101 protein-coding genes, 1 tRNA gene, 1 other RNA gene and 1 riboswitch (2 of these 104 cut by a window edge) are annotated in these 113,694 nt (G+C 58.4%); of the genes, 55 read left to right on the top strand and 48 right to left on the bottom strand.

Translation table 11 applies throughout. The features are described 5' to 3' along the window. The 3 genes from dgt to J5W70_RS11525 all read right to left on the bottom strand — a co-directional run. A protein-coding gene (dgt, locus tag J5W70_RS11535) for a dGTP triphosphohydrolase (RefSeq protein WP_215837068.1) crosses the window boundary here: on the bottom strand, positions 1–1,007 show its 5' portion. Its footprint begins 322 nt before the window's first position; only the first 1,007 of its 1,329 coding nucleotides appear in the window; its start codon is at positions 1,005–1,007; the stop codon falls past the left edge of the window. A 59-nt stretch (positions 1,008–1,066) separates the two neighbouring features. Then, complete coding sequence (locus J5W70_RS11530; RefSeq protein WP_022398369.1) at positions 1,067–3,316, bottom strand: multicopper oxidase domain-containing protein; 2,250 nt, start codon at positions 3,314–3,316, stop codon at positions 1,067–1,069. A 141-nt stretch (positions 3,317–3,457) separates the two neighbouring features. Next, the gene (locus J5W70_RS11525; RefSeq protein WP_022398368.1) at positions 3,458–4,342 is read right to left on the bottom strand and encodes an EamA family transporter; all 885 of its coding nucleotides are present in this window, start codon (positions 4,340–4,342) and stop codon (positions 3,458–3,460) included. On the opposite strand from J5W70_RS11525, the gene J5W70_RS11520 reads away from it, so the two are divergent. Then, positions 4,314–4,640, top strand: coding sequence for a hypothetical protein (locus J5W70_RS11520; protein ID WP_146018192.1), 327 nt, complete (start codon positions 4,314–4,316; stop codon positions 4,638–4,640). The two genes, J5W70_RS11525 and J5W70_RS11520, sit on opposite strands and share 29 nt — an antisense overlap. After that, entirely contained in the window at positions 4,637–5,689 is a 1,053-nt protein-coding gene (locus J5W70_RS11515; protein WP_022398367.1) for a hypothetical protein, read from the top strand. The genes J5W70_RS11520 and J5W70_RS11515 overlap by 4 nt, the downstream gene beginning before the upstream one ends. A gap of 272 nt (positions 5,690–5,961) precedes the next feature. Here the strand turns inward: J5W70_RS11515 and J5W70_RS11510 are convergent. Further along, positions 5,962–6,036 (bottom strand) — tRNA-Val (locus J5W70_RS11510). A gap of 215 nt (positions 6,037–6,251) precedes the next feature. On the opposite strand from J5W70_RS11510, the gene alr reads away from it, so the two are divergent. Continuing rightward, complete coding sequence (gene alr, locus J5W70_RS11505; protein ID WP_022398366.1) at positions 6,252–7,355, top strand: alanine racemase; 1,104 nt, start codon at positions 6,252–6,254, stop codon at positions 7,353–7,355. 408 nt (positions 7,356–7,763) lie between these two features. On the opposite strand, the gene J5W70_RS11500 is transcribed toward alr, so the two are convergent. The 13 genes from J5W70_RS11500 to J5W70_RS11440 all read right to left on the bottom strand — a co-directional run bounded on the left by J5W70_RS11500 (position 7,764) and on the right by J5W70_RS11440 (position 24,545). Further along, on the bottom strand, positions 7,764–8,771 hold the full coding sequence (locus J5W70_RS11500) for an ABC transporter ATP-binding protein (RefSeq protein ID WP_022398365.1): 1,008 nt from the start codon (positions 8,769–8,771) through the stop codon (positions 7,764–7,766). A gap of 19 nt (positions 8,772–8,790) precedes the next feature. After that, positions 8,791–9,768 (bottom strand): ABC transporter ATP-binding protein, encoded by a 978-nt coding sequence (locus tag J5W70_RS11495; protein ID WP_022398364.1) that lies wholly within the window; start codon positions 9,766–9,768, stop codon positions 8,791–8,793. Between the two features lie 3 nt (positions 9,769–9,771). Next, positions 9,772–12,021, bottom strand: a complete 2,250-nt coding sequence (locus tag J5W70_RS11490) for an extracellular solute-binding protein (RefSeq protein ID WP_022398363.1) — start codon at positions 12,019–12,021, stop codon at positions 9,772–9,774. Between the two features lie 25 nt (positions 12,022–12,046). Next, positions 12,047–13,654 carry an ABC transporter permease subunit gene (locus J5W70_RS11485; protein WP_022398362.1) on the bottom strand — a complete coding sequence of 536 codons (1,608 nt, stop codon included), beginning with the start codon at positions 13,652–13,654 and terminating at the stop codon, positions 12,047–12,049. Positions 13,655–13,659: 5 nt separating this feature from the next. Beyond that, a complete protein-coding gene (locus J5W70_RS11480) occupies positions 13,660–15,048 on the bottom strand; it encodes an ABC transporter permease (protein ID WP_022398361.1) in 1,389 nt (462 codons plus the stop codon). Positions 15,049–15,223: 175 nt separating this feature from the next. Next, the gene (locus J5W70_RS11475) at positions 15,224–15,961 is read right to left on the bottom strand and encodes a metallophosphoesterase family protein (RefSeq protein ID WP_215443326.1); all 738 of its coding nucleotides are present in this window, start codon (positions 15,959–15,961) and stop codon (positions 15,224–15,226) included. 165 nt (positions 15,962–16,126) lie between these two features. Continuing rightward, positions 16,127–17,005, bottom strand: coding sequence for a tetratricopeptide repeat protein (locus J5W70_RS11470; RefSeq protein ID WP_022398359.1), 879 nt, complete (start codon positions 17,003–17,005; stop codon positions 16,127–16,129). Between the two features lie 55 nt (positions 17,006–17,060). Next, the gene (locus J5W70_RS11465) at positions 17,061–19,022 is read right to left on the bottom strand and encodes a DUF2075 domain-containing protein (protein WP_022398358.1); all 1,962 of its coding nucleotides are present in this window, start codon (positions 19,020–19,022) and stop codon (positions 17,061–17,063) included. Between the two features lie 31 nt (positions 19,023–19,053). Continuing rightward, positions 19,054–19,971, bottom strand: a complete 918-nt coding sequence (locus J5W70_RS11460) for a 2-dehydropantoate 2-reductase (RefSeq protein ID WP_022398357.1) — start codon at positions 19,969–19,971, stop codon at positions 19,054–19,056. Positions 19,972–20,009: 38 nt separating this feature from the next. Then, a complete protein-coding gene (locus tag J5W70_RS11455) occupies positions 20,010–21,632 on the bottom strand; it encodes a formate--tetrahydrofolate ligase (RefSeq protein ID WP_022398356.1) in 1,623 nt (540 codons plus the stop codon). A gap of 309 nt (positions 21,633–21,941) precedes the next feature. Beyond that, entirely contained in the window at positions 21,942–22,520 is a 579-nt protein-coding gene (locus tag J5W70_RS11450) for a DUF1287 domain-containing protein (protein ID WP_022398355.1), read from the bottom strand. A gap of 30 nt (positions 22,521–22,550) precedes the next feature. Next, the gene (gene purD, locus J5W70_RS11445) at positions 22,551–23,807 is read right to left on the bottom strand and encodes a phosphoribosylamine--glycine ligase (RefSeq protein WP_022398354.1); all 1,257 of its coding nucleotides are present in this window, start codon (positions 23,805–23,807) and stop codon (positions 22,551–22,553) included. 237 nt (positions 23,808–24,044) lie between these two features. Further along, positions 24,045–24,545, bottom strand: a complete 501-nt coding sequence (locus J5W70_RS11440; RefSeq protein WP_022398353.1) for a single-stranded DNA-binding protein — start codon at positions 24,543–24,545, stop codon at positions 24,045–24,047. Positions 24,546–24,736: 191 nt separating this feature from the next. Here J5W70_RS11440 and J5W70_RS11435 point away from each other — a divergent pair, with 191 nt between their 5' ends. From J5W70_RS11435 to def, 4 genes are read left to right on the top strand one after another with little or no spacing between them, the layout of a single operon-like run. Then, positions 24,737–25,954 carry a hypothetical protein gene (locus J5W70_RS11435; protein WP_022398352.1) on the top strand — a complete coding sequence of 406 codons (1,218 nt, stop codon included), beginning with the start codon at positions 24,737–24,739 and terminating at the stop codon, positions 25,952–25,954. 43 nt (positions 25,955–25,997) lie between these two features. Next, positions 25,998–26,624, top strand: coding sequence for a MotA/TolQ/ExbB proton channel family protein (locus J5W70_RS11430; RefSeq protein WP_022398351.1), 627 nt, complete (start codon positions 25,998–26,000; stop codon positions 26,622–26,624). Positions 26,625–26,631: 7 nt separating this feature from the next. Beyond that, positions 26,632–27,060 (top strand): ExbD/TolR family protein, encoded by a 429-nt coding sequence (locus tag J5W70_RS11425; protein ID WP_022398350.1) that lies wholly within the window; start codon positions 26,632–26,634, stop codon positions 27,058–27,060. Between the two features lie 34 nt (positions 27,061–27,094). Continuing rightward, positions 27,095–27,643 carry a peptide deformylase gene (def, locus tag J5W70_RS11420; protein WP_022398349.1) on the top strand — a complete coding sequence of 183 codons (549 nt, stop codon included), beginning with the start codon at positions 27,095–27,097 and terminating at the stop codon, positions 27,641–27,643. 453 nt (positions 27,644–28,096) lie between these two features. Here def and J5W70_RS11415 read toward each other — a convergent pair whose 3' ends face one another. The 4 genes from J5W70_RS11415 to J5W70_RS11400 form a co-directional block, all read right to left on the bottom strand. Continuing rightward, positions 28,097–28,762 carry an SdpI family protein gene (locus J5W70_RS11415; protein WP_180975156.1) on the bottom strand — a complete coding sequence of 222 codons (666 nt, stop codon included), beginning with the start codon at positions 28,760–28,762 and terminating at the stop codon, positions 28,097–28,099. Between the two features lie 92 nt (positions 28,763–28,854). After that, positions 28,855–29,184: an autorepressor SdpR family transcription factor gene (locus J5W70_RS11410; protein ID WP_022398347.1), complete on the bottom strand. Its 330-nt coding sequence runs from the start codon at positions 29,182–29,184 to the stop codon at positions 28,855–28,857. 332 nt (positions 29,185–29,516) lie between these two features. Next, positions 29,517–30,698 carry a glycoside hydrolase family 57 protein gene (locus J5W70_RS11405; RefSeq protein WP_022398346.1) on the bottom strand — a complete coding sequence of 394 codons (1,182 nt, stop codon included), beginning with the start codon at positions 30,696–30,698 and terminating at the stop codon, positions 29,517–29,519. Between the two features lie 48 nt (positions 30,699–30,746). Then, a complete protein-coding gene (locus J5W70_RS11400) occupies positions 30,747–32,045 on the bottom strand; it encodes a glycosyltransferase (RefSeq protein ID WP_022398345.1) in 1,299 nt (432 codons plus the stop codon). Positions 32,046–32,265: 220 nt separating this feature from the next. On the opposite strand from J5W70_RS11400, the gene J5W70_RS11395 reads away from it, so the two are divergent. Beyond that, a complete protein-coding gene (locus tag J5W70_RS11395; protein ID WP_022398344.1) occupies positions 32,266–34,665 on the top strand; it encodes a glycoside hydrolase family 31 protein in 2,400 nt (799 codons plus the stop codon). Between the two features lie 12 nt (positions 34,666–34,677). Here the strand turns inward: J5W70_RS11395 and J5W70_RS11390 are convergent, their stop codons facing one another. Beyond that, a complete protein-coding gene (locus J5W70_RS11390; RefSeq protein WP_022398343.1) occupies positions 34,678–35,691 on the bottom strand; it encodes a chorismate-binding protein in 1,014 nt (337 codons plus the stop codon). Positions 35,692–35,988: 297 nt separating this feature from the next. On the opposite strand from J5W70_RS11390, the gene nrfD reads away from it, so the two are divergent. The 7 genes from nrfD to J5W70_RS11355 all read left to right on the top strand — a co-directional run bounded on the left by nrfD (position 35,989) and on the right by J5W70_RS11355 (position 42,627). Beyond that, a complete protein-coding gene (gene nrfD / locus J5W70_RS11385; RefSeq protein ID WP_215832823.1) occupies positions 35,989–37,329 on the top strand; it encodes an NrfD/PsrC family molybdoenzyme membrane anchor subunit in 1,341 nt (446 codons plus the stop codon). Beyond that, positions 37,326–37,886 carry a quinol:electron acceptor oxidoreductase subunit ActD gene (locus J5W70_RS11380; RefSeq protein ID WP_022398341.1) on the top strand — a complete coding sequence of 187 codons (561 nt, stop codon included), beginning with the start codon at positions 37,326–37,328 and terminating at the stop codon, positions 37,884–37,886. Before nrfD ends, J5W70_RS11380 begins: the two co-directional genes overlap by 4 nt. Beyond that, the gene (locus J5W70_RS11375) at positions 37,883–38,239 is read left to right on the top strand and encodes a hypothetical protein (RefSeq protein WP_215841919.1); all 357 of its coding nucleotides are present in this window, start codon (positions 37,883–37,885) and stop codon (positions 38,237–38,239) included. The genes J5W70_RS11380 and J5W70_RS11375 overlap by 4 nt, the downstream gene beginning before the upstream one ends. Then, positions 38,202–38,561, top strand: coding sequence for a c-type cytochrome (locus J5W70_RS11370; RefSeq protein WP_215841918.1), 360 nt, complete (start codon positions 38,202–38,204; stop codon positions 38,559–38,561). The genes J5W70_RS11375 and J5W70_RS11370 overlap by 38 nt, the downstream gene beginning before the upstream one ends. Further along, complete coding sequence (locus tag J5W70_RS11365; protein WP_022398339.1) at positions 38,558–39,787, top strand: hypothetical protein; 1,230 nt, start codon at positions 38,558–38,560, stop codon at positions 39,785–39,787. Before J5W70_RS11370 ends, J5W70_RS11365 begins: the two co-directional genes overlap by 4 nt. Continuing rightward, entirely contained in the window at positions 39,784–42,102 is a 2,319-nt protein-coding gene (locus J5W70_RS11360) for a c-type cytochrome (protein ID WP_022398338.1), read from the top strand. Before J5W70_RS11365 ends, J5W70_RS11360 begins: the two co-directional genes overlap by 4 nt. Positions 42,103–42,480: 378 nt before the next feature. Then, on the top strand, positions 42,481–42,627 hold the full coding sequence (locus J5W70_RS11355; RefSeq protein ID WP_180971020.1) for a hypothetical protein: 147 nt from the start codon (positions 42,481–42,483) through the stop codon (positions 42,625–42,627). A 105-nt stretch (positions 42,628–42,732) separates the two neighbouring features. On the opposite strand, the gene J5W70_RS11350 is transcribed toward J5W70_RS11355, so the two are convergent. The 4 genes from J5W70_RS11350 to J5W70_RS11335 form a co-directional block, all read right to left on the bottom strand. Then, a complete protein-coding gene (locus J5W70_RS11350; protein WP_102722034.1) occupies positions 42,733–43,164 on the bottom strand; it encodes a VOC family protein in 432 nt (143 codons plus the stop codon). 132 nt (positions 43,165–43,296) lie between these two features. Then, a complete protein-coding gene (icd, locus tag J5W70_RS11345) occupies positions 43,297–44,544 on the bottom strand; it encodes an NADP-dependent isocitrate dehydrogenase (RefSeq protein WP_022398334.1) in 1,248 nt (415 codons plus the stop codon). A gap of 111 nt (positions 44,545–44,655) precedes the next feature. After that, a complete protein-coding gene (locus J5W70_RS11340; protein ID WP_022398333.1) occupies positions 44,656–45,351 on the bottom strand; it encodes a DUF4230 domain-containing protein in 696 nt (231 codons plus the stop codon). Positions 45,352–45,374: 23 nt separating this feature from the next. Next, positions 45,375–45,662 (bottom strand): YkvA family protein, encoded by a 288-nt coding sequence (locus J5W70_RS11335; protein WP_022398332.1) that lies wholly within the window; start codon positions 45,660–45,662, stop codon positions 45,375–45,377. Positions 45,663–46,564: 902 nt separating this feature from the next. Here J5W70_RS11335 and J5W70_RS11330 point away from each other — a divergent pair. From J5W70_RS11330 to tmk, 4 genes are all read left to right on the top strand, one after another. Next, positions 46,565–46,957: a hypothetical protein gene (locus J5W70_RS11330; RefSeq protein ID WP_215837067.1), complete on the top strand. Its 393-nt coding sequence runs from the start codon at positions 46,565–46,567 to the stop codon at positions 46,955–46,957. 11 nt (positions 46,958–46,968) lie between these two features. Continuing rightward, positions 46,969–47,463, top strand: coding sequence for a GNAT family N-acetyltransferase (locus J5W70_RS11325; RefSeq protein ID WP_022398329.1), 495 nt, complete (start codon positions 46,969–46,971; stop codon positions 47,461–47,463). Positions 47,464–47,675: 212 nt separating this feature from the next. Then, complete coding sequence (locus tag J5W70_RS11320; RefSeq protein ID WP_180971021.1) at positions 47,676–49,046, top strand: MBL fold metallo-hydrolase; 1,371 nt, start codon at positions 47,676–47,678, stop codon at positions 49,044–49,046. Next, positions 49,043–49,663, top strand: a complete 621-nt coding sequence (tmk, locus tag J5W70_RS11315; protein ID WP_022398327.1) for a dTMP kinase — start codon at positions 49,043–49,045, stop codon at positions 49,661–49,663. Before J5W70_RS11320 ends, tmk begins: the two co-directional genes overlap by 4 nt. A gap of 42 nt (positions 49,664–49,705) precedes the next feature. On the opposite strand, the gene queC is transcribed toward tmk, so the two are convergent. The 3 genes from queC to J5W70_RS11300 are packed head-to-tail and all read right to left on the bottom strand — an operon-like array spanning position 49,706 to position 53,301. Continuing rightward, positions 49,706–50,398 carry a 7-cyano-7-deazaguanine synthase QueC gene (queC, locus tag J5W70_RS11310; protein WP_022398326.1) on the bottom strand — a complete coding sequence of 231 codons (693 nt, stop codon included), beginning with the start codon at positions 50,396–50,398 and terminating at the stop codon, positions 49,706–49,708. 8 nt (positions 50,399–50,406) lie between these two features. Continuing rightward, complete coding sequence (gene queF / locus J5W70_RS11305; RefSeq protein WP_022398325.1) at positions 50,407–50,814, bottom strand: preQ(1) synthase; 408 nt, start codon at positions 50,812–50,814, stop codon at positions 50,407–50,409. A 30-nt stretch (positions 50,815–50,844) separates the two neighbouring features. Next, a complete protein-coding gene (locus J5W70_RS11300) occupies positions 50,845–53,301 on the bottom strand; it encodes a mechanosensitive ion channel family protein (protein ID WP_022398324.1) in 2,457 nt (818 codons plus the stop codon). A gap of 211 nt (positions 53,302–53,512) precedes the next feature. On the opposite strand from J5W70_RS11300, the gene J5W70_RS11295 reads away from it, so the two are divergent. Next, positions 53,513–54,835 (top strand): amidohydrolase family protein, encoded by a 1,323-nt coding sequence (locus J5W70_RS11295; protein WP_102730966.1) that lies wholly within the window; start codon positions 53,513–53,515, stop codon positions 54,833–54,835. Between the two features lie 66 nt (positions 54,836–54,901). On the opposite strand, the gene gltX is transcribed toward J5W70_RS11295, so the two are convergent. Continuing rightward, positions 54,902–56,203: a glutamate--tRNA ligase gene (gene gltX / locus J5W70_RS11290; protein WP_102726407.1), complete on the bottom strand. Its 1,302-nt coding sequence runs from the start codon at positions 56,201–56,203 to the stop codon at positions 54,902–54,904. A gap of 163 nt (positions 56,204–56,366) precedes the next feature. On the opposite strand from gltX, the gene tatC reads away from it, so the two are divergent. The 8 genes from tatC to J5W70_RS11250 all read left to right on the top strand — a co-directional run bounded on the left by tatC (position 56,367) and on the right by J5W70_RS11250 (position 65,998). Further along, complete coding sequence (tatC, locus tag J5W70_RS11285) at positions 56,367–57,515, top strand: twin-arginine translocase subunit TatC (protein ID WP_022398321.1); 1,149 nt, start codon at positions 56,367–56,369, stop codon at positions 57,513–57,515. 24 nt (positions 57,516–57,539) lie between these two features. Then, positions 57,540–58,376, top strand: coding sequence for an undecaprenyl-diphosphate phosphatase (locus J5W70_RS11280; protein ID WP_022398320.1), 837 nt, complete (start codon positions 57,540–57,542; stop codon positions 58,374–58,376). Positions 58,377–58,512: 136 nt separating this feature from the next. Then, positions 58,513–60,081, top strand: coding sequence for a VIT domain-containing protein (locus J5W70_RS11275; protein ID WP_215841917.1), 1,569 nt, complete (start codon positions 58,513–58,515; stop codon positions 60,079–60,081). Continuing rightward, positions 59,981–60,799, top strand: a complete 819-nt coding sequence (locus tag J5W70_RS11270) for a hypothetical protein (RefSeq protein ID WP_215841954.1) — start codon at positions 59,981–59,983, stop codon at positions 60,797–60,799. Before J5W70_RS11275 ends, J5W70_RS11270 begins: the two co-directional genes overlap by 101 nt. A 24-nt stretch (positions 60,800–60,823) precedes the next feature. Then, positions 60,824–62,761, top strand: a complete 1,938-nt coding sequence (locus J5W70_RS11265; protein WP_022398318.1) for a vWA domain-containing protein — start codon at positions 60,824–60,826, stop codon at positions 62,759–62,761. A gap of 104 nt (positions 62,762–62,865) precedes the next feature. Beyond that, the gene (locus tag J5W70_RS11260) at positions 62,866–63,555 is read left to right on the top strand and encodes a response regulator transcription factor (RefSeq protein WP_022398317.1); all 690 of its coding nucleotides are present in this window, start codon (positions 62,866–62,868) and stop codon (positions 63,553–63,555) included. Further along, positions 63,552–65,615: a sensor histidine kinase gene (locus tag J5W70_RS11255; protein WP_102730424.1), complete on the top strand. Its 2,064-nt coding sequence runs from the start codon at positions 63,552–63,554 to the stop codon at positions 65,613–65,615. The genes J5W70_RS11260 and J5W70_RS11255 overlap by 4 nt, the downstream gene beginning before the upstream one ends. A 107-nt stretch (positions 65,616–65,722) precedes the next feature. After that, positions 65,723–65,998, top strand: coding sequence for a zinc ribbon domain-containing protein (locus J5W70_RS11250; protein ID WP_102722048.1), 276 nt, complete (start codon positions 65,723–65,725; stop codon positions 65,996–65,998). A gap of 277 nt (positions 65,999–66,275) precedes the next feature. Here the strand turns inward: J5W70_RS11250 and J5W70_RS11245 are convergent, their stop codons facing one another. After that, positions 66,276–67,148, bottom strand: coding sequence for a hypothetical protein (locus J5W70_RS11245; protein WP_022398313.1), 873 nt, complete (start codon positions 67,146–67,148; stop codon positions 66,276–66,278). A 127-nt stretch (positions 67,149–67,275) separates the two neighbouring features. Here J5W70_RS11245 and J5W70_RS11240 point away from each other — a divergent pair, with 127 nt between their 5' ends. Together J5W70_RS11240 and J5W70_RS11235 are read left to right on the top strand one after the other, a co-directional pair. After that, positions 67,276–68,112, top strand: a complete 837-nt coding sequence (locus J5W70_RS11240; RefSeq protein WP_146017785.1) for a hypothetical protein — start codon at positions 67,276–67,278, stop codon at positions 68,110–68,112. A gap of 6 nt (positions 68,113–68,118) precedes the next feature. Then, entirely contained in the window at positions 68,119–68,457 is a 339-nt protein-coding gene (locus J5W70_RS11235) for a YkgJ family cysteine cluster protein (RefSeq protein WP_022398311.1), read from the top strand. A gap of 27 nt (positions 68,458–68,484) precedes the next feature. Here J5W70_RS11235 and aroA read toward each other — a convergent pair whose 3' ends face one another. Further along, on the bottom strand, positions 68,485–69,792 hold the full coding sequence (gene aroA, locus J5W70_RS11230) for a 3-phosphoshikimate 1-carboxyvinyltransferase (protein WP_022398310.1): 1,308 nt from the start codon (positions 69,790–69,792) through the stop codon (positions 68,485–68,487). Between the two features lie 332 nt (positions 69,793–70,124). Here aroA and J5W70_RS11225 point away from each other — a divergent pair, with 332 nt between their 5' ends. From J5W70_RS11225 to J5W70_RS11195, 7 genes are all read left to right on the top strand, one after another. Further along, positions 70,125–70,577, top strand: coding sequence for a hypothetical protein (locus tag J5W70_RS11225; RefSeq protein ID WP_022398309.1), 453 nt, complete (start codon positions 70,125–70,127; stop codon positions 70,575–70,577). Positions 70,578–70,668: 91 nt separating this feature from the next. Next, positions 70,669–71,086: RNase P RNA component class A (gene rnpB / locus J5W70_RS11220), an RNA gene on the top strand. Between the two features lie 139 nt (positions 71,087–71,225). Further along, a complete protein-coding gene (gene murA, locus J5W70_RS11215; protein ID WP_022398308.1) occupies positions 71,226–72,503 on the top strand; it encodes a UDP-N-acetylglucosamine 1-carboxyvinyltransferase in 1,278 nt (425 codons plus the stop codon). 82 nt (positions 72,504–72,585) lie between these two features. Further along, complete coding sequence (locus J5W70_RS11210) at positions 72,586–72,855, top strand: HU family DNA-binding protein (RefSeq protein WP_022398307.1); 270 nt, start codon at positions 72,586–72,588, stop codon at positions 72,853–72,855. A gap of 131 nt (positions 72,856–72,986) precedes the next feature. After that, positions 72,987–74,072, top strand: coding sequence for a chorismate synthase (aroC, locus tag J5W70_RS11205; RefSeq protein ID WP_022398306.1), 1,086 nt, complete (start codon positions 72,987–72,989; stop codon positions 74,070–74,072). Positions 74,073–74,094: 22 nt separating this feature from the next. Beyond that, positions 74,095–74,991 (top strand): hypothetical protein, encoded by an 897-nt coding sequence (locus tag J5W70_RS11200; RefSeq protein ID WP_022398305.1) that lies wholly within the window; start codon positions 74,095–74,097, stop codon positions 74,989–74,991. A 101-nt stretch (positions 74,992–75,092) separates the two neighbouring features. Continuing rightward, complete coding sequence (locus J5W70_RS11195; protein ID WP_102730969.1) at positions 75,093–77,120, top strand: tetratricopeptide repeat protein; 2,028 nt, start codon at positions 75,093–75,095, stop codon at positions 77,118–77,120. A gap of 297 nt (positions 77,121–77,417) precedes the next feature. Here the strand turns inward: J5W70_RS11195 and J5W70_RS11190 are convergent, their stop codons facing one another. The 3 genes from J5W70_RS11190 to J5W70_RS11180 form a co-directional block, all read right to left on the bottom strand. Continuing rightward, on the bottom strand, positions 77,418–77,852 hold the full coding sequence (locus J5W70_RS11190) for a flavodoxin domain-containing protein (protein WP_022398302.1): 435 nt from the start codon (positions 77,850–77,852) through the stop codon (positions 77,418–77,420). Positions 77,853–78,098: 246 nt separating this feature from the next. Further along, positions 78,099–78,653, bottom strand: a complete 555-nt coding sequence (locus J5W70_RS11185) for a hypothetical protein (protein WP_146019544.1) — start codon at positions 78,651–78,653, stop codon at positions 78,099–78,101. Positions 78,654–78,685: 32 nt separating this feature from the next. Further along, complete coding sequence (locus J5W70_RS11180; protein ID WP_022398300.1) at positions 78,686–79,480, bottom strand: metallophosphoesterase; 795 nt, start codon at positions 79,478–79,480, stop codon at positions 78,686–78,688. 215 nt (positions 79,481–79,695) lie between these two features. Here J5W70_RS11180 and J5W70_RS11175 point away from each other — a divergent pair, with 215 nt between their 5' ends. Then, entirely contained in the window at positions 79,696–80,388 is a 693-nt protein-coding gene (locus tag J5W70_RS11175; protein ID WP_022398299.1) for an iron-sulfur cluster assembly scaffold protein, read from the top strand. Positions 80,389–80,433: 45 nt separating this feature from the next. Beyond that, a complete protein-coding gene (locus tag J5W70_RS11170; RefSeq protein WP_022398298.1) occupies positions 80,434–81,441 on the top strand; it encodes a GGGtGRT protein in 1,008 nt (335 codons plus the stop codon). A 125-nt stretch (positions 81,442–81,566) separates the two neighbouring features. On the opposite strand, the gene J5W70_RS11165 is transcribed toward J5W70_RS11170, so the two are convergent. Next, entirely contained in the window at positions 81,567–82,157 is a 591-nt protein-coding gene (locus J5W70_RS11165; protein ID WP_022398297.1) for a hypothetical protein, read from the bottom strand. 53 nt (positions 82,158–82,210) lie between these two features. On the opposite strand from J5W70_RS11165, the gene J5W70_RS11160 reads away from it, so the two are divergent. The 5 genes from J5W70_RS11160 to J5W70_RS11140 all read left to right on the top strand — a co-directional run bounded on the left by J5W70_RS11160 (position 82,211) and on the right by J5W70_RS11140 (position 88,598). Next, positions 82,211–82,861, top strand: coding sequence for a hypothetical protein (locus J5W70_RS11160; protein ID WP_102730971.1), 651 nt, complete (start codon positions 82,211–82,213; stop codon positions 82,859–82,861). 354 nt (positions 82,862–83,215) lie between these two features. After that, a complete protein-coding gene (locus J5W70_RS11155) occupies positions 83,216–84,310 on the top strand; it encodes a DNA adenine methylase (protein WP_022398295.1) in 1,095 nt (364 codons plus the stop codon). Between the two features lie 20 nt (positions 84,311–84,330). Next, complete coding sequence (locus tag J5W70_RS11150) at positions 84,331–85,218, top strand: tyrosine recombinase (RefSeq protein ID WP_022398294.1); 888 nt, start codon at positions 84,331–84,333, stop codon at positions 85,216–85,218. Positions 85,219–86,040: 822 nt separating this feature from the next. Continuing rightward, on the top strand, positions 86,041–87,336 hold the full coding sequence (locus J5W70_RS11145) for a hypothetical protein (protein ID WP_022398293.1): 1,296 nt from the start codon (positions 86,041–86,043) through the stop codon (positions 87,334–87,336). A 101-nt stretch (positions 87,337–87,437) separates the two neighbouring features. After that, the gene (locus J5W70_RS11140) at positions 87,438–88,598 is read left to right on the top strand and encodes an iron-containing alcohol dehydrogenase (RefSeq protein WP_215832820.1); all 1,161 of its coding nucleotides are present in this window, start codon (positions 87,438–87,440) and stop codon (positions 88,596–88,598) included. On the opposite strand, the gene J5W70_RS11135 is transcribed toward J5W70_RS11140, so the two are convergent. Together J5W70_RS11135 and crcB are read right to left on the bottom strand one after the other, a co-directional pair. Next, the gene (locus tag J5W70_RS11135) at positions 88,595–88,945 is read right to left on the bottom strand and encodes a DUF190 domain-containing protein (RefSeq protein WP_022398291.1); all 351 of its coding nucleotides are present in this window, start codon (positions 88,943–88,945) and stop codon (positions 88,595–88,597) included. The genes J5W70_RS11140 and J5W70_RS11135 overlap by 4 nt on opposite strands. A 9-nt stretch (positions 88,946–88,954) precedes the next feature. After that, entirely contained in the window at positions 88,955–89,323 is a 369-nt protein-coding gene (crcB, locus tag J5W70_RS11130) for a fluoride efflux transporter CrcB (protein WP_102722093.1), read from the bottom strand. 168 nt (positions 89,324–89,491) lie between these two features. Then, a riboswitch (Fluoride riboswitch) is annotated at positions 89,492–89,571 on the bottom strand. An 84-nt stretch (positions 89,572–89,655) separates the two neighbouring features. On the opposite strand from crcB, the gene J5W70_RS11125 reads away from it, so the two are divergent. After that, a complete protein-coding gene (locus tag J5W70_RS11125; RefSeq protein WP_022398289.1) occupies positions 89,656–90,600 on the top strand; it encodes a PfkB family carbohydrate kinase in 945 nt (314 codons plus the stop codon). 289 nt (positions 90,601–90,889) lie between these two features. On the opposite strand, the gene J5W70_RS11120 is transcribed toward J5W70_RS11125, so the two are convergent. After that, positions 90,890–92,206: a bifunctional UDP-3-O-[3-hydroxymyristoyl] N-acetylglucosamine deacetylase/3-hydroxyacyl-ACP dehydratase gene (locus J5W70_RS11120; RefSeq protein ID WP_022398288.1), complete on the bottom strand. Its 1,317-nt coding sequence runs from the start codon at positions 92,204–92,206 to the stop codon at positions 90,890–90,892. Between the two features lie 156 nt (positions 92,207–92,362). On the opposite strand from J5W70_RS11120, the gene J5W70_RS11115 reads away from it, so the two are divergent. Beyond that, a complete protein-coding gene (locus J5W70_RS11115) occupies positions 92,363–93,265 on the top strand; it encodes a nucleotidyltransferase family protein (protein WP_022398287.1) in 903 nt (300 codons plus the stop codon). A 9-nt stretch (positions 93,266–93,274) separates the two neighbouring features. After that, positions 93,275–94,024 carry a phosphodiester glycosidase family protein gene (locus J5W70_RS11110; protein WP_022398286.1) on the top strand — a complete coding sequence of 250 codons (750 nt, stop codon included), beginning with the start codon at positions 93,275–93,277 and terminating at the stop codon, positions 94,022–94,024. Here the strand turns inward: J5W70_RS11110 and lnt are convergent. Next, positions 93,991–95,940, bottom strand: coding sequence for an apolipoprotein N-acyltransferase (gene lnt / locus J5W70_RS11105; protein WP_022398285.1), 1,950 nt, complete (start codon positions 95,938–95,940; stop codon positions 93,991–93,993). The genes J5W70_RS11110 and lnt overlap by 34 nt on opposite strands. A 76-nt stretch (positions 95,941–96,016) precedes the next feature. Here lnt and J5W70_RS11100 point away from each other — a divergent pair, with 76 nt between their 5' ends. The 5 genes from J5W70_RS11100 (at position 96,017) to J5W70_RS11080 (ending at position 101,991) form a co-directional block, all read left to right on the top strand. Beyond that, a complete protein-coding gene (locus J5W70_RS11100) occupies positions 96,017–96,250 on the top strand; it encodes a ferredoxin (protein WP_022398284.1) in 234 nt (77 codons plus the stop codon). Between the two features lie 73 nt (positions 96,251–96,323). Then, positions 96,324–96,767: a DciA family protein gene (locus J5W70_RS11095; protein ID WP_102722070.1), complete on the top strand. Its 444-nt coding sequence runs from the start codon at positions 96,324–96,326 to the stop codon at positions 96,765–96,767. Positions 96,768–97,117: 350 nt separating this feature from the next. After that, complete coding sequence (locus tag J5W70_RS11090) at positions 97,118–97,870, top strand: PEP-CTERM sorting domain-containing protein (protein ID WP_022398281.1); 753 nt, start codon at positions 97,118–97,120, stop codon at positions 97,868–97,870. Positions 97,871–97,961: 91 nt separating this feature from the next. Further along, positions 97,962–99,932 (top strand): family 20 glycosylhydrolase, encoded by a 1,971-nt coding sequence (locus tag J5W70_RS11085; RefSeq protein WP_215833024.1) that lies wholly within the window; start codon positions 97,962–97,964, stop codon positions 99,930–99,932. Positions 99,933–99,942: 10 nt separating this feature from the next. Further along, positions 99,943–101,991 carry a sulfatase-like hydrolase/transferase gene (locus tag J5W70_RS11080; protein WP_022398279.1) on the top strand — a complete coding sequence of 683 codons (2,049 nt, stop codon included), beginning with the start codon at positions 99,943–99,945 and terminating at the stop codon, positions 101,989–101,991. Positions 101,992–102,026: 35 nt separating this feature from the next. Here J5W70_RS11080 and J5W70_RS11075 read toward each other — a convergent pair whose 3' ends face one another. The 6 genes from J5W70_RS11075 to J5W70_RS11050 all read right to left on the bottom strand — a co-directional run bounded on the left by J5W70_RS11075 (position 102,027) and on the right by J5W70_RS11050 (position 106,200). Continuing rightward, a complete protein-coding gene (locus J5W70_RS11075) occupies positions 102,027–102,983 on the bottom strand; it encodes an acyltransferase family protein (RefSeq protein WP_180972830.1) in 957 nt (318 codons plus the stop codon). Between the two features lie 165 nt (positions 102,984–103,148). Next, positions 103,149–103,592: a GNAT family N-acetyltransferase gene (locus tag J5W70_RS11070; RefSeq protein ID WP_022398277.1), complete on the bottom strand. Its 444-nt coding sequence runs from the start codon at positions 103,590–103,592 to the stop codon at positions 103,149–103,151. 83 nt (positions 103,593–103,675) lie between these two features. Next, positions 103,676–104,275 (bottom strand): GNAT family N-acetyltransferase, encoded by a 600-nt coding sequence (locus J5W70_RS11065; RefSeq protein ID WP_022398276.1) that lies wholly within the window; start codon positions 104,273–104,275, stop codon positions 103,676–103,678. 164 nt (positions 104,276–104,439) lie between these two features. After that, the gene (locus tag J5W70_RS11060; RefSeq protein WP_022398275.1) at positions 104,440–104,760 is read right to left on the bottom strand and encodes a hypothetical protein; all 321 of its coding nucleotides are present in this window, start codon (positions 104,758–104,760) and stop codon (positions 104,440–104,442) included. A gap of 369 nt (positions 104,761–105,129) precedes the next feature. After that, positions 105,130–105,561 (bottom strand): hypothetical protein, encoded by a 432-nt coding sequence (locus J5W70_RS11055; protein WP_022398274.1) that lies wholly within the window; start codon positions 105,559–105,561, stop codon positions 105,130–105,132. A 117-nt stretch (positions 105,562–105,678) separates the two neighbouring features. Beyond that, positions 105,679–106,200: a phosphoribosyltransferase gene (locus J5W70_RS11050; RefSeq protein WP_022398273.1), complete on the bottom strand. Its 522-nt coding sequence runs from the start codon at positions 106,198–106,200 to the stop codon at positions 105,679–105,681. A 120-nt stretch (positions 106,201–106,320) separates the two neighbouring features. Here J5W70_RS11050 and J5W70_RS11045 point away from each other — a divergent pair, with 120 nt between their 5' ends. After that, positions 106,321–106,863, top strand: a complete 543-nt coding sequence (locus tag J5W70_RS11045) for a hypothetical protein (protein ID WP_146024193.1) — start codon at positions 106,321–106,323, stop codon at positions 106,861–106,863. Here J5W70_RS11045 and J5W70_RS11040 read toward each other — a convergent pair. Continuing rightward, positions 106,820–107,407: a hypothetical protein gene (locus tag J5W70_RS11040; RefSeq protein WP_022398271.1), complete on the bottom strand. Its 588-nt coding sequence runs from the start codon at positions 107,405–107,407 to the stop codon at positions 106,820–106,822. The genes J5W70_RS11045 and J5W70_RS11040 overlap by 44 nt on opposite strands. Before the next feature lie 255 nt (positions 107,408–107,662). Here J5W70_RS11040 and polA point away from each other — a divergent pair, with 255 nt between their 5' ends. Together polA and J5W70_RS11030 are read left to right on the top strand one after the other, a co-directional pair. Then, on the top strand, positions 107,663–110,497 hold the full coding sequence (gene polA, locus J5W70_RS11035) for a DNA polymerase I (RefSeq protein ID WP_022398270.1): 2,835 nt from the start codon (positions 107,663–107,665) through the stop codon (positions 110,495–110,497). Between the two features lie 93 nt (positions 110,498–110,590). Beyond that, positions 110,591–112,633, top strand: coding sequence for an alpha-galactosidase (locus J5W70_RS11030; RefSeq protein WP_022398269.1), 2,043 nt, complete (start codon positions 110,591–110,593; stop codon positions 112,631–112,633). Between the two features lie 151 nt (positions 112,634–112,784). Here J5W70_RS11030 and J5W70_RS11025 read toward each other — a convergent pair whose 3' ends face one another. After that, a protein-coding gene (locus tag J5W70_RS11025) for an efflux RND transporter periplasmic adaptor subunit (protein ID WP_022398268.1) crosses the window boundary here: on the bottom strand, positions 112,785–113,694 show its 3' portion. 200 nt of this gene lie beyond the right edge of the window; only the last 910 of its 1,110 coding nucleotides appear in the window; its start codon lies off the right edge, out of view; it ends in the stop codon at positions 112,785–112,787.

Below are 113,694 nucleotides of genomic sequence, written 5' to 3'. Positions count from 1 at the left end.
AGGGATTGATCCATGCTCCCTTGCAGAAGCTCCTCTTCATGCTTCATGAAACTGTCCACGGCGGACTGGATGCTCCTGCCGATGGCGAGCGCGCGCATGTAATGGATGCAGGAATCTTTTTCATCCTTCTTTTCCAGTTCCCGGACGTAGCAAAGCTGGGATTCCGTCAGGAAAGGGCTGAATAAATCCCTGGTAGGCTCAAAATCCAGAATGCCGGAAAAATACCCGTCTTCAATATCCGCGATACGGTAGCAGATATCGTCCGCGGCCTCCATCAGGTACGCCAGGGGATGGCGGCACCAGCAAAGGTATTTTTCATCCGGCGCGGAACGGGGAAGCAGCCCCAGATGGCCGGCCACGAAGGAAGCCGCCTCCCTCTCCTGTTCCCCGATGCCGAACTTCTTGCATTCAAGCTTGTTGGCTGCCGTCATGCCGCCTTTCCTGACGGCCGCGGAATAGGATTGCGTGCAGGGATACTTCATGAAGGCGCCCAGAACGGCCGCCGTCAGTTTCAGGCCGTTGCCTTCCATCGGATCCCCGGTGCGGGTAAGGATGCGGAACCCCTGGGAATTCCCTTCAAACGGCAGCTCCAGGCCGTGCCGTTTCAGGGCGGTTTCAATGGCGTCCTCCCCGGAATGGCCGAAGGGCGGATTGCCGATGTCATGGGCCAGGCAGGCGGTGGAAACGATGGTGGCCACGTCGGAAGGCACTATAGGAGCGGGAAGGGAACCTTTCTCCGCCAGCCACTCTCCCGCCAGCATGCCGAGGGAGGAGCCGATGTGGGCCACCTCCAGACTGTGGGTCAGGCGGGTGCGAACGTAATCATTGCGGCCCAGGGGGAAAACCTGCGTCTTGTCCTGAAGGCGGCGGAAAGCGCTGGAAAACAGAATGCGCCCGTAATCCCGGTCGTAATTGCTGCGGTTTTTCTGCGGAGACGCCGTACTCTGGTGCCTGGACCCCCAGCGGGCGTCCGACAAAAGCTGCTGCCAATTCATCATCCCTGACATGGTGAAGGAATGCTACAGGGGAATGCCCGGCTGGAACAGGAGAAAATGGGGGAAGGCGTTCAATAGGTCAGCATCAGCCCCACTCCCCAGTGCAGGTTGTTGTCGTAATTGGTGGAAACGCTGAGATGGGAGGTCAGGATGTAGTGCAGGCCCACGGAATAATCCCGGTCCGTATTCAGGGAAAAGGAAAGGCGCAGGCGGGAGGTGAGCGGGATATCGTCCCTCTCCAATTGCAGGCGCGCCTTTCCGTCCGTATCAATGCGCGCATCCCCAATCAGGAGCAGGGGCAGCGTATACCGGACGCCCAGGGTGCCGTCCACTTCCCGGTCCTTTTTGGTGGTCTGGCGGAACATGTTGCGTTCTCCGGCCTCACCCTTGCGGCAGGTCCAGTCCACCCCGATGTAGGGGTAAAGCCACTGCTTCTCCCCGATGTACCTGCCCAGCCGTCCTTCCGCCTCATAGCCGCGCGTATCCTTGTAGCCTATTTGCCACTCTCCCTGAACGCTCCAGCGGGTGCCTCCGAACTCCAGGTCTCCGATGTTCCCGTTGGAGGCGAAATCATTGTTCACGGTCAGGTACCACTTCCGGTCCATGTCGTAAACGTGCTGGAGCGCCCGCATGGGGTGTGGAAGCTGCGGATTGGGGGGAGAATCCTCATACGTGAAAATCCGGCCCATGCCGCTCATCATGTGGTACAGGATATGGCAGTGGAAAAACCAGTTGCCGCGCGTCTTCTCCGCCGCGTTAAACTCGATCACCTGGGTGGCCATGGGCTGGATATCCGCCGTGAACTTGAGCGGTGAAAAATCCCCGTGCCTGTTCACCAGCCGGAAAAAATGGCCGTGCAGGTGCATGGGATGCCTCATCATGGTATTGTTGGTCAGGATAATGCGCACATTCTGCCCTTCCTTGATCATGATACGGTCCGTCTCTGAAAGAGTCTTCCCGTTCATGCTCCACACGTAGCGGTTCATATTCCCGGTCAGCATGAAATGCAATTCCTTCACGGGCACGCCGGAAGGAAGGTTGGTGCGGGAAGGGGACTTCAGCATGTCATACGTCAGGGTGGTTTCCTCCCCCTCCTCCTGCATGCTGCCGTGGCCTCCACCATGGGAGGAACCGGACTTCATGTCCATCATCCCCATATCTCCGGAATGGGAGGCCGGCATTCCGCCGGACATGCCGTGGTGATGCATCTGGCGCATGGAACCGGAATTCATTTTCATCATCTTCATGTTACCGCCCATGGTCATCATTCCGTTCATCTGCTTCATCTTCTTGAAGTAATTCAGCCTGGGGAAGGGGCGCAGCGGCTGCCTTTCCCCATGGCCCAGCCACAGGGAGGAAGACCCGGAGGTATCCTCCGCCGTCGCCTGGAACTCGAAAGCCCTGCCTGATTCCGGTACCGTCAGGACGACGTCGTAAGTCTCGGAAACCGCAATCATCATGCGGTCCACGTCCACGGGAACGACATCCTTCCCGTCGCTGGCCACCACGCGGATTTTGCCGCCCGCGTACCTCAGCCAGAAATAGGTGGAGGAAGCCCCGTTGACGATGCGCAGCCTGAGGCGGTCGCCGCCCTTCAGCCGGGGCAGGGAAGCTTGCGGAGAGCCGTTCAGCAGAAAGCGTTCGTAATACACGTCGCTCACGTCCATGGCGTTCATGCGCTTCCATTCGCTGGTCAGCTTGGTTCCCAGATAGCCGGCGCGCAGGGCCTCCCAGTAGCTCTGCACGCTCCCCTTGCGGATGGAAAACCAGTCCGACCCGGTGTGAAGCTTCCTGTTCACCTCCTGGGGATTCTCGTTCGTCCAGTCGCTCAGCACCAGCGTATACTCCGGCAGGGCGTCCTCCGTCCTGCGCGCCGGGTCGCCGGGCCGCTTGCGGACGACGAACGCGCCGTACAGGCCGCTCTGCTCCTGAAGTCCGCTGTGGGAATGGTACCAGTACGTGCCGTTCTGGATGATGGGAAAAGTATAGGTATGCGTGGTGTGGGGCTTTACCGGCGCGGAAGTCAGGTACGGCACCCCGTCCTGGTCATTGGGCACCAGCAGGCCGTGCCAGTGGAAGGAAGTCTCCGTATCCATCAGGTTGTGCACCCGTATCACCGCGGTGTCTCCCTCCGTAAAATACAGAACGGGGCCGGGAATGCTTCCGTTGATGGTCATGGCCGGGCGCGTGACCCCGGTAAAATTGACCGGAGCGTTCCGGACGTATAAATCGTATTCCACCGTTTTGGCGAATGACGGAGAGAACTGGGCCATCAGGCAGCAGCACAGGAATGGGAAAAAATGGGAGGCGACCTTAAACATGAACAGGAGGAAAGTACTGCCAGAAAAGACCTGTTCATTCCATCTCCGGTTCAAAATGAAACGGATGTGATGTGTCATGCCTTTCCTGGAGCATGAAAGGAGAATCTGGAAACTGGCGCGGGCGGAAATGACAAGGGTGCGTTATTCCGGAATCCGGCCGCCGGAAGCCTGTTTCTGCGCAGCCTTTTTGAGAGGAATGGGCGCGATCAGGAAAGAGGACAGGATAAGCAGGCACCCGAGAGCCAGGAGGAACATATTGGGCTGTTCCCGGAACAGGAGCAGGGAAATCAGCGCCGCCAGGGGAATCTTGAGATTGTTCATGATTGCCAGCTTGACGGGCGTTACCCGGCGGGCGCCGTAATTCCAGAGGAAAAAGCAGACTCCTGAAGCGATGACTCCCAAATAGGCCAGCAGCCACCATTGCATGGCTGAAATCTCCTGCCAGCAGGCCAGCCCTGACGGCAGTCCGGCAGGCAAGGTAACCAGCAGGGCGCCTGCGTAGGCATAGGCGAAGCAGGAAGCTTCACTTCCGCCGAACCAGGAATCCTTCAAGGAAATGTAGGCGATTTGCCCTGCCGCGAAACAAAGGTTGGAAAGCTGTACCAGAACAATTCCCGTAAGTTCGCCATTGCCGGCGGAATACCCTTTCCAAAGGATGCCCGCGCCTCCTATGGCCGCAAGAACGGCCGCCGCCAGATGGAGCGGCGGCAGCTTCTTCTTCATCAGGCCGTTGACCAGAACCACGTAAATCGGCGTAGTGGCCGTGAAAAGGGCGACCTGGTGGGAAGGCAGATAATGGAAGGCTGCGATATAGCAGAGGTACATTCCTCCGAATTGGACGGCGCCTATCCCCATCATCCCCATTGCATGGCTGAAAGGAACCTTCCGGACGAAGGGGAGGAAAACGGCCAGCGAGCCGGCCATGCGCGCCAGCGCGACAAAACTGGCGGGGAGGTCGGACAGGCAGTTCCCCAGCAGTCCGAATGACAACGCCCAGATGAAAGACGTGATCAGCAGCGCAGGCATGAGGGCGGAAGCATACGGAGAAAGGAAAACCAAGTCAATGCCTGTGGCGCAGGAACAGTTGCGAGGAGAATTCTTTCCACATGCAATTTTATGGAAAGAAAGGATGTGGGTACATCTGCTTCGCCAAATAGAGAAAGGACAGATTTTCTTGGTGGATGTTTTGTTTTGGCAAGGGAGAAGAAAAAGTTGGACAACGGTATTTAATAATGAAAATAAAAATGTTACAAAAGTTGAAAAAATGATTTTGAGGGTATTTGGACTTGAACTATTTTTGGTGGCTTTTTATAAAGATGCATGAACTTTTGGCCCCTTGCCGTTTTCTCTGTATGTGCCGTGGCATCTGTATCGCTTGCTGCGGAAATTCCTCAGGAAGTTCAGGCATTGGATCGCATATATCAGAAACGGTGCACCCAGGCTTGCGCCCCTCATATTGCTGCTTTTACTCAGAAAGCGTTGGTATTGCAGAAGAAATGCGTTCAACGCTCTGATTTTGAAGGGGCGAAAGTAATTCATGACGGTCTTGAGGAATTAAAGAAAAACAATTTTGACTGGCGATTGGTGAAGGAAACTTGCCAGATTTCTATTCCTAGGGATGGATGGTATGGTTCGGTTGCTAATATGATTCATAAGCTGGATGCTGAGGGCAACCATTATGATATACAGGAATTCCGTAAAAAATTTAAAAACACGGGCGAGAAAGTTAACACCGAACTGACGGGACCGGATCTGATCGTATTTACAGGAGCTCCGAACAGGTTGTGGCTGATCATTGATTCCCGGACGATTTTTGAAATTTATACAAACAATATCGTTGCCCGTTTGATACATGATTCTTCCAAAGAGGGAACCAATGTAGGAAGTGCGGATGAAATAAAAGATGCCGAGTGGCTGCAGATGCAGAACGATCTCAAGAAGCGGTGTTTTCAGGCATGTTCGGAAATAACAAAAAAATATATCCAGGCGTTAGACAAGTTGAAGCTGAAATTATCGGCTGACGGTGATATGACAGCTGCTGTTGCAGTGCATGAATACGCAAAACGGCTTGAAAGCGGCAACCTTTCTCCAGAACGGGACCGTTCCTTGAAAACCTTTGAAGGAAACTGGAAGGATGGTTCCGGTCTGACTTACCGTTTTAATGGGCGTGGAGAAGGTACAGTTAAAAAGTCTAACGGTACTACTGATTTTACGATGACTCCTGTCCGTTCTTCTCCCCACGGGGATTTCCATTATTTTAATGTTTCTTCCGGAGGCTCTCGGATTGCAACCCGGGTGGCCGACAAGGTTTATATTATCATGCAGGATGGAAGAAGGGATTGGCTGCGCGTGTGTAAACGTATCGGGAAATAACATTGAGAAAATACATGGAACCCAGCCGAACTGCAGAACTGAGTGCAACATCGTTGAAGGCATCTCGAAATTGAGCCTGAAGGTTCGTTCTTATACTGCTTTTCTAGGTGGATGCACCCTCCCGTGCCAGGCAGACGGCAAATCATCATCCGGGTGCAGGGAAGCATCGGTTTTATCTTTTCGCTATCAGCCTTCTGTTATCCGCTAAAATAAAGCCTGGCGGGGAAAAGAAAAACGCTCCGGAATGCAGGATTCCGGAACGTTTATGAAGATGGTACGCGGTACTGGTTTCGAACCAGTGACCCCATGCGTGTGAAGCATGTGCTCTACCACTGAGCTAACCGCGCATTTGCAGTGCGGGGGGAATATATCGTTCATGCAGGGGATTGGCAAGGAGTTTTTTGAAGGCAGGTGAAAAAGAGGGAATACTTTCCTTCCGTCAAGATTCCCGGATTCATTCCTCCTGACTGATGTGCGGCTTTGTCCGGATTCCGTTCCGGAAAGTGGGAAGGTGGCTCAATTCCGGCTTGTACAGCATCAACCGTCTTCCTACACTCCGGGCATGAGTTGCACAAGCCCTCCCAGAGCATGGGCCCAGGTTGATACCAATGCGTTGAGGCACAATTTGAACGTCGTCCGCCGCGTGATGCCGGACCACGGCCTGATGGCCATTGTGAAGGCGGAGGCCTACGGGCACGGACTGGAAGGGGTAGTGAAGGCTCTGGATGGTGAAGACTGCGATTTTTTCGGGGTCGCCACGGTGGCGGAGGCTGGCCGGGTGAGGGATGCTGGGGTGAAGACATGCCCGTTCATTCTCGGTCCCTGTTTTGCCGGAGAACGGGAGGAGATTGTGCAGAACGGCTGGCGCGCCGCCCTTTCCAGCATGGAGGAGGCGGAACATTTCAACTCCCTGGGCGCCCTTTACAACAAGCCCGTCCATGTCCATCTGGGCGTGGATACCGGGATGGGCCGCAGCGGCTTTCTTCCCAGTGAACTGCACGGCCTGACGGAAAAGCTCAAGCAGTTCAGCCATCTGGACCTGGAGGGCGTGTTTTCCCACCTGTCCGCAGCTTCCGACGATATTTCCTTTACGCATGGGCAGATCAGCGGCTTTGCGGAGGCCGTGAACGAACTCTCCCAGGGGCACCAGTACAAGTTCCGGCACCTGTGCAGCAGCGCGGCCGTGTTCAATTACAAGGTTCCCTGCGCCAACATGGTGAGGCTGGGCAGAATCCTGTACGGGTATTCTCCGATGCCTTCCCCATACAACAAGGAGCTGCGGCCCACGATGACCCTGTACAGCCGCATTACCCTGATACGCACGCTGCCGGGCAACCATGGCGTTTCCTACAACCACTGCTATATGACGAAGGGGAGCACGAAGGTGGCTACCATCGGCATCGGCTATGCGGACGGCTACCTCCAGTATCTTTCCAACCAGGGCGCACGCGTGTATATCAACGGCCAGTACTGCCCGGTTCTGGGCCGTGTGACGATGGACCAGATTATGGTGGACGTCACCTACATGGACCAGGTGGAGACCGGGGACCTGGTGGAGATCATGGGCCCTAATGTAAGCTGGGAGGAGCTGACGCGCCGCGCCAGTACCATTCCCAGCAACGTGCTGACCAGCATCAGCGCCCGCGTGCCGCGGATTTACGTGTAAGGGGCCGCGGGCTGTTTCGCGCTCGTTTGTTTTTTTGACGGGATGGCAGGCACCGAAGCCGCAAAGCTGCGGTGAACCGGTGTTTCCGCTATCGCCTTTAAAGGCGGTGACTCTTCCGGGAGTGAGGGAGTTGTTCCCCTCATGGGTGTTTTTCCTAAGCGGAACAGAGGCTTTTGTTGGGGTATGCTGTCCGCAGGCTGGAGAAAATTTCCTTGGCTGCGCTCTGGATGGATTTTTAGTTATGAAGGGCGGGGAGGCCGTCATCCCCAGGCTGCCGGAACCGTAAATTCATGGTTAATCAGCATTTCCGCCATACCTCTTGGCAGCCGGAATTTTCTTGAAATGGGAGGTTTTACTTCTGGGAGCGCCTTTTCCAATAGGTAACGGATGCGACGTTTTTCCGCGCTTTTACCGCTGGCGCACTTTGTTCCAGTCCTCCGGCTCCAGGGAGCAGGGGTCCGGGGCTACCCAGTGGCCCGGTTCTATTTCCACGGGGGTGAGATCCGCACCCACCGTTTCCGGATAGGAGGGGTGCTGGATGCGGTGGCCGAAGGCGGAGCCGAGCGGCGGGTTGATGGGGGAGGGAACGTCCCCCGGCAGAGGCTGGTGCTTATTGGCTCTGGCGGGATCCGGTTCCGGGATGGCGTCCAGCAGCGCCTTGGTATAGGCGTGTTTGGGGGATTGGTAGATGGTTTCCGCATCTGACATTTCCACGATTTTTCCCAGGTACATGACCGCCACGCGGTCGGAGATGTGCTTGACCACCGCCAGGTCATGGGCGATGAAGAGGTAGGAGAGCTTGCGTTCCTCCTGGAGTTCCAGCAGCAGGTTGAGCACCTGGGACTGGACGGATACGTCCAGCGCAGAGACGGGTTCATCCAGAATGATGAGGCTGGGGTTCAGCGTCAGGGCGCGTGCGATGCCGATGCGCTGGCGCTGGCCCCCGGAGAATTCAAAGGGGAAGCGGTCGATGGCGCTGTCCGGCATGCCTACGCGGTCCAGCAGGCCGCGCACCCATTCCCGGCGCGCGGCGGGTGTGCCCATGCGGTGGATGACGAAGGGCTCCGCTACAATCTGGCCGATGGATTGGCGCTGGTTGAGGGATTCCGCCGGGTCCTGGAAGACCATTTGAATATGGGGGCGCAGGGGCCGCATTTTGCGCTGGGAGAGCGTGGCGATGTTTTTTCCGTTGAACTGGATGGAGCCTCCGGTGGGTTTCAGCAGGCGGACGATGCTTTTCCCGATGGTGGATTTTCCGCAGCCGGATTCCCCCACCAGTCCCAGCGTTTCACCGGGGTAGATGCTGAAGGAGACGTCGTCCACCGCCTTGACCCATCCCGCCTGCCGCAGGAAGATTCCTGAGCGGACGGGAAAGTACATTTTCAGGTTGTTGACTTGCAAGAGTGGTTCCGGCATGGCTGGGAGAAAAAGGAGGTTAGAGGTTTGCGCATCGGGGGCAGGCTTCCACGAAGTGGTCCGGGGATATTTCCACGAGAGGCGGCCGTTCCGTGAGTTCTTCCACGGGCACTCCCTGGCGCTGGCAGAAGCGGCAACCGGGCACAAAGTCTGCAATGGAGGCCACCTGTCCGGGAATGGTGGGCAGCTTGGTCTTGCGCACGGAGCTCAACTGCGGGATGGAGGCCAGCAGTCCCTTGGTGTAGGCGTGGCGGGGATTGGCAAAGAGTTCCCGGACGGGAGCTTTTTCCACCACGCGGCCGGCGTACATGACTACTACGGAGTCACAGCTCTGCGCAATGACGCCCAGATCATGCGTGATGAGGATGGAGGAGGAGCCCATTTCCGCCTGGAGGTCCTTGAGGAGGGACAGAATCTGCGCCTGCACGGTGACGTCCAGGGCCGTGGTGGGTTCATCCGCGATGATGAGTTCCGGATGGCAGGCCAGAGCAATGGCGATGACGACGCGCTGGCGCATGCCGCCGGAGAGCTGGTGGGGGAATTCGTCCACGCGCTGTTCCGGCGCGGGAATGCGGACGCGCTGCAGGAGCTGGATGGCGGCATCACGGGCTTCCCTGGCGTTCATTCCCCGGTGGAGCATCAGGGATTCCCCTATCTGCCTGCCGATGCTGTGCACGGGGTTGAGCGCCGTCATCGGTTCCTGGAAGATGACGCCGATGTGGCGGCCGCGGATGCCGTGCATGTCCGTCTCCTTCGCCTGGACCAGGTCACGGCCCTTGAACAGGATTTGCCCGTCCAGGATTTTCCCCATGGGCTGGGGAAGCAGGCGGACGATGGACATGGCCGTGACGCTTTTGCCGCAGCCGGATTCCCCCACGATGCCTACGCAGGTTCCCTTGGGAACGGTGAAGCTGACGCCGTCCACCGCTTTCAGCAGGCCGGATTCCGTCTCGAATCCGGTGACCAGGTTCTTGATTTCCAACAGGGGTTCGCTCATTTGTTATTTCTCCGTGGCAGAGGGTTCCAGCGGGCCGCCGTTTTCCGGGATGACGGGAACGGACGGCAGCTTGCCGCCGCCTTCCTTGTTGTCCAGGCTGTCGATGGAGTCCATATAGCGGTACTGGTCGTATACGGTGTCCACTTCCTCGAAGGTTTTTCCTTTCCGCTTGGCTTCCATGGTTTCCTTCTTGACGTCGTTGTCCACCCAGTACAGGTAGCTTTCCATCGGGTCAAACACGACCGGATGGCAGAATTGCGTGGTGGCGCTGTTCGGCCATTTGACCCAGCGCCAGTAGCCCAGCCTGACGAATTCCGTGGTCCAGCAGGGGACCCACAGGGCCTCGTCATGAATTTTCTGCTGCACCTTCCACGTGGCCTTTTGAAGCTCGTCTTCCGTAGCGGCGTTCGTTTCGTCGTCCAGCAGCTTGTCCATCTCCTTGTCCGCATAGGCGCAGATGTTGTTGGTGTAGGTGATGAGGCTGCCGCGTTCGTCATAGGCGTAGCGGGAGTGGAAGCCCTGCTCGTTCATCGGGTGGGGCGGGGTGAAGCCCCAGGCCATGAAGGAGGCCTGGACGCGCTTTTCCATGATCTTGCGGAAGGCCACGGTGGAGTCCAGCGGGTCCAGCTGGATTTCCAGGCCGCACTTGCGGGCGTCTTCCTTCAGCTTGCCCAGCGTGGAGGCCAGGGAGGGGGAGGAATTGGGGAAGGTGATGGCGGCGGTTAGCCGGGTGCCGTCCGGCTTGCGGAGGATTCCGTCCGGGCACGGGATGGTGTATCCGGCCTTGGCGAAGCAGGCGCGGGCCTGTTCCGGAGAGTAGGGGCGCGCCTTGATGTAGGGGTTGGTGAATTTGCCGAAGCCGGAGTTGTAGGAGTTGAGCCGCTGGTAGTCTCCGCGGAAGGTGATGTCAATGATGTTCTGGATGTTCAGCGCATGCTGGAAGCCCAGGCGCACGTTGAGGTCGTTGAAGGGGGCCTTGGAAGTGTTCAGGAAGAGGCCGTACGGAGGCCGGGGGTAAATGGTGAAAAACGTGCTGCGGTTGATATAGCCGTTGTGGACTTCCGGGATTTCCATGCGCTCATGCCACAGCTCCGGCTTCGTGATGTTCAGCACGTCCAGCTCCCCGATGCGGAAGAGTTCAATGGCCTTGGACGGTTCCGCGATGAAGTTGTACACGATCTGGTCCACGTTATACATGTACTTCGTGAATTTCTTGTCCCTGGCCCACCAGTCCGGCACGCGCTGGAGCGTTACCTGGCGGCCGCGGATGATGCCGTCCGGCTTCACCACGTAGGCGCCCGTGGTGGGCGGTACGCGCCACTGGTAGCGTTCCACGTAGCTGGGGCCGAATTCGCAGTAGAAGTGCGGCGGGGAAGGGATGAACAGCGTGCAGTAGAACGGGAGCAGCGGCTTGGCGAAGGGGAGGGTGATGGAGAAGCGGTTGTCGTCGTAGATGGTGATGTTGGACGCGTTCTGGTAGAAGAAGTTGTTGTAGAAGACGTCCCGGCTGTATTCCGAGGTGCGGATGTACATGTTCACCAGCAGGTCGATGGCCTTTACCTTGGCTCCGTCCGAGTAGCGGGCGTCCGGGTCCAGTTCAAAGTAAACGGTGCGCCTGTCTGCGGATTCCGCCCATTTATGGGCGATGCCGGGAATGATTTTCCCGGTGACCGGATGGATGGAGACGAGGCCTATGATGATTTCATCATACAGGGGGCCGCGGAAGCCGCTGTTGCTGTTCGGGCCGTTGGGGCGGAATGTGTCCGGGTAGGACCCCGGAGCCCATTGGCGCAGCACGCCGCCTTTTTTGGCGTTCGGGTCGCCTATTTCCGGATTGTCCAGCCCGTCTTCCCATTTCAGGTCCTGGGGGATGTCCGCCGGAGTCTTGAATTTGATGTAGTCCCCTTCCGTCTGCCTGCGGTGGATGACGGACAGGGCCGCTTCATCAGCAATGAGCTTGCTTTGCAGCTTTTCCCTGATTTTGGGGTCTTCCTCCTTGAAGAATTTGTCCCGGAGTTCCCGTATTTCCTTCTGCTTGGCGGCTTCTTCCCGCGCCAGCCGGTCATTGATCTGCTTGTTCCACCGTTCCGGGAAGGAGTCAAAGCCCGGAGGGAGCGTGCCGAAGGGCACGTTCGGCTGCCAGCCCACCCCCTGGGATTGGGAGGAATCCTTGCAACCGGAACCAACTGCCAGCAGAAGGGACAGCGTCACGGAGGAAAGGATGGTGCGGAGGATGGCGGACAGCTTGAGCATGGGTATGGCGGAAACAGGAGTCTTTTTATTTATAGGTGGTGAATTTCTTGGGATCGAAGGCTTCCCGGATGGCCTCCCCGATGAAGGTGACGAGCAGGAGGGTAATCACCAGGGCGGAGAAGGCGGAGGTGACCACCCAGCTGGCGGAGAGGTCCGCCAGGCCGTCATTGAGCAGGCGCCCCCAGCTGGCGTACGTGTCCGGAAGGCCGAAGCCCAGGTAATCCAGGGAGGCCAGGGCCAGAATGAGGGCGGAGACGCTGAACGGAACCAGCGTGACCAGGATGGCGACGAGGTTGGGGAGGATGTGGACGAAGAGGATGCGGCTGGTGGAAGCCCCCAGCACGCGGGCCGCCGCCACGTAGTCGCGCGCCTTTTCCTTCATGGTGGAGGTCCTGAGCTGGTAGGTCATGGACATCCACCCGAACATGATGAGCAGGCTGATGATCAGGAACATGCCCTTCATCTGGAGCGGCACCATGTCTGAAATGATCATGATGATGAACAGGAAGGGAACCTGGGAGAAGATTTCAATGAGGCGCTGCATGCCGAGGTCAAACATGCCGCCGAAGTAGCCCATCATCATCCCGAAGGTGATGCCGATGAAGTACACGATGGGAAGGTAGAAGATGGCGGCTTTCATGTTCACCTGGAGCCCTCCGTACAGGTACGCCAGGATGTCCGCGCCCTGGGTGTTGGTGCCCAGCAGGTGGCCTCCCTTGAGGGGTGGGGCCGGGTGGTAGAAGATGCGGCTGATTTTGTTCTCGTCCGTCTGTTTCAGGAAGTCCTCCTTGGTGCCGGGGCCGCTGTAGTGTTCCGCTACGATCTGGTTGTTTTCATACGTGGCGCTGTACACTTCCGTCCGGTCTTCCAGCCAGCCGGTGGCGCGGTCCACCTTTTTCCCCTTGCGGAATTTGTAGCTGATGTGGGGAAGGGCTTCTTCATCCTTGTGCAGCCGGGAGGCCAAGCCGGAATACGGCTTGCCGCTGGACTCGCAGACCAGGCCGTCTTCATTCACCGTCAGGGCTTCAGAACCGGGATTGGTGGAATCCCCCGTGGGGTCGTACGGCACCAGGGGCATGATGACGAGGGAGGGTTTTCCCGGCTGCCCTGCCTGTTTTTTCAGTTCGCGGTAGTTGGCTTCCGCATCCGCAAAGTCCCCGGTCTGGCCGAAGGTGGAGCCTTTGTAAACCTTGCGCATGATGGCGGGGAAGTACCAGGAGCCGTCCTGCACGACGAGCAGCGCCCGTTTGCCCACCAGGCACTGGTCCATGCAGGCCAGCAGCGTCAGTACGAGCAGGATGATGAGGGAGACATAGCCGCGGGAGATGCTTTTAAAGCGCTGGATGCGGCGTTTCGTAATCGGCGTGGGATGGAAGCGGCGCGGCCCTTTCAGCATGATCCAGAAGCCGACCCCGGCCATGACCAGCACGCAGGCCCAGCCGAACCACAGGAATTTTCCCTGCGGCGTCAGGATGCCGCCGTTGTTCTGGTCCGTGCAGACGATGTTGAGCATGCTCATTTCACGCGAGACGGTGAAGGGCCAGCTCAACGTGGGCAGGAGCAGGCCGCACAACTCTCCCACGGCAGTGAGGACCGCCAGAATGACCAGAAGGTATGCCAGTTTTCTAACCATGTGTGTTATTCAAATTTAATGCGCGGATCCACGGCGGCTACGATGATGTCTGAAAGCAGGTTGCCCAGCACCATCAGGAAGGAGGTAAGCAGCAGCGTGCCCATGATCAGGGCGTAGTCCTTGTCCATCAGGGCCTGGTAGCTCAGCATCCCGAAGCCCTGGATATCGAAGACCTTTTCCACCAGCATGGAGCCGGCCACAATAAGGCTGATGAGGCTGCCCAGCGTGGAGGCAATCGGGATGAAGGAGTTGCGGAAGGCGTGCTTGATAACGGCCCCCTTGAAGCTCACGCCCTTGGCCATGGCCGTTCTGATATAGTCCGCGGAAAGGTTGTCCATCAGGTTGTTTTTCATCATCATGGTGGTGATGGCGAAGGAGCTGACTACATAACAGATCAGGGGAAGCACCGTATGGTGCAGCAGGTCTCCGGCCTGTTGCCAGAAGCCCATGTCCGCAAAGTCCGGAGACGTAAGCCCGCAGAGCGGGAACCATTCCAGACGCGCGCCCAGATACACCACCAGCACGGCGCCCAGCGCAAAGCCGGGCACGGAGTACCCCAGGAAAATCAGAACAGAGGAGATGTTGTCCACCAGGCTCTTGTGGCGGATGGCCTTTATTACTCCCAGGGGAATGCAGACGGAATAGGTAATAATGGCGCTCAGGATGCCGAAGTACAGGGAGACGGGAATGCGCTCCTTAATCATGTCCCACACTGGTTCATTGTATTTGAAGGAGTTGCCCATGGTGCCCTGGAGCAGCCCGTCAAAGCTGGTCTTATACATCACGGCGCGCCAGGCATAGCCGCGCGCCTTGTCCCTGACGGCTTCCGTATTGTCCGTCTGCCTCATGCGGCGCGCCCAGCGTTCCGCGCGGTCCATGGGGGATTCTATGTCCACGGTCCAGCCTTCCGAGGCGGCTTTCCGGGACGGAGTGCCGGAAAAGAAGGCGTCCTTCACGCTGTCGGAATCCTTGTCCTGGCGCACTACGACGACCTGTTCTCCCGTTTCATTCAGGTTGATCCGGGTGTGCGTATCGGAAATGCCGGAATATTCATCTTCCTTGTCCGCCGCTTCCACGCCGCCGATCTCCCCGAATTCCTCACGGGAAATGAAAATCTTTTTTGGGAGCACTCCCAGCCATTGCAGATAAGCGGTGATGATGGGCTCCTGAAGGCTGTACTGTTCCTCCAGGCGCTCCATATCCGCTTCGCTCAGGTTATTGTCGCCGCGCTGGGACCCCGCCTTCTGGCCGGACAGGGCGCTCATGCTCTGCTGCTGCATCATCTGCTCAATGGGACCTCCCGGAACAAAGCGGGTTATGCAAAAGACGAGGAACGTGACCCCCAGCAGCGTCAGGGGCATGAGAAGGAGTCGTCTGATGATATAGGTCTTCATTCGTCGCGCAGAACTCTACTGGTTTGTGGCAGGCGAGGCAAGTAGCAATGCAAATTTGTGAGCCTTTGCTAACATGCGGTTTCCCCATTTTTTCTTAATGCGGAATGGAAACAATTAAAGATTCCGCAGGATTTCAATGGAGCATCCCGTATTACCGTCAACGGTTCGCAAAACATTAAATGCCTTCTCCCAGGCGGCGCGCCAGCATCTCCGGGAGTCCGGCGGCCAGAATGCGCCTTTGCGCTTCCTCCACGTCGTATTCCACGCGGCGCTGGTAATAAACCATGCTGTCCACATCAAGCACGCCGTAGGCGGCGCGGGGGTCTCCGTCCCTGGGCTGGCCGACGGAACCCACGTTAATAAGGTACTTGTTGGTTTTGAGAAGCTGGATGTCCCCGGATTCATATTCCTGGATGCTCCCTTCATGGCGGATGAAGGTGCGGGGGACGTGCGTATGACCGTTGAAGCACAGGAACTGATTGTCTCGCAACATGTTGATGCTGTGCGTGGCCGTGTCCACATTCGTGACGTAGGACCAGGAATTGGGCTTGTCCTGGGTGGCGTGCACCAGAACGATTTCATTGGGCAGGATACGCTGGAAGGGGGCGCGGCGAAGCCACTTCTTCTGTTCTTCGGAAAGCTGCTGGCGCGTCCATATCAGGGCTTTGTACGCCACGGGGTTCATGCCCGCCGGATTGTCTTCCCCAATGGCTTCCTCATCATGGTTGCCGCGCACGGTGGGAATCTGGCGTCCGCGGACGAACTCAAGGCATTCGGCCGGATTGGCGTTGTAGCCCACAATATCACCCAGGCAGTAAACGGCGTCGCATTGAAGCTGTTCTATATCCTTCATCACCGCTTCCAGAGCGGGCAGATTGGCATGGATGTCACTGATCAGGGCTATTCTACTCATGGTGTTGTGGAGAAAAAGCATAGCACCTTTCCGGGGCGTTGCCAAGCGCCTTCGGCGGAGCGGTTAAAGATTAAAGGCCGGAAATTAAAGTTCATTCCGGCCGTCATTGAAAAAGCGCCCCTTTAAAGGAGGAGCTCCTTTTAATTTATCTTTAGTCTTTTGTTTTTAGTCATCCGTTTTTGCGGGAGGCAAGGCCTCCAAGGCCTCCCTCAAGCCGTCCACGGGGTATTTCAGGGAATTGGCCAGGTGGCTGCTCATCAGGTCGCGGGCAATCTCGTCCGTCGGGAACAATTCCCGGAAGGGAACGCGGTCTTTTTCAGGCACTTTCAGCCTGTTTTCCAGGACGAAAATATTGCTCACCAGGCTGGGCGTCCGGTTCCTGGGATCCTTGAACAATTCCCGGCCCAGCTCCAGCGCCTCGCGGGATTTGGAGGGAACGCGGACAAGCGCATAAAACTCCTTGCGCGCCGTCAGGGGCGGCGCTCCCAGTTCCCGGGCCTTGCGGTAGGCTTCCGCAGCCTTTTCAAAATCCGGCTGGCGGTAGGTATCGCTGTACATGTTGCCCAGCAGGGATTGCAGGTACCAGCTGTCCGGGTTGGCGCTGATGCCTTTTTCCAGGAAGCTGCGGCCCTTCTGGATGTACTTCCGGAAGCCTTCCCTTCGTTCCATGGGAGAAAGCCGCTTATTGTCCAGATAGCTGGAGGAGGCGTTATTGCCCAAATGCCACGAACCGTTGTCCCAGTAAAAGTCGGAATGGGGGGCAAGAGAGGTGATTTGGTTGTAGCGGCGTTCCAGATTGGCCCAGTCGGAAATCAGGAAGCAGTCGAAGGCCTCCATGCTCAGCACGGCCGCTACCAGGGAGCGCAGCCCCCCCAGGGAAACCATGGCGAGCTGCTGTTCCAGATAATCGGAGGAGGAGAGCTCCACCGGATCATCCAGCAGCCCCGCCGCCTTTTCCTGCTCCAGAATACGGTTCTGCAAAGGCAGGCGAATCATGCCGAAGCCCAGCAGGGCAATGATGAAAATGACGATGGTTTTCAGCATGATGTTACAAAAAGTGGTGAGGCTCTTTACCCCAGAGAAAGATTCTCTAGAATTCTCATAGCTCCTTCATTCCTATTTTCTTTAGATAATAATAGATACCATCATAAAAGGAGGATTGCCGAGTCAAATCCGCGTCACATCCCTCCGGGATAAAAATCACGAATCCCTGGCGTGCTCGTGTCAATAAGACGCGGTAGGTATTTTTAAGATAGAGCTGTGCGTCTTTTTTACAAACCGTTTTCCAACTAGAACCTGTAAAATTATAAGCTTTAAAATGTCCTTTTTCTATGCGGTAGTCTGCATCCCATGCAACGATTGCCCAGTCAATTTCTAGCCCTTGAATATCAAATTCGGTGGCCGTGTCTTCGAGGAAATAGGAGGAACGAATATCCTCCTTATCATTTAAAAACCAGTTTTCTGCTTGAATATTACTCTGTACCCAGATTCCAAATTGGCGTAAACGTTTGGCCCCAGAGCTAGCGATGAGTCCATAACGTTCCGTTCCTCGGGCTTGGGCTCGTATCCATTCTTGGGCTTTTTCCAGGCTGCGGGTAATCGTGATGGGATAATTAGGCGATAGCTCAGAGTAGAGCTGTTGGGCTACTGGTAAATTTTCGTCCAATAATGATTTTACAAACGCAGAAACTCGTTCATTCCGGAAAGAACGGAGTGAAACTGAAAGATGGAGGTTTGGTTCCCGATAGAGGCGTAATCCCGTAAAGAGATGTTCAAGTTGTTTTCCGTGTGTATATTCCACATCAGAGATTTGGGGTGATACATAAACATTCCAATCTGGAAAATGGTCTCTTAGTGCGTCAAACCAAGCTAGCAGCCCTGCTTCTCCAGTATGTATCTCTTGACCACCTCCGATTAAGCAGATGATAACCGTCCAATCTTGGTGGCGATCCATTACACTGATAAGAAATTCAGGTTCAGACATGTTCCAGCCGGGAACATGGCGTTTTAACATAAATTTGGCTGTTTGTTCTTTTGTCCAAGCACGTTGTGCTTCGTCAAAAATGGCTACTTTCTCCGCAGGGATTTGTTCTGAAGGAGGCAGATAAGCATCACGAAAGTGGTGGATGTTTTGGATAAAGGCAGCAACTTTTCTTTTAGATGCTGTCTTTGTTATTTTACCTTTAAAACGTTTGATTTCATCTCGTGCTAGAGCTTCTCGTAAGACAGCAACCAAAGGACCATTACCGGAAAGAAAGACCGCATGTTCTTGCTCATCATATTGATGCCGCTCATTTGCAATATTGAGGCCTACTAACGTTTTTCCAGCACCAGGTACGCCAGTGACAAAGCAAATGGATTTTTCATGATGCTGCTTACTCTGCTCAATAATGCGATTCAGTGCCTTTGTGGTGAGGCTAAGATTGTAAGCTCCGGCATCACTACGTGAAATTTCTTTAACATCATGTCCACGGTAAAGTGCTTGAGCTGCTTCAATAATCGTGGGAGTAGGCATGTATGATGAAGTTAACCATTGTTCAAAATGGAATGCCTCATCACACAGAGTGCTAGTCAGCTTTGTTAAAGTAGGTCCTAAGGTGTTATCATTACAGAGGATAGGATGATAAACTCCGTCTTGACCTACTGTAAGTTGATGTTCCTTAGAAGGAGCATGGGTACAAATTACCAAAGGAACAATTTTCTTTTGATGGCTTTCTTGATGGAAATACTTTAAAGCTAGTGCATAGTCTACAACCTGGTCAATAGCATGTCTGGGATAAGATGATTCTCCTACTTTAAATTCAAGGACATAGAGAATACCTGCACAGGCGATGACGACATCTATTCGTTCTCCGATGCGGGGAATGGTGTATTCAAAGGCTATTGAGCCAGCAGGAATATCTTTAAGAACGTGTTGGAGTGATTTGATTTCGTGAACAAAGGAGTTGCGCGAATTTTGATCTAGGTCAAATGGTGTATGAAAAGCAATCTGCCCTAAAATTTCTTTTAGAGATTGGGTACAAAAAGACTGTAGGTCATTGGAATAATAAGACCGTTGCATCATCTTTGGTAGTAGGACAGAACCAGAATGGTCAATCCATGTTCAGGCACTTGCGGATGTCCTTATCCAGAAGTTCCCATTCCGGCACGGATGTTCCGGCCTGCCGGGCCTTGGAGAGAGGGTCTCCCCAGATGGCCGTGTATTCGACAGGGCGTCCTTCGTTGTAGTCCACGGCGCTGGACGGAATGAAGGAGCCCATGCTTTCCGTGCGGGAAAGGTGGAATTCCACCAGGTCATCCGGCAGGGTGTAGCCGCGGGCCTTCGCCGCCCGGACTACTTCCTCCATGATGCGGCGCGCCCGGGCGACGTTTTCCGGGTTTTGATAGAGTTCCGCAATGCTGATGCCGCCCAGCGCCAGGCACAGCCCGTTGAACGGGATGTTCCAGACGAGCTTGTACCACTGGATTTGCTCCGCGGCGTCAAAGGCGCGCGTCTTGATGCCGGCGTTGGCAAACAATTCGGAGAGTTCCCGGGCCTTTTCAGAGCCTTCCGGTGAGGGGACGAAGGGTGCAAATTGAATGTTGCCGCCTTCCAGATGGTTGACGTGGCCCGGTTCCGCGCGCATGGCGCAGATGAAGCACAGACCCACATAGATGCGGTCAGCCGGGATGATGCGGGCGATTTCCTCCGCATTTCCCATGCCGTTCTGGAGTGTGACTACAACCGTATCCGGTCCCATCAACGGAGGAAGGGCCTTGGAGAAACCGGCATTTGCCGTGCTTTTCCAAGCGACTATGACGAGGTCCACCGGGCCGACTTCCGCCGCGTCCCGGTACACCTTGAGCCGGGGCAGGGATATGTCTCCATGCAGGCTTTTCACTTGCAGGCCGTGTTCTTTCAGGTAGCCGTATTCCGAACGTACGATGAAGGAGACGTCCTGGCCGGATTCCTGAAGCCTGGCTCCGTAGTAGCAGCCGAGGGCTCCGGCTCCCAGAATGGCGATTTTCATGATGTGCGGTGAAGGTGTGTATCTTGTATTGAGATTGCCTAGAGGCCCTGAACGTTGCCCTTGTTGTCCAGATAGATGTGCATGGCGTTCGGTGAGACGGGCAGGGCCGGCATGCGCATGATTTCACCGCAGAGGGCCACCAGGAAGCCGGCTCCGTTGGCAATTTCAAAGTCGCGCACGGTGACGGTGAAACCGGTGGGGCGGCCGCGGAGACGGCCGTTGTCGGAAAGGGAGTTCTGGGTTTTTGCCATGCAGATGGGCAGGTCCGTGAGGCGGCTGGCTTCAAACTGGGCCAGCTTCTTTTTGGCCGCGGGCGTCAGTTCCACTCCGTCCGCTCCGTAAATACTGCGGGCGATGATGTTGAGCTTTTCTTCCACCGGAAGAGCGGATTCATAGAGGGGCTTGAAAGGAGCGGAGGGCTTGTCCGCAGCTTGCACCACCATTTGGGCCAGGTTTTTGCCGCCTTCCCCTCCCTGGGAGAAGATGTCCGCAATGGCGCAGGGAATGCCGCGTTCCGCACAGTGCGCCACGATGGCGTCCAGTTCCTCCTGGGAGTCGTCAAAGAATTTGTTGACGGCCACCACCACGGGGCGCTTGTAGTGGGCGGCGGCGTCCAGATGGGCGTCCAGGTTGGCAAGACCTTTTTTCAGTGCGGCCACGTCCGTGTTTTTCAGGTCCGCTAGGGCGGTGCCTCCGTGCATTTTCAGGGCGCGCGCCGTGGCTACGATGACGATGGCGGCAGGGTCCAGTCCGGATTGGCGGCACTTGATGTCCAGGAATTTTTCTGCGCCCAGGTCAAACGCGAATCCGGCTTCCGTGACGGCATAGTCCCCAAAGTGGAGGGCCATTTTGGTGGCCAGCACGGAGTTGCAGCCGTGGGCGATGTTGGCGAACGGGCCGCCGTGCAGGAAGCAGGGCACCCCTTCCACGGTCTGGACCAGGTTGGGCATCAGGGCGTCTTTCAGAAGGGCCATGACGGAGCCGGTGATGCCGAGTTCCCTGGCGAATACGGGCTTGTCGTCCGTCGTGAAACCGATCACGATGCGGTTGATGCGGTCTTCCATGTCCTTGTAGGAGGTAGCGAGGCAAAGGCACGCCATGATTTCCGAAGCCGGAGTGATGTCGAAACCCGTTTCACGCGGGAAGCCCTGCTTGTTGAGTCCCACGATGATGGAGCGCAGGGAGCGGTCATTCATGTCCATGACGCGCTTCCACGTGACTTTGCGTTCGTCAATGTTCAGCGTGTGGAAGAACATGGCGTTGTCAATGATGGCGCTGATCAGGTTGTGGGCGGACGTGATGGCATGGAAGTCTCCCGTGAAGTGCATGTTGATTTCATCAGGCGGCGTCAGGGAGCTTTTACCGCCGCCGGTGGCACCGCCCTTGCGGCCGAATACCGGGCCCATGGAGGGCTGCCGAAGCGCCAGGCAGGCTTTTTTACCGATGGCCTGCAACCCCTGCGCCAGACCGATGGAGACGGTGGTTTTCCCTTCTCCGGAAGGGGTGGGCGTGATGGCGGAAACCAGAATGAGTTTGCCGGGTGCGGCCGGCTTGTCCAGTACGTCCAGGGAAATCTTGGCCTTGTTGCGGCCGAAGGGGATCACGTCGTTTTCATCGACGCCCAGCTTGTTGACACAATCGGAGAATGCAGGTGTGACCATGAATGCATGATGACGGAAGCCCCCTCTTTTTGCAAGAAGGTTCATGGGCATTCATGTGGCGGAAACGGGGATGTTTTCAACCATCATGGGAGTGGGCCCAGGGAAATCCTGGGTTCAAGGAGGGTACAGGCAGAGGGTGCGCGGGAGAGGGAAAATTGGGCGGTGAGGGCACCGTTGTTTTTCAAACCGTGGGAGCGTGTCCTTCCACTATGTTTTCTAATGAAAGCGTTCCGGGAATGAGGGCCTCTGGACCTTATAAAAATTTCCCTTGAAACCAGGGTATTTCAGGAAAGAAGCCGATTTGAAGGGTTACCGCTTCAGCACAGGGCGGTAATGGCCCGTGATGGTATGGGAGAAGAGGAAGTCTTCCTCCTGCGCACCGCAGCCGACGTTGTGAATAATCAGCGGCGTTCCTTCCTTCGTCTTCCGGTCGGAAACGATGCCGATGTGGGGAACACTGTCGGACAGGTTCCACGTAACCAGGTCGCCGGGCTTGTAGTCCGCCGCGGTTTCCGTAATGGGAAGGGACCATCCTTTCCGGGCAAAGAAGGCGCGGAGATTGGGAACCCTGCGGTGGTCAATGCTGCGGTCCGTGGTTTTCAGGCCCCATAGTTTCGGATATTTGGAGAAGTGGGCCTTCATGTCTTCATGCACGGCTTTCTGGAGGTCCAGTCCGAAAGCCCTCATGGCTCGGATGACCACGTCCGTACATACTCCCGTTTCCTTGGGGACATCCCCGTTGGGGTAGGGGATGATTTGATAGCCTCCGTTGTAGGAGACCGTTACTCCTATCTGTTCGCGCGCCTTGGCGGCCAGTGCGGCGTTGTCCGCCATCAGGCACGCGGAACAGGAAAGGAAGAGGAAGGTGAGAAGGACGGCGGGTTTCATGGGGTAGTTGGGCTGGGAAAAGGGTAAAAATCAGACGAAGCTGGCAAAGCCGATGTCCGGACGGCGCTGCATGCCGTCAAATTTGACCTTTTTGGTTTCGTTGTGGGCACGCTGGCGCGCTTCGGAAAGGGATTCCCCCTGCGCCACGACGGCCAGCACGCGGCCGCCGTTGGTTTCATAACAGTTTTTGTCCGCATTCCATTTGGTGCCGGCGTGGTAAACGGAGGCATTCGCAACGTCGTCCAGCCCCTGGATGGCGTCGCCGGAGCGGGAGGTTTCCGGATATCCCTTGGAGGCCAGCACGCAGCAGACGCTCCAGCCGTTTTGGAAGGAGATTTCTTCCGGAGTGAATTCTCCCTTGGCCCCATGCAGGCAGAAGGAGGCCAGATCCCCGGAGAGCAGGGGCATGACGGCCTGGCATTCCGGATCCCCGAAGCGGCAGTTGTATTCAATCACCTTGGGGCCGTTCGGGGTCAGCATCAGGCCGAAGTACAGGAAGCCGCGGTAGGGCAGTCCGTCCTTTTTCAGTCCGGCTACCGTCGGGGCCACGATTTCCTTTTCAATGCGTTCCAGCATGTCCGGCTCCACAAGCTGGCGGGAGGCCACCGCGCCCATGCCGCCCGTGTTGGGGCCCGCGTCGCCTTCCTTGAGGCGTTTGTAGTCCCGCGCCGGGCACAGGATGAGGTAGTGGTCGTCCACCAGGGCTCCGAAGATGGAGACTTCCGGCCCGGTCAGGAATTCTTCCACCAGCAGGCGCCCTTCACCGAAGCGCCTGTCCGTAAATACTTCTTTCAGGAAAGCGTCCGCTTCTTCCTTGCTCATGCAGACGGCCACGCCCTTGCCGGCGGCCAGGCCGTCAAATTTGAGCACGGTGGGGTAAACGCCGCCGATGAATTGCCGGGCTTCCTCCAGGGTGGCGGCCACACGGGCCTGCCCGGTGGGGATGTGGTGGCGGAGCAGGAATTCCTTGGCAAATTCCTTGCTGGCTTCCAGCTGGGCGCTTTCCTTCACCGGCCCCCAGCAGGGAATGCCCACGCGGGCACAGGCGTTCGCCAGGCCTTCATCCTTCACCAGATAGCTTTCCTCCCCGGCTACGCAGAGGTCCACTTTATTGGAAACCATCCAGTCGATCAGCGTAGGCAGATCCCTGGCGGGAATGGGGGCTGCCAGACGGTTGATGGCGTCACTCCCCGGGAAACAGTACATTTCCGGTGCGGAGGGAGATTCCTTGAGCGCCTTGACCAGTGCGTGTTCACGCCCACCTTTTCCAATAACGGCTATTTTCATACGCGGCAAGTATGCCGGGACGGACTGATTTTGCCAAGCTGAAATGAACGGGGAAGGCACTCCCGGCATACGGTTTTTTCCGTGCTGCTCCAAGGGGCTTTCATGATTCAGGGGACGGCTGTGGAACGTCTGCGTGCCCCTGGGCGGTGTTTTGCTTCCGCGGGAATCCCGGCCATGAAAAAGACCGCCTGACACGGAGGAAAGGCGGCCTGTGAAAAGAAGTTGTTTGTCCTGGCTTTAGAACGGGATTTCGTCGTCCATGTCTCCAAAGTCGCTGGACGGCTGGTTGGAGGGAGGCATGGGGGGCGGATTGTAGTTCTGGGCCGGACGGGCCTGCCCGTAGTTGTTGGAGCGGGGAGCTCCCTGGGGCTGCTGGCGCGGAGCGCCGCCCATGTCGCCTTCACCGCCGCGGGGGAAGAGCTGGATGTTTTCACCGATCACGCGCAGCTTGGTGCGCTTCTGTCCGGAGGCCTTGTCTTCCCAGGAGTCCAGTTGCAGGCGTCCTTCCACAAAGACTCCGCGGCCCTTGCTGAGGTAGTTGCCGGCTACTTCCGCCTGGCGGTTCCAGAGGGTGACGTCCACAAAGGTGGTTTCCTCCTGGCGTTCGCTGTTGTCACCCGCATAGTAGCGGTTGATGGCGAGGCGGATGTCCGTGACGGCGGTGCCTTTGGGGGTGTAGCGAAGCTCGGGATCGGCGGTCAGGTTGCCCATTAAGAAGACTTTGTTGAGATTGGCCATATGGGGTGGGTGTTAACGAGGTGTGTGGTAACGTATAAGAAAGGTGCCTTGCCGTTTGGGAGGCGTGTGGCTGGTCGCTAGCAACTATGGCCCTGCACGTGATTTTGTGCAATACTAAATTGCGGAATCGTTCTTCATCATGTCTCCTTTCTACATTGCATTCGTCATGGAACCGTGAAAACTTCACCTCCATGAGTTTCAAGCAACGGCGGCGAAACGGACTGTTCCGGGTTTCCTGGAGCATGTGCCTTTTGCTGTCCGTGCTGGCGCACCTGTTCCTGCTGGCGGGAAGCTACCTGGTTCCGGAGGAATGGCTGGCTTCCCCGCGCCCGGCGGAAGCGGCGCGGCGACAGGTGGTGGTGAGCGCGCGCATGGTGAAGAAGGTGGAGCCTCACCCGGAGGGCCGGAGGCAGGCGCCGAAGGAGCATCTGCCTGCCATCGTGAAGACTAATGAGGAGCAGGAAAGCGCCACCAGGCCGGAGACCCCCAAATTCCAGAGCAACAGGAACACGCGTGCGGAAGGCGGCCGAAAGGACCCGGACAGCAGCAGGGACATGCCTGCCCAGGACGGCGTGGAGCGCGAGAATGGGGAGATTGTCCTTTTTGACCAGAATAGGCAGGATGGCGACCTGAGCCATGAACGGGACGGCAACAAGAATGCCGCTCCCGGAGCGGCCGCCAACGTTCCCTATCAGCCCCTGGAGCCGTCCATGCCTCCCGCGGGCCATCCGGATTCCGTAGACCATTCTCCCAACAGGGAGGGCGTTCCGGGCAAGGCAAGCGAGGAAGGACTGGCCCGGCAGAACCGCCGCCCCGCGCAGGAAAGGGCCATGCAGCTTCCGCATGCGGTGACATTGCCCCGGCCCGGCGAACCGGAGAAGCCGGACGCCCTCCAGGAACTGGCCAAGAGCATTGCGAAGGGGGCGGACAATCCTCCCCTCAATCTTCCCAACCTGAACCTGCCTCCCAATACGAGGCCGGCGCAGAAGCAACCTTTATACGACCCCATGTTTAACGCGGAGAGCCAGCCCGGCTTCAAGACGCATGAGCAGAAAACCAAGCAGACGGGCAAATTCAGCTTTGGCCGCCGCCCGACACTGGATGTGGAAGCCACCCCCATGGGGACGTACCAGGCGATCGTTTACCGGGCCATCGGGGAGCAGTGGTACCGTCAGTGTGACTTGAACCGCGACCTGATTGTCACCGGAACCGTGCGCATCCGCATCCTGATTAACAAGAACGGCAAGGTTTCCTCCATGAGGCAGACTTCCCGCGTGGGAGCCAGCGAGGTCCAGAAGTCCTTCACCTTCCTCGCCATTAAACTTGCCCGGCTGCCCGCGATGCCGCCGGAGGTGAGGAACGCGCTCGTCGGGGATTCGCTGGAAATGTACTTCGACTTCAATTTTTAACAACCTACCATCCTACAACAACATCATTCACTGATACTTCACCATGAACTTTATCAAGGACTGCATCACATTCTTCCAGGCAGGCGGCGTCTTCATGTATCCGCTGGCGGCCTGTTCCGTTCTTCTCATTGCGGCCATCATTTACCGCATGTTCAATATGAAGAGGAGCACCATCTGTCCCGCCAGGCTGACCCGGGCCGTGGAGCAGTACACCCGCGGGGCCTTGGAGCGCAGCGAACTGGAGAGGATGGCCGCGGATTCGGGTTCCGTGGAGGGGCGCCTGGTGCTGGACGCCCTGAATTCTCCTCTGGAGGATGAAGCCGCCCTGAAGGAGATGATCCAGGTGAAGGCCCGCGAGGAGTTCGTGACGCTCCAGGCGGGGCTTCCCCTGCTGGACATGATTGTGATGATCGCCCCCATGTTCGGTATTCTGGGGACTGCCAGCGGCCTGGTGCAGATTTTCAGCGTTTTCGGGATGGATGAGAGCCACGGCATGATCGCGCAGGGGATTGCCCAGGCGCTGAACACCACGATTGCCGGGCTGGCCATCGCCACTCCCGCCGTAATCGCCCACGTTTATTATTCCCGCAAGCTGGAGCGCATTTCCGCTTCCATGGAAGTCCTGCTGACGGAGCTGATTTCCTTCCGCTGCCATCATTCCCAACGCTGAACAGGCCATGCAGTTTTACCGCAAGAAAGCAAGAACCATGGGGGTTCCCATCGTCCCCATGATTGACATATTGACCATTCTGCTCATCTTTTTCATCGTTCACACCCAGTGGAAAAAGCCGCAGTCCCTACTGAAAATAGACGTGCCGGGCGCGGAGTTCATGGAAGGGGCTCCTTCCACGGAGCAACGGGCCGTCCTGGCCGTGACGGGGAAATCCTCCATTTCCCTGAACGGGAACCTGGTGGAGATGAATGAGCTGGCCGCCGCCCTGGAAGCCCTGAAAAAGGAGAAACCGGACGTCAAATTGCAGCTTGACGTAGATAAAAAGGCGGAGTTTGGCGTCATTGTCGGCATTTGGGACGCGCTGACGTCTGTGGGTATTGACGCGGGGGATGTTCCTGCCAGAATAGAAATCAACAAAGCCGGCGCACAGTAAGCGCCTTAACACATATATACTCCCCTCCCTCCCGATGCTATTGGAAATCGCACAGTATGGAAATCCGGTATTGAAGGAAAAATGCCGCCCCGTAGAACATTTTGACGACGGCTTGAAAGCCCTGGCGGAAAACATGCTGGAAACCATGTACGCCGCAGAAGGCATCGGCCTGGCGGCTCCGCAGGTGAGCATTCCCATTCAACTGGTGGTGATTGATATTCCGGAGGAGGAAGAGTCCGTCACCTGGCTGAAGGTGAACGGGGAGGAGAAGGAGCTTTCAGACATCATGCCCCTGATGTTTGCCAATCCCGTCCTGGAGCCTTACGGGCCCATGCATCCCTTCCATGAAGGCTGCTTGAGCGTGCTCAAGATACGCGCTTCCGTCGTGAGGCCGGATTTTGTCAAAGCTACGGTGCTCCTGATAGATGGAAGAGAAGTGACGATTGACTGCAACGGATTGCTGGCGCGATGCCTGCAGCATGAATGCGACCATTTGAACGGCATCCTGTTTGTGGAGCGCGTTTCTTCCGCCCAGAAGATCACCCTGCGCAATAAATTGAAGCGCCTGGCTACCGGGTATTGACGGTTTCCCGGATCGGGATCGGGCCGCCTGTTTGGCGAAAGGTCTCGGCGGCAGGGGAAATCACTCTTGAGCTGCCGCGATAAAGCGCGGGGTTAGCCGGTCTGTTGCATCGTGAGGCATAATGGGCTGTGAAATTTCTGGACTGGGTTTCTTTCTGCACGTGCCTGAATCCCTCTCCATGAACTTTATTTTACTCCGCATCTGCTCAAGGAGTCCATTGGGGCGCGCAGAAAATCTTGATCCCCTTTTCTTCAAATAGAGTGATGATTCCTCATGGTTCCGCTGTTTGGTTTTCTGCGGTGCAGAGAAGGGAGGAGTATCTTCCTCCTTCCAGCTTCCCGATCATGCCAGGTCTTTCGTTTGGCCGTTGAGGTACACATGGGCAGAGAGGGGGGTGCAGAGGCATTGCGAACCAGTCGTCCTCTTTCTTCTACTAATGATTAGGGCCGGTCATCAACAAACGTCGCTGTCAGACGAAGATGAAAGTTCAGTCCTGTTCCTGTGGGGCTTCCAAAGAAGTATGACCAATGCCTGGAGCAGAAGGGAGACCATGTTAAAAATGAAGATTGCAGGAAAGGAGCCGGGAAGGAGAAGCGTCACAAGGATGTTGAACAGGCTTCCGCAGAATAGAAACCTGCCGCCCAGTCGCTGAACACTTACCCATGCTTCATTACTACTGAAGGCGTAAGGGGTGCGTATTCCGAACCATTTGTTGGGAGTTATCTTGGGGCAAACGTTGGCCAGGAGCAGAAGAAATGTGTTCAGGCTTATGAAGATGACTTTGGCTGTGTCTCCCAGGCTGACCGTATTTGCCAGGCTTGTCTTTTGAATGGTCAGGCAAAGATAGGAAAACAGGACGACCAGGAAGAATTCCGCGTACGTGGCCATCTTCGCGCCAATCCGCCTGTTGTTTTCATTCCTGCTGAAGTGAATGGGCAAAAGGATGATCAGACGGAGAATCTTCCCGATGAGGAAGCCGAGGATTCCCAGGCCAATGAATCCCAGAAGGGCGTCCATGCCGTTCTTGTCCTCAAAACGGGTGGGCATGCCGTATTCATTGAAATGTACGGCGACGCGGGCGGGCAGCCGTGACGATACGGCTGCATAGTAAGTCAGCACGGGAAACAGGGCTATGACAAGTTCGTTGAAAATTGGCCCGATCCACCAGGATGGGGAAGATTGAGCAGAGAGCGGGGTTGGCTGCATGGCGTTTAATGATTGGGCTGGGGTCCGATGATTTTGTTCCATTTTCCGGAGGATGTTTCGCGGGCCGCCTTGAAATTGCCTATCCAGACCAGTATTTCTTGAAGAACGCTCAGGTTGATATCGTAAAAGATGAATTTGCCTTCCCTGTGGTCGCGGACGAGATCGGCTTCTTTTAAAACAGACAGGTGGTGGGAGATAGCGGCTCCGGTAATACTGAAATGTTCCGCGATTTCTCCGGCCGGCATGGCGCCGTTTTTAAGTATTTCCAGAATTTCACGGCGTGTGGGGTCAGCCAGGGCTCTGAGCGTAGGTTGCAGGGAAGAGGGATTATTCATTTTATATTTAACTTTAATGTTAAATATTTCTAATATGGATTCCCGGCGAGGTCAACAAAAATAAAGAGAAGGACCGAACGGGAACACTTGTTTATCACGTTCCTGCGTGTCGTGATAGCCGCTCTGGTGGGATCATTCTTTAAACCGGACCGCCGTCCGCTATCCGGATATGGATTCCAAGGATTTAGTCTAAAGCTTTCCCGCGCCGCAAGCTTTTGCAGCAAACTGAATCATTTGTGCGGATGGAGAACGTACGGTGGGGAGGAGCGTTCGCTGACGCTTCCAGTTTCAGATCGAATGTTGCAAATGCTCGCTGCGTTCCAAGGGGAGCTTCAGGAGGCTGCCGCAGGGACCGGAGCGTTCTGTGATTCCCTTTTGACGCGGATTTGCAGGTCCGCCAGGGCGTTCATGTAGTAGATGTACGCGTCAAAGGCAGAGGCATACGGGGTGAAGGAGTTTTCCTTCTGCATGTAATGGAAGTGGTCCGCACTCTGGAGCTTGCGCCAGACGTGGGTGAGGTCCTTGTCATTGGCGGCCTTGACCGGTTTTTCCAGGCGGTAGATTTTGCGGATGGCTTCGTCCTGCATGACGTTGCCGTTCCAATGGGACATGGTTCCGAAGGTGGAGCAGGTCATTTCCTGGGTGCATTCGCAGACGGAGACGGGCTTGATTTCACGCACCACTTCAGACGGGGTCATGAACCGGTTGCCGGCATCCACGCAGGCAAGGATCATGGTGCGCCAGAATTCAAAGACGCCCGTAGCGTCAGACTGGCGTTCGCCAAGCGTCTCATAGTCCATGGACAGGGTGGTGACGCTGCCCTGCTGGTGCGTCAGCCAGTCCGCGAAGGTGGTGGGGGAAAGCGGGTATTCCGGCCATTCCGGATCGGTTCTCATGATCGCCAGGTCATTGGAAAGTTCCCGGTTGCGGAAGATGGTGGTGGTGTTATAGACCCACGGGGCCAGGAATACTTCATTGCTGGTGAATCCCTTGAGCATTGCCGGATTGCCGTCCGCCATGATGCCCTTGAAGCCGAGCGTTTCCGCCTGCGCTGCAATGGCGTTGGAGTACAGCATGCCGGTGTTCATCAGCACGTCTGATTCCTGGCGGAAGAGTTTTTTAAGGAGTTCCCGGTGCTCTTCAATCTGTTCCGCAAATTCCTGCGGTGAGTAGACGGAGGCGAGGGAGTTGTAGTACGGCATCACCAGAAAGTCCACGCAGCCGGTTTCAGCCAGCTCCTTGAAGGCGGCAATCAGGTCCGGCCTGTGGTACAGGGCCTGTTCCAGAATGACGCCGCTGAGGGCCAGCCCGAAGCGGAATTTGCCCCCTGTGAGTTCGATGAGCTGCTTCATCAGCCGGGTGGCCGGGAAGTAGCAGCGTTCCGCCACCGTGCTGAGCACGCGGGCATTCAGATCGTCATCTTCATAGAAGGCGTGTTCTCCAATTTTGAAGAAGTCGTAATGAATCAGCCGGTTGGGCTGGTGTGCCACGAAAGTGAGGGAAATGTTGCTCATGTACGGGGAAAGGGCTGGGAGTTATCGTGTGGGGTGAAAAGGCGGTTCTTAGCGGTTCAGCACATGTTCGTAAACCCGGATGACCTTGTCTGCGGCGGCGTCCCAGGTGGAGGCCTTGATGTCCTCCGTGCTTTGTTCCACCACTTTCCGGTACAGTTCCTCATCCGTGCAGAGATGGACGATGTGTTCCGCCATCTTGTTGACGTCCCAGAAGTCCGCTTTCAGGGCTCCCTTCATGACTTCCGCCACGCCGGACTGCTTGGAGATCACGGCGGGAATGTTGAATTGGGCGGCTTCCAGAGCCGACAGGCCGAAGGGCTCCGATACGGAGGGCATGCAGTAGATGTCCGTGATGGAGAGGAGGTCATTCACCTTGTCCTTGTTCAGGAAGCCGGTGAAGTGGAATTTGTCGCCCACGCCCTTGAAGGCTCCGGATTCAATCAACTGGCGGAGTTTTTCCCCGGTACCGGCCATGACGAAGCGCACGTCGTCCGTCTGCTCCAGAACCTTGGCGGCAATTTGCAGGAAGAAGCCCGGACCTTTCTGGGCCGTCAGGCGTCCCAGGAAGAGCACGAGCTTTTCCGGAAATTTTTTCTTTCCCTTGAAAACCTTGACGGGGTCCGCCCCGTTGTGGATGGGGAAGATTTTATGGGGGTCTATGGCGTAGTGCCCGCTGGCGATGGTGCCCGTGTATTTGCTGACCGGAATGACGGCGTCCGCCTGTTCCATGCCGAATTTTTCAATATCGTAAATCCATCCGCGGGCGTCCGCTCCGGCGCGGTCAAACTGGGAGGCGTGCAGGTGCACCACCAGGGGCTTGCCCGTGGCTTTTTTCACCTCCACGCCGGCCAGGTAAGTCATCCAGTCATGGGCGTGGATAATGTCGAAGTCCTGCTGCATGGCGACTTTTACCGCGATTTTGGAGAACTGGATGACTTTCAGGGCCAGGTCCCCGGCATAGAGGTCCTCCTTGTTTTTGAATAGCTGGAGGTCCGCTTCATGCGTCTTGGAGAAGGTGATGCGGCCTTCCTTGGTGAACTGCACCACGCCGGATTCCCCCTCCACGGTGGTGTAGGGGTCCAGTTCAATGGGGGCGTGCTCCACCAGGGCGAAGCTGTCATAGGAATACTTCCGGTCCACTTGCTCCACTTCCCGATAGGAGACGTTGTTGAGACCTGTGAGCTGGAACCCGTCAAAAAGAACGGAAGGATCGGCCTTGGGGACGATCACTCTTAAATCCACTTTTTTTGCCAGCGCCTTGGAAAGGCCCAGGCAGGCAATGCCCAGCCCCCCGTTAACCAGGGGTGGGAATTCCCATCCTAATGTAAGAACTCGGATTGTGCTCATTGGTTGATGTGGGTTGTCGGTGTCGGGAAGGAAGCGGCCTCATGCCGTGTTGTGCACCAACGCAATAAAACCAGATTTTTCATGTTCGGTCTAGAGTAATATGAGTAATTTTGTCCTAATAATGAAAAGAAAAATGGTGGTTTAGTTCAATCTTGCGTTCGTCATGAAATTAATTTAATCTAAATCGAACGCTTTTGATTCTCTCTTCTGTTTGGCTTCAATGTGCACCTCTCCCAACATCCCTGAAAGACGAAAAACGCCCCCTCTCCGGGGGCGTCTCGTCAAATGGGAATACACCAATGCGGTTTCTAAAATAACTCTCAGCGTGTGCCTTGCGGACGATGGAATTGTCCGCGTGACGTATTTCACCGGACCAGTGCCGGAAGATGAGCCCAGCTATGCCGTCAGCCCCGGGTATTCCGCTCCCGGCGCGGAGGTCCGGGAGTATGACGAAGCCGGAGTGCATGTCATTGAAACGTCCCTGCTGCGGATTCGCATCCGTACGGAGGAGCAAAAGGTGGATTTTTACGATATTGTCACGGACGAACCCCTGCTGGCGGATGAAGGCGGCTTTGGCCGGGAGTCCAAGGACTGGACGGGGGACGCCCGCGTGTGGATACGGAAAAGGCTTCAGGACACGGAGCATTTTTTCGGGCTGGGGGACAAGCCCTGCGCCCTGAACCTGAGGGGCAAGTATTTCTCCATGTGGGGGGCGGACCATTATGATTTTCACGAGGAATCGGATCCTCTCTACAAGAGCGTTCCGTTTTTCCTCAGCCTGCGGGAAGGGCAGGCGTACGGCCTGCTGTTTGACAATACGTGCCGCTCGTACTTCGACTTCGGCGCCTCGGATGAAAAGGTGCTGGCTTTCGGGTCGTTCGGCGGCCTGATGAATTATTATTTCATTTACGACCGCAGCCCTCTGGACATCGTAGCCGCCTACACGCGCCTTACCGGCACGCCCGAACTGCCGCCGCTGTGGGCGCTGGGCTACCACCAGTCCAAATGGAGCTATTATCCGGACAAGGCCGTGTATAACCTGGTGGAGCGGTTCCGGGACCTGGGCATCCCGTGCGACGCCGTCCATCTGGACCACCATTACATGGAGCAGAAGGAGGGGTTTACGTGGGACAGGCACAATTTCCCCGATGCGGCGGGGATGGTCCGCTCTCTGGAGGAGGACGGCGTGAAGACGGTCCTGATCGTGAATCCCGGCGTGAAGATCAACCCCGCCAATCCTGTTTGGGCGGAGGGTTTGGAACGGAATTATTTCTGCCGGCGGTCGGAGGGCAATCTTTTGTCGGAGGAAGTCTGGCCGGGACTCTGCAATTTTCCGGATTTCACGGCCCCGGCCGTCCGCAGCTGGTGGGCGGACCTGTTCAGGCATGATCTGGAAGAGGTGGGCGTGCGCGGCCTCTGGAACGACATGAACGAGCCTGTCGTCTTTCCGGACCGCACGTTCCCGATGGATACGCGGCATGAGTACGACGGCATGCCCTGTTCCCATGAAAAGGCCCATAACATTTACGGGCAGTGCATGGCGGAAGCCTCCTGGCTGGGCATGAAGCGCCACGCTCCGGACAGGCGCCCCTTCCTGCTGTCCCGGTCCGGTTTTGCCGGATTGCAGCGCTTTGCCGCCACCTGGACGGGGGACAACCGGTCCAGCTGGGAGCATTTGAAGCTGGCCAATTTCCAGTGCCAGCGGCTTGCCGCCTCGGGCATCTCCTTCGCGGGGGCGGATGCGGGGGGCTTCATGGGGCATCCCACGCCGGAGCTGTTTTGCCGCTGGATGCAGATGGCCGCGTTCCACGGGCTTTTCCGCAATCATTCCTCCGGGGAATTCGGAGGCCAGGAGCCCTGGGTGTTCGGACAGGAGGCCACCGCATATGTGAAAGCCGCCATTGAGGGCCGCTACCGCCTGCTTCCCTACATTTACACGCAGTTCCGCCGTTACGCGGAGACGGGGATGCCCGTGCTGCGCTCCCTGGCCCTTCAATGCTTCAGGAACAGGGACACCTACTGGCGGGGGGCGGAATATTTCTTCGGCGACCATCTGTACGTCATTCCCATCCATGAGCCGCAGGAAGGCGGCCGCTTCCTCTACATCCCGGAAGGCGTCTGGTATTCCTACCACACGGACAGCCTGATGGAGGATACCGGAAAGGACGTCTGGGTGAAATGCCCGCTTTCCTTCCTGCCCGTGTACGTGCGCGGCGGGGCGGTCATTCCCCATTGGCCGGTGCAGCAGCACGCAGGCGAACTGCCGCGGCCCCCGCTGACGCTGGACGTCTGGTGGGCGCCGGATGAGGAAGTGGCCTCCCACCTGTATGAGGATGCGGGGGACGGCTATGCGTACCGGAACGGGGAATGCGCCGTTCATGAGTTCCTTTACCGCGGCACCGGTTCCCATTCCCTGGAACTGGCGTGGAAGTGCGAAGGGGACCCCTGCGCGTTCCATGAGTCCGCGGAGGTTGTTCTGCACGGCCTGCCTGCCGGGATTGCCCTCAGCGCGCGCATGGACGGCGTTCCCTGCCGTGGCGTGGCGAGGGATGGCCGGGTATGGAGAATCCCGGTAGAGGGCAAGTTTGAGACGCTTTCCGCCTGCTGGACGGAGGAATAACAGGCGGGAATGTCAGGGAAGCAGGAAACTGCGCCTGACCGTATCCCGCTTTAATTTCAGCTCCCGCCATTCATGCGTCAGGGTGGAGGAGGCCACCACCCCGCCTCCCGTGCAGAGCGCGAGCCGCCGCCCCTGCCAGTACATGGACCGGATGCCCACCAGGCAGAAGAAGTCTCCGTCTTCCAGAAATCCGAACGGAGCGCCGAAATGGGACGGACAGCGGAGTCGCGAACGCCAGTCGTCCAACTGGGAGAGCGTCTTCTCCGTCCGAGGCTGGGATCCCAGGGCCGGAGTGGGGTGGAGCAGCCGTATCCAGTGGTCCGGCGGCAGCAGTTCGTCCGCTTCCAGGGTGAGGTAGGTGGCAAAGTGGATCAGGGTATCCAGGTTCAGCACGCTGCGGGCCGTTCTGGTGACGCTGCCGTAGGGGGACAGGCGGGAAAGGATGCTGCCGGCCACGATTTCATGCTCGCGGATTTCCTTGTCGTCATTGATGAAGACGCCCTCGTCTTCCGGCCGCGCCGTTCCGGCCAGGGCCATGGTCGTCAGGCGGCGTCCCTGCTGGTGGAACAGGGTTTCCGGGGTGGCTCCGCAGAAGCCTTCCTGCTCCGTCCACCAGGCATAGGGGTAATGAAGCGGGGAACCGTTGACGGCCCGCAGGATGAGTTCACGGGGAACGTGGGGAGGCTGCATCTCTCCAAACTGGGGCGTTGCCGGAACGCTTTTCACCAGATGTCCGGAGGCGATTTGTTCAATCATTTCCGCGAATACCTGGGCATACGCGTCCGGGGACGGTTCCGTCCACAGGATTTCCGGAGCGGGCGGCGTGGGGCTTTCCGGTTCCGGAATGGGATGCAGGGCGGACGGTATTTTCCACGGCTGCGGGTCATCCAGGCGGAACGTGTTGACATAGAAGGCGGGGCCGGAATCCGGGGGGGCGGCCGATTCCCGGAAGGGCCCGGTCCCGAGAAGAAGGCCGCGGGAAGGGTGTCTGATCAGGGCTCCGGAAGTCAGCGTGCTTATGTCCATGCGGGGGCCATGTTAAAATGCTGTGGCAGGGAATTCCAGCTATTTGAATGTTTGTGGAGCTTCTCCCGGGAGCGAAGGCCTCCGGCCTTCGTGCGTGAAACCTCTTCCGCAGCATAGCGCAGGGGATTTTTCCTTTTTCCATTTCCTGTCCGGAGTTTGTAAGGGGCCGGAGCCCCTTACTCCCGGGAATATGCCCCCGGAAAACAGAACCTCGCGTCATGTCACGTGCCTTCCCCTTTTGAATTGACGGGAAAAAGCACTCAAGTAAGCTCTAACGAACTTCCGCCCAATATGCAGATGATGACCAGACCAGCGCCAGCCCTTTCTTCCTCCGCCGTTCCGGTGAAGACCATGCTGGCGGAGGTGCGGAAGCCGCTCGGCCCCGTATGGTGGAGCGTGTTTCTCGCCAGCGTGCTGCTGGCGGCGTGGGGCGTGGGGCGGAGTTCCTGGCGCATTGCCGCGGAGGGGGTGGGAGTGCTGGGGCTGAACAATAACGTGGTGTGGGGGCTGGACATCGTGCATTTTGTCTTCTGGATAGGCCTGGGACATGCGGGCACCCTGATTTCGGCCGTCCTGCTGCTGACCCGCCAGTCGTGGAGAAGCCCGATTGCCCGCGGGGCGGAACAGATGACCCTGTGCGCGGTGGTCTGCGCCGCCGTCTTTCCCGTGGTGCACGTGGGGCGTGTCTGGATGGCGTGGATGGCCTCCCCCCTGCCGGAGGTGAGCGGCATCTGGCCGGACATGGCCTCCCCCCTGATGTGGGACGTCATGGCCGTCAGCACGTATTTCCTGCTTTCCCTGTTGTACTGGTACATCGGGCTGGTGCCGGATTTCGCGCTGCTGCGGGATTGCTGCGCGGGGCATTTGAGGCGGCGGTACGGATGGCTGGCTCTGGGATGGCAGGGGACGGGGCGCCAGTGGCGCGCCTATGAAAAGGCCAGCCTGCTTTTTGCGGCCATCCTGACTCCCCTGGTGGTATCCGTCCATTCCGTGGTGAGCTTTGACTTTTCCGTGACGCAGGTGCCGGGGTGGCACCAGAGCATTTTTCCGCCCTATTTCGTGGGGGGCGCCATTTTGAGCGGCATGGCGATGGTCCAGTTGATTCTTCTGGGGGTGCGCCGCCTGATGTCCGGCAGCGGCGTCCGGCAGGCCATTACGCCGGCCATTCTGGATTTGAGCTCCCGCTTCGTGCTGGCCCTGGCCCTGGTGATGGGGGCCATGTATCTGTGGGAGCACCTGGCCGTGGTGCTGAATGGAGGCTCTCCGGCGTTGTTCCCGGGCAGGAATCCCGTGAATGCCGTGTTCCTGGGCGTTATGGTCGCCGGGAACGTGCTGCTCCCCCAGTTGTTCTGGTTCCGCTCCCTGCGCACCAACCGGTGGGTGATTGCGGTCGTGGCCCTGGGCGTGCTTGCCGGCATGTGGATGGAACGCTTCTGGATCGTCGTGAATTCCCTGAAAGCCTCCCTGCTGGCCGCCAATATCGGGGATTATTCCCCCAGCCTGACGGACTTGGCCATGATGGCCGGGAGCGTGGGGCTGTTCACGGCGCTGTACATGGCGCTGGTGCGCGTGACTCCGTTTTTTTCCCTGTGCGACGTGCGGGAACAGCAATCCCTGAACAAGGAGGGCGGGGCATGAAGAAGCGCGTCACTTCCGGCTGGGTGCTTTCCTTCTCTTCGGAAGAAGCGCTCCTTCAGGCCGTCCGGACGCTGGTGAAGGAGGAGGGCGTCTTCTGGGAGGTCTGTGCGCCTTATCCCTGCGCCGCCGTCCGGCTTGCCAACCGCCATGCCGGGAGGGCCGTAGGCGCAGGCGTGCGGCTGTGGGCCGCGGCTGGCGGAGTGTGCGGATTACTGGCCGTGGCCCTGTGGCTTTACTGGACGCAGTTCTGTGCGGACCCTCTCATCACCCAGGGCAGGGTGCAGGGCTGGGACAACTGGCCCGCGTACGTTCCCCCCCTGTTTGAAGGGACCTTGCTCGGGGCCGGACTTCTGACTGCCGCCGGGTTCCTGAAAGGGGCCGTTCTCCCCCGGTGGAACGACTGGGCGTTCGAGTGTGATTTCTTCAGGACGGATGAACACGGGGACGGTTATTTCATTCTGCTGGAAGGCGGCCGTGAAGATCGTGCCGCCGCTCTTGCTGCGGCACTGCATCCGGACGCGAGCGAATACATCCATGAGGAAGGGGGCCGTTCATGAGAGGCGGCGTAACGGCGATAGCCGCCCTGGTTCTGCTGGGGGCGCTCTGGTTCATGGTGAGGGATGACGGGGGCAGGAATGCCGCGCCCCATTTGTTTGACAATATGAACGAGCGTCCGCTGGCGGACGCCCAGCAGGTGCGGGAGCCCTTCACTCCCGCAGGCCGGAAGGTCCGCCTGACGCCGCCCCATGCCGTCGCGCAATCCCTGGGAACGGGGGAGGCAGTCCGTGAACGGGGGAATGACCGGGATTCCTTTGCCGCGGAGGGCTCCTATTTTTCCTCCGGCCGCATGCAGGGGGGGGGAGGAGGATATCATGCCCCTGGAATTGGGCGGGGTTTCCCGCAGCCGTGACGTGCTGGCGGAGGGGCGCACGCTGTATCTGGCGCATTGCGCCGTCTGCCACGGTGCGGATGGAAACGGACGCGGCAGCATGGCCGCTTATGACACCTACCCTCAGATAGGCTCCTTCCGGGATGAAAAGTATGCGGCCTATTCTCCCGGAAAAATGTTCAGGAGCATTCGGCTGGGGCAGGGGAACATGCCCGCTTTCGGAAACATTCTCACGGCCCGGGAAATCTGGTGCCTGGTGGCGTTCGTCCGCCGGCTTCAGGCGCTCCCGGCGCCCCCGCAGGAAGAGCGACCCGTTACTAGACAGGGGGAACACCGTCCATGAACAGCAATACATCATCAACCGGAAGGGAACGCCGGGACAGGCCGGGATTCGGCTGGGCCGGACGTTCCGCCGCCCTTGCCCTGTGGATCATTTCCGTGCTGCTGTGGTGCGTGCTGATGCGCCAGTCTTTTAACGCCATGCCGTGGGATGAGATGACGGTGGCCGGAACCCGGCTGCATGAATGGAGAAAACCGTTTGCCGCCGCCGGAATGGCGGTGGGCGTCATCGGTACGGGCGTTTGCCTGGGGTGCCTGTTCTGGCTCTGCCTGTCTTCCCTGACGGGAGCCGGGTGGGGCATTACGCTGAGGCGGGTGCTGGCGGCGGCCTGCTGGGGCTTTTTACCCGGCGTTCTGGTGCTGGCGGGAACGGTCGGCTGCCTGACTACCGTCATCTTTCCGGAGGCGGCCCGCTACTGGGGCGTGGCGGATATTTCCTCTCCCGCCGTCCAGGCCTTCGGCGTGCTGGACCTGGCTGATCCCGCGTGGTGGAATCCGGCGTGGCTGTATGTGCGCATGGGAATCATCGTAGTGCTGGCCTGGAGCATGGCCCAGGTATGGGAGACGCTGGCGGCGGAAAAAAACGTCTGGCAGCCTTCCTTCCGCCGGGGGAGCGCCGCTTTCTGCATGATTGTGACGGTGATGATGCTGGGCGTGCTGGGGATTGACATGCTGGCAGGGACGGGAAGGGCCGTTCTTTCCATGTTCCCCGTGTACATGGTTGCGTATGCCCTGCTGGCGTCTCTGGCATTAGCGGTGCTGGCCGCGGCGTGCCTGAGGAAGCTGGACGGAGGGAAGGGATTGCCGTGGCCGCGCCTGGGCGGCATGCTGACGGCCATGGTGCTGGTGAAAGCATACATCACGTACTCCCAGTACATGATTACATGGTATGCCTCCCTTCCGGCTAAAATGTCTTTTTATGACGCCGCCTTCTCCTGGTCCGGGCTCCTGTCCGCGGCTCTGGCACTCCAGCTTCTGGTGCCTTTCCTCGTTTTGCTCTTTCCCGCGTTGAGACGCCGCCCGTCTGCGCTGGGCGCGGTCTGCGTCTGCATCCTGCTTGGCTCCCTGCTGGAAGCATGCTGGATGTTCTGCCCCGGCTTTGGGCTGGAACCGGCTGCGTGGGGCACGTGGCTCCCCCTCGTCCTGCTCCTGGTGGCGATGGGCCTGGTCTGCTGTTTTTCCTTCCTGGGGGCCTTGAGCGTCCGCAGGGTATTTCCCGAATCACGATGAATGTTCCCGCCGCCGTTTCTTCCCTGTTCCGCCGCCGTCCGGACGAGTGGCTGCCCCTGTTCTGGCTGGCGGCGGCCTGCGTGCTGGGGCTGGTGTGGTCCCTGGTCCATGCCTCCGGACTGGTGGCGGGTGTTCCGCTGCCGTGGCCGGCTGGGCGCCTCATGTTCTCCTTTTACGGTGCGCTGGTGTACGGATGGGCCCTCCCCGTCCTGTTTTCTTTCATGGCGGAGAACGGATGCAGGCGGCTGAAACCCGCGGAATGGCTCTGGCACCTCTGCGTTGTGCTGGGGATGGCCACGATTATGGCGGGAGACGGAAGCGGCCTGCTCCTGATGCCCTTTGACTGGTGGGTTTGCCCGGTGTTTGCCATCCTTGCCGCCGGCAAGGCGTGCGCTGCGTGGTTCCGGCCGTTCCCGTGGCCCGTGCGGCTGCTGTTCAGTTCCTCCGCGGGATGCACGGCGGCGGCCCTTCTGGCGCTGGGTTATACGCAGGCTTTGTCCATGAACGGCCTGCTGGACGCCTTCTCCCTGGAAGGCAGCCTGTCCTGCGGGCTGATGTTTGCCGCGCTGGGAGCGGCGGCGTTCCGCTTGAACATGGCCAAAGGCCGCGGTTTTGGAATACTGGCCGTCTGGATGGCCGCCGTGCTGGCGGCGGCTCCGGTGGTAGGCGGCCTGGGGGGGCTCCGGGGTTTTCCCGTGCCCTGGGCGCTGGCGGAGGCCGGGGCCGTCTGGTCGTGGTGCGCCGCGGTTCCCGCCGTGCTGATGGCGGTGTATCTTTGGATGAAATCCGGTCCGGAGACCGGGACGTGGCTGAAAGCCGCGGTTTCCCTGCTTGCCTTGCTGGCAGTGTGGGACGTGTTTGCCGGGGCGTGGCCGGAGCTGATGCAGTTTTCCCTGTCCGCGTGGCATGAGGTGGAATTGTGGATCCTGCTGGGAGCCGGAGCGCTGATGATGGCCGGAAGGAAGGGGCCCGTGCGGTTTCCTGCGGCATGGTGGCTGTTGGGCGCCGGCGTTTGCGGCGTGCTTCTGGCTTATGCCGTAGGCGTGGTTGCCGCGGTGGACGTTCAGGCTTTTCCGGAAGCCCGGCGCGCGGAACTGATGAGCGGCTGGGTGGGCATGGCGGCCTGCGTCCATGCCGTTGCCATGGCTCTGTGCCTGGCGGGAAGCCTTTGCCTGTGGCGTCCGGCGGATGCCGGGAACCCGGAAATGGAAACTCCGGTTCCGCAGCGTCTTTTCTTCATTGCCGCCGTTGCGGCTGTTCTGTTGCTGGCTACGGCGGCGGCTGTCCTGCTGCATGCTCCCGCGCCGGACTCACTGGAGGTCAGGCGGCCCGTCCAGGATGCGGCAGGAGCCAGGATTTATGCCGCTGAGGGGTGCGCCCTGTGCCACACCCAGATCATCCGGCGTTCCATGTCCGGGAAGGACTGGCAGACGGCAATCGACCGCGGCACGGACCCGGATTTCCCTTACCGGGTCAGCGAGCCGGAAGACATGGATGCCGAATTCAACGGGGAGGGCGCTCCGCAGGCGGGCGTGGCGGCGGTAGGGCCGGATTTGAGCAATGCGGCGGAATACGCCGCAGGCAGGCTGGAATATGAAGACGCGGTATCCGGCGGCACGCGCCGCGCCGCGCAGGTAAGGGAATGGCTGGCCCTTCATCTTTACAACCCGCGGGAACCGCAGTTTAAAAAGCCCTGGACCGTGTGCCCCTCCATGCCCGGCATGTTTGAAGAACGCCCGGTGGAGGGGAATGCCCCTTCCCTGGATGCCCTGCCTGTCCGGATGGAGCAGGGCCGGGAACTGGTGCCTTCCGGGCGCGGGGAACGGCTGTTGAACTATCTTGCTTCCCTCAGGAGAGTGGAACCCTCCCGGAAACGCGACCGGATTCATTCTTTTCCTGGCCTGTCCCACATTCATCCGGACTATGCCGCCCATCCTCCCACGGTGGACATGGAACGCCTGAAAAGAGCCCGTGCGGCCGCCGTCATGGAAAAAGGCAGGGGCGTGTACCTTTCCAAATGCGCCATTTGCCACGGCAACGACGGCATGGGGGACAAGGTGACCTATCCGCCCCTGGCCGGGTCCGAATGGCTGAAGGAAAAGCCTGATGCGGAAATCGTCAAAATCATCCTCCAGGGGCTGACCGGGCCGATCACGGTGAACGGGAAGGAATGGAATTCCACCATGCTGCCGCCCGGCGTGACGAATTCCCGTGACCTGGCGAACCTGCTCACGTTCCTTCGCCGCCAGTTCGGCGGAGTGGAAAAGGCGGCCTACACGCCGGAACAGATGGACGCCATCCGCCGGGAGCTGTAACGGCACATGTCATTACGGTTGCCGGCCGCTCTCCGCGCGGCATGTTTTTTCTGCACGGTTTCAAGCAATGCAGGAGGGCGGTTGCGGAAAAATTCCACGCTTTACGCTTCTTGAATACGCGGCGGAAACAGAGGCAAATGCCATTCCATGAATTTGGAAAATACGTCCGCCATTGTTTCGGACAAAAACGTTGTTATCGGGACAAATGCCAGCGCCGACAATGGCACTGACAATGTCGTGATAGGTTATCAATCTTCCACCAGGGATGACCGGGGCACCATTGCGGGCTCCATGTCCGTCGGAGCCGCCCTGGGGATCATATCAAGGTAGGGAACTCCTGTGTTTCCGTAGGCTCCTGGTCCAATACGGCCCATGGACATGGTTTCCGTCCTAGTGGAAGAACTTGCCGGAGGCTCCGCGGAACCTTCCCCCGCCGCTTTGCCTTCCCGGAAATCCCGGGAAGCGGCGCCTGAACGGACCGTTCCGCCGGAACCCTGCGAACTGACGGAAAAGGGGTGCGTCTGAATGAAAAGAGTTTCCGTGACGGACTGACGCCGTTTCCCAGGAAACATGACGGGGCTGCCGCACCATATCCAAGTGCGGCAGCCCTTTTATTTAAATAGTTCCGGCTTACAGGACGAGCATGTCCCGGTCGTCAAATTCATCGTTCGGTCCCCAGGCAACTTCCCAGTAATAGCCGTCCGGGTCCGCAAAATAGCCATGGAAGCCGCCCCAGAAAACATCCTGGGGTTCCTTGACGATCCTGGCTCCCGCGTTCCGCGCCAGTTCAATGACTTCAACTACCTCCTCCTTCGTTTTTGCATTATAGGCAAGCGTAATTCCTCCGAACCCGGCGCCGATGGGCGGAGGATTCTCTCCGTTGATGTCCTTTGCCAGCAAATCCAGCGGATACAGCTCCAGTTTGGTGCCGGGAGTGCTGAAAAAGACGACGTCCGGATGGTCGCCCGTCTCATCCGTTTTAAAACCGAGTCCGTCACGGTAAAATTGCAGGGCCTTCTTCATGTCCCTGACTCCAAGGCAGACGATGTTCATTCTGTTCATGTTCTTCTTCATGGGATGGTATTTGAAATGTTTGATGGAGATGGCCCGGATATCGGTTCCTCTGCAAAAAAAGGGCTGCCCTCCGCACCGTGTACCGGGAAGGCAGCCGGATGAAAGTGGCCGGGGAAAAGGTCAGCTCAGGGCTTCCACCAGCTTGTCGCCGTAGGCGGAGCAGGAAAGCTCCGTGGAACCGGGAATCATTTCCGCGAGGTCGAACGTGACCGTTTTTGCGGAAATCACTTGGTCAATGGCCTGAATCAGCAGGTCTGCCGCTTCCGTCCAGCCCATGTAGCGCAGCATCATTTCCGCGGACAGGATGACGGAGCTGGGGTTGGCCTTGTCCAGTCCGGCCAGTTTGGGCCCGGTGCCGTGCGTGGCTTCAAAAATGGAATGGCCCGTCAGGTAATTGATGTTGCCGCCGGGCGCGATGCCGATGCCGCCTACCTGCGCCGCCAGGGCGTCGGAAATATAGTCCCCGTTCAGGTTCAGCGTGGCAACCACGTCGAAATTCTCCGGATGAAGCAGGATTTCCTGAAGGAAGGCGTCCGCAATGCAATCCTTGATCACGATTCCATTGGGAAGTTCCAGCCAGGGGCCGTCTCCGATGGGCTGGGCACCGTATTCCCGGCTCGCGACGTCGTACCCCCAGTCGCGGAAGCCGCCTTCCGTGAACTTCATGATATTGCCCTTGTGAACCAGCGTGACGCTCTTGCGGCCGTTCTCCACGGCGTAATCAATGGCGGCGCGCACCAGGCGCTCCGTGCCTTCACGGGAAACGGGCTTGATGCCGAATCCAGAGCTCTCCGGGAAGCGCACCTTCTTCATGCGGTCCGGGAAGATGCGGCTCATGGTGTCGAAAAACAGTTTGGCGTCCTCGGATCCCTCCTTGAATTCGATGCCGGCGTAAATGTCTTCCGTATTCTCGCGGAAAACGACCATGTCCACCTTTTCCGGAGCCTTCACGGGAGTTTCAATGCCGTTGAAATAGCGCACGGGACGCAGGCAGACGAACAGGTCCAGATCCTGACGCAGCGTAACGTTCAGGCTGCGGATGCCGCCGCCCACGGGGGTGGTGAGGGGGCCCTTGATGCCGACCAGGTAGGTCCGGAAGGCTTCCACCGTCTCATTCGGGAGCCAGGTACCCAGGTTGTCAAAGGACTTCTGCCCGGCAAAAACTTCATACCAGGCAATGGAACGCTTGCCCTGGTAAGCTTTCTTCACGGCCGCGTCAATCACCCGGGAAGCCGCCGCCCAGATTTCAGGCCCGGTTCCGTCACCGATGATGAAGGGAATGATGGGCCTGTCCGGAACGCAAAGCCTGCCGTTCTGCATGGTGACGGCTGCGCCGTCCGTGGGAGGGGTGAATGTTAAATTTGCCATGACGTGCGTTCCTTTATAGGAGCCAGCCCGTTTTGGCAAGATAAAAGAACGGAATGGGGAAGTGCGCATCATGGAGCTCTTGATGGCCCCGGGCCTCTCGTACGGGCAGTATCAGAACCAGCGGTCCTTTCCGGGCGGTTCTTCCGGCTGTCCGGCTTCTTCCCGGAGGCGGCGCAGGAAATTTTCTTCCGCCTGGCGTATCAAGCCGTTCTCCATGATGTGCTTCCGGGCGCTTTCGTTCAACTGGTTGACGGCAATGGCGGCGTCTTCGGAAGTCAGCCTGTTCCAGATGCCGGCGTCATCCCTCACGATTCTGAGGGAGCCCTCCACCATCTCGCAGGAAACCAGCTTTCCGTGAAGCCCCTCCGCGGTAATGGGGCCTTTGTTCCCTGCGGGAATGATAACCCGGAGCGGCTCGGGTCCCTCCAGGTCAATGCCTCCGTGGGCGCGGTAGGCCGCTTTCAGGATCAGCGTCTTTTTACTCCACCACCACGTGGTGGAATACCGGTATTCATACTCGAACGTCCGTTCCACGGTCACCAGGTTGGCTACCTTCTCGTCCTTCTGCACGATCAGGGCCACGCCGCCGTGGTCGGAGGAAAACCCTTTGTTGATCAGGGTGAGGCCTACCTCCCTGCCTGCTTCAATCAACTTTTCCGCCACCTCCATCGGTTTTTCCACCGGGGCGGTGATGCAGGACCGCACGCCCCAGAACAGCATGGCCAGGGCCCCGATCAGGACGGCGCCTTTAACCAGAACGACGACAGCAGGGGAATGCAGGAAGGAGGATGGGGGGGTATCACTCATGAAACGTTGTACGGGACGGGAACTCAGGGTTCCGGGTCTTCATGGGAACCGTCCTTCTTGAGGGGAGGCATGAACAGGGCCAGGAATGTGAAGGCGATGACGGTCAGGTCGTCTATCTGGCCTACTCCGGGAATGAAATCCGGAATCAGGTCAATGGGGGAAAAGGCATAAAGAGCCGTCAGCACCAGGAGAACAAGCTTGCGTTTGGTGAAAAGGCGCGGTTCTCCTTCCCGGCTGCGGAAATAATTGATGGCCCTGGTCAGGAATTGCTGCCTGGACCCGTTGGGTGGAATGGGAAGCTTGTTTTTCATGGGGCTGCAAGGGTGAAGTTGCGGGAAATGGAAAAGGAACGCTCCGTTACGGGGAGAAAAGGCATGAATGCAGGCAGGAGAAGATGATACCGCCTATGATAACGAGCGCCACAATCATGGCCTCCCGGCTATTTGTCTGGGAAGCAACATAGAGCAGGGAACGCCTGTAATCGTCTTTGATGGGTGGCTTTTCTTTCATCAGGGAGCTTTTCTGAAATTATCTCATGCGCTTCCGGCTGCGTCCAGAGCAATTCCCGGATGCCGCTGGGAGTATGTGTCCTGCCGTTTAAAAGAGAGTGGAACGTTTACGGCAAATACGTTATATGGGAGAACCTTCTTTCCAGAATATCCCTTCATGACATTCAAACCGGCAGAGGGGAAAGAGAATCAGGCACCAAATAGATGCCGGAAGGAAGAAACGGTATGGCGTGCCGACAAGAGAACGCGGCAGGGAAATGGCTCCATGGGGAATTGCTTCCGTTTCTCCGAATCTTGTTGCACTCCCTTTTGCGATGTGCTGGAATCGTCTGATGAACAAGTGGTTTTTGTTTTCTCTGTGCATGTTGTTCGGTGCAGTGCTAGGTGAAGCCGAAAGTTCTCCCCCTGATAGCGGCAGGGAGCAGGTTGATTCTTCCGTCTGGATCAATGATGAATCACCCCATTTGGCTCCCGTTTATTTTACAGGAGTCATGCACAAGCGGAGCAGGTGGGAAATCGATATTATTTCCCTCAACAGTCATGAATTGCCGGAACCGATGACCGTGGCTTTGGAAAAGAAGCCTGCGGGGTTCACTTCTTCTGCAGGAGGCACGCCCTGCTGCGGGATTATTCCGCTCCTGATCCCCTCCGGAGCGGAAGAAGAACCCCGGCGGTGGCGTGATGCGGGAGCTTCTCCCTCTCTGGTGAAGGAAAACACCCCCCAGGCTCTTTCCCTTTTGCAGGAATCAGTTTTACAAAGCTACCAGCATCAAATTATTAAATCCATAAAAATGACCATCGGCATCCTTGAACGGATGACGGATGAAAAACAGGCGCTGGCGCTGGAAAAGAGCTGGGCTTATGAAATTATAGATTATACTTTCTGGATATTGCTGGAGGGAAGCGTTCCCTTCGATGCAAGAATGGCTTATGTCCAACGTAATCCGGACGTCCTGAAGCAATCGCAGAAGGAGTCGGACGCCTATTGTGAAAGGGTTCGCATTCTCCGGAGCAAGCCGTGGAGCGGCAAATTGCGCCTGTTGCAGGATAAAAATGAAAATCTTCCGGCGGGGGTTCCCAGTTGCCTTAATCCTTAATTATTTTGTTCATGAACCATGGAAACATTGAATTCAGGAAAGTAAGCGGCTTTAAGCGGGGAACATTGTTTGAATTACTGTCGGACGCCTATTCCTTTGACGAGAGGTGGGAGGATTGCTGCGCTTCCGACTGGAAGGAGTTTGATCATTTTTTCTTTGATAACCCGCAGATTGCTGACCAATACGGTTTTATAACTGTCTTGAATGGCAAAGCCGTCGGGCTGGCGTCGTGGGACCCGAGGAAGATGCCCGAATACGTGGAGATAGGGCACAACTGCATTATCTCCTCCTGCAAGGGCCATGGGTATGGCAGGATGCAGCTCCGGGAGGCGCTTCAAAGAATCGTGAAAAGGGGAGCGAAAAGAATCATCGTCACCACGAATGCCCGCTCGGTTCCCGCCCGGCGAATGTATGAAGGCGCAGGTTTTAAGATTTGCGGGAAAAGGAGGAATGAAAGCCGTACCGGGTTTTTCGGGGATTACATTGATTATGAAATGATGCTGTAAGGGAAAGAGCGCAGCATGAAAGGAGAGGGGGAAATTTTTCCTTGCCGTTTCCCAAGCCCGGGCGGCGATGTCAGGAAGCTGAGCGCAGGGTTCATGGAGAGTGGAAGAGGCTGCCTTTCCCGCTTGCCTGCGGTCATTTTCTCCCAGCCTGGGCGAACATGAAGGCGGCATTGACACGGCGGGGGGCAGGGGGTACTCTCCTGCGGCATATAATGATCAGTTTTACGAATATCAGCGGGGCCGAGGAGATTGGAGCCAATTGCTATTTGCTTGAAATGGACGGCACCCGGATCGTGCTTGACAGCGGGATGCACCCCAAGAGGGAGGGGATGGCGGCCATGCCGGATTTTGATTCCATGGAGCCCAATTCCGTGGAAGCCGTTTTTTTAAGCCATTCCCACCTGGACCACCTGGGAACGCTGCCCGTGCTTCAGGAGAAGCAGCCTGCGGCGGAAGTATTCATGACGCCCGCCGCAGCCGCCCTGTCTGAAGTGATGCTGCACAATTCCGTGAATGTGATGAGCGCCAAGAGGCTGGACCTGGGCATTGTGGAGTATCCCTTTTTCACCCATAACGATCTGGACAGGCTGAGCGACGCCTGGCATGCCAAGTCCTGCAACGAGGTGTTCCGCGTGGGCTTCCGCCAGAACGTGCTGGCCACGTTTTACGATGCCGGCCACATTCTGGGGTCCGCGGGCGTGATGCTGGAAGGCGAGAGCGGCCATACGGTGTTTTATACGGGGGACGTGCAGTTTGAGGACCAGAGCATGATTCCCGGAGCGGATTTCCCGGAATCCGGCGTGGATACGCTGATTATGGAGTGCACGCGCGGCGGCTTCCAGCGCAGCGCCCATTATTCCCGCCCGGAGGAGATGGTGCGGTTCGGGAAGGCGATTGCGGAGACGCTGGAACGCGGCGGCGCCGTGCTGATTCCGGTATTCGCCATCGGCAAGAGCCAGGAGATGCTGTTCAATATCCACCGTTTCAAGCAGCAGGGGGTGATTCCCGCCAATACGCCCGTGTACTTCGGCGGGTTGAGCGCGAAAGTTTCCCTGCTTTATGACCGTTTTGCCGGGCTGACCCGCAGGCACGACCATGAGTTCAAGCTGAAGGAGGAAATAAAGACCGTGCCCCTGCCGCGCAAGGGAAAAGCCCCGCTGGTGTGTTCCCCCGGGAATATTTACGTGGTTTCCAGCGGCATGATGACGGAGAACACGCTCTCCAACGTGATGGCGGAGCAGGTTCTTCCGCATGAGAAAAACGCCATTCTTTTTGTAGGGTATGCGGACCCGGATTCCCCCGCGGGCCGGCTGCGGGCCGCGCAGGAGGGGGATCTGGTGAAGATGCGGCCCAACGGGCAGCCCGTGCGCCGCAATTGCACGGTGGATTGTTTTGACTTTTCCGGGCACGCCACCCGTGACGCCCTGGTCAATTATGCCGTGAAGCTGAATCCCAGGCAGGTGGTTCTGGTGCACGGTGATCCGGATGCCGTGGAGTGGATGCACGATACGCTGTCCGCCAGAATGCCGGGTTCCACCATCATCGCTCCCGTTCCGGGCCAGCGTTATACGTTTGAGTCATGAGTTTTACCGGAGAGAGAAAAGGCCGCCTGATCGTCTTTGAAGGCATAGACGGCACGGGCAAGTCCACCCACATCGGCCAGTTGCGGAAGTATCTGGAGGGGAAGGGGCTGGAAGTGGTGCAGAGCTTTGAGCCCACGCGCGGGCCGTGGGGCCGGATGTTGCGGGATTCCGCCGTGACGGGGCGCCTTTCCGTAGAGGATGAGGTAGAATTATTCCTGAAAGACAGGCGGGAGCATGTGGAGACGCTGATCGCCCCTGCGCTGGCGCGCGGCGCGTGGGTGTTGCTGGACCGCTATTACCTTTCCATGATGGCTTACCAGGGCGCGCGTGGGGTGGATACTTCCGTCATCCGCGCCGCCAATGAAGAGTTTGCCCCGGTGCCGGACGCCGTGGTCTGGCTGGATATTCCCGTTTCCGTGGCTCTGGAACGCATCGGGAGCCGCGGAGAACGCGATGCCTTTGAGACGGAAGCGGGCCTGACGGCCTGCCGCAACGTGTTCGCCTCCATCCATGAACCCTGGATGCTCCGCGTGGACGCGGACGCCGGGAAGGAGGAAGTGGCGGCAAGAGTGCGGAAGGCCCTTTCCGGGAATTTTCCCGAAGTGATTAGTGAATAGGCGTATTCCACTGGCCGGAGGCCGGGAATTTTCCCTTAATATTTAATCCCCGGTATTTGGTCGCTGCGCCGCAGGCGCATAAACCGTCGGGTCCGGGATTCCGGCTTCCCTGAAGGCTTCCCGGCGCTCCACGCAGGTGGAGCAGGCGCCGCAGTGGACGGGACCGCCCTTGTAGCAGGAGTAGGTGCGGGAGAAGTCCACGCCCAGTTCATGGCCCATGGCGGCGATGCCGCCCTTGGACGTGCGGATGAAGGGACGCAGGATGCCCAGCCCGGCATAGGTCCCCAGGCGGACGGCCTCCGTCATGGCGGCCATGAATTCCTCCCGGCAGTCCGGGTAAATGCTGTGGTCCCCGGAATGGGCGGCAATGACAAGCTGCTGCGCTCCGCAGCTTTCCGCCACCCCGGCCGCGATGGACAGGAAGATGCCGTTGCGGAAGGGGACGACGGTCTGCTTCATCAGCTCCTCGTCATAGGAGCCGTCCGGGATGTCGTCCGCGCCGGAGAGGAGGGCGGATTTCAAATGGGTGGAGATGGGGGAGATGTCAATCACGCGGTGCTCTATGCCCAGGCTGGCGGCCTGCCAGGCGGCGCATTCCAGCTCCCGTTCCGCGTGGTTGGAGGCGTAGTCAAAGCTGAGGGCCACCCGCACGCGGTGGTTCCGGTGCGCCCAGTGCAGGGCTACGCTGGAGTCCAGCCCCCCGCTGAGCAGTACGGCGGTTTCCGTCTTATCCATGGCGCGCGTCAGAGGGGGCGGTTTTCCGGGTTGTGCTCCGCCATGGCGGTCAGCTGGATGCCGCCGCGGGGGGAGAAACGGCCTTCTACTTTCAGCCACCGCGGGGAGATGGCGGCTGCCAGGTCATCCGTGATGCGGTTGACGATCTGTTCGTTGAAGGCCGGGTAGTTGCGGTAGGAGGCCAGGTAGTATTTGAGGGATTTGGTTTCCACGCACTTTTCATCCGGAACGTAGGTGATCGTCAGATGGCAGGAGTCCGGCTGCCCGGTGACGGGGCAGAGGGAGGAGAATTCATGGGTGTCCAGCGTGATGGTGTAGGGACGCGTGCCGCGGTTGGGGAAGGATTCCAGCTTGGCGTCGTCAGGGCTGGTGAAGAAGGAGCTTTGTGAGCCGAGTAGAGTCAGAGGTTCGGACATGGATGGTTGATGTTGTGTTGTAGTGGAAATTCAGTTTTCCTGCGCGGCGGCGTCTTTTTCCTGAACGGGTTCCCTGCCGGGGAATTCTTTCACGTACAGGTCCTGCTGGGGGAAGGGGATGGAGATGCCGTGCTCGTTGAACGCATTATAGATGTGTTCCCGCACGGAGGAAAGGCTGGAGGCCTTCGTCATGACGGGAACCCAGACCCATACGCCCAGATTGACGGAGCTGTCCCCGAAGCTGTCCAGCACCACGCTGGTTTTTTTCACCTTGGAAAGGAAGGGCAGGGAGGACAGCGTTTCCAGAACGATTTGGCGCGCCCGCTCCACGTCCGTTCCGTAGGAGATGCCCACTTCCACCTTGGAGCATTCGAACTTGTGGTTGCGGGTCATGTTGCGGAAGTTCTTGTTGAAGAGCTGGGAGTTCTGGAAGGCGATGATGGAGCCGTCCAGCGTTTCAATCATGGTGGAGCGGTAGCCCAGGGAGGAGACGCGGCCCCGGTAGCCGTCGCATTCGATCATGTCCCCCTGCCGCAGGCGCCCCAGCATCAGGGACAGGCCGCTGATGATGTTTTCAATGGTGTCTTTCAGGGCGAAGCCGATGCCCATGCTCAAGCCGCCCATGACCATCAGCAGCCCGTTGTAGTTGGCGTTCATGATGATGAGAGCCGTGAAGACGAAGAGCCCCCACAGGAACAGGGAGGAAAGCGTCACGAAGGTGGGGATGATGCCCACTTCATAGTCTTCCCCATAGACTTCATGCAGGGTGTTTTTACCGATGAAGATCAGGTAGTTGAGCACAATGGCAATCAGGATGACCGTGATGACGTGGCTCCAGCTGAAGGTGAGCAGGTCCTTGATTTCCGTGGTGGCGAAGATTTTGTTGATGATGAGGTCCCCCATGTCGAAGGTGGCGGCGGGCCAGATGATGCTGAACAGGATGAGGAAGATGGTCAGGCAGGGGAGCACCAGCTTGGAGACGAAGGGGCGGAACCACAGGATCGCCTGCTTGTTCCGTTCCTTCCGGCGGTTTTCATAGTGGTGGAGCAGGTTCCACAGCCCCACCAGGAGCAGGATGCTGGTCATCAGCATGATCCACGTCATCAGCACCAGGAAGGCCATGAAGCTGAACCCGGCCCAGCACAGGCCGCTGCCCAGGATGGTGAGCACCAGGGAGACGGTGGCGAAGAAGCGGTCCAGACGGGGAAGCTTGTGCCGCTGCCGCACCCAGGTCAGCAGGGAGAAGAGGGAAACCAGCGTGAACAGGACGGGCATGGAAATGTCCACGATGATGTTGGGTGCCATGAACATGCGCAGCAGCATGAAGAAGCCGCCCAGGAGCAGATAGGGCATGTAGATGCGGATGCCGGAGTTAATGGTGCCGTAGGGGAGGCGCGTCACCAGGGAGAACAGGATGGCGCTGACCAGCAGGAGGAATTCCGCGCCCAGGGAGGCCGCGCTTTTCAGCAGGTAGTCCGGCGTGCGCATGGAGGCGATGACGAGGACGAGCGCCACGATGAGGATAGTGGTGACGTTGGTGAAGGCGTGGCGCTTGTTGTAGTGGCCCGCCTTTTCCAGCGTTTTCTTGAAGCCCAGGAAGACGATGAGGCGGGAAAGGCAGTAGGAGCACAGGACGATGCCCAGCAGGATGAGCCCGTAGTGCTTGAGCGTTTCCGGGTCCGACGGGAGCTGGAGCTTGCTGTCTGCGGACGTTTCCCAGGCCCCCATGCAAATTTCATACGTCTTGAGCGGCTTGAGGAAGATGTACCGGGCCGCGTTGGACGGCGTGTAGAATACCCGGTTGAAGAGGGAGGTGAACAGCTTGCCGCTTTCATTGTTCAGGGCGTCTATCTTGCCGCCCAGGCTGTTGAAGAGCTCCTTGAGGTAGCTGATCTGCTCCTTTTCCTTGAGCAGGGATTCTTCCAGGGTGCGGCAGGTGTACAGGGCCTCGTCCCTCTGCACCAGGGAGGGTTCCGACAGGTTGTCCGTGTTGACTTCCTCCAGGGATTCCGCCAGTTTTTTGATGCGCCCTATTTCCTTGTCCAGCCGTTCCTCCTGTCCCTGGAAGTCCGGCCTTTGGGCGTAATACGTCTTGACCAGGCTGGTGGCGGCCTTGCAGTAAAAGGCCAGCGTGAAGATTTTCTGATCGTCCAGGGCGTAAAGCACGGCGGACATTTCATACACCCTGGTGTCAAAGTAATTGTAGGTGGCGTCCGCCTCCTTCACCAGCGCCTCCCGGATGGCCATCCTTTTTTCCTCATTCTTTTTCAGGATGGTGATTTCATGGCACAGGGCCATGATGACGGTGTCCATTTCCGAGTGGTCAGGCTCCGCCTGGGGCTGCTCGGGGGCTGGTTCCTGCACCTGTTCCGGAACGGCGGCAGGCGCGCCCTCCTGCTGTGCCGCAGCATGGCCCGCGGCCAGCACACCTGCCAGGAGGAAGGCGGCGCAGCAGCGGAAAAACGTCCGGTAATCAGGGATGCTCATGAACGGTTCCAGTTCTAGGGGCTGGGGGCATCACGGTCAAGGTTATATTCCCCCGCTGCCTGAGACGGCTTTGCGGTGGGAAGGCGCGCGCTTTCCGGCGCATCATCCGGCCACTTTTTTCAGAAACCGGCATTCCCTGCCCGGCGGGTGGCCCTTATTGATTTCATGATTGATTTTTTAACGGAATATTGGGTAATATATAAATAATTTCATGAATTGTATGAAGGAGCCGGAAATTTTAACCATAGACGCCCACTGCCATTTGTTCAACCACGAGGTCCTTTCCTGGAGGCTCCTGGTGGATTTCATCCTTTCCCGCATGCGTCCACGGGGAACGCGGGCGCGTCTGGAAACGGCGGGAGGCATCAGCGAGTTGAAGAGGATCATCCGTTTTTTCAAGACGGGCTTGATGGATACGGAGAATATTTACGGCAAGCTGCTGGCGGAGGGCGGCTGCAATACCGTCGTGCCGCTGATGTTTGACCTGGATTACTGCATGAAGGGCGCCGGTGGGGCTGACGGGCTCCGGCGGCGGAAGGCCTGCAAGAGGAATGTAAAAAGGGAGGCGCGGAAGGAATGGGCCGTGCTCCGGAAGGAGCTTGATGAGCTGGCGGAACAGACCGGGAGGGGGGACAGGAGGGAAATCGGGGAGATGAAGCAGGCGCTCCGCCGCCTGTCCAAAAAGACGGAACGGCTTCCCCTGGGGAAACGGGATGCGTTCCGGATGCAGGAAGAAGAACTGCTCAAACTGGCGGCGGCGCATCCCGGCCGCGTGCTTCCGTTTTACGTGGTGGACCCCCGCCGCCCCGGCAACTGGCTGCATGGTCCGGACGGGACGATTGACATTTCCCCCCTGACGGACAGGCTGCTTCCGGAATTGGGAGGGAAGGGCGGTTTTTACGGCTTCAAGCTGTACTGCCCCAACGGCTATTCCCCTACGGACCCGGCGCTGATGGCCCTGTACGAGTATTGTGAACGGCACGGGGTTCCGCTGACGGCCCATTGCTCCGGCGGCGGTTTTGCCAGTTTTTCCCCTTCCATCACGGTGCACGGCCACGTTTACCGGAATGGAGAGGTTGTTCCGCATGACGGCGTTCTGGAATTCAGGCACTACCGCCTGACGGACAAGCTCCGGGTGAAGGAGAAGGCGGAACTCCTGAACCATCCCCGGCTGTGGGAGAAGGTGATGGAGGCTTTTCCGCGCCTCCGGCTGAACCTGGCCCACTTCGGCTGCCAGGACGAGGGCACGGAGTGGACAGAACTGATTTACGGCATGATGGAGAAGTTCCCCGGCCTTCATACGGATTTGTCCTGCATCACGGAGACGGCGAAGCTCAGGGAGATGCGGGAGTACTTTATCAAGGCCCCGGAACAGGTGCGCCGCAAATTCCTGTTCGGGAGCGATTTTTATCTGAACCTTCTTTTTCTGGACGGGATGAAGGAGTACATGGAGAACTTCCGGAATACGTTTACGGAGCAGGAAAGGCAGGAGCTGATGACGGCCAATCCCTCCGCATTTCTGGGATTGTCCTGACGGAAACGGGAAACGCTCCGGAGAATATCCGGAGCGTTTGAAAGGAAGACTGTGTTCCTGCGGGAATCAGTTCAGGGAGAAGGAACGGATCCTTTTCACGGATTCCTCCCGGCCCAGCAGGGAGAAGACGGAGGAGAGGTCCGGGCCGCCGCTCAGTCCGGTGAGGGCCACGCGGGCGGGGAACATGACGGCTCCCATTTTCACGCCGTTTTCCTTGGCAAAGGCTTTCAGCACGCCGATGAGTTCATGGCCGTCCCATTCTGGCTCCCGCTCCAGCCTGTCCGCCAGTTTGGAAAGCAGTTCCAGGGCTTCCGGCTGGACCTTGGCAACGGCTTCCGGGTCCATGCCCAGGTCAAAGAAGAAACGGATTTTGTCCGGCACCTCCGCCAGCGTCTGCACCTTCGTCTGCACGGTGGCGATGGCGGCGTCCAGAATCGGGGAGTCCGGCAGTCCGGCATTCAGGCAGAAGGGGCGCGCCCTGGCCGTGAATTCCTCCGGAGCCAGCGCAATGATATGCTGCTGGTTGACCCAGCGGCACTTGGTGATGTCAAATTTGGCGGCGGAATGGTTGACGGCTTCCAGGGAGAAGCGTTCAATGAGCTCCTGCGGGGAGAAGATTTCCGTGTCGTCCTTGGGGGACCAGCCCAGCAGGGCCAGGAAGTTCATCACGCCTTCCGGCAGGAAGCCTTCTTCCGGATACGCGCCCAGGGCCGCGCCTACGTCGCGCTTGGACATCTTGGAGCCGTCCTGGTTCAGGATCAGCGGCATGTGGGCGAAGACCGGGGGAGTGACGCCGAAGGCCTCAAACAGCTGGATGTGCTTGGGCGTGTTCATGATGTGGTCTTCCCCGCGGATGACGTGGGTCATCTTCATTTCAATGTCGTCCACCACGTTGACGAAGTGGAAGATGTAGGAGCCGTCCGCCCGGCGGATGGCCATGTCCGGCGTGTTGGAAGCGTCCCGGTAGTCAATGGTGATGTCTCCGCAGATCAGGTCATGGAAGGTGACGGGCTTGGAGCGGTCAAAGCGGAAGCGCCATGCGCCGTCGTCCTCGTACACGCGTCCGGCATCCTGGAGCTTCTTGAAATAGGCGTCGTAAATATCGTTGCGCTGGCTCTGGAAGTAGGGGCCGCAGTCGCCGCCCTTCATGGGGCCTTCATCCCAGTCCAGGCCCAGCCATTCCATGCCGGTGAAGATTGCGCGGGTGGCTTCCTCCGTGTTGCGGGCGTTGTCCGTATCCTCAATGCGGAGAATGAAGGTGCCCCCCATCTTGCGGGCGAACAGCCAGTTGAACAGGGCGGTGCGGGCGCCGCCGATGTGGAGGTAGCCCGTGGGGGAAGGTGCGAATCTTGTTCTGACGTGACTCATGATGGGTAAGAGAGTAAGGGCCAGCCTGCCCGCGTCAAGCAGATACAGGGGGTGCATGCCAAAAAACGGGGCGGCGGCGGCGGGGAGGGGCAACGGGCTTTTTTTAGCGCGTTGTCGGCCTTGCGGCTTGCCTGGAAGGGGCTTTTAGGCTTCATTTAACGCCGTGTTCTTTTTAAAGCACATATTCCGTCTGCGGGAGAAGTGGCAGATTCAGAGGGATGATGAGGAAAAGCCCTTTCTGGAGCATCTGGATGACCTGCGGACCATGCTGCTGAGGATGGCGCTGTGCCTGACCGTCAGCACGATTCTGTGCGCCGGGTTTGCGTCCAATCTGATGGACATCCTGAGGCGTCCCGTCAACCAGGTGTGGGACATGTTTGAGGAATCCCACCTGCCCGCGGGAATAGGCCTGGAGGCATGGGGGAAGGCCAAGGAAATGGCTACGGCCATGACGAGCCTGGACGACTCCCAGAAGAAATTGCTTCTGCGGCAGGTTTCCCCGTCCCAGGGGGATTTGACGGAGGCCGCCCTGGTGCTCCGCGGCGCGCAGCCCCTGCCGGAGGACAGGAAGAAGATTTTTATCAGGGACGGCAGCCCCACCTCCTCCGTGCGGGAGCTGGCGGAGGCCCTGGATGCCAAGGAAGCCATTCTGACGGACGGCACCGGGCGGGGCGCCCTCAAGATGATGAGCGCGTTCCAGCCGGGGGAGGCGTTCATGCTGACCATCAAGCTTTCCCTGTATGCCGGGGTGGTGATCTCCTTCCCGCTGCTGCTGTACTTCCTGCTGCAATTCATTATTCCCGGACTGCTGGAGCATGAACGCAGGCTGCTGTACAAGTGCATGGCGATCGGCTTCGGGCTGTTCCTGGCGGGCACGCTGTTCTGCTACTTCATCGTGCTTCCCAGGGTGCTGACGTTCTTCTACACGTATTCCCTGGAATTCGGCATTTCCAATGAATGGCGCATCGGCTACTACCTGTCCTTCGCCACGCAGATGATCCTGATGTTCGGCCTGGCGTTTGAACTGCCCGTGGTGGTGATGCCTTTCGTCAAGCTGGGCGTGCTGACCTACGACATGATGAAGGCCACGCGCCGCTACGCCATTGTGGCGATCGCCATCCTGGCCGCGGTCATCACCCCCACGCCGGACGTAGCCACCATGATGCTGATGGCCGTTCCCATGTATGCGCTGTATGAAATATGCATTATCCTGGCCTGGATGCATGAGCGCAAGGAGGCCGCCCGCGCCCGGGAGGAAGTCGCCCGGTTTGAAGAAGACTTTGACAACAACAATTCTCCCTACAACCAGTAAATACATCCAACCCGCGCCATTATCATGAATCTCCTGGAAATCATCATCCTGGGCATTGTGGAAGGCCTGACCGAGTACCTGCCGGTCAGCTCCACGGGGCACCTGCTCCTGACGGAATCCCTGCTGAACATGTCCCAGAGCAAGGAGGCTCTGGACGCCCTGGCCGTCTGCATCCAGGGCGGGGCCATCCTGGCGGTGCTGAGCCTGTATTTTCCGCGGGTGAAGGCCATGGCGCAGGGCGTGCGCGGCAATAATCCCGCCGGGCTGAAACTGCTGGTCAACCTCATTCTGGCCTTCCTCCCCGCCGCCGTGGTGGGTCTGTGTTGCGCCTCCCTGATCAAGGAATACCTGTTCAACACCTACACGGTGGCTTATTCCTGGATTGTGGGCGGCGGCGTGATTCTGGCGTACTGCGCCTGGCGCGCCAGGGAAGGCCGTTCCAATGAAGGGAACTCCGGAGCCTCCATTGAGAGCCTGACCCCGGCCAGGGCGCTGACGGTGGGCGCTCTCCAGTGCGTCGCCATGATTCCCGGCACCAGCCGGAGCCTGATGACCATGCTGGGCGGCATGTTCGTGGGGCTGAGCGTGGAGGCGGCCGTGGAATTCAGCTTCCTGCTGGGGCTGATTACCCTGGGCGCGGCCACCGTCCATGATGCGTACAAGGACGGGGCGCTGATGCTGGAATCCTTCGGGTGGGAAGCCCTGGCCGTGGGAACGGTGGTGAGCTGGCTGTCCGCATGGCTGGCCGTAAAGTGGATGGTTTCCTACCTGCAAAAGCACAGTTTTGCCGTATTCGGCTGGTACCGCATCGCCATAGGCATCGTGACCCTGGTGCTCCTGTCCATGGGGCTGATGCATTAAAAAACGTTCTCCGGCAGTTGAATGCCGGAGGCCGACTAGGCGGCCTTTTTTATTATTTTCCGCGGCAGGGAAAGGTTCTTTGAAAATGTAACCTGATTGTAACACACGGGATTGATTTTTCAGGCATCATGGGGACATGAACATCACGTGGTGCCTGATAGCCGTATGGGCGGGAATAGCCGGACTGGCGCATTCCCAGGAAATCCGCGACGAGCTGGGTGCCCGGAATATCATTCTGCCGCAGAGGCGCGTGATTCTTCCGGCGGACCGGACGGTCCGGCAGCCGGTCACGATGGAAAAGGTGAATGCCCGCATCCTGGTGAACGGACGCTCCGCCGTGACCACCCTGGAGCTGGATGTGCGGAATAACGGTTCTTCCCCCGCGGAGGCTGAGCTGCTGCTGCCCGTTCCGGAGGGCGTGGTGGTGAAAGGTTTTTATTATGGGGACGGAAAAGCGGAGTGGAAGGCCTCCCTGATGCCAGCGGACGAGGCGCGGCGCCTGTATGACCGCATTGTGGCGCGCAGAAAGGATCCGGCCCTGCTGGAATTTGCGGGGTTCGGGGCCATCCGGTCCAGCGTGTTTCCGGTTCCGCCCAGGTCTTCCGTAAAGCTGGGGATTGTTTACGAACAACTGCTGACCCCTGTGGAGGGGCGTCTGGATTACGTGCTCCCCAGAACGGAAGCTCTTTCCGGGGATGCTCCGTGGACGGTGAGGGTGGAGCTCGCTTCCGGAAAGGACGGTCCGGGCAACATCTTCACTCCCTCCCATCAGATGGAGCGCCATCAGCTGGAGAATGGAACCGTGGTTCTGACCCTGGCGGAGGAAAGGATGAACCCGGGCCCTTTCCGCCTGTCATGGCTGGAGGCGCGCGGGAAGAAAGGAGAAGCTTCTTCCGGGCCGGAAGCCAGCGTTTACGCCTCTCCTGACGCCTCCGGCGGGAAAAACGGCTATTTTCTGGCGATGGTGGGCAAGGATGTCCGCCCCGGTGAACACTCCATTCTCCGGGAAGTCACGCTGGTGCTGGACAGGTCCGGGAGCATGCGCGGGAACAAGCTCGCCAGCGTGAAGGAGGCGGCCAAGCAGATCGTTTCCGGCCTGAATCCCGGAGAACGGTTCAATATCATCACTTATAATGAAGGCGTCAATTTATTTGAAGCGGCCCCGGTGGAAAAAAATGGCGCGTCGGAAAAAGCGGCCCATGCATGGCTGGATGCCGTCGTGGCGCGTGGGGGCACCAACATGCACGAGGCGCTGGCCGCCGCCTTGAGCCAGCCTTCCCACGAGGGGATGCTCCCCGTGGTGCTTTTCCTGACGGACGGCCTTCCCACGATCGGCCGCACTTCGGAAAAATCCATTGCGGCCCTGGCGGGGGAAGGAAACAGGGCGGAAAGGCGCATTTTCACCATCGGGGTGGGGGAGGACGTCAACGCCCCCCCTGCTGAGGCGCATGGCGGAGATTTCCGGGGGGCTACCGTGCTACATCCTTTCCGGGGAGAATCTGGAGGTCAAGCTCTCGCAGGTATTCCGGCAGTTATACGGCCCCGTCTTCCGGAAGGTGCGCTATACCGTCTGCTCCCCGGACGGCAGGGAACAGCCGGGAAGGGTGCAGGACGCCATACCCTCCGGGGTTCTTCCGGACATTTATTCCGGCAATCCCGCCGTTCTGGCCGGGAGGTACATAGGTACGGAACCTTTCCTGATTAAGGGTACCTGCCTGGACCGGGATAACAGGGAGCAGGCTTTTGCCATTACCGTGGATCCGCAGCGCATCGCCAGCATGAAGGATGATTTTGTAGCCCGGCTGTGGGCCGCGCGCAAGATAGGCAGTCTGGAAACCGCTCTGATGGATATGGGCGGCAGCTCCCCCGGCACGGAAGCGCTGAGGTCCAATTCCAAAACGGCGGAATTGGTGGAGGAAATCATGCGGCTTTCACGGGACTTCGGGATCATGAGCTCGGCAGCCTCCTTTTTTGCCGATGAAGGCAGTTCCGGCCCATGGCGGCGGGATCATGCCTCCATGGGGAGCAGGGGGAACCTGGAGGGGAAGGTGATGGAGGAATTGCGCGAAGGGCTGGGCGCCATTGCCCTGCAGGAAAATGCCGTAGCCAAGAAGCGGGAACTGACCCTCAACAAGTACAACATCCAGATGGACCGGGAGGGCCGTGCCGTGGCCTTTGACAATACGGCCCAGATTGCCCAGAACGGATATTTCAACAGAAACGGAGTCTGGATGGAAAGCACGGTTCTTGCCATGCCGGACGCGGGCCGCGCCGTGAAGACGGTCCAGGTGGGCACGCCGGAATATGCCGACGTGGCGAACAGGCTCATTCAGTCCAACCGCCAGGGGCTGTTGGCTCTGGATGGCTCCGTCATGATTCTCCTGGATGGAGAAACCGTACTGATGCAAAACAGTTTTCCATAAACAAACAACTAGTAATCAACAATCATGAACCGTATCATCGCATGTACTGCATTAGGGTTGCTGGGCGCAGGATCATTCTGCGCCCAGGCCGAACCCACTCCCGTTCCAACGGACGGCAAGCCTGTTCCGGAAGGAAAGGCCAGATACTCCGTCACCCCGGGACTGGAGGGGGAAAAACAGGACGCTAAAACCGGAACCGTCTTGGTTACGGTGAAAAGCGTGGACGCGGAAAAATCCGCATCAGCCGTGACCGTGACCACCACCGGAAACGGGGTTGTCCTGACGAAGGCCGTGAACGCCGGTCCGGAGAAAGCCATGGGAGCGCGGAATGCCGCCTATTCCGTCACTATGGTGAAAGGAACTGCTCCGGGGGAAATGGAAATCCGTGTGACGCCGCGTGCGGAAGGAGCTTCTTCCGGAATTTCAGCCGTTCCGCCGCAGGAAGGGGTGTTCATCACCAGGAAGGCGGCAAGCCTTCCCGGCGGTTCCGGGAAGGAAGGTATTTTCCGTATCAAGCCAAGCGCGGTTGAACCGGTCAGAGAAGCGGCCTATTCCATCAAAACGGAAGGGAGCGGCTCCGAAAAGCTGACCATAAGCGTGGCTCCCGGTCTGGAAAAAACTTCTTCCGGAGGGGCGGCCGTTCCTGCAAAAGGGGATGTGGTCGTTACCCGGGCTGTCGTGACGGGGAATGCCAAAGGGGTGAAAGACGCCGCCTATTCCGTCACTGTTGCGAACGGAACGGCTCCCGGAGAGGCGGAGATCAGCGTAACGCCGGAGCAGGAGGAGGCTTCCTCCGGAACTCCTGCGGCTCCCGTCCAGGGCGCCGCGGAAAAAGATGACCGCGCCGTCGTTCAGATTGCCCTGTTGCTGGATACCTCCAGCAGCATGAACGGCCTCATCGACCAGGCGCGCACTTATTTGTGGAAGATTGTCAATGACATGACGCTGGCCCGCCAGAACGGCAAATTGCCCGATATCCGGCTTGCCCTGTATGAGTATGGAAACGACGGGCTGTCCTCCAGGGACGCCTGGATACGCCAGGTGCTTCCGTTCACGGATGACCTGGACAAGGTCTCCGAGGAATTGTTCAAGCTGAAAACCTACGGCGGCACGGAATGCTGCGGAGCCGTCATTGACCGGGCCGTGAAGGAGTTAAAATGGAATACGGATGATCCCCATGCGCTGAAGCTGGTCTTCATCGCCGGCAATGAACCCTTCAACCAGGGCAGCGTGCCGTATGCGGAAGCGATTGCGCGCGGGCTGGAGAGGGGCATTACCGTCAATACCATTCATTGCGGCAATGCCGGAGACTCGGATACGCGCCTGTGGAAGGACGGAGCCAAAAAGGGGGACGGCAGCTTTCTCAACATTGACCACAACGCGGCTCCCCCGGACCCGGAAACGCCCTTTGACGGAGAACTTGCCAAGTTGAGTTCCTCCCTGAATGCGACTTACCTGGCTTACGGTTCACCGGAAGTTCAGGCTGAAAGGCTGAGCAAGCAGGAACGCCAGGATACGCTGGCGCTGAAACTGTCGCCTGCGGCTGCCGTAGGGCGGGCCAGCGCCAAGGCGAACAAGGCGGCGTACTCCAATACTTCATGGGACCTGGTGGATTTTTATGACCGGAACGGAGTCCAGGCGCTGGGAGATTTGGGGACTGCCGGGCAGCTCCCCAAGGAACTGGAAGGTAAAACCGCGGAGGAAGTGGAAGCCATCGTGAAAAAGAAGGCGGAGGAGCGCGGAGCCCTGCAGAAGAAGGTAAAGGAGCTGGACGCCCGGCGCAATGAATGGCTGGCCAAATGGAAGCAGCAGAGCGCTTCCAGGGACGCCAAACCGAACACCCTGGAGGACGCCATTATCCAGGCTGTCCGGCAGCAGGCCTCCAAAAAGCAGTTTTCCTTTGTTGAAGAGAACGAAACGGAAGGAAAAGATTCCCCTATGAATGATAGAGTGAAGAAATGAGTGCTCCTGCGGGGCTGTCCGGGAGTGCCGGCGGCCCCGCAGAATTTTTCTTCTGAAAAAACCTGTTTTACCGCAACGTTCCTATTTGATAGATTATTCCGCGCATGCACCGCTACCGCATTCTGGTCGTAGAAGACGATCATGCCATTAGAAACGGCCTGGCGGACGCCCTGGCGGTGTCCGGCTATGACGTTTTGTCCGCCAGGGACGGTTATGAAGCCATGGAGATGATTCATGCAGAGGAGTATGACCTGGCCCTGCTGGATGTAGTCCTGCCCGGAGCGAACGGTTTTGAACTGCTGAAACGCATCAGGGAAGACCGCTCCACCGTTCCGGTGCTGATGCTCACCGCCAAGGGCGCGGAGGCGGACAAGGTGAAGGGGCTGAAGCTGGGGGCGGACGATTATGTGGTGAAGCCCTTCAGCCTGCTGGAAGTGCTGGCCAGGATAGAGGCCGTGCTGAGGCGGTCCCCGGAAAGGCCCAGCGCCGTCAACCGCGTCATGCTGCCGGAGGGGCATCTGGATTTTGCCGCCCGCGCCCTGGTTCTGGGGGAGGAGCGGGTGGTGCTGACCACCAAGGAATTTGACCTGGCGCGCCATCTGGCGGCCAATGCCGGAAGAATCATCACCCGTGAGGAAATCCTGGCGAGGGTCTGGAAGATGGACCCCCGGCTGGTGGAAACGCGGAGCATTGACACCACGATCGCCCGCCTGCGGGAAAAAATGGGGAAAAGGAACTCCGCCGTCATCCGCACCCTGAGAGGGCGGGGATATGTTTGGGAGGACGGAGCATGAGCAGCCGTTTTTCCTTCCATTTGCTGTTGTGGTCCTGCCTGCTGATTCTGCTGGGGGTGATGGGATGGCTCAGCCATTCCATGCTGGATGCGGAGAAGCGCAGGCTGGCGGAAACGCACCAGATCCGCCTGGTGGAGCAGAGCCGCCTGGCCCTGTGGCGCATGGATTCCCTGCTGGCCTCCATGATCGCAGGGGAGAACAACCGTTCTCCCGGAGAATATTTCCAGGGGAACGCGCTGGCGGAAGTCCGCAAGGAGGAAGGTGCGATGCCGGATTTGTCCGGCTTTGCCAAGCTGTATTTCCAGATAGACCCGCGGGGAAACGTTTCCTCTCCCCAGAAGGACAGGGAACGGCTGGAATATGTCCTGCAACTGGGAAGATCCGGCTGGGGCAGCCGTGTGGTGGATGCCATGAAGAATTTGCCGAGGCCTGCCTCCATCTCCGCGGGGAATGCCGTGCAGCCGGAGACCGCCCCCCCTGCGGAAGAAGCGGTACAGGTGACTTCCGTCGCCATCATGGATGGAAGGGAGCAGCAGAAGAACGGCTTGCAGCAGGAGCTGGCAGTGGAAAGCAGGAAGGCTTTCCAGCAGGGAATGGAAGACTACAACATGCGTAAAAACCTTTCCAACAGCCAGCAGGAGTACAATGTCAGCGTCAAGGTGAAAAAGAAAGCCATGGAGCCTCCCCGGCGGGCAAAGAAGGAGATTGCGGATTCGGGACGGCTGGTCGTTTCAGGGGAGGTGAATGGCATGGAAAGTCCGGAAGGGGATTGCCTGGATGTGGCTGGTTCCTTGAAAAGGACCGGGAAAAAATTGGAAAGCGGGGCCGGCGATATTGCGGCTCTCCTGGATATGGGTGCCGCGGCATTGACTCTGGACGGGAAGATGGTCCAGTTTGATGTTCATGAACAAAAGGCGAATCCGGTTCCGGTAAAGGAAAGCCTGGCGGAAATGTCCGTCACCCGCCGTGACGGGTTCGCCAAAACTCCGGAAAGTTACAGGGAGTTCTCCATTTCCTCCCTCCAGCCCAGATGGCAGCAGGGGAAGGAATGTTTCCTGACGCGCCGCATCTCGGACCACGGCCAGGTATGGGTGCAGGGAATCTGGCTGGACTGGGGCAAGTTATCCGCCTACCTGCTGGAGTCCGTAGCCGATATTTTGCCGGAGGCCACCCTGTCTCCCGCCGACGGGCGGGAGGAAAGCTATCTGACCCTGGCCGGAATTCCCGCCATGCTGAATCCGGGCAATCTTCCCTCCATGCCCGCCAATTCCCTGCGGACGGTCTGGAATTCCATGGCGATGGCGTGGTTTTGCGGGCTTCTGGCCCTGTGCGGGGTCATTGGCTTCATGATCGGCCTCATCCGCCTGAGCGAACGCCGCGCCGTATTCGTTTCCGCCGTGACGCATGAACTAAGGACGCCTCTGACTACGTTCAACATGTACACGGAAATGCTTTCTTCCGGACTGGTTCCCAAGGGCAGGGAAATGGCCTATGTGGATATTCTGAAAAATGAGGCGGGCAGGCTGACGCACCTGGTGGACAACGTATTGAGCTACGCGCGGGTGGAGAAAAATTCGGTCTCCCTCCAGCCGGAAAAAATTCCGGTGACGGACCTCGCCTCCGCCGTCATTGCCCGCATCTCCCCCCGGCTGGCCGCCGCGGGCATGGACTCCCAGCTTTACGTGGCTCCGGAGCTGCAAGCGGAGGCCGTGACTGCGGACATGACCGCCGTGGAGCAGATCGTGTACAATCTGGCGGACAACGCCGCCAAATACGCATGTTTTGACGGCAGCGTCCTGAAGGTGGAACTGGCACGGGAAAAGCGTTTTCTGGTCATCCGTGTGGAGGATGAAGGGAAAGGCATTTCCGATTCCCTGAAAGGGAAGCTGTTCCGTCCCTTTTCCAGATCTGCGGAGGAGGCTGCCGGAAAACAGCCGGGCGTGGGGCTGGGGCTGGCTTTATCCCGGGAACTGGCGAGAAGCATGGGCGGAGACTTGTGCCTGGAAGAAAGTTCCCACGGATGCCGCTTTGCCCTCAGGATTCCCCTTTCCAGGGCATGAGGGCACAGGAGGGCCTGTTCCGGAAAAACAAAATTCTTTAAATCAGCCGTCATTCAGGTTTTAATCCTTTCCTCACCCTCTTTATTTTTCAAGAACCATTTCCTTTTATGAATACTCCATTCTGCCAAAGCTGCGGCATGCCTCTGGGAAGCAGGGAAGACTGCGGCACCAACCATGACGGAACCTCCAGTGAGGAATATTGCCGTTATTGCTTTCAGGACGGCGCATTTACGTCAGAATGCACCATGGAGCAGATGATTGAACATTGCGCCCGGTTTGTGGAGGAATTCAACAAGGAGAATGGTTCCTCCTACACGAAAGAGGAAGCCATTGCCCAAATGACCCTGTTTTTTCCCACGCTGAAACGCTGGAAAAAACAATAGAACGTCTTTTCGTTCCATCCCTTATTCACAGGGAAGGGCCTGTCCTTTTCTCCTTTGTTCGCTGGCCGCCTTCTCCCTGCGGTACGGGATGTCCTGGAATGTTTAAAAACCCCCGGGAAGGCGGACGCATATTGTTTAAAGTACCCTTTTTCCTTGTCCGCTTTCGGCTCCCCTGCTGGCCGGAGGCCCGGTTCATAACATGATCCGGGGCTTGTCTTCCTCCGGTTTGCCAGCCTTGCTCGAAACAGCCCCATGGTGAGAACGTTTCAGGGGTGGATTATCTCCTCTGCGGTCCATGGGAGCCTCCGGGGCCGGAAGGCCGTGGTGAGGGAGACGGACGGGACGGCGCAGCCGCAGGAGGCGAAGACGGCCTGCTGGGCGCGCTGGCGGACGGCGGCGGGGAAGAAGGTCTGGAAACGGATGGAGGGCTGCTGGGACGGTTCATGCCCGAATGACCCGGACGGGAGGCGGATGGCCTGGAGGAGAGCGTGGAGGGCCGGTTCCCCTCCGGACGGCTGATGCCCGGACGATGCGTGCTCCCGGAATTGCCGGAGCCGGGGCGGTGGGGATTGTTGACGGACGGGCGGGAGGGCTGTCCCGGCTTTCCGAAGTCCGGCCTGCCGTGGCTGCCGCCGGGCTGGCCTATTCCCGGACGGTTATGGCTGCCGCCCGGATTACTTACGGGAGGACGGTGGGAATTGCCGGGTTTTCCGAAGTCCGGGCGGTGGTTGGGCCTGCCGGGCTGCGGAACCGGCCTGTTGTTGCCCGGGCGGTGGTCCGGACGGAAATGATCCGGCCTGTACTGGGGCTTCATCGGCGGACGCGCCATGGGGCGGCAGTAATGTGGGCGGATGTAGTGCCCGCGGTAATAGGGGGCCGGTCCCCACGTGGGGATGTAGTAATTCGGGCGGATCAGGCTGATGGAATAAATGGGGCTGCCGAACGTGTCATAGGCATAGATGGGCCTGCCTCCGTAATATCCGTAAATGGGATAGCCGGAGTTGTCATACATGTAGGACATGCCGGAGCCGCCGCTGCTGTAGGAGCCTGATACGCTGAAACTGTCATAATAAGGATCATAGCAACTGGACAGGGCGCATCCGAGGGCGGCTGCCAGCAGCGAGTTTTTTAAAATAACGTATGCTTTCATGATGTTGAAACGGGGTGGGTTGTTTTTTCCCTTTGCTTGAAAAGCGGCGGGATAAAAGTACATTTGTTTAAAATTATTTTGCTTGGAAACGGGCTTCCTATTGTCTTAGACTGCAAAAACGTTCTACGTGATGGGAATTCTCTTTCAAGATAAAAAAATCGGCCTGGCCCTGTTGTGTGATAATGCCCCGTATACGCTGGCCATGACGCTGGCGTCCTATGAGAGGTCCGGGCTGCTGAATTATTTTGACGAGGCCTGCGTCGTTTTTCCGGAAAGCGCTGGCAAAGTATGTGAAACGGCGCTTTCTTACGGACTTTCCGCGGAGTCTTCTCCGGCGGAGGGCGGCTTCATAGGGGCGCTCCATACGGCGGTCAACGCGCTGGATACGGATTACGTGCTGCTGGCTGAGGATGACTGCATGATCTGGGAGCACCTGCGCGGGGAAACTCTGGAAAACCAGTTGAAACGAGCGGTGGAGCTGCTGATTTCCGGCCAGGCGGACATGGTGCGCCTGCGTCATGCCTGGCGCGGCTGCACGCGCTACAAGGCCGCCTATACGTATTCCTACTTTTATCCCGTGGAGCAGCTGGCCACCATGTGGGTGCATGCGGAAGGCCTGTCGGAAGCACCGGACTGGATCAAGAGCATCCGGCGCTTCTTCCATCCTTTCCGCTCCAAGCGTTCCATCGGCCGATGCGTTTATGTGGAACAAAATCCCCATCTGCGCTTTCCCGAATACATTACCAAGATTGATGAAGGCTACATCATTGACAGTGAGGTTTTCCAATGGACCAACCAGCCCACCCTCATCGCCCGCTCCAGAATCAGGCAGATTCTGACCGGGCTGGCGCAGGCTCCCGGCACCATCGGAAAACTGCCGCAGGACTTTGAAACCGCCGTCAACAACCCGCGGTGGAGGGACGCCCACATGAACATAGGCGTCATCAGGGGAATTTTCACTTAAAGGCGCATGGCGGAAAGAGGAAAGGCGGTGCAGTATGAATGCACCAGGTGCGGCGCATGCTGCCGCTGGGCCGGAGACGTGTGCATTGAGGAGGATGAAGTCCGGGAAATCTCCCGTTTCCTCCACATGGACGAACAGGCCTTCATTGACGAATGCTGCCGCCTGAGAGCCAACCGGCGCGGATTGTCCATCCGGGATGCGGAGGACGGCGCCTGCATGATGCTGGCGGAAGGCGGCTGCCGGATCAATCCCGTCAAACCGCGCCAGTGCCGGGACTTCCCCAACAAATGGAACTTCCCCGGCTGGCGCGACTTGTGCCGTGCCAGGGAAGTGGAAAAGGAATAAAAGCCTCCGGCGCTTTTTCAGGATTGTTTACAGGAACTGCGCCAGATCCCGTTCAAAGCCGGGATAGGAGGTATTGATGCATTCCGCATCCGCCAGCACGGTATCTCCCTGTGCGCTGAATCCGGCCACCAGGAAGCTCATGGCGATGCGGTGGTCTCCGTAGCTGGGCAATTCCGCGCCTTTCAGGGGAGCGCCTCCGTGAACGACCATGCCGTCGTCAAATTCCTCCACGTCCACCCCCATGAGCCGGAGATTGGCTGCCGTGGTGGCGATGCGGTCCGTTTCCTTGACGCGCAGTTCGCGGGCGTTGCGGACGATGAAGTCTCCCTGGCCCAGGGCTCCGGCCACGGCCAGGATGGGGATTTCATCAATCAGGTTGGGGATTTCTTCCGGAAGCAGGCTGGTGCCGTGCAGGGAATCCGAACCGTACACGGTAATATCCCCGTACGGTTCGCCCGCATCCTCCGGAGAAGTGGTCACAATGTCCATCCGCACCCCCATCCGTTTCAGTGCGCTGATGACGGCGTTCCGCGTGTTGTTCAGGCCCACCTGGCGTAGCGTCAGGCGGGAGCCGGGACGGCTGGCGGCGGCCACCATCCAGAAGGCGGCAGAAGAGATGTCTGCGGGAACCGTCAGGTCATGGGCGGCTGGGAGCGCCGGACCCTGGGTACTGACGGTGAGGCCGTCTACCGTGCAGGGCACGCTGAAATGGCGGAACAGGCGCTCCGTGTGGTCGCGGGTGACGGCGGGCTGATGCACGGTGGTGGCGCCGTCGGCAAACATGGCGGCCAGCAGGATGGCGCTCTTCACCTGGGCGCTCGCCATGGGAAGCGTGTAGGAAATGGGGCGCACCCGGCCGCCGTGGATAAACAGCGGAGCGCAGCCCGGCTTGGCGCCGCGGGCTTCAATCCGCGCGCCCATCTGTTCCAGAGGCTGCATGATGCGGCCCATGGGGCGGGAACTCAGGGAGGCGTCCCCGAACATTTCCGAATCAAAGGGGCAGGCAGCCAGCATGCCGGCCAGCAGCCTCATGCCCGTGCCGGAATTGCCGCAGTCGATGGGCCGTTCCGGAGCCGCGGGCTTCATGGCGACGCCCGTTATGCGGAAGCGGACGGGGCCATATCCCTCCCGTTCTTCCAGCACTTCCACCTTGGCCCCCAACTGCTCCATGGCGCGCAGGGTATTCAGGCAGTCTTCACTGCACAGGAAATTATCCACTTCCGTCACTCCCTTCGCCAGGCCGCCCAGGATGGCGGCGCGGTGGGAAATGCTTTTGTCTCCGGGTACGGTCAGTACCCCTTGCAGGGAAGAAATGGAATGGGAGCGAAGGTTCATGGACGTCCGGAAGAACTACCCTGTATTGGCCGCTGAATCAAGCCAATTACGAGACGGGCGGGAGGGGAGAGGATAGCGCCGGGACTCCGGGAAGGCGCTGGGCGGCGGTCCAGAATGGGGTTGATTTTCCGGAACGGTGACGTATATTAAGGCGCGTTATCGGCTGCATCCGCCTGAAAGGAAGGAGAGAGCTTTTCAGGATCAATGGATCAAGCTGGTTTTCATAGGTAGTAAGTTGGAGCGGCCACGGGAGTGATCCTGTGGCCGCTTTACTTTGTTTCAAAGGATTATTCGATATTGACATTCAATGCAGTATGGAATAAAAAAGGTTGATGAGTTTTATTGTCCGGACTGTCTTTCTCTGTACCGCGCTGAACGTCGTGGCCGCCTGTTCCCAGCGCCAATCCGTGCAGCCCGTTGCGGAAGCGGCCGTACATGTCAGCATCGGTGCCCTTGTGTACGACGTCACGTTGAAAGATGACGGAGTGGAGGTGGAGAGAAGGCCGTTCGCCTTATATGCGAATGCGCTGGGGAAGCAGTACCCTGTTAAAAAGGTATTTCTGAAAGGCGACGCCTACAAGGTGGAATCCCTGGCCAAAATCCTCTTAAAGGAAGGATGGACTAAAGGCGCCTCTCTTCAGCCGGAAGAGGCGGCCGTTTTTCTGCATGCCCCAGGAGAAAAGAAATTTCATCCGGTACCTGCCGCAAGCGGCAATACCGCCGTCTGCAAGGCTCTTAACAAAGCGTGCTATGAGGCGTGCCTGAAGGAGCCCGACATTTCCTAAGCCCGGATGAGAACAGGCAAGGGAACAAAAATGCCCTCCGTCCTGCTTTGGGCTTTACCGCGCGCCGCTGAAAGCGTATGTAGTCCGTGCCGATCAGGTTCGGGTGGTCGCTGTTCCGGTCTTCGGACCGGGGTAGAGGAAAGTCCGGACATCACAAGGCAGCGTGTCCCGTGAAAGCGGGAGACGGGAACCTCCCAAGGGTTCCCGGACGGAAAGTGCCACAGAAAACAAACCGCCCGGATGGGGTTCATCCCCATGCGGGCAAGGGTGAAAAGGGGAGGTAAGAGCTCACCGCTCCGAGGGCGACCGAGGAGGCATGGTAAACCCCGCGCGATGCAAGACAAACAGGGGAAGGGTTGCCTGCCCGCCGGATCCCCGGGTATTAGTCGCACCCGTTCCGTAAGACGAATGGGCGCGCGGAATGCTTCACCGCAGACCGCGTGAGAAAAATGACCGCACAGCCGGCTTTGGCCGGCGGACAAAATCTGGCTTACAGAACCTGATCGGCCCCTGTCTTTTTTGCCGGGATGTTTTCCGCCTCCTTTTCCGTGAAGGGAAACGTCCGGGAAATTGTCCGGTTCCGGGGGCTCTTTGGGGTTGCATGGGCGTCTCAAATGTGTAGAATCCGTCACCTAATTGCCACCCACTATGGAGAAGCTTGTTGTACACGGAGGTTTTACGCTGAGGGGAGCCGTCAATATCAGCGGGTCCAAAAATGCGTCCCTGCCCATTCTGGCCGCATCCCTGCTGACGGATGAGCCTGTGGTGGTGCGCCGTGTGCCGGATGTCTCCGATACCAATTTCATGGTCCAGATCATGGGCCAGCTGGGCGCCTCCGTGGAGAGGTCCAGCGGCAACGTGCGCGTGGAGGCCAGGAACCTGCATTCCGAGGCCGCCTATGAACAGGTGCGCAAGATGCGCGCCTCCATCTGCCTGATGGGCCCCCTGATGGCCCGCATGCAGCGGTGCGTGATTCCGCTGCCGGGCGGCTGCGTGATCGGCGACCGTCCCGTGGACCTGCACATCCGGGCCATTCAGGCTCTGGGCGCCCAGGTGCAGATTGAACGCGGCAACCTGGTTATCGAAGCGCCCCGGGGGTTGAAGGGAGCCACCATAGATTTGAGGGGCGACCACGGCCCCACCGTTCTGGGAACGGACAACCTGATGATGGCCGCCGTGCTGGCGGAAGGAACCACCGTCATTGAATCCGCCGCCTCCGAGCCGGAAGTGGTGGACCTGGCGAACTTCCTGATCAAGATGGGCGCCAATATCCAGGGCGCCGGAACGCGCCGGATCGTCATTGAAGGGGTTAAAAAACTCCGCGGCTGCAACCATACCGTCATTCCGGACCGCATTGAGGCCGGCACCTTCATGGTGGCCGCGGCCATGATGGGGGACGGCGTAACCCTGCGGCGCGTCTGTGAGGAGCACATGACCGTGGTGACGGACCTGCTCCGGAAATGCGGCCACCACGTGGAATTCAACGAACGGGGGGACACGGTCACCATCATTGCCGGGAATACGCCCAAATGCGGGGAAATCAAGACGGCCCCCTATCCCGGCTATCCCACGGACATGCAGGCCCAGATGACGGCCCTCTTTGCCACCACGCCGGGCATCTCCGTGGTGAAGGATACCATTTTTCCGCAGCGCTTCATGCACTGCTCCGAGCTCAAGCGCATGGGCGCGGATATCAAGGTGGACAACGGCACCGCTGTCATCTCCGGCGTGGAAAGCCTGAGCGGCGCGCCCGTCATGGCGTCTGATCTGCGCGCGTCCGCCGCGCTGGTGCTGGCCGCCTTGAAGGCGGAAGGCACCACGGAAATCCACCGCCTGTACCACATTGACCGGGGCTATGAAATGATTGACGAAAAGCTCCTGGCGATCGGAGCCGCGGTGGAAAGACAGCCGGATGACGACAATTAACGCCGTTTTTGGGTCCTGATTTGCCGGTGTACCGCATTTTTTCTTTACTGTCAGGGCTCCATATGCTATTCACCGAAGTCCTATGAACAAGGCTCAACTGATCGAATTGATTCAAAACAAGCTGGGTGCCGATACGACCAAGAAGCACGCTGAAGAAGCTCTGGCCGCTGTGCTGGAATCCATCAAGGAAGGCGTGCAGGAATCCGGCAAGGTGCAGATCATCGGCTTTGGTACGTTTGCTACCAAGACCCGTGAAGCCCGTACCGGCCGCAACCCGAAGACCGGCAAGGCGATCAACATTCCCGCCTCCAAGACGGTTGCTTTCAAGGCCTCTTCCGCCCTGAAGGACTAAGACGGCAGCTGCTTCCCAAAAGAGCACTTTTCTTTCAGCACCCCGTCCTCTGCGGACCGGGGTGTTTTTTTATGTCCCGCTGCGGAAGTCCACGGCTTGACCGGATGGACGCCGCCGTCTAGAATGCCGCCATGTCCAGCAGTTTTGGTCAGGTGTTCAGAATCTCCACCTGGGGTGAATCCCATGGAGCCGGGGTAGGCGTGGTGATTGACGGCTGTCCGTCCCTCGTCCCGGTGACGGAAGAAGCCATTCAGCGGGAGCTGGACCGGCGCAGGCCGGGGCAGAGCGACATCGTGACGCCCCGCAAGGAGGAAGACCGCGCGGAAATACTCTCCGGCGTGCTGGACGGCAAAACCCTGGGAACGCCCATCGCCGTCAGCGTGCGGAACAAGGACCACCGTTCCTCCGCCTATGATGAAATGGCCCACACGTACCGCCCCTCCCATGCGGACTACACGTACGACGCCAAATACGGCATCCGCGCCTGGGCGGGCGGCGGCAGGGCCTCCGCACGGGAAACCATCGGGCGCGTCGCCGCCGGGGCCGTAGCCAGGGCCGTGCTCAAGCAGGCCTTTCCCGGCATGGAGGTCATAGCCTGGGTGGACCAGGTGCATCACGTGAAAGCCTCCGTGGACTGGGAGGCCGTGACGGCCTCCGTCATTGAAAGCAACATCGTCCGCACGGCGGATCCCTCCGCGGCGGAAGCTATGATCGCCGCCATCAAGGAGGCGCGGGACGCCGGCAACTCCCTGGGCGGCGTGGTCAAATGCGTGGTGCGCGGCTGCCCTCCCGGACTGGGGGACCCTGTTTTTGACAAGCTGGACGCCACGCTGGCCCACGCCATGATGAGCATTCCCGCCACCAAGGCCTTTGCCGTGGGCTCCGGCTTTGAAGCGGCGGACATGACCGGGCTGGAACACAACGATCCTTTTTACATGCGGGACGGCCATGTGCACACCGTCACCAACCACTCCGGCGGCATCCAGGGCGGCATCTCCAACGGAGAAGACATCCTGATGCGCATCGGCTTCAAGCCCACCGCCACCTTGATGGTTGACCAGCAGACGGTCAACCAGGCAGGGGAGGACGCCCGGCTCAAGGGCAGGGGACGGCATGACGCCTGCGTGCTGCCGCGCGCCGTGCCCATTGTGGAAGCCATGGCCTGGCTCTGCCTGTGCGACCACTATCTGCGCCAGCGCTGCCAGCAGGCGTTGTAACGCGGCTTCTTTCCCGTCATTCATGGACTCCTCCCTCACATTCTACCTGGTACTGGGCGCGCTGCTGGTCGGCTTCATCGTGCTCGGCATGCTGAAGGGGATGATCAAGATGCTCCTGTTCGGCGCGGCGGTGCTCTCCGCCGTGGCAGCGTACTTCTGGCTGTCCAAATACGGCTTTACCTATCTCTCCTTCATCACCAGCGACCCGCGGGAATGGATGGTCACCGTGCTGTCCGTCGGGGGGGCTGCGGCAGTCTTCTTCATCTTCATGCACGGCCTGTTCTGGTTCAGTGACGTCTTCTCCTGGGGGCGGCGCATGGGCTTCGGCGGGGCCAAGGGCATCGTCACCACCATCCTGATGGCGGCGGTTGTCTGCTGGGTGGGCGTCATGTGCATCTTCTACTACGGCTCCATGGCGGAAATGACCCGCGCCCGCGAACTGGCGCTGTACCACATGGATCCCAGCCGCACCATTTCTCTGCCCGCCATTTACTCCGTCAAGAAGTCCATCACGGACAATCCCCACCTGAACTGGCTGGTGAAAATCTCCCCGGAACACGACCCGGAACGCCTCTCCCTGGCAAAAATGATTGCCTACCTGGTGACGCTCAGCCCTGAGCTCTCCGACCAGCGCCGCACCCAGCTGGATTGCTACATGCCCCGCTCCCGCATCACCAGCCGCGTGCTGAGCCTGAAAAGCCTGAGCGAAGACCCCGCCATCCGCCTGCTGGTGGAGAAGGGGGACATGCAGGGCCTTTATAACGACGTCAAGCTCACCCGCTTCCTGGAAGACCAGGACGTGCGCACCGTGCTGTCCCAGCTGGATGTGGACCGCGTCCTTGGCTTTGTCACGGAAACCCGCCAGACGGCCCCCGCCGGGAATGAATATATTCCCGAAGCCACTCCGATTGAGGAATAAGCGGGGATTCTTTTCTTCCCTGAATTGTTTTCATTCCTATTATCCTCTTTCCAAATGTTTTCCCGCTGGGTAGTATTGGATATATTCAAGATTGATTTGGCATGGACAAAGAAAAATTGAAGGGGGAATTGGAAAAATGGGAACGAGAGATCGCTCTTGATCCTGAAAATTTCACGGCTTATGTGAAGAGAGGGAATGTCCTGGATGACCTGGGACGCAGCGAGGAAGCGCTGGACAGCTACAACAGTGCTCTGGAAATCAACCCTGCTTACGATAAAGCCTATTGCAACAGGGGCATTGTATTGAAAAAATTAGAAAGGAAGGAGGAAGCTTTATCCAGTTACGATAAAGCGTTGGAAATCAACCCTGAAAATGATGCAACCCATTACAACAGAGGACATATTCTGGACGATCTCGGGAGGAAGGAGGAGGCGTTGCAGAGCTATGAAAAAGCGCTGGAAATCAATCCTGGGGACCATGCGGCCTACTACAATAAAGGAAATATCCTGAACGATCTCGGCCGGAAGAAGGAAGCGTTGGACAGCTATAACAAGGCTCTGGAAATCAGACCTGATTATGATAAGGCTTATTGCAACAGGGGCATTATCCTGAAAAGTTTAGGACAAAAGGAAGAGGCCCTTGCCAGCTACAACAAGGCGCTGGAGATCAATCCCGGTTACGATGCGGCCCATTATAACAAGGGAAATGTCCTGGATGACCTGGGAAGAAAGGAGGAAGCTCTGGCCAGCTATATTAAGGCATTGGAAATCAATCCTGGTTATGGGGCGGCCTGCTACAACAAGGGAAATGTCCTGGATGACCTGGGACGGAAGGAGGAAGCTCTTGCCTGTTATAACAAGGCGCTGGAAATCAACCCTCATCATGATGCAGCCCTGAACAATAAAGGGCTTTTATTATCCAATCTCGGCAAAAAGGAAGAGGCATTGGCTTGTTATATTCAAGCCATTCAAATCAATGCCGGTAATGAAATAGCCAAACGAAACCGGAGGTCGTTAGTGGGAAGCAAGGAATTCTGGGATGGCCTGTCAGAAAATAATCAGGTGGATTTATGGAGTGGAGACGAAGATTTCAATGTCCTGGCAAGCAGGGAAAAACTGGGTGGATGCTCCGGCAAAGATTTATCCTGTATTCACCGTCTGTGGGTGGAACAATATAGGCTTCTTTATTTGCTTAGCGCTGACCTTGAGCAGGTGGGGCATTACACTTCCTCTATGGTTTTTGAAACCTTGCTCCAAAAGCAGACGGAAACGGACGGTCACGCAAATCCCCTGTCGTTATGTAGCCTGGCTGCGGCTAATGATCCTACGGAAGGCACCGTTTTTCAGGCATTTCTAAAACAGGATTGTCTGCCTTCCCAGAGAATTCAGAGCCATCTTGCCGTATTGCAGGCTTCCTTTTCTTCTGCCATTGATTCCTTGAACCAGTTCCGCCTTTACGGAAAAAACAAGGGAGAGGAAGGAACCGGGCTGTGCCTGGTATTTAACCGATCCTTTTTTGCCAAGCCGGGAGAAACGTCCATGATTGCCGTCCAGAAAGAAGAGGACGACTCCTCCTCCGGAAAAGAGACTGACATGCGCCGCAAGCTCCCTCTTTACTGGGTATTGTATTATGATTGCTCTTCCGGTCGGGTGCATTATACCCCTGCATGTTCTGAATACTCGTTAAACAGGGATTTTAATGTTTGCGAAGACGCATTGAAAGAGTCTGAAAGAAAGAAATTGCAGGAGATAGGCAAATCATTGAAGAATATTCGGATGCTTTTTGAGTGTATCAGCGAAAAGGCTCAAAAAGCTGCCCTGGAGATGCTCATTTACCTGAGGCATCTGGTGAAGGATGCCGCCTTCAAGGATGAAAAGGAATTGAGGATTCTTTCTTTGCATCCTTATAATGACCAGAGTTCCCCTCTCAAGGTACTGGAGGGAAAAAACTGCCTGTCGGTCGGCTATTTGCCGGTTATTCATGAGGGGGAGGAATATCTGGAGAAGGTGATTGCCGGGCCCAAATTGAGAGATTTTGCCAACCTGGTGGATGTGGCCAAATTCAGGCTTCATCGGTTGGGCGGAAAGAAGAAAGTGGAGTTTTGCCAGTCGCGGGCGCCTTTGAGTTGAACTTGACGGGAATTCGGAAGGAATTTGTAACTTTTTATCTGAGGCGGCAAGAGATAATGAGGGAAGGAGGGTATTTTAACTTTGAAAGCCTTCGCCTTGCTTCGGAGGGAGCAAGTTGATAAGGGGGCCGGAGTCCCTTATTCCCAGGAGCGGCAAATGGTTTTACTGGGGACCTGTTTTTCAGGAAAAAAGAGCGCCTCTCCCAGCCCTGATGCCGGAAGAAGCGTTTTTTTAAAGGAGTGTCCGATTTGAAGATGAGGCGTTTTACACACCTTAAAAATAAAAAAGGAAGAAACGTCAGGAAAGTTTTTCCGCGAGGGCATCCACCCATTCCGGGAAGGTGTCGTCATAATCCCCATCGGACAGGGCTACCGGCAGCAGCCTTTGCGCCTTCAAACGTTCCAGGAAGGCATCGAAATCCTTGCCTGCCTGGCAGAAGTTTTCATAAAATTCATCCCCAAGGGCGAAGACGGCATAATTGACTGTGGAAAGGTCTTCCGAGGAGTCTTTCAATGCCTGGTACAGCGCCTCTGCATTGGAGGGAGGTTCTCCGTCTCCCCACGTGCTGGTGACGACCAGCAGCGTTCCCGCATTTTTCAACTGTTCCACCGTCATATCCTCCATATCAACCACTGTTGCCTGATGGCCGAGCTTTGTCAGTTTTTCCCGGGCCTCCCGGGCCAGGCTTTCCGAATTTCCTGTTTCCGTTCCGTAGATAATGGTGATTTCCATGTGTGCTGGTTGTTGTTACGACACCAGAAGTTAGATTAAACTAACTAATCAGGCAAGGCAAAACAGGATGCGTCTGGTCAAATTTTCCCTTCTTCTGCGGGCTTTCCGGACGTCAGTTTTTTCAGTCCGTTCATGTTCCATGGATTAAATCCTTCCAGAGAAAGGAGAGTAATCATGAGAAAAGATCCGAAGCCGGAGACGAGCAAGCCGCAGGGCGGCAAACGGAGCGGCGTGCTTGCAGGGAAATTATTCTACCCCGGATTCCTCCCGGCGGATCGTCAATGTGTGCGGGTGCTGGGGAAGGGTAAAGCACCAGCCGAAGAGGCGCACAAAGCGGTAGTAAAGCCCCTTGCGGCTGGCGTGCTGGCTGGTCATGAGGTCGTAGAAGGCCAGGTCAATCTGGTTTCTGGCGATGGGCGCGCCATTCATTTTAGCGTGCAGCATGGCGTCGTGAAACAGGGAAGGGAACAGCATGTCCGGCGGGGTGGTTCCCCAGGTGACGCCGTCCCAGCCGTAGCCGGGAGAGATGGTGAATGTACCGCCCTCCGCTTTCAGGCGGATGGTGGGGTCATACACGCTGACGGCGGTCCAGTGGCCGAAGTCCGCCTTTTTCCTACCGCTGGTCCAGCTGATGGCGTTTTTAGTGATGTAGAAGGGGTTGTCTTCGTAGAGGGTTCCTTCATACCATCCGGCCACGGCTTCCGGAGCCTTGACGGGGACGGAGCACGATTCCAGCGCCACGGCCATGCACGTCACTGTTAATAACAGGTAAATATCATGTGAATAAAAAGGAGAGGGCATAGGAGGGCAGGGAGTGTTCCGAACGATTGTTTTTATTGGATTTCCAGCACGATGATTTCCGGAGGGCAGCAGAAGCGGAGAGGAAGAACGCTGCATCCCAGCCCGCGGGTGATGAGGAAGGGGGTTCCGTTCAGCTGGGACCAGGGATAGGAGAATTTGGCTTTCTCCCGGGAGATGTTCGCCAGGGGCTTGCCGCCGGGCAGGCAGATCTGCCCGCCGTGGGTATGGGCGCTGATGACGGCGTCCGCCGTGCCGGGAGCCAGCAGGGGAAAGATGTCCGGCACGTGGGAGAGCAGGATGTGGGGAATGTCCGGGGAAAAACGCAGCGGCAGTTCCTCCTGCCTGATTCTCAGGTGGTAGTCGTCCCGAACGGAGGAAAGCTGCAAATCTCTGCCTCCGGGGAGGTGCAGCAGCAGGGAATCGTTCCACATGGGCAGGATGCCCAGCTCGGAAAACATGTTCCGCCACAGGTCCCAGCCGTAGTACTGGTCATGGTTGCCCTGTACGGCGAAGATGCCCAGGGGGGCCTTTAGCATCTTGAAGTATTCCCGGGCCGTTTCCGGACTCATGCTGCTCTCCCGGGTGTGGCCGTTGGCGTAGTCCCCCAGCAGGAAGATCATGTCCGGCTGGGCCTCCATGATTTTTTCCATGTACCGGCGCGCCTGGTCGTCGCCGTTCGGGCGCAGGTGGAAGTCTCCGGCGATCACGATCCGGAGCGGGGAGCCGCCTTTTTCCTTCCACTGCGGCACTTCCAGCGCGGTCGTGACGGTTTCCACGCGCCTGGGTTCCACCTGCCACGCCCACATGAATAAGGAAAAGCCGATCATCAGTATTGAGACAGAGATGATTGCAAGTTTGTTGAGAAGGGGATGACGCGGGAGTGACTTCATGCGGGGCGGGCTCCGGACTGATGATGAAGCATTTCGCCCGGTTTTCAATCATTCGTGTTTGCCAATCGGGATTTTGCTGGTATGATCCGTCCCGCTCAAGGTGGGGCTGTCCGATGACTGCAGGCCCATCTTCATATTAACATCCTAATACCATGCAGTTTACACACGAAATCGAACAAATGTGTTGCGTCAAGAAAGGCTGCAACCATGGTCCGGCCCCCATCCCGCAGGAAGGCAACTGGACGCAATCCAAGGAGATCACGGATATTTCCGGTCTGACCCACGGCGTGGGCTGGTGCGCTCCCCAGCAGGGCACCTGCAAGCTGACGCTGAACGTCAAGAACGGCATCGTTGAGGAAGCCCTTGTAGAAACCAGCGGCTGCTCCGGCATGACCCACTCCGCCGCCATGGCCGCGGAAATCCTGCCCGGCAAGACCGTGCTGGAAGCGATGAACACGGACCTCGTGTGCGACGCCATCAACACCGCCATGCGCGAACTGTTCCTGCAGATCGTTTACGGCCGCACTCAGAGCGCTTTCTCCGAAGGCGGCCTGCCCATCGGCGCCGGTCTTGAAGACCTCGGCAAGGGCCTCCGCTCCCAGATCGGCACCCTGTACGGCACCCGCGCCAAGGGCCCCCGCTATCTGGAAATGGCCGAAGGCTACATCACCAAGCTGGCTCTGGACGAAGACGGCGAAATCATCGGCTATGAGTTTGTGCGCATGGGCCCGATGATGGAAATGATCAAGAAGGGCGTGGACGCCAACGAAGCCGTCGCCAAGTGCACGGGCAACTACGGTCGTTTCGACGAGGCCGCCAAGTACATCGATCCTCGTCACGAATGAGATTGAATTAAAAAGAGTATATCAACTTCAAGCACTATTACCATCATGCCTCTTTTCGAATCCTACGACCGCCGCATCAAGCAGATCAATGAAGCCCTGGCCAAATACGGCATCGGCTCCATTGAAGAAGCGGAACAACTCTGCCTTTCCAAGGGCATCAACGTTCGCGAAATCGTGAACGGCATCCAGCCCATCGCGTTTGAAAACGCCGGCTGGGCCTATGTGGTGGGCGCCGCCATCGCCATCAAGAAGGGCTGCACGAAGGCTGCGGACGCCGCTGAAGCCATTGGTGAAGGCCTCCAGTCCTTCTGCATTCCCGGTTCCGTTGCGGACGACCGCAAGGTGGGCCTGGGCCACGGCAACCTGGCCGCCATGCTCCTGCGCGATGAAACGGAATGCTTCTGCTTCCTGGCCGGCCATGAATCCTTTGCCGCCGCTGAAGGCGCCATCGGCATTGCCAAATCCGCCAACCGCGTCCGCAAGCAGGACCTGCGCGTCTGCCTGAACGGCCTCGGCAAGGATGCCGCGTACATCATCTCCCGCATCAACGGCTTCACGTACGTGCAGACCAAGTTCGACTATGCCACGGGCAAGCTGAACATCGTCCAGGAGAAGGCTTTCTCCAAGGGCCCGAAGGCCGCTGTGCGCGTGTACGGCTGCGACGACGTGCGCGAAGGCGTGGCCGTCATGTGGAATGAAGGCGTGGACGTCTCCATCACCGGGAACTCCACCAACCCCACCCGCTTCCAGCACCCGGTAGCCGGCACCTACAAGAAGGAATGCAACGAGAAGGGCAAGAAGTACTTCTCCGTGGCTTCCGGCGGCGGTACGGGCCGCACCCTGCACCCGGACAACATGGCTGCCGGTCCCGCCTCCTACGGCATGACCGATACCATGGGCCGCATGCACTCGGACGCCCAGTTCGCCGGCTCCTCCTCCGTGCCCGCCCACGTGGAAATGATGGGCCTTATCGGCATGGGCAACAACCCGATGGTCGGCGCTTCCGTAGCGGTGGCCGTGGCTGTTGAAGAAGCCGCCAGGCAGAACGCCTGAGAACGCTGTTAAAATTCACAGAGCCGCTTTCCCGATGAATGGGGAAGCGGCTCTTTTTTATGGTTGAAAGGAAAAGGCGAAAAGCAAAACCGGAACTGTTCCGGAAGCTTCCGCTTTTGTTCATATCAGCTCCCGATGCGGAACCTTCCGTCCCGGTCCGTGCGGGGAGGCAGGCCGCGAGAAGGCGCGGATCTTCTGGAAACAACCGTCGGTCTGGCCGCGGCTGGCGTGACAACGCGGATTTCCGTGCGGCCGGAAGCTGCGGGAGCGGCAGATTTCCCGGGTTCCGCACCGTGAACGGGGGCGGGAGCAGGAACGGCGCCGACAATCAGTTTTTGCTGTTCATGGGCCTTGTAGGCGCGTTGCAGGGTAAAGTCCCTCCGTTCTCCGGGTTTCAGGGAATAATCCGCCTTCTTGCTCTCCCCGGCCTTTTGGGCCAGAGGCTCCACACGCTGCTGCAACTGCGCGGCGGCGTCCAGCTTCCCGGCCACCCACTCCGGATTCCATTCCGGAGTTGAACTTTTCAGGGACTGAAGCAGCTCCGCGGCTTTTTTGCCGCTTTCCAGGGCTGCCTTGTAATCGCCTTCCTTCTCCAGGCGCGCGGCGCGCGTCAGGGAAAGGTTGGCTTCGTAAAATGTGTCTCCGGGACCGCCCAGGGCCGTTGTTGCCGCCAGGAGCATGCAGAGCAGGGAGCAGGGTAGAAGATGCCTTTTCATGATTGTTGGCACTATAACATGCACGGCTGTTTTGGAAAGGCCTTTCTTCCGGCATGTCCGCATGGAGCAGGGGAGGGACGCTACATAGAGGTTCCGGAAAGGAAGCGGGCGACCTTCTTCTTTTTTTACGAAGGAAGTCCATCAAATTTGCGGCTAAGCATTTGAAAAACCTCCTGCGAGGTACGGTCAGGCTTCCTGATCCAATCGTAAAAATTTTTCCCATTGACCGGAATCCTCACGTTCCCCAGTCGTTTCAGCTTGATGTCTATTTGTTCAAAGCAGCGTTTATTGCAACATGCCCCTCCCCCTCCAAGGTCGGGAAAGAGACTCATTACGATGCCTATTTTGGTTTGGAGTATCTTTTGTTCTTTTGCTTTCAATATTCTCTGATTGATGGAGATACGCCATTCCTTTTCTCTGTCGGTCAGATTTCTCTTGCGCCATGTACTAATGTAGAATCGGTATTCATCCTCATTGATGATCCTATTATTCAGCGCTTCGCCCAAACATGCCGGATTAAGAGGTTTCGTGATATCTTTCCGAACCCGGCGGATGGCATCGAAATGTTTGGATTTGCTGATTCCCGTAAATTTCTTTACGCAGCAATTCCCTACAATCAGGGGATTCCTATTAAGGATATTTCTCATAGCACAATGCTCTATGATAAAGTGACCGCAAATGCATGTTCCTCCTTCTTCTACTGAATATGTTTCCACGTGTTCCCATTCCTGCAACGCGGACGGAAACCGCTTGGATTCGGACTTAGCTACCAGCTCTGAGCAGAATTGATCCATAGATGAATTATTCATGATTTTATTTTCTATTCATGAGACGTGCGTGAATGCACCCTCACTATTCAGGGAAATTTTCAAAATGTATTTCCCCTTCCATATATTTCCCTCCCGTCTCTTTCAGCAGGCACGGGTTTCTTCCTTATTCCAAGAGCATATCTTCCATTTCCGTATCCGGCACAACTTGACGGAAAGGCCGGAGTGCCGTATGCTGGTTGAGACCTGTATATGACCCGGAACGAGCCATCATCCCTCCCAGCGCCGCAGATGGAGGAAGATCCCAGATACCTGACGGAACAGATTGTGACGTATCTGGGTAACAAGCGTTCCCTGCTTCACTTCCTGGGTACGGGACTGGAACAGGTGAAAAGCCGCCTGGGGAAGGACAGGCTGAAGGCCGGGGACCTGTTTTCCGGTAGCGGCATTGTAGCCCGTTTCCTGAAAAAGCATTCGGAAGAGTTGATTGTCAATGATCTGGAAGAGTATAGCCGCATCGTTAACACCTGCTACCTGAGCAATCCGGAGGAAGTGGAGAATCTGGAGCTGGAGAGGCATTACAGGCGCCTGCTGCGGTATATGGAGGAGCACGAGTCCCCGGGGTTCATCACGGAGTTGTACGCGCCCAAAAATCCAGACAGCATCACGCCGGAAGACCGCGTTTTTTATACGCGCCGCAATGCCGTGTACCTGGATACGGCCCGGCAGACCATCAACCTGCTTCCGGAAGAGGTAAGGCCCTATTTCATCGCCCCCCTTCTGGCGGAGGCTTCCGTGCATACGAACACATCCGGCGTGTTCAAGGGATTTTACAAGGACAGGCACGGCGTCGGCAAGTTCGGCGGAACGGCCGGCAACGCTCTTTCCCGCATCCTGGGGGATATTTCACTGCCGTTCCCCGTGTTTTCCCGGTTTAACTGCCGGTTTTCCATCCACTGCCGTGACGCCAATGAACTGGCCGCGGAATTGCCGGAGATGGATGTGGTGTACCTGGACCCTCCCTACAATCAGCATCCGTACGGTTCCAACTATTTCATGCTGAACCTGCTGTCCTCCTATGAGAAGCCGGCGGAAACCAGCCGTGTTTCCGGCATTCCCGCGGATTGGAAACGCTCCACGTACAACAGCCGCCAGCATGCCCCGGCGGCCCTGTTCCGGCTGCTGGAGGAATGCCCGGCCAAGTTCATTCTCCTTTCGTACAGTTCGGAGGGCTTCATCAGTTATGAGGAAATGACGAATTTCCTTGGCCGTATGGGACATATCGTCACGCTGGAAACCCCGTACGCCACATTCCGCGGCAGCCGGAATTTGAGGAACCGCCCGCAGAACGTGACGGAGTTCCTGTTCCTGGTGGAACGGTTTTAACGGGCAGGGGAGGTAACACCATGAAAACCCATCTGGAACGCTTCATCCGTTTTCTGGCCGCAGAGAAAGGCTTGAGCGCCGCCTACCAGCTTTCCGTGAGGCAGACGCTGGAGGAATTCGCCCGGTTTCTGGGTACGGAAGACGCTGATCTTTCCCATGTGGACATCGGCACGCTTACGGAGTTCCTCCGGCATTTGCAGGCCCGCGGCATGGCCCGCAGCTCCATGCGGGTGGAAATGGTGCATTTGCGCATCTTTTTCCGCTGGCTGGCCGGGATGGGGATGCTGGAAAAAGACCCCTCCGCCTTTCTGGAAATGCCCCGGCAGGGGCTGTCGCTCCCCCATGTGCTGGATCAGCAAACCGTTTCAACACTGCTTGAAAGTGTTGACGTTCAGGATATTCCTCTCGGCTGTAGAGACAGAGCCCTGCTGGAGATGATTTACGCCTGCGGCATGCGCGTGAGTGAAGTAATCAGTTGCAAATTAGAGAGTTTAGATATGGATGATGCCTTTGTCCGCGTGCTGGGGAAGGGGGAGAAAACGCGGCTGGTGCCTGTGGGTAGGTCCGCCTTGGAGGCGTTGAGGACGTATCTGGAGAAAGGGAGGCCCAGGCTGGTCAAGCCGGGGACGAAAAGCCATATTTTCCTGACGGTGCGCGGACGGCCGCTGACCAGGGAACGGGTACGCCAGATTCTCCGGGAACGCGCCAGGGCCGCGGGAATAGAACAGCATGTCTTCCCGCATATCCTCCGGCATTCCTTCGCCACGCATCTGCTGGAGAACGGCGCCGACCTCCGCATCATTCAGGAAATGCTGGGGCATGCCGATATTTCCACCACCCAGATTTATACGCATCTGGAACAGCAGCGGCTGAATGCCATTCATCACCGCTTCCATCCCAGGGGATAATAAAGCTATTCTCATCCATGTGCCTTCTGCGGGCATATATCTTTTAAAATCAAAGTCCAGCGCGTTTATTTCACTAGTTCCATATTTTGCATTACATATATTATGCGAAGTATTAAATCAGGGTGAATCTCCGCCCGTTTTTCCTTCTTCTTCGAGTTTTTACATTCCCCCGTCAGCCAGAAGGGGTTTGCGGCAACTGGACAAATATTGGACTGAGCGTTTGCGAAGAGTTATAGAATGAATAAAGAGTACGGCTTTTAGCCGAGTATTGATTCAGAAGCCTGCAACGCTCCAGATTGCTTTTTCACTTTCCTCCCCATTTCCCGATAGCTGCTCTCTTCCGGCAATAAGAGCATCGCTGGGATTTTCATGCGTCGCTTCCTGCTGTCCACGCGTCTGTACGAAGGCCGGGAAACCGCTTTGCGGTTGGACGGAAAGCGGAAAGCTTGAAGTCTGAAAGAGGCACGAACCAAACCTCCGTTCCCCAGGGGGACTGCCTCCTGTCAAAAACATGGGAACATTCCATGCACCCTGTATTTTCCAGTGGGCTTCATTTCTGGATCCCGTCCCTGATCAAATTTCTCCATTTAAAGGGGATTTTCAGTATTGCCAACCTTTCTTCCATCCCCATCCGTCGCTGAAAACCCCCATCTAGCCTGCCTCTCCATTCCCATAAAAATAAAAAGTCTTTCACTGACTAACCTATTATAACGCGGCAGAAACGGGAAAATTCCTTTTCCCTCCTTAAAAGTTCATCCGGATACCCCTTCCCCTCGCTTCTCTCTTGCCAGACCGTCATTCATCCGTCATAATGAAAAAAGCATGAATACTTTCGTCTCTCTTTGCGTGATCGGAGGCCTCAGCCTGGGCTCCCTCTGTTATGCGCAGCACATGGATAACGATGCCAAGAAGAAGGTGATCAAGGATTTGGATAACCTGCTCGCCCTGAACAGGTCTGCGGAAACCAAGGTGATCAATGCCGCCATCAGCAAGCTGAATTCCGCCGGCAGGGATCCCAGCGCCGCGTACGACCTGCTGATCCAGTCCAAAAAGTTCCTGATGGAAGCGGAAAAGGAGAAGGACAAGAGCCAGGGCAAGAGCGCCAAGATTGCCTCCAATTCCCTGAAGGACTGGATGGACCGCGAGGCCAAGAAATACCAGGACAAGAATGCCCGTAAGGGATTGATGCTTCAATACCAGTGGGGCGTGCTCGTCCTCAAGGCCCGCCTCAAGGAAAACCTGATGAACGCTACGTCAAGCTCCACCGGCGGAACGGAGGAGGAGACTCTGGACGTTACGGAGTTCCAGAAGCCGGCCATGGATTTGCTGAACGCCTACCTGGCCGCCTGCTCCGACCCTGATTTTGTCGATCCCTCTTCCACTTCTTCCAAAAATAACAATGGAGGTGGAGCCGGGAAAGCCGGAGCCCGCATTGCGGAACAATCCGTTTTGAATACGGAGGTCGGGGAGGCCCTGGGCATCGGCAGCATGTCTTCCAAGGCTTTTCCGGATTCCATGAAAAACCGGGACGAGATTTTCGACAAGCTTTTCTTCACGGGATACCGCAAGACGCGCAATCTTCCGGCCCTCCGGCAGGCATGGGGCAAGAGAATTTCCATGGAAGTGGCTCTCGGCAAGGTAAGCCATGCCATTTCCACCGGCAAGAAGTCCGGCATGCAGGGACGCATTGCCAATGCGTCCGAAGACGAGTTTGACGAACAGGATTCCTCCGTCCTGGACCGCCTGCGCTGGCGCTGCGAACTGGATTGCTTTGACCTGGGCGACCAGGCGAACGCCACGCGGAACATGATGACGCTGATCCGGACGACGGTAGACCCGGTGCGCCGGGAACAAGGTATCCGCACCCTCCGGGACAAGCTGGTCCAGAGCATGAAGAGCATGATCGCTTCCTCGGAAGATGAAACCATGGCGGACGGTTCTTCCTCCTCCTCTTCAGCCTCCCCTCGTCCCGCGGTGCGGCCTCCCAGAAGGAAGACGCCGCCCACCACGATCACGACCAGCCGTGAAATGGACGATCCCGGAGCCATCGGCACGGATGTGCCGAAGCCGCCCAAGCCGGACCCCACCCGGAGCGACGATTTTTTTGAAGACGCATAACGCTTTTCAGTAAAGGCTGTTGCCTGCACGGCGGCTCCGGAGTTGATGGAATGCACAGAGCATCCTTGACGTCCGGAGCCGCTGTTTTATACAGTAGGGCCATGTATCAGCCATTTCAATTTTTCATGCCCGCGCAAATTTTCTTTGGCGCGGGTTCTTTGGACAATCTTGGTTACGCTCCCCTGCCCGGCGCCAAGGCCCTGATTGTCATCGGCGGCACGTCCGTCAGGCGGCTCGGGTATCTGGACCGGGTGCAGGCTTTGTTGAAGAACCAGGGAGTGGAGAGCGTCGTTTTCGACAAGGTGCAGCCCAACCCCGTGGTGGAGCACGTGATGGAGGCCGCCGCGCTTGCCAGGGAGACAGGCTGTGATTTCGTCGTCGGCCTGGGCGGAGGCAGCAGCATGGATTCCGCCAAGAGCATCGCCGTGATGGCTGCCAATCCGGGAACCTACTGGGATTACATCCAGGGCGGTTCCGGCAAGGGGCTTCCCATTCCCAACAAGCCTCTTCCCATCGTTTGCATCACCACCACGGCAGGGACCGGAACGGAAGCGGATCCGTGGACCGTCATCACGAAGGAGGATACGCAGGAGAAGATCGGCTTCGGCTTCAAGGGCACCTTCCCCACCATGTCCATCGTGGATCCGGAGCTGATGCTTTCCGTACCGCCCAAATTGACGGCCTACCAGGGCTTTGACGCCCTGTTCCACGCCGTGGAGGGGTACATGGCCACGATTGCCTCTCCCATGGGGGACATGTTCGCGCTACAGGCCATTGAATACATCGCCAAATACCTTCCCCGCGCCGTGAGCAACGGGGACGATCTGGAAGCGCGCGCCTACGTCGCCCTGGCCAATACCTATTCCGGCTTTGTGGAGACCATTTCCTGCTGTACGTCGGAACACTCCATTGAACACGCCCTCAGCGCGTTCCATCCCGCTCTCCCGCACGGCGCGGGCCTGATCATGATTTCCTGGGCCTATCATGAAGCCTATGCCCCCGCCTGCCCGGAACGTTACGCCAGGGTAGCCGCCGCCATGGGGCAGGAAGCTTCCGTGGACGGCTTCCTGAACGGCCTGAACAAGCTGAAGGAGGCCTGCGGCGTGGACAAACTGAAGATGTCCGAGTTCGGCATTACCCCGGATTTGTTTGACGAATACGCCAGAACGGCCTTTTCCACCATGGGCAACCTGTTTGAGCTGGACCGCTGCAAGTTCACTCCGGCGGACGTCGTCAGCATCCTGGAAAAGTCCTATTCCTAGGAGCGGGTACCGCCGACAGGATAAACGCGGACAGGCTGCGTGCACACCAGGCAGCCGTGCGGCAGCCTGTCCAGCCAGCAGGAGATTTTGCCCAGGAACGTTTCAATGCGTTCTGAGGTGTCTACGATTTCAATGATGACGGGCACCTTCTCGACAATTTCCCAGAATGTGGGGCTCATCAGGCGCGTATGCCGCCCGGCCCCCATCAGTCCCTTGTACACGGTGCAGCCCGCCATGCCGTAGCGGCGGGTAGCGTAGGCTACGGCCTCGTGGACGGGTACGTGTCTGACGGCGTCGGTGCTGCTGACGTAGATGCGCAGCATGAGGTTTTCTTCCGGAGTGTTCATGATTGTCTCTTATCTGGCGGCCAGGTATCCCAGGCCAATGGCAATGAGCCCTCCGGCAAAGCTGAGGAGGGTGTAAAGAAAGAAGGCGGGAAAGTTCCCCTCCTTCAACAGGAGGAAGGATTCATTCATCAGCGTGGAAAAGGTGGTGAAGCCGCCGCACAGGCCTACGGTAAGAAAAAGCCGCGTTTCCGTATGCAGCAGCAGACCCCGGCTGAACAGCCCGTAGAGAACGCCAAGGACCAGGCATCCCAGCAGGTTGACCGCCGTCGTTCCCCATGGAAAGGAACTCATGGAGTTGATTTGGACAAAACGGGTCAGCAGGAAGCGCAGCACGCCGCCCGCAAAGCTTCCCAGCCCGACCATCAGCAGCATTTTCATCATAGCGGCTTTTCTCCGGTTGAACGGGAATAAGACTCCGGGCGAGATTCCAGGGATGCCGTTGCCGGATGCTGCCGGGAAAGGCGGCAGAAGGCGGAGGAAATTGGTGTAAAGGCGTTCATGTTCGTATGGGGTGTCCTTCACCGAATACAAAGCTTCTGCATCCGGTGTGATACAGAAGCCATCAGCCTGCCGTGCAGGCGGTTTAGGGTGCGTTCCCAGGGAAGAGCCTCATTTCCTTTAAGCGCGTACAGGTAAAATAACCCGTTTTTTCCCTATCTCCAGCCTTTTATTCTTGATCCCGGCGTTTGAATACGTATTTCCTTTTTTCCATGTCCCAGCCCCTCCTTGTCACCGGAACCATTGGAATAGACACCATCCTCACTCCCCGCAACCGGGCGGAGGGAGTTCTGGGCGGCTCGGTGTCCTTTGCGGCGGTGGCCGCCCTGCTTTTTGCGGACCGGGTGGACGCCGTCAGCATCATCGGAGAGGATTTCCCCTCCCATTATGAAGAAGCCCTTGCGGCCAAGGGGCTGTGCATGGACGGCGTGGAACGCAAGAAGGGTCCTTCCTTTTCCTGGACCGGGGAATATTTTGACAACATGAACAAGCGCAGGACCGTCTGCGCCAATGATGCCGTGATGCTGGAATGGAACGTGCACGTTCCGGAGTCCTTGCGTAACCATCCCGTCCTGGTGTGCTGCTGCATGGTTCCGGCCCAGCAGCTCAAGTGCATGGAACAGTGCCCGGACGCGGCACTGGTGCTTTCCGATTCCATGGACAAGTGGCTGCGCCGCCAGCCGGAATTGCTGGACGCCGTCATCAGCCGCTCCCATATCACCATGATGAACGAGGACGAGGCGAAGGAGTACGCCCAGGCGTCCACCGTGCTGGAAGCCGGGGAATTCCTGCTTTCCAAGGGCGCAGCATATGCCGTGGTGAAACAGGGGGAATACGGCGCCACGCTTCTGGGGCGGGATTCCGCAGGCAATCTGCAAATTTTCCGCTGTCCCGCCTATCCCCTGAAAACATTGGTGGACCCCACCGGGGCGGGAGATACGTTCCTGGGGGCGCTGGCCGGCTACCTGGCCACCCTGCCCCCCGGCCTTCCATCCTTTGAGGAAGTGAAGAGGGGGATTGTGTACGGCACGGTGGCGGCCTCCTTCACCTGCGAGTCCTTTTCCGCGGACGCCCTCCTTTCCATGACGGAGGAAACCTTCCGCCGGCGCCTTGAAGAGTATGCGGAGATGTGCCGTCTGCCCGGCGTGTCTTGCTGATGCGGCAGATAGAGGTGCCTCCGCCGCCCCTGGGAATGAGGAACTCCTTCCCCTCATGATTCGTCAAATTGCCGGGGTTTGGTTCCGGTCTCCGTAGTGAAGCCAGCTCTGGCTTTTCTGCTTTCCCTGTTGCATGCGCGTAGCAGCCTTTTTCATAAGGGCCGGGAGGCCCTTATTTCCAAGAGGGGCCAGGAGAAAAGCGGCCAAGCGGGATGCAGGACATGGAAAACCCCGGCGTGACGAGCACGGGCCGGGGGTTCCATAAAGACAGGGGCCGGTATCAGCCGGTTCAGATGTCCTGGAGGCCGAATTTGAGTTCGGCTTCCGATACCACCTGGCCGTTCACCAGGCAGCGGCCGAGGGCCTGGCCGATGTTGCCGCGCATCTTGGTCAGCTCCGCCTCAATGATGAGCGTATCGCCGGGGACTACGGGACGGCGGAATTTGATCTTGTCCGCGCTCATGAAGTAGCCGAGCTTGGTGGCGTTGCCGGGCTGGCGCAGCATGACGATGGAGGCGACCTGGGCCATGGCTTCCAGCTGCAGGACGCCCGGCATGACCGGATGACCCGGGAAGTGGCCCTGGAAGAAGAGTTCGTTCATCGTCAGGTTCTTCAGGCCGCGGCACTTAGTTTCCCCTTCAAAGCCGATGATGCGGTCCACCATCAGGAAGGGATAGCGGTGCGGCAGGAGGCTCATCACTTCATTGATGTCCAGCACGGCGTCTCCGTACGGCACGTTGACGGGATTGGGCGCCATCTGCTGGTTGCGGCGGTGTTCCTTCTTCAGCTTGGCGGTCAGCTCGGTGTTCGGGCCGTGGCCCGGCTTGATGGCGATCACGTGGCCCAGGATGGGCTTGCCGCACAGGCTGAGGTCGCCGATGAGGTCCATGGCCTTGTGGCGGGCGAATTCATTGATGAAGCGCATGGGCTCCTTGCTCATGAGCTCCTCCCCGCGGATGACCACGGCGTTTTCCAGGCTGCCGCCCTTGATGAGGCCCTTTTCCAGCAGGGGCTTGATGTCCTCGTAGAACGTGAAGGTGCGGGCCGGGGCCAGTTCCTTTTCATACGTTTCCGGCGTGATGACCGCGTCAAAGTACTGGGTGATGCGGTTTTCCGGTCCCACGCAGGTGACGGAGACGCGGAATTGCTTGGAGGGGAGAATGGTCAGGATGGAACCGCCCTTGGTTTCAATGGTGACGGCCTCGCGCACTTCCAGATAGCGCCGCGGCACTTCCTGCTCCACAATGCCGGCGCTCTTGATCAGTTCCACGTAGGGAGCGGAGGAACCGTCCCCGATGGGCGGTTCGTTGGCGTCCATTTCAATGACGGCGTTGTCAATGCCCATGCCCGTGAGGGCGGAAAGAATGTGTTCCACGGTGTGTACCTTGACGGAGCCTTCCGCCAGGCTGGTGGCGCGCTCCACGGTCTGCACCTTCTCCACGTCCGCGTTGATGAAGGGCTGGTCCGGAATATCCACCCGGCGGAATTTAATGCCGAAGTCGGCGGGGGCCGGCTTCAGGGTCAGGGTAACGGGCTGTCCCGTATGCAAAGAGGTACCGGCCAGAGAGGCCGGAGAGCCGACAGTTCTTTGGTTTCCACATGCCATGCGGGGAATGCTAGTGAATGAGCTCCCGTTTGGAAAGCACGAAATCACGGATTTTCCTGTAAATTCAGGGAAAGGAGGGCATTCCGGCGTGTCATCCGGAGAGGGAGCGGAGAAAGGGCGCTTGAAAAAACGCCTTTCTCCCGTTAGTCATGTTGCATGCACATCACAGCAGGTCCCGGCATTTCCCGCGCATTCATCCTCGGCGCCGGGCTGGGCACCCGCCTGCGGCCCCTTACCCACGTGCTGCCCAAGCCGCTGATTCCCTTTTTCCATGAGCCTCTCGTGCTGCATTCCATGCGCCGCTGCTACGACTGCGGCATCCGGGAGTTCATCATCAATACCCACCATCTGGCGGAAGCCTGGGACCAGGCGTTCCCGGAACGCTCCTGGAACGGCTGCCCCGTCCATTTCAGCCATGAACCCGTGCTGCTGGATTCCGGAGGCGGGGTGAAGAAGATCGAACCCCTGGCCTCCGCGGAAGAACCCCTGCTGGTGATTAACGGGGACATGGCAGCCACCTTCGACCTGCGCCGGGTGATGGAGGACCATGTCAGGCACCGCCCCGCCGTGACGCTGGCCCTGCGGACCTCCGGGGACAAGAGGAACGTTGGTTTTGATTTTTCCTCCGGCCAGGTGACGGACATGCGGCACGCCCTGGGGCGCGATCCGGGCGCCTGCCAGTTTACCGGAGCCTATTGCATGGAGCCGGAGGTGTTCGGCCGCATCCCTCCCCGCGAGATCGTTTCCATCATCCCGGTGTTTCTGGATTACATCCGGCAGGGGCGCCTGCGCGGCGTGCTGGCGGACGATGGCCTGTGGATGGACATGGGCACGCCGGAGGCCTATATCCAGGCCCATCTGGACTTTCCCTCCCCTGCTCCGCGCATCCATCCCGGGGCGGAAGTGTCTTCCGGAGCCTCCGTGGACGCTGCCAGCGTAATCGGCCCCCGCGCCGTCGTGGAGGAAGGCTGCCGCCTCAGGGAGTGCGTCGTCTGGCCCGGCGCCCGCGTGCCCGCAGGCACCTGTGCGGAACGGAGGATTTTTCATCTATCCCTTTGACTGTCAACCATGCCTTTTCTGCGTTTTCTCCTTCTCCTTTTATTTTTCTGCGGCTCCGTCCAGGCGGAGCACCGCGTGTTCACCAGAAAAGACGGCTTCCTGTCCATGCGGGACAAGCTGAACGTCTATTTTTTCCAGTCTGACACGCACCGCCTTCTGGTGCGGGATGAGGGGAGCGTCCGGGCGCCCCGGTACGGCTCCCTGGACAAGGCCATGCGCAAGAGCCCCTGTTCGGCAGGCGTCAACGGCGGATTCTTCGGCGCGGATGCGGAGGGAACTCCCCTGGGCCTCGTCGTTCAGGACGGCAAGCGCCTCTCCCCGCTGGCCACGGGCTCCTTCGCCGTGTCCGGAGTGGTGTATGACAACGGAAAGAACGGCTTGTTCCTCATCCGCAGCTCCGCGCTAAAGCGCATGAAAAAACTGCCCGCCATGCAGGCGGCCATTCAGGGAGGGCCTTTCCTGGTGGAGAACGGCACAGCCGTCAAGGGGCTCAACGCCCGGAAATCCACCTACCGCACCTTCATCGCCACGGACGGAGGCAAGCGGTGGTGCATCGGCGTATCCTCCTCCGTCACCCTGAGGGAACTGGCGGAGTGGCTGGCGACCCCCGGCGCACTGGGGAATTTCCGGGTAAAGACGGCCCTGAACCTGGACGGAGGCTCATCCTCCGCCTTCTGGTGCCATGAGTCCGGCATTTCCTATCCCGCGTTCAAGCAGGTCAGGAATTATCTGGGCGTGGCGCCCGCCGCGCGCCGGTAAACGCCGTCCTTTACAGGTGCGCCATCGCGTTTTCCCGCGCCTGCCCTGCGCAGCAGCAAAGCCGCAAACAGCAGGAAGCAGGCCAGAACGGCCCAGTCACCCAGCAGGGCGTACAGGGTCATTTCCGTACAGCCCACGGGCAGCGTGGCGGTCATCACCCCCCTGGTAAACGGGGAGCCGGAGGAGTCCCTCAAATCCGCGATAACCGCGCCGTTGGGAGCCAGCGCCACGCTGACGCCGGTGTTGGCGGCGCGGACCATGGAGCGGCGCAGCTCAATGCACCGGAACGCCGCGTTGCGCCAATGCTGTTCATTGGCGCAGGAGCGGTTGAACCACCCGTCATTGGTGACGTTCACCATCAACTGGGGTTCCTGCCGCACGAAGCGGCGCACCCAGCTTCCCACTACGTCCTCAAAGCAAACCAGCGGAATGACTCCTACCGTGGCGGAGCTCCCCGGGCGCATGGGCACGGGCACGGGGCTGGAGGAGGCGCCCGGCGTGTAGTTCATCCCCATTGCCGTTCCGGCGGAGGCTTCAAAGGCCTTTTCCAGGAACGGGAAGGTTTCCCGCATGGGGATGTATTCGCCGAAGGGGACCAGCATGGCCTTGGCGTGCGGCCTGGCCGTGGAGTAGTCCCCTTCAAAGACGGTGAGGCAGTTGTAGGCCCGCGCCACGCGGCCTTCATCGGACAGGTAAATGTCATCCGTGCCCGTCAGCAGGATGAAATTGCATATCCCGTTCCGGAGGGCCTGGACGTAGTCCTCCTCCACGCTCAGGAAGTTGACGTTGTCCTGGTTCGGAAAGCGTTCCCCCGTGGAATCGCGGTAAAACGTGGAAATGGGGAAGGAACTCTCCGGCCAGATTACCCAGGCCGGCATGTCCAGGGAGGCTTCCGTCCCGTTTTTGGCGGCCTGTTCCAGGGCGCTGTTCTGGAGGTCCAGCATCCCCTGCTCCGTCGTGTCCAGCAGAGCCCGGTAAATGGCGCCCCGGTTGGCTGCGTCCCATTTCTCCTTCTGGCTCAGGTTAAGCTGCACGGTCATGACGGGAACGGTGAATTTGCCGTTCCCCGTGGCTGCGGCGGATTGCGGGGAGTAGCGCGCCGTCCAGAGCACGCCGGTGACGAACATGATTAAGAGAACCGCCACCAGCGTGAAAAAGTCCCACGGAACGGTGCGCCTGCCTTCATGGACCACCATGGTTCCGGCCCGGCGGCAGACGCGCCAGAGCCAGACGGAAAAGACGGCAGGGAGGAAGGCCAGGGCCGTTACCCCCGCATATTCCGCCCACTGGGCCAGCGGATTTCCGTAAAGGGCCACGCCCAGGTTGTTCCAGCCGAAGCCCGGTATGAGCCAGCCCCTCACCCATTCCAGGCACACCCACAGGGCAGCCCCCCCCAGCGCGGCGCAGGCGCTGGGCAGCATGTCCCCCACCGCCCAGGATTTCCACGCCGCCCTGCGTTCCTTCACCGTCTGCCGCGCCCCGGGCAGCGGCCGGGCGTCCGGACGGAAAAACACGCCCATGACCAGCGCCCAGATGCCGGGAAACAAGCCGCCGTAAAATATCATCAGGGGAATATAGCCCAGCGTGCTGACTTCATTGACCCACCAGAAGGAGATGCCGTAAAACACCACGCCGAACATCCAGCCGTACAGGGCATACGCCAGGATTCCCTTTTTCCCCTCCCGGCGGCGGCCGTACCACAGCGCCGTCAGCAACGGCAGAAAACCTATCCAGACACAGCCTCCCCAGTCCACGGGAATGAAGGCGCAGGCCATCAGAACGCCGGAAAACGCAGCCAGCAGCAGGCCCGCCCAGACGGGCAGGAGACGGGGAGTGGGAGGGGAAACGGGATTCATCGTAAAAAGCCTTTTATTCCAGAAACGGGAATGGCGGCATTGTTCCTCATGCTGACTCATTCCTGCAACAAAAAAGATTGCAAAATTTGCTCAAATGCGGAAATAGTGGGCGCAGTTCATACAACCCATATACATAATGGCAGACATCGACGAAAAAACACCTCTAAACGTCCCCGGCAAGTTTTACGTGGACAGCTCCTGCATTGATTGCGACCTTTGCCGCGAAACGGCTCCGGAAAACTTTGGACGGGATGACGACGAAGGCGTCTCCTACGTCAAGAAGCAGCCGGACAACGAAACCGAACAGGAAGCCTGCGTGGAAGCCATGGAAGGCTGCCCCGTGGAAGCTATCGGCGACGACGGCGAATAATATATTCTCCATATTATTTTTTAACCGCCCGGGGCTGTTGACATCCAACACTCCGGGCTTTTATTTTCCACTCATGGCTTCTCCCTGGTCTCCCTACATGCCGGACAGGGACCGTCCGGACCCCAACGCCTCCCCGCCCCGGTATGAATACCTTTCCCGTGACGAACAGGAGGTGAGGCAGGCGCTGGCGGACTGGTTCCAGGTACCTCCCTCCACCAGTGAAACACGGAATCTCCATACGGCGGAGTCCCTGCTGGGAGACATCCTGTCCAAGCTCCCCCTGGATGGAGAAGGCATGGACCCCGAGCTGCTCCGGGAAGGCTGGCTGAAAGCCGCGGGGCCATTCCTGGGCCAGCAATCCAACCTGCTTTCCATCGTCAAGGGAGTTGCCACCATCCAGGTGCTTCAGCCGGCCATGCGCTACCACCTCCAGCAGTGGCAGGGCGCCCTGCTGGGAAAATTGAAGGACCAGTTCGGCAAGGATGCCGTTCATTCCATCCGCATCCGGATAGGGTAATTCCGCGTGAAGCAAGGCTTTCTCTTGCTGCCAATCACCTGATTTTCATCGCACTAACAGGTATTGGAATACGTTTCAGGGATTTGCAATCCGCTGTCAACCGGTTTTTTCCCTCGCTTGATTCATGGTCAGGACCTTCCCGGGCACCGCCTCTTGTTTTTCCAGCGGGGAAATAGCGGGAAATAAAATGTTAGATATATTTATCATTCATTTATTGTAAGAATATTGTCTGTTTTTTACTTTTGCTGTTTCTTTAGCGGATTGCAAATTCTGTAGTTTCATGGCGAATAAAGCGGAATTCGCGCCAGTGCGGAGCGGCCTTTCCGCTTTCCAACAGAAATTACATACAAATGAAAACGTCCTTTTTCCTGGCATTACCCGCAGCGGCAGTTCTATCGGCACACGGAGCGGAGGCGTGGAGTTCCCTTGACGGAATTATTCCGGAGCTGAAGATGGGGAAAACCTCCATCACCCGCATCGATTATTCCTCCGGAGGCGCCCTGATCACGAACGGAGGGCCTTCCGCAAGCGCCGTTCAATCCGTCCTTGGCTCTCTGGATGCGGGATGGTATTCCGGCAATAAGAATAGAGATACCGGTACGCTTGCCTCCGTGACGGCGGATGGCGCTACCAATCTGATTTCCGCCAACGGCGCAGGAGGCGGATTTACGGCCGTCAAATTTCATGAATTGTCCTCCAACGCCATATCCGGATATGAAGCGCTGAGGATTTCCTTTGATACAGGCGGCCTTTTCGAAACCAACAGGACGGGCCAGCCTCAAAATTTCAGCCTGTGGTACAGTCTGGGAGGAGAGGGAGATTCTCTTCTCCAGGTTGGGTCTACGATTTCCGGTTCGGCGGGAGACGTCAGCAACAAATCCTATAGCTGGACAATTTCCAAAGACGATTACAGCAATTTGTTTGACCAGGGAGCCACTTTTTATCTGGTGATGAATACCGACGTTCTCGACAACAGCTACGCTTACAACGAGCTTGCCGTAAAAAATTTCCGCATGGAGGGCCTCACGGTTCCGGAGCCTTCCTCGGCTGCTGCCGCATTGCTCGGGCTGGGAAGCCTGTGCCTGACGAGAAAGAGGAGATAATGCGGCAGAAACCGGAACATCCCTAAGTCCGGAATTTTGCTTCATTTTAAGTTTGATGAAAGACAGTTCCTCGTTTAAGTGTAGTAATATTATGCGATTATCCCCTTCCCTCCTTTTGCTGGTATCAGGCTTAATGCTCTGTTCCCCCTCTTCCTATGGAGACTGGACTTCCCCGCATCCACTCCAGCAGGAAGAAGCCGCTCCGGCAGCCCTCATTCCCTTCCCGGCCCATGTTGACTGGAAGACGGGGACATGCCCCAAAAAGGCTCCTGTTTCCGTGAAAAAGAACGCGGCTCTGGCCAAGACGCTGGGCAAGGAAGGCTACGAGCTCCAGGTCCGCCCCGGCGGCATCCTGATCAGGGCCGCCACGGACGCAGGCGTTTTTTATGCCCGCAGGACGCTGGACCAGCTGGGAGCCGGGGGGGATTATCCATGCTGCGACATCAAGGACAGCCCGGCGTTCGCCATCCGCTGCTTCATGCATGACGTAGGCCGCAATTTCCGGTCCATTGAGACGCTCAAGGCGGACATTGATGAAATGGCCCGGCTGAAGCTGAATGCCTTCCACTGGCACCTGACGGATTACCCCGCATGGCGCATCCAGTGCAAGAAGTACCCTGTGCTGAATGACCCTTCCAAGAGGATCAAGGGCCGGGACGTCAACGACACCTACACTTACGACCAGATCAGGGACCTGTTCCGCTACGCCAGGAAGCGCCACATCCAGATCATCCCGGAAATCGACATGCCGGGGCACAGCACCTATTTCAAGAACTGCTTCGGCTTCCCGATGCACGATCCCAGGGGCATCAAGATTCTGGAGGAACTGCTGGAAGAGTTCTGCCGGGAAATTCCGGTGGAGATGTCCCCCTACCTGCACATCGGCGCGGATGAAATCCGCATCCCCAACGGGAAGCAGTTTGCGGACCGGATGGCGGCCAAGGTCAAATCTCTGGGCCGCCAGCCCATCCAGTGGGCGGGCAACAATGACCTGCCCGTTTCCGGAGACAGCTACGCCCAGTTGTGGAATGACGAGAATTCCGTAGGACTGCCGGACCCCGCCAAGCAGAAGAATCCCTATTTTGATTCCACGGCAGGCTACATCAATTCCTTTGACCCCGGCATTCTGGTGCGCAGGAATTTCTTCCGCCAGCCCTGTGGAACGGCAAAGAGCGACGACCACTCCCTGGGCGTCATCCAGTGCCTGTGGCCGGATACCCGGGTGGAGGACAAGAAGAACATCCCCATCCAGAGCCCCCAGTGGCCCGCCATGTTCGCCATGGCTGAACGCAGCTGGAAGGGCCTTCCGGAGGATGGCTCCCGCTTTGCCGGCAAACTGCCGGAGAAGGATACGGAGGCCTACCAGGCTTTCTCCCTGTTTGAGAAACGCATGGAAGCCCTGGCCGGAAACAAGCCCTTCCCCTACTGGCGTGATTCCTTTGTGGAATGGACCGTGTTCGGCCCCGTTCAGAAGGACAGGCAGGAGGAAGTGAGGAACGGCCTGCTGGCGGGGAAATCCCCTGCGGGGCTGGAGCCGGTCCAGGCGCGCGGCGGCAATCTGTACTTCCGCTCCCGTGCGGGAGCGGAAGGCCTGTTCTCCAAAGCAAAGCCCGGTAACACCGCCTGGGCGGAGACGACTTTTTACGCGCCCAGGGCGGGCACCATGTACGCCATGGTGGGGTTCGACGCTCCGGCCCGCTCCACGCGGCGCTGCTCCGGGGTTCCGGTTGCCGGTGAATGGTCCCAGTGCGGTACCAGGATATGGGTGAACGGCAAGGAAGTGAAAAACCCCCAGACTTACAAGCTGGCAGGCCAGCGGCGTTATGAAAAGCACACCTGGCATTCTCCCGCCAATGAAATATCCTTTGACAATGAGGAATTCTGGTGGGCGCGGCCTCCGGTTCCCTTCCAGGTCAAGGCCGGGGAAAACAAAATCCTGATTGAACAGCCGTACACGGGGGACTTCCAGTCCTGGGGCGTCAGCTTCATTCCGGTGAAAAAATCCGGAGACCGCTGGATTGCGGACTCAAGCTATTATGCCAAGGGCAGGGAAGAAAAATAAAATTCCAGCAATGAGAGGCAAACATTTATTTCCCCTGCTCTCCCTCCTGCTGGCGGTTCCTTTCGCCATGGCCGCCCAGCGTCCCAACGTCATCCTCATCCTGATGGATGACATGGGCTGGGGGGACCTGCCCTCCTACCAGGACCAGCGCATGAAAGAGGGGCTTCCCGCCATGGACAACCCGGGCCTCCGGACGCTGGCCCGGGAAGGAATGACGCTGACGCGCCACTACTCCTCCGCCCCGCTCTGCGCCCCGGCCCGCGCCTCCCTGTTCACGGGCGTGCACCAGGGCCATGCCAAGGTGATCCGGGACAGGTCCTTTGACCTTCCCATTGAACATGCCCCCACCCTCGGCACCGTCATGCAGTCCGCCGGGTACAGGACGGCCCTCATCGGCAAATGGGGGATAGGCGGAGGAACGGAACACGCGGGTACCCCGCAGGAATCCACGTCCTACCCCACCAGGCGCGGTTTTGACTACTACTTCGGCTACCTGGACCACGTCAGCGGCCACCACCATTATCCCAAGGAAGACCCCAATCCCATTTCCCCCACCAAGAGAAGCGGCATCTGGGACGGGGACAAGTGCGTCACGGCGGATTGCGACAAGGCGTACTCCGTGGACCTGCTGACGGCCCGCGCCAAAAAATGGATTATAGATACGCACCGCCAGAATCCCCGCCAGCCCTTTTTCCTGGCGCTGACCCACATAGCCCCCCACTCCCAGCTCCAGATCCCCACCGGCCCCTATCCGGAAGGCCGCGGCGTAAAGGGCGGCGTGCAATGGATCGGGAAGCCCCACAAGCTGGTGAATACCGCGGAGGGCAAGATCAACTCCTACATCTATCCGCGGTATGCGGACAAGAAATGGCCCATGGCGCAGAAGAAGTACGCCACCATGATCGCGCGGCTGAGCGATTCCTTTGAAGACCTCATCCAGACTCTCAAGGACCTGAACATTGACAGGAACACCGTCATCATCATGACGTCGGACAACGGCCCGCATGACGAAGGCGGCCAGAATCCGCAGTTCTTCCGCAATTACGGACCTTTTGACGGCATCAAGCAGGACGCATGGGAAGGCGGCTTCCGCGTGCCGACCATCGTCCGCTGGCCCGGCCGTGTTCCGGCCGGTTCCGTCAGCGACCATCCATCCCAGTTCCACGACTGGATGGCGACGCTGGCCGCCATCGGCGGCGTCAGGGCTCCCTTCCGGAGTGACGGCGTTTCCCTGCTCCCCACCCTGCTGAACGACGGAACCCAGCCGGACAGCTGTCTGTACATGGAATACAGCGCCAAGATGTCCCGGAACAAGACGACGACGCCCGGCTACCAGGATTTTCTCCCGTCCAGGAGGAACGCCGTCCGGGGCGACCAGCAGATGGTCTACCTCGGCAAATACAAGGGGGTGCGTACCAACATCCAGTCCCATGCGGATCCGTTTGAAATTTACGACACCGCGAAGGACCCGGCGGAACGCCATGACCTAAAGGACACGCCGGAAGGGAAAAAGATGCAACCCATCATGCACGACAAGGTGCTGAGAATGAGGCGCGTTTACGATTATACCCACCCGGTGCGCGGCACCTTTGCCCAGCGGCCCTATGATGCAGAACCTGTTCCGGCCCTCCGGAAAGAGGAAATGCCCGGCACCCTGGTTCCCCTGACGGCGCAGTCCTCCCAGGGCGTCCGCCGGAAGGACGGCAGCATGAAAAGAGAGCTCTATCTGAACGTTCCGGAAACCGGGAAATACGTCTTCTTCATGAAAACCCCGGCGAAAAAGGGAGCTAAAGCGTTCGTCAGGCTGCACGACGCGCATCTGCTGGATGCGGAATACGGCTACAAGCCCGGCGCGGAGGTATCCTCCTCCATGGGGGAAGGAACGACGGAAGGAGATGCAGGAAAAACTGGGCTGAAGCCCATCCCGCTGGAAAAGGGCTGGCATCCCCTGTTGGTTGAAACGGAAGGCTTCCCCGGGCTTCCCGACCTTTTCTGGCAGAGGGAAGGCGGCAGGAAAGAGGCCATTCCGGTCCAGGCCTTCCGCACGGCGGCTCCCTGAACGGATGGGGCGAAACGTCCGCGCCGCCCCTGAGGTCATTTTCCCCCGGTCATCAGGACGAGGGCGCGCGGGAAATACCGTTTGAGGAACAGGTAAACGCCCCGCGCCAGCATGTACACGACAGGCACCAGGCACCACCAGACCCAGGGTGCCCACGGGGACGGGAAGCACGTTTCCACCCCTGTCAGGGCAATCAGCACGAAGATGTGGGAACAATACACGAAAAAGCTGCCGGACGACCACCGCGCCAGCCGTTCCGACAGTGCGGGGCTGACGGCCCTGGCCACTATTCCGAAGCTCAGGAAGGCCAGAACAATCAGTCCGGAAAAAGCGACGTCCGGAACCAGGAAGGTATCCGCACAGCTTGCCCAGACAAGGGCCGCAGAGGCCAGAATAATGGATGAGTGCACGGCCAGGGGCATCTTCCCCCAGCGGTCCAAGCAACCCGGTGCGGAAGACGCCAGCATGATGCCGAGCACGAAGTCCCCGAACATATAGGGACTGGGCCACGCCAGGGTGTCATCCCACCGGTGCAGGAACAGACAGAACAGGCCGAGCGCGTAAAGCGCGGGACGCCAGCGGTGCAGCAGGAACACCGCCAGGGTAAAAATCATCAGGTCCCGCAGGAACCACATCGGGGTCAGCAGGGGACACGTTCCCGCCCCGAACACGGAAGCCAGCGAACCAGGGGAAAGGGACATGCCCGCTACCAGCCAGTAGGCCGCGCACCAGAAGAGGTACGGCCACAGCAGGGACAGCAGGCGGCCTCCCGTCCATTTTCCGGCCCCGCTCCCCTCCAGGCGGGAGGCGGAAAAATATCCCGCCAGCAGGAAAAACGTCGCCAGCGCCGGACCGATCAGCCATTCGTTGGGAAGAAAGGGGCCGGAAGGCACATGCTGCATGACGACGACCAGCGTTGCCAGCAGCCGCGCAGTCTCCACCCAGGGCAAACGGGGGCGAACTGCTGTGCCGGATAAGGGGGAGATGGTCATGACGGGGCCCATTCTGGATGATCGCTCTGAAAAAGCACTATTTTTATTATGTGAATAACCGGCCTGTCGTTCGCAAGGCGGCAAAATGCTTTCACAACAGGCACGCATGAAACAGGCGTTTTCCCATACCTGCTTTCTTATGCCGAAGGGGAAGCTGGCGGCGTGTCAATTCAATCTCATGTACAAGAGCGGGTAAGGGTTTCCCTGCTCGTCATGGGCCGTTCTTTTATGGACTTGAAAGCCCATGTATTCATAAAAACCTCTGGCGAGCGGATTTTGCTCGTTCACGGCCAATTCATTGATGGAATAAGCTTCGATTCCATATTCCACCAACTTCTTACCGAGGCCTTTCCCCCGTTCTTCGCTTGCAATGAACAGCATTTCAAGTTTCTGGCCGCCAATCCCCATCAGGCCGACAGGAAATTCGTTTTCGTTCTCCGCAACGATCAGATGAGGTATCTCTCTTAATGCTTGCGGAATGTATTCCTTAATATTTTCTATTTCGCTGTCCGGCAAAAACAGGTGCGTCTCCCTGACAGATTTTTCCCACAGTTCCATGAGCTGCCGTATCAGCAACGGAGTTTTTTCCTGGATTTCAATGATTCTCATATTCCACTAAAAGCTGTCTTCATTAATACCGGCCATACCTTGGCGTGCTTGCGCATTGGCAGCACTCCTACCTGACCGGACCTTTACAAAATCCCGTACTGCTCCGCAACCAGGCCCCTTATTTCATCAAAGGTTTTCACTGCGGGAGGATTGTCCGGGTGGTTTCCCAGATGTTTTTCCATCCACACCATATGGTACCAGCGGCCGAACTTGTACCCGCACTGATGAAACTTTCCTGCGAATTGATATCCCAAACGTTCGTGGAACTGCACGCTGTCCCGCCCAAGCCAGGGGTCTTCCGCCTCCGGACAGGCAATGCAGGCGTTTAGATTCAGGATATTCTGCAAGGAAAGAATCTTTTCCAGCGCTGCGTACAATTCCCGCCCTATGCCCATTTTTTTCCGGTCTTCCCGGACGTAAACCGTCGTTTCCACGGCCCAGCGGTACGCGGCACGGTTCTTGAAAACGCCGGCATAGGCATAACCGGCAATTTCCCCTTCCCTTTCGCAAATCAGGAAGGGGTATTTTTCCAGCACATGGCCAATTCTTTCCTCAAATTCCTGTACCTCCGGTACTTCATATTCAAACGTGACGGCTGTTTTTTCCACATACGGAGCATAAATTTCAAGCAGCTTTGCCGCGTCCCGCCTTGTCGCAATCCTGATGGTATGATGATTTTTCATCCCGCTCCCCGTCTTTTCCGATTGATCTCCCTGGGCCCAATGCCGCCATTCTAATTATTTCACAGGCAACTGTCAATGTTGGCGCCTCCGGCAGGGAAAACACGGCCCGGCGACAAGAAAGCCGGATAATGTGCCTCGCCAGCTTCCAGCCGCCGGTTCTTCCGTTATTCCTTCCTTTTAACGGCAAAAAAGAGGTCCATGGAAGGATGGCTGCGAATACTTTTTTCCGTATGGAGTTCGTACTCCATGTTCAGGGTCCCGTATGGGCTCTGCGGGAGCCATTTTTGGTAAAAGTACCTTTTGGCGGCCCCAATGGCCGCGCCCCATAAAAATCCCAGCCGGGGCCTGACCGTCATTCCGGCATATTCCCCGGGGGGAAGAAACGCCTGCTCCAGCCCGTCTTTTTCAAGTGCGCCGCCCACAAATAGTTCAAAGGAACCATTCCGGCCATCATAGTTTCTGGACAGAACAAAGAAGGGAAGCACGCTTCCCCGCGGCACGGAAGCCAGGGAATGATAAGCCGCTGAAAGGGCATGGATATCCGCGGAGATCGTTTGATCGCCGGATTGCCTCCCTATTCCCTAGATGGCCTGTTCCCCCAGGTTCACTATTTCCACTGCCGATTTTGACATGCCGTTTTTTCTCCTAATAAAGTTCCGTTTTTCCCTGCCCGCTTGAACCAGTGCGCCCAGTAATGAACATGCTGCCCTGCATCCATTGCGGCAACAGTATAAACCGGGTTTTTCACGGCCCTTCCCCTACGTTTCCCCGGTAGAACGAACGCCCGCAAAAAGGCCGGATTCCCCGCGGAACCCGGCCATTGGAAAGGATACGGCATCGTGCCGGTCCCCGGCTCAGGAATAAAACCCGATGTCCGGCTCACGTTCCTGCCGCCTGCGCTTGAAATACGGGTTGCGGTAGCGGTGGATGCACTTGCTGGGGGCGCCGGGAGTATAGTGGAGCGGGTCCGCTTCCTTGGCGGCTTCCCGGCCCAGTATCTCCACAAAGTCCTTCAGAGATATTTCCAGGTCTGCATCGTGGCATGCCAGGGCGGCGGACAGGCGCACCTTCCCGTTGTCATAGTCCACGTACATGGCAAACAGCGTGGTCTGGTACAGATGCCACGGTTCGCTTTCCAATTCTCCGGACTGGTGCTGGCTGATGGCCTCCAGCAGCCACGTCAGCGCGTGTTCCAGTTCCAGATTGTCCAGAACATCCCGGATGAGGGACGTTTCATGGCCGAAGACGGCCACGCTTTCCTGTTGTCTTGCCCTGTTGATTTTCATGTCTTGGTTCTCCTTTCCGGTTTCCCTTGTTGAGCGGGGACGGCGGATGGCTCTGCCGCTCCAACTAGCTTGGACACTTTTTTTCAACAGGTTGTTCAATATGAATTCGGGAATTTGTCAGCCCATGTCCACTTTCCCGATGTAGGGCAATTCCCGGTAACGCTCATCCAGGTCCATGCCGAAGCCTACAAGAAATTCATCTCCCTGCGTAAAACCTACGTAGTCAGCTTCAAAAGGCACTTTCCGGCAGCAGTGCTTGTCCACGGCCACGGCGGTGAGAACCTGCCGCACCCCCTGCCTTTTCAATTCCCGGCAAACTTCAGCCAGAGTAGCGCCCGTATCCAGCACGTCATCCACCACCAGAACGGGCACGTCAGGCCGGAACGGCCCGCAGTCCCCATCCCATGCCACGGAGCCGGAATGTTCCATTCCGGCGTAGCTGGTGATCTTGACGGTTTTCACCACGGGCCGGGATTTCAAATGCCCTTTCAGCATCGTGGCGAAAGGGATGGCGCCATTCAGCAGCAGCAGCAGAATATAGGGCCTGCCTGCCATGGCCGCGTCAATGGAGGCGGCCAGTTCCTTGACGCGCGCGCGGATGGCTTCCTCTCCAATCAGGGGTGTGATGGTGTAAGTCATGGAAACGGAAGCATGATAGCGTTCTCCCACAAGGAAATCAATCCTTGAAGGAGAACGGTTGACGGCGGAAAATGCTTCCGGTATGTTGCGGCTGAGATGATCGGCATCCCGAACTACCGCATGTTTTCAGGGTTTCTCCTGGTGATTCTTCCGCTGCTGTGGCTGGGCGCATGCGCTTTTACATGGATTTTCCTTTCCATTCCTCCCCAGCCGGAAGTTATGGGAGAGAGCATGAGAGCCGTTTTCTCCCTTTTCGCCCCGTTTTTAAGCGTGGGAATCCTGGCGGTTCTGCTGGACATCTGGTTCGGCAAGAGGATTTATGAAGCCAGAAACGGCTGGGTGCATGCGGAAAAAAGGCTGTTCGGCCTGCGCCGGGATGCTTTTGACTATGATCCGGAGCTTTTGTCGGAATGCTCCGTGCTTCATGTGGACGAGCATACACCGTTGAGCGGGGAAGAACTGGAACGGCTGAGGCATGCAGGCGCCACTATCTGCCGCAGGGGAAGAAGGGGGCCGCAATATCCGGCTCCCTGCTGGGTCTGCCGCCTCGTTTACGACGGCCAGGTTCTCTTCCTGCTGGCGGCGCCTTCACGGGAACCTGCCGACCGTCTGGCGGAGTTCATGGCAGCCGTGATACGGACACGCCGGGAAAGAGGCGCGTGATTTGCTCACAGACCGCTTCCGCTCCGGGAAGCGCGGGCCAGCCTTGCGGCTCCGGTTTTCCGTTTGGCGGGAACCGGTAGCGGAATACCAGGTCTTCCGGCCCGGCCCGATGGGCAACAAGGCGGATTTTCCGCAGTTCCGCCCCGTTCCACTGCCGGAACAGGACGCCGTTGCCGTCCGCGGACGGCCCCAGGGACAACAGGCGCATATTCGTCAGGGCGTGCAGGACGGCGTTGGCCCGGCGCGTTTCCAAAACCGCGTTGATCAAAAGCATGCCGAGGAGGGCAATACCAAAAAAACAGCATATTCCCGTGACCGCCAGCACGAACATGACCTCACCCGTCCAGACCGGAGCGGACGCCGCTATGCAACATCCCCAGCCCCATGCCGCGGCAAAGAAAACCGAAAACAGCATTCCCTTCCATTCCTTCGCGGCCCTTCTCCACCATCCGCAGCGGGATTTTCCCTGCCACAGGATTTTTTCTCCCGGCAGCAGGCGTTCGGCCAGTCTGTCACGTTCCTCCCGTGTCAACAATTCCTGCATGTTTATCCTCTCCGTTTCCGCCTCTATACCAGACGGAAAGGCGGCTTGCACTCCTTTTGTTCCGGGAAATGCCGATCAGCAACGGCGTAGTATTGAAATGAGCGTCGGCAAACTTTTTCCTGAAATCCGTTACGTCCCTGCGGACGCGTGCCGTTCAATGGCCTCCAGGGGCTTGCGGCGCTTCATCCGGCAGAGGGCGCGGAGGCGCATTTAACGGTAGCCTACCGCTGGGCCGCATGGTAAAGTAGGGCAGAAATGACTGATTCCCCTTCCAAGCGCCTTTTTATTCTGGATGGAATGGCTCTGGCCTATAGAGCCCATTTTGCCTTTTTCTCCAACCCCATCCGCAATTCCAAGGGCGTCAACACGTCCGCCGTGTACGGCTTCGCCAATACGCTGCTGGGCATTCTGGAGCATGAACACCCCACGCACATCGCGGCTTGCTTTGATACTTCCGCCCCCACGGCGCGCCATGAGCTTTACCCCGCCTATAAGGCCAACAGGGAGTCCATGCCGGAAGATTTGAGCTACCAGATGCCCCTGATTTTCAGCCTTCTGGAGGCCATGAACATTCCTATCCTGCGCTATGAGGGGTATGAGGCGGACGATACGATAGGCACGCTGGCCCGCATCGCGGACGGCACTAAGGAGTTCCAGACCTACATGGTTTCCCAGGACAAGGACCTGGGCCAGCTCATTTCCCCCACCTGCTATTTGTGGAAACCCGGCAAGCGGGGCAACGACCACGAGGTGGTTGACCTGGAAAAGCTCAAGGAACAATGGGGCATTGAACGCGCAGACCAGGTGATCGACATCCTGGCCCTCATGGGCGACAGCTCGGACAATATTCCGGGGCTTCCCGGCGTGGGTGAAAAGACGGCCAAACTGCTGATCGGGGAGTTCGGCACCGTGGAGAACCTGCTGGCGAATGCGGACAAGCTGAAGGGGAAGCGCAGGCAGATCGTAGAGGAAAACGGAGCCATGGCGACCCTTTCCAAACAACTGGCCACCATTGACCGGGACGTTCCCCTGACCGTGACCCTGCCTGAACTGGTCAAAAGAGATCCCAGTCCGGAAGAGCTGCTGGCCCTCCTTCAGGAGCTTGAATTCCGTTCCATGCAGGCCAAGCTGTTCGGGAAAAAAGCGCCGGAAGCCAGGAAGTCCCCCCTCCCTGCGGACGATTTGTTTGCTCCGGCCCAGGCGGAACAGCCCCCGGCGGAGGCTCCCGCCGCCCCTGCGGCGGACGCGCGGCAGAACGGTTCCGGCCAAATGGATTTGTTTGAGGAACGCCATCTGAAAACGGTGGATGATTTCAAGCACGAGTATATCATTGCGGATACGGAGGAAGCCCGTTCCGCCATGGTTGCCGAGCTGGAAAAGCATGATTCCTGGTGCTTCGACACGGAGACGACAGGCCTGAATCCCCTCACGGACAAGCTGCTGGGCGTCGCCTTCTGCGCGGAACCGCACAAGGCATGGTACATGCCTGTCTCCGGTCCGGCGGACCTGGAAGCGGTCAGGCCGCTTTTGGAAGGCCCTGCGGAGAAGACCGGGCACCATCTGAAGTTTGATCTGGAAGTTTTGCGCGCCAACGGCATACGGGTTAAAGGCCCCTTTTTTGACACGCTGCTGGCGCACGCCCTGATCGCCCCCGGCATGAAGCACGGCATGGACCTTCTGGCGGAGAACCTGCTGCAATATTCCACCATCAAGCTGAAGGACATTGCCGCGCCGGGAGCCAGGAAGCGCGAGCTGGATACCAGCGGCATTCCCGTGGAGGTCATGGGCAAATATTCGGCGGAGGATGCGGACATTACCCTCCAGCTTTCCGCCATCCTGAAAAAGCAGGTGAAGGAGAGCGGCATGGAGGAGCTGTTCCGCACGGTGGAACTGCCTCTTCTCCCCGTGCTGGCGGACATGGAGTTCACCGGCATCCGCGTGCTTCCGGAATCCCTGGAAGAGGCTTCCGTCAAGGTGGGAGCCATTATTGACGGCCTGCGGGAGAAGATTGAAGAGGCCGCCGGCCATCCCCTGAACCTGAATTCCCCCAAGCAGCTCGGCGATTTCCTGTTCGGGGAGCTGGAGCTGGTGAAGAAGCCCAAGAAGACGAAGACGGGCCAGTTCGTGACGGATGAAGATACCCTCTCCGCCCTGGCTCCCCAGCATCCCATTGTGGCGGATATCCTGGCCTACCGGGAGAACATGAAGCTGAAGAGCACGTACCTGGACGCGCTGCCCAGGTACATCTGCCCGCGGGACGGCCGCATCCACACCCAGTTCCACCAGATGCTGACCGCTACCGGGCGGCTGGCTTCCCAGGACCCCAATCTCCAGAATATTCCGGTAAGAACGGAACAGGGGCGCCTGATCCGCACGGCCTTCGTCCCCGCCTCCGGGGAGTACACCATGCTCTCCGCGGATTATTCCCAGATTGAGCTGCGCATCATGGCGGCGCTTTCCGGAGACCCCGCCATGTGCGAGGCCTTCAGGGAAGGCCGGGACATCCATACGGAGACGGCGGCCAGGGTGTACGGCATTCCCCGCGACCAGGTGGACGCCGTCATGCGCCGCGCGGCCAAGACGGTGAACTTCGGCATCATTTACGGCATTTCCGCCTTCGGCCTTTCCCAGCGGCTGGGCTGCCCCCGCAGTGAGGCCGCCACGCTGATTGAGAATTACTTCATCCAGTTCCCCGTGGTCAAGTCCTTCATGGAGGACCTGGTGCACAAGGCGGAACAGGCCGGTTACGCGGAAACGCTGCTGGGCCGCAGGAGAATGATTCCGGAGATCAATTCCGCCAACAAGACCATCAAGTCCGCCGCGGAGCGCACCGCCATCAATACCCCCATCCAGGGCACCGCGGCGGATATGATCAAGATAGCCATGATCCATGTGGACAAGCTGCTGGAAGGCACCAGGTCCCGCCTTATCCTGCAAATTCACGACGAGCTGCTGGTGGACCTCCACAAGGACGAGACGGAGCTCATTCCAAAGATTGAGGAAGCCATGATCGGCGCCCTTCCCCTTCCCAACGGCGTTCCCATTCTGGTAGAAGCCAGAACAGGGAATAACTGGCTGGAAGCCCACTAGGATTTTGCGGCGGACCAGGGGCGCGGACCGCCCCTCCCGTCCCCCGTATTTTTGAATTGACGGATGCCTCCCGATTGCGGATTCTTCCGGATTATGCACTCATCATCCCTGCCGGCAATTGCCCTGGCTGCCTGTTCCTGCGTTTGCTTTCAGACAGCCGCCGCGTCCGTAACCTATCCGGGGACAACACCGGGAGCCCCCGCCGCCCACCGGGAAGGGGATGTTTATACGTTAAGCAACAATATTCTGAGCGCCTCATGGAAGGTGGACGGCAGCAGGCTGATTCCCCTGGGAATCGTGAACAAGGAGCGGGGCGCCACGGACGAAAAGGCCGCCACCGGCGCCCAGGCTCCGGAATTGTTCCGCCTTTCCACGGAGAAGGACGCCTACAATCTCCCCTCCTCCCGGTTTGTGATGGAAGGAGTTCCCGCCATCAGCGCATTGAAAGGGCATTCCGCCGGCCTCCGCCTGGGGGAACGGCTGGAAGGGGCCGTTATTTCCGCCGTTTTCCGGGACAAAAACAGCGGGCTGACGGTTCACTGGAAGGCGGAATTGAGGGAGGGTTCCTCCTACGTCAAGGAAACCTACCGGATTGAAGCGTCCAAGGAGGTGGATTTGAAGAAAGTCCAGTTGATTGATTTGCAGGATCCCACCCTGGCCGTGAAGGGCACCGTACCGGGCAGCCCACTGGTCAGCGAGCGGGAAGGCACGTTTGCCGGCATTGAACTTCCCGTAGCCAGGGCCCAGGCCGCCGGAGGAACGGGAACCGTCGGGTTTGACTGCAACCTTCCCATGGGCAGCGGTAACGCCCAGACGTTCACCACGGTGCTGGGCGTATGGCCGGAGAACCAGCTTCGCCGCGGGTTCCTTTATTATCTGGAACGGGAACGGGCTGCGCCCTACCGTCAGTTTCTGCATTACAACGGCTGGTATGACGACGGCCTGGACCCCACGGAAAAGACGCTCGTCAAGACAGCCGGGGAATACAGGAAGGAACTGGGTTCCCGCCACGTCAGGCTGGACGGCTTCGTGCTGGATGACGGCTGGGACGACGTTAATGAAGACCTCTGGCAGCCCTCCACCAAAAAATTCCCGCACGGGTTTGAACCTGTAGTCAAGGCGGTCGGGAAGATTCCTTCCGGCTTCGGCATCTGGATTTCTCCGCTGGGAGGGTATTTCGGCCCGGAAAAGAGGGTTCAGCATGCCAAGGACAAAGGCATTCTCCCGGCTGACGCCGCGGGATTCGACCTTTCCTGCCCCCAGTATTACAAGTGGTTCAAAAAACGCTGCTCCGACTTGATGAAGAAGGACAAGGTGACCTATTTCAAGTGGGACAAGGCCGGAGACGGCATCAGCCCCCATTTCATGGCCCTTCTTTCCATCGCCAACGACCTTCGCCGGGAGAATCCCCGCCTGTTCATCAACACGACGGTAGGCACCTGGCCCTCCCCCTTCTGGCTCAACCACGTGGATTCCACCTGGCGCAGCGGTACGGCGGACGTAGGCTGGACGGGCAAGGGAGACGACCGCGAACAGTGGATCACGTTCCGCGACGGGGCCTGCTATAACGTCATCGTCAAGCCCGGCCCGCTTTATCCCCTGAACTCCATCATGCACCACGGCATGGTGCTGGGCACCAAGTTCCAGGCCGCGCGCGTCAGCAAGGGAGAGGACGGGAAGCAGGACAACAGGGACCTGAAGAACGACGCCCGCATTTATTTCGGTTCCGGAGCCAATCTCCAGGAACTTTATCTCACGCCGTCCATGATGGACAAAAAGGCGTGGGACGACGTGGCGGCCGGGGCCCGCTGGGCCCGGCGCTTCCAGGACGTCCTGGCCGACGTGCACTGGGTGGGCGGCAACCCGAACCAGCTGGAACCGTACGGCTATGCGGCATGGAGCCCGCGGGGCTGCACGCTGGCCCTCCGCAATCCGGACGACCGGCCGCGGACGATTGATCTGGATGCGTCAACCGTCTTTGAACCCGTCAAGGGAGTGCCCGCCGTTTTCCCCATGAAGGCCTCCTACCCGGACCAGCGCGTCAAAACGCTGAATTTGGAACAGGGCAAGCCGGTGAGCCTGGAACTTCAACCTTTTGAGGTGCTGGTGTTCGACATGAGAACGAACGGACACTGACCCATGGGCCGCCGGCCATTGAGCGCAACGCCATGCCTCCCCCTTCCGGGCGGCATGGTTTTTTTATGGCCTCTCCGGAGCCTGATTTCCGGAGCGCCTTTTGAAAGGGACAAGCCCTCGGAAAAAATAGGGGAAGAAGAAATCCGGAATATCAAAGAGCCAAAGCGTCCCCGTCCCGTAATTCCGGAACGGTTACCAGGGCTTTCCCGTCTTTCAACGCCACCACGCGCACCTTGCGCTCCTGCATCCCTTCCGCGGTTTTTACCTGAATGGAGCTTCCATCCCGGACGGCAGAGGAGGGAATCCACGCGGAGGCGGGAACCTGCACGCTGATGTTTACCTGAAGGGCCATGTTGACGGGGGCCACCTGCCATTCGGAAACATGGGAGGCGTTCGGCTCCAGGGAGGCTATCAGCACGGCGGAATTGCGCTCGGTATCCAGTGCGGCGTCCACCGCCGTAACGCGGCCCAGCCATTGCAGCCGTTTTCCATTGTTCAGCACGCAGGAGGCGGTCAGCGCCGTGCTTACCCTGCCCTGTTCATCCCTGGGCAATGCGGAAAATTCTTCCAGCGGCACGGGAACCCGTATCATCCGCTCCTGGAGGGGAATCACCTTCCCCACCGGCTGCCCGGCAACCACGCGGGCCCCGGCACCCACGGAGCATTCCACCACCTGGCAGGTATAGGGAGCTTCCAGCACCGTGTCCCGGAGGGCCTGTTCCGCTTCCGCCACATACGCCTCCGCGGCGTTCAGCCGCGCGTTCACGGCCCGTCGCTGCGGCACCCGGAGCACCAGTTCCGACTCTTTTCCGCTTTTGGAGACGGAGCTGTACGTCTTCTTGATGGCTTTCAGGGCTTCCGCCTGTTCCGTGGATACATCCAGGCGAGCCTGTTCCAGCCCAGCCTGCGCGTTCGCCAGGCGTGCACGGTATTCAAATTTTTCCAGCTCCAGCAGGGGCGTTCCCTTCAGGACGATTTCCCCCGCGCTGAAGAGGGGGTGCACCTTGTCCACCTTCCCGGAAACGCCGGGGGAAAGCATCGTCAGGTGGGAGGCCTTCACG

The organism is Akkermansia massiliensis, assembly GCF_018847375.1.
Taxonomy (GTDB): domain Bacteria; phylum Verrucomicrobiota; class Verrucomicrobiia; order Verrucomicrobiales; family Akkermansiaceae; genus Akkermansia; species Akkermansia massiliensis.
Note: the sequence above shows the minus strand (reverse complement) of the source record. Positions and strands in the feature narration are given on the sequence as shown.

What these genes read in the sequence shown, in the direction of transcription:
- J5W70_RS11195 (WP_102730969.1), top strand. Translation starts at nt 75,093, where the DNA reads ATGGACAAAGAAAAATTGAAGGGGGAATTGGAAAAATGGGAACGAGAG.
- J5W70_RS11210 (WP_022398307.1), top strand. Translation starts at nt 72,586, where the DNA reads ATGAACAAGGCTCAACTGATCGAATTGATTCAAAACAAGCTGGGTGCC.
- J5W70_RS11160 (WP_102730971.1), top strand. Translation starts at nt 82,211, where the DNA reads ATGTCCGCATGGAGCAGGGGAGGGACGCTACATAGAGGTTCCGGAAAG.
- J5W70_RS11340 (WP_022398333.1), bottom strand. Translation starts at nt 45,351, where the DNA reads ATGAGTGATACCCCCCCATCCTCCTTCCTGCATTCCCCTGCTGTCGTC.
- J5W70_RS11365 (WP_022398339.1), top strand. Translation starts at nt 38,558, where the DNA reads ATGAACAGCAATACATCATCAACCGGAAGGGAACGCCGGGACAGGCCG.
- J5W70_RS11190 (WP_022398302.1), bottom strand. Translation starts at nt 77,852, where the DNA reads ATGGAAATCACCATTATCTACGGAACGGAAACAGGAAATTCGGAAAGC.
- def (WP_022398349.1), top strand. Translation starts at nt 27,095, where the DNA reads ATGCTATTGGAAATCGCACAGTATGGAAATCCGGTATTGAAGGAAAAA.
- J5W70_RS11110 (WP_022398286.1), top strand. Translation starts at nt 93,275, where the DNA reads ATGCCTTTTCTGCGTTTTCTCCTTCTCCTTTTATTTTTCTGCGGCTCC.
- J5W70_RS11150 (WP_022398294.1), top strand. Translation starts at nt 84,331, where the DNA reads ATGAAAACCCATCTGGAACGCTTCATCCGTTTTCTGGCCGCAGAGAAA.
- J5W70_RS11395 (WP_022398344.1), top strand. Translation starts at nt 32,266, where the DNA reads ATGTGCACCTCTCCCAACATCCCTGAAAGACGAAAAACGCCCCCTCTC.
- alr (WP_022398366.1), top strand. Translation starts at nt 6,252, where the DNA reads ATGAGTTGCACAAGCCCTCCCAGAGCATGGGCCCAGGTTGATACCAAT.
- J5W70_RS11235 (WP_022398311.1), top strand. Translation starts at nt 68,119, where the DNA reads ATGGCGGAAAGAGGAAAGGCGGTGCAGTATGAATGCACCAGGTGCGGC.
- J5W70_RS11140 (WP_215832820.1), top strand. Translation starts at nt 87,438, where the DNA reads ATGTATCAGCCATTTCAATTTTTCATGCCCGCGCAAATTTTCTTTGGC.
- queC (WP_022398326.1), bottom strand. Translation starts at nt 50,398, where the DNA reads ATGGATAAGACGGAAACCGCCGTACTGCTCAGCGGGGGGCTGGACTCC.
- J5W70_RS11245 (WP_022398313.1), bottom strand. Translation starts at nt 67,148, where the DNA reads ATGAAAGCATACGTTATTTTAAAAAACTCGCTGCTGGCAGCCGCCCTC.
- J5W70_RS11530 (WP_022398369.1), bottom strand. Translation starts at nt 3,316, where the DNA reads ATGTTTAAGGTCGCCTCCCATTTTTTCCCATTCCTGTGCTGCTGCCTG.
- J5W70_RS11375 (WP_215841919.1), top strand. Translation starts at nt 37,883, where the DNA reads ATGAGAGGCGGCGTAACGGCGATAGCCGCCCTGGTTCTGCTGGGGGCG.
- crcB (WP_102722093.1), bottom strand. Translation starts at nt 89,323, where the DNA reads ATGAAAATGCTGCTGATGGTCGGGCTGGGAAGCTTTGCGGGCGGCGTG.
- icd (WP_022398334.1), bottom strand. Translation starts at nt 44,544, where the DNA reads ATGGCAAATTTAACATTCACCCCTCCCACGGACGGCGCAGCCGTCACC.
- J5W70_RS11425 (WP_022398350.1), top strand. Translation starts at nt 26,632, where the DNA reads ATGCAGTTTTACCGCAAGAAAGCAAGAACCATGGGGGTTCCCATCGTC.
- J5W70_RS11455 (WP_022398356.1), bottom strand. Translation starts at nt 21,632, where the DNA reads ATGGTCACACCTGCATTCTCCGATTGTGTCAACAAGCTGGGCGTCGAT.
- J5W70_RS11460 (WP_022398357.1), bottom strand. Translation starts at nt 19,971, where the DNA reads ATGAAAATCGCCATTCTGGGAGCCGGAGCCCTCGGCTGCTACTACGGA.
- J5W70_RS11295 (WP_102730966.1), top strand. Translation starts at nt 53,513, where the DNA reads ATGAATTGTATGAAGGAGCCGGAAATTTTAACCATAGACGCCCACTGC.
- J5W70_RS11050 (WP_022398273.1), bottom strand. Translation starts at nt 106,200, where the DNA reads ATGACTTACACCATCACACCCCTGATTGGAGAGGAAGCCATCCGCGCG.
- J5W70_RS11380 (WP_022398341.1), top strand. Translation starts at nt 37,326, where the DNA reads ATGAAGAAGCGCGTCACTTCCGGCTGGGTGCTTTCCTTCTCTTCGGAA.
- J5W70_RS11370 (WP_215841918.1), top strand. Translation starts at nt 38,202, where the DNA reads ATGCCCCTGGAATTGGGCGGGGTTTCCCGCAGCCGTGACGTGCTGGCG.
- J5W70_RS11480 (WP_022398361.1), bottom strand. Translation starts at nt 15,048, where the DNA reads ATGAAGACCTATATCATCAGACGACTCCTTCTCATGCCCCTGACGCTG.
- J5W70_RS11515 (WP_022398367.1), top strand. Translation starts at nt 4,637, where the DNA reads ATGAACTTTTGGCCCCTTGCCGTTTTCTCTGTATGTGCCGTGGCATCT.
- J5W70_RS11525 (WP_022398368.1), bottom strand. Translation starts at nt 4,342, where the DNA reads ATGCCTGCGCTGCTGATCACGTCTTTCATCTGGGCGTTGTCATTCGGA.
- lnt (WP_022398285.1), bottom strand. Translation starts at nt 95,940, where the DNA reads ATGAGTCAGCATGAGGAACAATGCCGCCATTCCCGTTTCTGGAATAAA.
- J5W70_RS11225 (WP_022398309.1), top strand. Translation starts at nt 70,125, where the DNA reads ATGAGTTTTATTGTCCGGACTGTCTTTCTCTGTACCGCGCTGAACGTC.
- J5W70_RS11470 (WP_022398359.1), bottom strand. Translation starts at nt 17,005, where the DNA reads ATGCTGAAAACCATCGTCATTTTCATCATTGCCCTGCTGGGCTTCGGC.
- J5W70_RS11350 (WP_102722034.1), bottom strand. Translation starts at nt 43,164, where the DNA reads ATGAACAGAATGAACATCGTCTGCCTTGGAGTCAGGGACATGAAGAAG.
- J5W70_RS11040 (WP_022398271.1), bottom strand. Translation starts at nt 107,407, where the DNA reads ATGCAGGAATTGTTGACACGGGAGGAACGTGACAGACTGGCCGAACGC.
- J5W70_RS11485 (WP_022398362.1), bottom strand. Translation starts at nt 13,654, where the DNA reads ATGGTTAGAAAACTGGCATACCTTCTGGTCATTCTGGCGGTCCTCACT.
- J5W70_RS11185 (WP_146019544.1), bottom strand. Translation starts at nt 78,653, where the DNA reads ATGCCCTCTCCTTTTTATTCACATGATATTTACCTGTTATTAACAGTG.
- J5W70_RS11070 (WP_022398277.1), bottom strand. Translation starts at nt 103,592, where the DNA reads ATGAGAATCATTGAAATCCAGGAAAAAACTCCGTTGCTGATACGGCAG.
- J5W70_RS11500 (WP_022398365.1), bottom strand. Translation starts at nt 8,771, where the DNA reads ATGCCGGAACCACTCTTGCAAGTCAACAACCTGAAAATGTACTTTCCC.
- J5W70_RS11320 (WP_180971021.1), top strand. Translation starts at nt 47,676, where the DNA reads ATGATCAGTTTTACGAATATCAGCGGGGCCGAGGAGATTGGAGCCAAT.
- J5W70_RS11075 (WP_180972830.1), bottom strand. Translation starts at nt 102,983, where the DNA reads ATGACCATCTCCCCCTTATCCGGCACAGCAGTTCGCCCCCGTTTGCCC.
- J5W70_RS11180 (WP_022398300.1), bottom strand. Translation starts at nt 79,480, where the DNA reads ATGATCGGCTTTTCCTTATTCATGTGGGCGTGGCAGGTGGAACCCAGG.
- J5W70_RS11085 (WP_215833024.1), top strand. Translation starts at nt 97,962, where the DNA reads ATGCGATTATCCCCTTCCCTCCTTTTGCTGGTATCAGGCTTAATGCTC.
- J5W70_RS11065 (WP_022398276.1), bottom strand. Translation starts at nt 104,275, where the DNA reads ATGAAAAATCATCATACCATCAGGATTGCGACAAGGCGGGACGCGGCA.
- J5W70_RS11135 (WP_022398291.1), bottom strand. Translation starts at nt 88,945, where the DNA reads ATGAACACTCCGGAAGAAAACCTCATGCTGCGCATCTACGTCAGCAGC.
- J5W70_RS11030 (WP_022398269.1), top strand. Translation starts at nt 110,591, where the DNA reads ATGCACTCATCATCCCTGCCGGCAATTGCCCTGGCTGCCTGTTCCTGC.
- J5W70_RS11090 (WP_022398281.1), top strand. Translation starts at nt 97,118, where the DNA reads ATGAAAACGTCCTTTTTCCTGGCATTACCCGCAGCGGCAGTTCTATCG.
- J5W70_RS11465 (WP_022398358.1), bottom strand. Translation starts at nt 19,022, where the DNA reads ATGCAACGGTCTTATTATTCCAATGACCTACAGTCTTTTTGTACCCAA.
- J5W70_RS11120 (WP_022398288.1), bottom strand. Translation starts at nt 92,206, where the DNA reads ATGGCATGTGGAAACCAAAGAACTGTCGGCTCTCCGGCCTCTCTGGCC.
- polA (WP_022398270.1), top strand. Translation starts at nt 107,663, where the DNA reads ATGACTGATTCCCCTTCCAAGCGCCTTTTTATTCTGGATGGAATGGCT.
- J5W70_RS11490 (WP_022398363.1), bottom strand. Translation starts at nt 12,021, where the DNA reads ATGCTCAAGCTGTCCGCCATCCTCCGCACCATCCTTTCCTCCGTGACG.
- J5W70_RS11265 (WP_022398318.1), top strand. Translation starts at nt 60,824, where the DNA reads ATGAACCGTATCATCGCATGTACTGCATTAGGGTTGCTGGGCGCAGGA.
- J5W70_RS11250 (WP_102722048.1), top strand. Translation starts at nt 65,723, where the DNA reads ATGAATACTCCATTCTGCCAAAGCTGCGGCATGCCTCTGGGAAGCAGG.
- nrfD (WP_215832823.1), top strand. Translation starts at nt 35,989, where the DNA reads ATGATGACCAGACCAGCGCCAGCCCTTTCTTCCTCCGCCGTTCCGGTG.
- J5W70_RS11335 (WP_022398332.1), bottom strand. Translation starts at nt 45,662, where the DNA reads ATGAAAAACAAGCTTCCCATTCCACCCAACGGGTCCAGGCAGCAATTC.
- J5W70_RS11435 (WP_022398352.1), top strand. Translation starts at nt 24,737, where the DNA reads ATGAGTTTCAAGCAACGGCGGCGAAACGGACTGTTCCGGGTTTCCTGG.
- gltX (WP_102726407.1), bottom strand. Translation starts at nt 56,203, where the DNA reads ATGAGTCACGTCAGAACAAGATTCGCACCTTCCCCCACGGGCTACCTC.
- J5W70_RS11495 (WP_022398364.1), bottom strand. Translation starts at nt 9,768, where the DNA reads ATGAGCGAACCCCTGTTGGAAATCAAGAACCTGGTCACCGGATTCGAG.
- J5W70_RS11275 (WP_215841917.1), top strand. Translation starts at nt 58,513, where the DNA reads ATGAACATCACGTGGTGCCTGATAGCCGTATGGGCGGGAATAGCCGGA.
- J5W70_RS11255 (WP_102730424.1), top strand. Translation starts at nt 63,552, where the DNA reads ATGAGCAGCCGTTTTTCCTTCCATTTGCTGTTGTGGTCCTGCCTGCTG.
- murA (WP_022398308.1), top strand. Translation starts at nt 71,226, where the DNA reads ATGGAGAAGCTTGTTGTACACGGAGGTTTTACGCTGAGGGGAGCCGTC.
- J5W70_RS11100 (WP_022398284.1), top strand. Translation starts at nt 96,017, where the DNA reads ATGGCAGACATCGACGAAAAAACACCTCTAAACGTCCCCGGCAAGTTT.
- J5W70_RS11360 (WP_022398338.1), top strand. Translation starts at nt 39,784, where the DNA reads ATGAATGTTCCCGCCGCCGTTTCTTCCCTGTTCCGCCGCCGTCCGGAC.
- J5W70_RS11440 (WP_022398353.1), bottom strand. Translation starts at nt 24,545, where the DNA reads ATGGCCAATCTCAACAAAGTCTTCTTAATGGGCAACCTGACCGCCGAT.
- J5W70_RS11325 (WP_022398329.1), top strand. Translation starts at nt 46,969, where the DNA reads ATGAACCATGGAAACATTGAATTCAGGAAAGTAAGCGGCTTTAAGCGG.
- J5W70_RS11125 (WP_022398289.1), top strand. Translation starts at nt 89,656, where the DNA reads ATGTCCCAGCCCCTCCTTGTCACCGGAACCATTGGAATAGACACCATC.
- J5W70_RS11520 (WP_146018192.1), top strand. Translation starts at nt 4,314, where the DNA reads ATGAAAGACGTGATCAGCAGCGCAGGCATGAGGGCGGAAGCATACGGA.
- J5W70_RS11170 (WP_022398298.1), top strand. Translation starts at nt 80,434, where the DNA reads ATGCCTCTTTTCGAATCCTACGACCGCCGCATCAAGCAGATCAATGAA.
- J5W70_RS11450 (WP_022398355.1), bottom strand. Translation starts at nt 22,520, where the DNA reads ATGAAACCCGCCGTCCTTCTCACCTTCCTCTTCCTTTCCTGTTCCGCG.
- J5W70_RS11145 (WP_022398293.1), top strand. Translation starts at nt 86,041, where the DNA reads ATGAATACTTTCGTCTCTCTTTGCGTGATCGGAGGCCTCAGCCTGGGC.
- J5W70_RS11165 (WP_022398297.1), bottom strand. Translation starts at nt 82,157, where the DNA reads ATGAAAAGGCATCTTCTACCCTGCTCCCTGCTCTGCATGCTCCTGGCG.
- J5W70_RS11260 (WP_022398317.1), top strand. Translation starts at nt 62,866, where the DNA reads ATGCACCGCTACCGCATTCTGGTCGTAGAAGACGATCATGCCATTAGA.
- J5W70_RS11280 (WP_022398320.1), top strand. Translation starts at nt 57,540, where the DNA reads ATGAATCTCCTGGAAATCATCATCCTGGGCATTGTGGAAGGCCTGACC.
- queF (WP_022398325.1), bottom strand. Translation starts at nt 50,814, where the DNA reads ATGTCCGAACCTCTGACTCTACTCGGCTCACAAAGCTCCTTCTTCACC.
- J5W70_RS11080 (WP_022398279.1), top strand. Translation starts at nt 99,943, where the DNA reads ATGAGAGGCAAACATTTATTTCCCCTGCTCTCCCTCCTGCTGGCGGTT.
- J5W70_RS11405 (WP_022398346.1), bottom strand. Translation starts at nt 30,698, where the DNA reads ATGAGCAACATTTCCCTCACTTTCGTGGCACACCAGCCCAACCGGCTG.
- J5W70_RS11410 (WP_022398347.1), bottom strand. Translation starts at nt 29,184, where the DNA reads ATGAATAATCCCTCTTCCCTGCAACCTACGCTCAGAGCCCTGGCTGAC.
- tmk (WP_022398327.1), top strand. Translation starts at nt 49,043, where the DNA reads ATGAGTTTTACCGGAGAGAGAAAAGGCCGCCTGATCGTCTTTGAAGGC.
- J5W70_RS11475 (WP_215443326.1), bottom strand. Translation starts at nt 15,961, where the DNA reads ATGAGTAGAATAGCCCTGATCAGTGACATCCATGCCAATCTGCCCGCT.
- J5W70_RS11155 (WP_022398295.1), top strand. Translation starts at nt 83,216, where the DNA reads ATGGAGGAAGATCCCAGATACCTGACGGAACAGATTGTGACGTATCTG.
- J5W70_RS11095 (WP_102722070.1), top strand. Translation starts at nt 96,324, where the DNA reads ATGGCTTCTCCCTGGTCTCCCTACATGCCGGACAGGGACCGTCCGGAC.
- J5W70_RS11115 (WP_022398287.1), top strand. Translation starts at nt 92,363, where the DNA reads ATGCACATCACAGCAGGTCCCGGCATTTCCCGCGCATTCATCCTCGGC.
- J5W70_RS11045 (WP_146024193.1), top strand. Translation starts at nt 106,321, where the DNA reads ATGTTTTCAGGGTTTCTCCTGGTGATTCTTCCGCTGCTGTGGCTGGGC.
- purD (WP_022398354.1), bottom strand. Translation starts at nt 23,807, where the DNA reads ATGAAAATAGCCGTTATTGGAAAAGGTGGGCGTGAACACGCACTGGTC.
- aroA (WP_022398310.1), bottom strand. Translation starts at nt 69,792, where the DNA reads ATGAACCTTCGCTCCCATTCCATTTCTTCCCTGCAAGGGGTACTGACC.
- aroC (WP_022398306.1), top strand. Translation starts at nt 72,987, where the DNA reads ATGTCCAGCAGTTTTGGTCAGGTGTTCAGAATCTCCACCTGGGGTGAA.
- J5W70_RS11430 (WP_022398351.1), top strand. Translation starts at nt 25,998, where the DNA reads ATGAACTTTATCAAGGACTGCATCACATTCTTCCAGGCAGGCGGCGTC.
- J5W70_RS11390 (WP_022398343.1), bottom strand. Translation starts at nt 35,691, where the DNA reads ATGGACATAAGCACGCTGACTTCCGGAGCCCTGATCAGACACCCTTCC.
- J5W70_RS11175 (WP_022398299.1), top strand. Translation starts at nt 79,696, where the DNA reads ATGCAGTTTACACACGAAATCGAACAAATGTGTTGCGTCAAGAAAGGC.
- J5W70_RS11355 (WP_180971020.1), top strand. Translation starts at nt 42,481, where the DNA reads ATGGTTTCCGTCCTAGTGGAAGAACTTGCCGGAGGCTCCGCGGAACCT.
- J5W70_RS11055 (WP_022398274.1), bottom strand. Translation starts at nt 105,561, where the DNA reads ATGAAAATCAACAGGGCAAGACAACAGGAAAGCGTGGCCGTCTTCGGC.
- J5W70_RS11300 (WP_022398324.1), bottom strand. Translation starts at nt 53,301, where the DNA reads ATGAGCATCCCTGATTACCGGACGTTTTTCCGCTGCTGCGCCGCCTTC.
- J5W70_RS11200 (WP_022398305.1), top strand. Translation starts at nt 74,095, where the DNA reads ATGGACTCCTCCCTCACATTCTACCTGGTACTGGGCGCGCTGCTGGTC.
- J5W70_RS11400 (WP_022398345.1), bottom strand. Translation starts at nt 32,045, where the DNA reads ATGAGCACAATCCGAGTTCTTACATTAGGATGGGAATTCCCACCCCTG.